This is a genomic window from Ruegeria sp. AE3 (assembly GCF_056542225.1).
Map to the genome: position 1 here is coordinate 1182755 of NZ_JBQFZL010000001.1, position 111767 is coordinate 1294521.

The window sequence follows — 111767 nt, forward strand, 5'->3', positions numbered from 1 at the left end:
TGTTTCCGCAATCACAACACTGGCCTATGATTGTCGCCGGTCCGAGTTCTTTGTTCCGCACGCAATCGGGGCACTTAAACTGGTCGATGCAGGAAGCATTACCGTGGCGACAAAAGGGGCAAAACATGGCGAGTTGGGCCACACTCAGTTCCTGCCGGGCAACGCCCTGACCTATGGCGTCGATGCCACCGGCGACCGTCGGGTGGACTTCTATGACATGACCGACGCGCTTGCCTCGACCGCCAATTATCTTCGCAAGAAAGGGTGGAAGCCGGGGCGTGGCTATCAGCCAGGGGAGCCGAATTTTCAAGTGCTGCAACAGTGGAACGCGGCCTCTGTTTATCAGCAATCCATAGCAATCATGGCCGCCCGAATCGACCAATAGGCGGTCGCACCAAAAACACACTCCGCACCCGCTTTCGCCACATTTCCGCCACAGTGACAAACAAAAGCCTTTAGTTTCTTGGTTTCCAACGCGTAACCAATACCGGAGTAAAATCACCTTTTTTGCATTTTCCGCCAAATTCTCCACACGAATGGTTGTTACAGTGTTTGCTGAACAGTACGCAAAAAGGACAGTGCAGTGGCTCGGAAGCACAGCTACCATGGCGGCCTGCAATTTAATGGCGACGCGAATGGCGCGATCGAGCGTTTTGGCACAATCGTTGCCACGACGCTGGAAGATTACGGCCATCTGGTCGAACGCAAGGCGTTGCTGAGCAATTCTGAAGCCAGCATTGTTTCAAGTCAGTATCTTGTGCGACTGACCTTGGATACAGGCACCCCCGAGCAGGAAGACCGGTACGAGCGTATGGATCGCGCCGCGGGGCTAAAAACGATAACAAAACCCCGCGCCGCAAATCCGCAAAACAGATTGGTTCTTTCAATCACGCCGGTCTCACCCCTGCTGGATGACTCCGAGATTTCGGAACTGATGATGGTCGTCATTCTGTATCGCATGGTCGACATTTGTTCGACCCGGCGCGTTGAATGGCTGTCGCCACACACGGTTCTGACGGTCGAGCAGTTTATGAGCGCCTTTGACACTCTGGCCCCCAGCCGATCACGCGACAGAAAACAAATTTTTCAGTCGCTGACTGGGCAATTCTCGGCAGTGAATGTGCCAGAGAACGGTGACACCTTAAGTGTACTTCATACTTCGACGTCCCGCCCGATCCAGCTGACAGATGAACAATTGCTCAGCATCGCGTTTCGCAGTGAAGATACAAACATGCCAGGTCAGGAAACGTTCGATGACGACGATGGTGTCGTAAAGCCAAGCGACGTTCTGCGTCTCAGCAGTTGGTGCATGACGGGTGTACTGGCAGGCGTTTCGACCCCGATTGCCCTGTCAATGGCTGCAGTGAATCTGATCCGGGGTGAAGATTTTCGCCTCAACACCCAGGTGCTTGTCTTTACCTTCGCGATAGTTGCCCTGAACGCAACAAACGCGTTTGCCGATGTTGCGGCCGCCTTGGGCCAATAAGAGAATTACAGAAGACCCTCCTTGGATGCCCCGCCTTCAGGCGGGGTTTTCCATTATGGGAACCGCGTTCGCCGCCAGAACATAAGTGTGGATTGAAAAGACGACCGCATCCGTTTTCGGCAAGCGCAGCAGGGTTTGCCGCTCACTTCTCAGGTAAGACGTTTTACGTCGATCTGTGACGCCCCGCCTGTCACTGGCGCTTCGGGGTTGAAACAGTTCGGGGTCTTCATACCAAAGCGCGTTAAAGCGCCAGAGCGGACGACCGGGCTGTATCCCGTCGAACAGGCGCTGCACCCGCTTGGCGATATTGTCGTCGTAACTTGCAACAGGCACATGGATGTCGATCAGTGGTCGCATGAATTTCTCGGACAAAAGCCAGCTGGCCGGGAAACACAGGATTGCGCCAGTCAATACATGTTCAGTTCCGCGCTTTTGAAGGATGCAAAAATCCTCCTGAACCAGCCTGCACAATGTATCAAGCGGCTGCGCCCGGTCGACTGCGACCGTTACACCATCGGGTCTGACGACCTCCTTACCCGCATTGGGATAGACCTGCGACACCACAAGGTCGAGCAGTTCCCGAGCAGCGGATTCAGCCTGCGGATCAAGCGCCAGAACGTCATCGCGGCGTTCTGTCAGCAGCTTCTCCCGGCGTTGCATCTGACCGGCAAAAGCCTCGTCCCGATGCAACCAGTTTTCCATCGTTGCAGGCTGTATACCCGGTAAAGCACGCGGGTTGCCGACATCATATGGTATTTTTTCCTGCAGAACTTTATTCATACCAGCGACTTAGCATAGGTCGAAATTTTTGTCGGTCGAAAACGACAGGTTCGCCGTCGCATTTTTCCAAGACGATCCACATGGGCACCTTAGGTTTGACCGAACAAGCAACGAGGTCCGTCATGAACAAGCATTACCGAGACACGCGCAAGATTGACCCCAGCCGAGGCGCTACGCTGGGCGATGGCACGCCAAATGAGAATGACCGGATCGAGATCGGGCCGACACAGCTGGCTTTTGACGAATGGGCTGCGGCAGGTCTGGAATTGCCCAATCTTGCACGGATGCGGGAACACCGCTGGAAGCGACTAACGCAGGCCATCGTTGATCGCGGATATGGTGGTTTGCTGGTTTTTGACCCGCTGAACATCCGCTATGCGACCGACAGCACGAACATGCAGTTGTGGAATACGCATAACCCGTTTCGCGCGGTGCTATTATGTGCCGATGGCTATATGGTGATCTGGGACTACAAGAACTCGCCTTTCCTCAGCACGTTCAATCCGCTGGTGCGCGAGCAGCGTTCAGGCGCGGATCTGTTTTACTTCGACCGTGGCGACAAGGTGAATATAGCGGCAGATGTCTTCTCGAACGAGGTGCGCGTGCTGATCGATGTGCATGGCGGCGGCAATAAACGTTTGGCTGTCGACAAGATCATGTTGCACGGTCTGCGCGCGCTTGAGGCGCAGGGCTTTGAAGTCATGGAAGGCGAAGAGCTGACCGAAAAGACCCGTTCCGTGAAGGGGCCAGATGAGATTCTGGCCATGCGCTGTGCCAATCACGCCTGTGAAACCGCTGTAGCGGAAATGGAGAGCTTTGCGCGCGCCAATGTCGGCAATGGCAGGACAACCGAGGATGATATCTGGGCTGTTCTGCACGCGGAAAACATCCGGCGCGGTGGCGAGTGGATCGAGACCCGCCTGTTGGCGTCAGGCCAACGCACGAACCCCTGGTTCCAGGAATGCGGCCCGCGCATCACGCAGCAAAACGAAATCATCGCCTTCGACACCGACCTGATCGGGTCTTACGGGATTTGCATCGATATCTCGCGTACATGGTGGATTGGTGACCAAAAGCCCCGCCCTGACATGATCTATGCCATGCAGCACGCGCATGAACACATCATGACCAACATGCAAATGCTGAAGCCCGGTGTGATGATCCCGGAACTTACGGCCATGTCGCACAGGCTTGACGACAAGTTTCAGGCGCAGAAATACGGCTGCCTGATGCACGGAGTGGGATTGTGTGATGAATGGCCGCTGGTCGCGTATCCGGACAAAGCCGTCGAAGGCGCCTATGACTATCCGCTGGAGCCAGGCATGGTGTTGTGCGTCGAAGCCTGTGTCGGCGAAGTCGGTGGCGATTTCAGCATCAAGCTTGAGGATCAGGTTCTCATTACCGAAACCGGGTATGAGAACCTGTCCAGATATCCCTTTGACCCCCAATTGATGGGGATCGAATAAGGCCGGGCCTTCACTCCGACCAATGGGACCGGCGGACGTTTCCATGCCAGTCTTCCGTGGCAGGGCTGATCTGAACCTGTGAACCACCTTGGGGTGCGGGCCAGGATTGGCCGACCGCGAACCCGGCAACGCCGGCCAGAATAATGGCCAGGATCATACGTGAACGCAGGTCGGGTATCTGGGGCGCAATATCTGCATGTGACATCTGTGTCTCCTGTTTCAGCTTTCATGAACTACAGATGGGATGTGCAGAGACATAAGTGAAACGAATGTTTGTTCTGATTGCCATCATCGTTCTTGATATTAAAAGAAAGTGAGAGTTCCGCCGCCGTGCAACACGAAAACGGCGGGGATCTTGTGCAGTCTGTGAAACACCCATTCGTTCTCACCTTCCCGTTACGCGTGTGACTTAAGGGTTGTGACCGAAGGGTCAAATACACAGTATTGGGCGTGTTCCCCCGTACCACTTAAGGAGCCGACATGCCCACGGAACGCATCACTTTTGCCGGACATGACGGCAGCCAATTGGCGGCGCGACTGGATTTGCCGGACGGACCAGTGCTGGCAACGGCCCTGTTCGCCCATTGCTTTACCTGTTCCAAGGATATCCCGGCCGCCCGGCGCATTTCTGCCCGTCTGGCTGCCATGGGTATCGCGGTGCTTCGGTTCGATTTCACCGGGCTGGGCCATTCAGAAGGCGAATTCGCCAACACGACCTTCACTTCGAATGTCGAGGACCTGATTTCAGCCGCGCAATATCTGGCCGGTCGAAACATGGCACCTGCACTGCTGATCGGCCACTCGCTTGGTGGCGCGGCGGTGCTGCGGGCGCGGGCTGGTATTCCGACTGTAAAAGCCGTCGTGACATTGGGTGCTCCGGCGGACCCCGCCCATGTATCGCATCACTTTGAGGCGGCGCTGCCTCAGATCGAAGAGGACGGCAGTGCCGAGGTCTCTCTGGGTGGTCGCCCCTTCCGAATTGGTAAGGCTTTTGTGGACGATATTGCCAAATCAGCCCTGTCATCTGCAATCGCCGACCTCAAAGCTGCCCTGTTGATCCTTCATGCTCCACGCGACGAAACGGTCAGCATCGACAATGCGAGCGCGATCTTTATGGCCGCGAAACACCCCAAAAGCTTTGTAACTCTCGACGATGCCGATCATCTGATCACGCGCGCCTCTGACGCCGAATATGCAGCAGATGTCATCGCCGCTTGGGTTTCGCGCTATGTGAAACTGTGCCCGCCCGCTCCGCCACCGGGTGCGCCAGAGGGCGTTGTGCGCATAACAGAAGCAGATCCGGGCGGGTTCATGCAGGATATTCAGGCCGGTCCAAACCACCATCTGGTCGCGGATGAGCCCGCATCCTATGGCGGTACGGACAAGGGCATGTCGCCTTATGGCTTTGTCTCGGCCGGTTTGGGGGCCTGCACATCGATGACAATACGCATGTACGCCAGGCGCAAAGGCTGGCCCCTGACAAATGTCAGCGTCGATGTGTGTCATGACAAAGTTCATGCGCAGGATGCCGGATTGGTGAATGACGGCAAGGTGGACCAGTTTCGCCGGAAAATCCGCCTGAGCGGCCCGCTGGATCAGGAGCAAAGGCAACGTTTGCTTGAGATTGCGGACAAGTGCCCGGTTCACCGGACGCTCGAAGGCTCGGCCCACATAACGACCGAGCTTCTTTCATAAGAAAGGCCGCCTGACAGGCGGCCTTTTGTTCCTTAGCGTCGCGGGCCCGGTCGATGAATGGGCGGGCGGGCAACCGGTGGGCGCGCCACAGGTGGGCGCGGGCGCGCGGGAGGTTTGGCCACAGGCGGTTTCGGACGCTCGGGGCGCACTGGTCGATCAGGCCGGTTGGGACGATCAACGTCAATATCCACATTAACGTCATGGTAATAGTCGTTCCACAGCATCGAGTCGTAAAACGGGTCATACCCGTACCCGACCCCGACCGTCACACCGTCACAGGCCGACAGCGTCAAAGTCGCGATCCCAAACCCCAGCGCAAGGGACATCCGTTTGATCAGTCTAACACTCATCGCTCCCTCCCTCACTGAAGTGCCCGGAACGACGCGAAAACGGCGTTAAGATCATCTGCATAACTCGGGTCCGCCCCGTCCCGCAGAATGGCAACTGCGATGGCAACCCGGCCTTGCGGAAGGTCAATGACGGTGGCGGAAAAGCTTACTCCCTTGCCGTCCCGGTGCCCGGTGCCCCGAAACACGCGGGCTGGCAACCCGCCAATACGGGTATCGCTGGTGCTGGTCGTCGTCGGGTCTTTGACCAGAAACTTGTCGATATCCTGCAAGTACCGGACGCCGCCCTGAATTGTTCCAACCCCCGAAGGTGATACGAAACCCATCCACACTGCGTCGTCTGTCACCGGCCGGAGCCCCATAACCCGCGCGACCGCGCGGGCATCGCCCAGTTCGGTATCCTCAATCTCGCGCGGGCCGCCGGTGCGAAGGATCCAGAAGTCGGGTACGTCAAACCGAAAAAGCGCTCGGCCTTCCTCGGTGTAGGTCACGGGTGTGTCAGCCAGTGCTGGTGCAGCTGCGCCGACGCAAAAAGCACCACAGAGGGCAAGTATCGAACGTGAAAACAAACGCATATCTCAATAACCTGATTATTTCCTTCCTTTCAGATTGAACAGTCAATGTGCTGTTTGTCCAGCATCGCTTGGCAGCAAGGTCAAGACGGGCATCAACCCCAACTGGCGGCATGATCCGGTGAGAACTAATGCGGGTACAAAACCTGCCTTGTAGCGGCACCCTGCCCGTCACTGCCACACCAAGTCCTTTGCAATACAGTTTCCCGAACCCGTCTGCTGCTGAAAAGCCCGAACAGACGGCAAGAATCAGGGCAAACCGTCTCATATGCGCTCTCGCATCTTGTTCCCTACCTCGCACGCGGCTAAACCCCGCGCCAACGCCTCATCCAATCTGCAAAAAGGTGCCGTCGCCTATGATTCCCCGTTATTCCCGCCCCGACATGGTCGCCATCTGGTCGCCTGAGACCAAGTTCCGCATCTGGTACGAGATCGAGGCGCACGCGTGCGACGCCATGGCGGATCTGGGCGTGATCCCGCGCGAAAATGCGGACGCTGTCTGGAAAGCCAAGGATGTGGAATTCGATGTCGCCCGCATCGACGAGATCGAGGCCGTCACCAAGCATGACGTTATCGCCTTCCTGACCCATCTTGCAGAGCATGTCGGCAGTGAAGAGGCGCGTTTTGTGCATCAGGGTATGACCAGCTCGGACGTGCTGGACACCTGTTTCAACGTACAGCTGACCCGCGCCGCCGACATCCTGATTGCCGATCTGGAAGGGCTTCTGGCCGCGCTCAAGCGCCGCGCGATGGAACATAAGAACACGGTTCGTATCGGACGCAGCCACGGCATCCACGCCGAACCGACAACCATGGGTCTGACCTTTGCCCGCTTCTACGCCGAGATGGACCGCAACCTGTCCCGGATGCGCGATGCGCGTGCGGAAATCGCCACCGGAGCGATCAGCGGTGCGGTTGGTACCTTTGCCAATATCGATCCCGCGGTCGAGGAACATGTCTGTGACAAGCTGGGGCTGGTGCCTGAGCCGATCAGCACGCAGGTCATTCCGCGCGACCGCCACGCGGCCTTCTTTGCCACGCTGGGCGTTATCGCCAGCAGCATCGAAAACATTGCCATCGAAATCCGCCACATGCAGCGGACCGAGGTGCTGGAGGGGGCTGAGTTCTTCTCGATGGGCCAGAAAGGCTCCTCGGCGATGCCGCACAAGAAAAATCCGGTGCTAACCGAAAACCTGACCGGTCTGGCGCGCATGGTCCGCGCGGCCGTAATACCGGCGATGGAGAATGTTGCGCTCTGGCACGAACGCGATATCTCGCATTCTTCGGTCGAGCGCATGATCGGTCCGGATGCCACGATCACGCTGGATTTTGCGCTGGCACGGCTAACAGGCGTGGTCGACAAGATGCTGATCTTCCCCGAGAACATGATCGAGAACATGAACAAGTTTCCCGGCCTTGTCATGAGTCAGCGGGTTCTGTTGGCACTGACACAAGCGGGCGTAAGCCGTGAGGACGCCTATGCCATGGTACAGCGCAACGCGTTGAAGGTTTGGGAACACCGCACCGACTTCAAGGAGGAACTGTTGGCGGATGCTGATGTAACTGCCGCACTCAGCCCTGCGGAGATCGAAGAGAAATTCGACCTCGGGTATCACACCAAGCATGTCGATACGATCTTTGCGCGCGTGTTTGGAGAATAACGGACATCTTTTCAGTCTGTTAGCCGGGGGTGCTCTGCCGCGTGCAGAGCACCCCCTTGCTTTTTGCCAGATCAACGGAAATGCGGTATCCTGCATGTGCTTTTTCCATACGAGGGAAACATCATGATCCGAACAATCCTAAGCGCATTGGCACTGGTTCTTGTGGCCTCGGCCGGGCTTGCCTGCGAGCAGCATTCCAAACAGACCCAATCCTGCGCTCCCGGTACGGCGTGGGATACTGAAACAAAAAGCTGCGCGAAATCTGTCAACAGCTGACAATTTTTGTCCAGTTCGTGAATAAAAGCGTCCGTTCCCCTGTTAGCTTTTTTGTAGATCGCACTATGATTTCAATAAGAGCCCCGAGAACGGAGTAAAGAAATGCGCCTTTTGTTAGCTTCTGCCCTTGCCTTGCAAGCCTTTGCCTTCGCGCCTGCTGTCCATGCTGCAGGTGGTGACAGCAGCAGCCCGCCGAAACCGACGAATACAACCAAGAAATGCCTGTTCGGCCGTGTATATGACGAAACCCGTGGAAAATGCGTCAAACCTGACAAGTCAAACCTGACAGATGATCAGCTGTATAATGCGGTCCGCGAACTGGCCTATGACGGGCAATACGGGCACGCTCAGGACATTCTGCGCATCATGGATCAGGACGACGATCGTGTCCTGACCTATTGGGGTTTCACCTATCGCAAGATGGGCGAGCTTGGACTGGCAAATGTCTTTTATCAAAACGCGATCAATGCCAACCCAGACAATCTTATGGCGCGCAGCTACATGGCGCAGGGGTTTGTGTCCGAAGGCCGAACCGATCTGGCGATCGAGCAATGGCGCGAAATAAAGGCCCGTGGCGGAGAAGGCACCTGGGCCGAGGCGTCGCTGCGTGAAGCGATCCGAACGGGTCTGACATACAGTTATTAAGGTTCAGGGTTATTTAACCCGACTCTCTCTAATCTGCCTGTGGTTCGAAAACTTTGGCTCCACAGGCAGATGCAAAACACCAACGCATTAATTCAAACGGTTCAAGGGGCTTCGGCTCCGTTTCCCGCAGGGGGTGGCGACAGCCCGCGCCTTGTTCCCCGGACTTTAACCAGCCGTCAGAAGGCGGCCGTCGTCGTGCGCCTGTTGTTGAACGAAGGCGCCGATCTTCCGTTGGAGGAGCTTCCCGACGACCTGCAAGAAAAACTGACACATCAATTGGGGGAAATGGGTCTTGTGGATCGCGTGACCCTGGGTGCCGTGGCACAGGAGTTCAGCGAAGCCCTGAACAATGTCGGTCTGGCCTTTCCACATGGGCTTGCCGGGGCCTTGGATGCCGTCAGTGGAAAAATCACACCCGCAACAGCGGCACGTTTGCGCAAAATTGCCGGAGTTCGTCAGATCGGTGATCCCTGGCAAAGGTTGCGCGACATTCCAGCCCATGACCTTGCGGCCATGGCACAGGCGGAAAGCACCGAAGTGGCCGCTGTGATGCTATCGAAAATGGATACGGCACAGGCGGCGCAGATGTTGGGCCACATGCCGGGTCCGGTGGCGAGGCGGATCACCTACGCAATCTCGAAAACAGCAAATGTCACACCCGAAGCGGTTGAGCGTATTGGCTGGTCACTGGCTGCTCAGCTGGATCAGCGGCCTGTTCAGGCCTTCAATGACGGTCCGGGCGCGCGGGTGGGTGCAATCCTGAACCAGTCTGCGTCCGCCACGCGCGACGACCTGCTGAACGCGCTGGATGAGGACGACGCTGATTTTGCCGATCTGGTGCGCCAGTCGATCTTTACCTTCGCCCATATCTCCAGCCGGATTTCGCCCCGTGATGTTCCAGCGATATTGCGGGAAGTCGATCAGCCTGTTCTGGTCGCGGCCCTGGCTGGTGCCGCCGCGGATGATGACAAGGCATCTGTCGAGTTTCTGCTGTCGAATATCTCCTCTCGTATGGCAGAAAACCTGCGCGAGGAAATCGCGGAACGCGGGCGGGTCAAGCAATCTGAGGCCGAAGATGCCATGACCCAGATTGTTGGGGCGGTTCGTGCCCTGTCTGACGCCGGAACAATTACGCTGATTGAAAAGGAAGAAGACGAAAGCACGGGTTGAGGCAGGAACAGGCGCTCCCACAAAATCGTTGGGGCGGCCATTTCGCTTGGGTGCTTGAGGTTACGGGTACCGGGTTGTATGTCTTAGGCAACATTTCGCAACACGCGGTGAGACACCTCCATGCCCGTCGAAAAGTCGGAGCTCAGCCGGTTTGAGCTTGGAAAATACTATGTCGCCAATCTGTTCCTGCAGGGAATCATCAGCGCTATGCGCCTGCTTCCTTATGAAAGGCGCATAGAGACCATGGGTGCAATCATGAAAACCCTTGCACCCGTCGTTGGATTTCGCACCCGCGTCCGCCGGAATCTAAAGCTCACCTGCCCTGAATTGTCTGACGTCGAGATCACAAAGATCTATCGTGACGTGTCGGATAATGCCGGTCGGGCAATAATGGAGCATTTCTCACCCGAAGGTTTTATCGAACGTCAGGTGAACGCCAAGATATCCGGGCCCGGTATTGCTGCATTTGACGCCGCGATCGCCGAAGGGCGCCCGGTGATGATGATCACGGCGCATTTCGGTCACTATCTGGCCGCACGCGTCGCCCTGCAGAAACACAGCGGCAAACCGATAGGATGCCTTTACCGGCGGATGGCCAATCCTTATTTCAACGACGCCTATGTCGAAGCTTTTTACAAAACCGGCGCGCCGATGTTCGAACAGGGGCGGCGCGGTATGGTCGAAATGGTCCGGTCACTCAAGAACGGTGGAATTATCGCTATCGTATCCGACCTGCATGCGTTGGGGGGCGAAGAGCTGACATTCTTCGGCAAGCCTGCCGTGACATCCGTGTTGAACGCAGAACTGGCCATCAAGTACAAGGCCGTACTTATACCGTGCTATGCCGTGCGCCAGCCTAATGGCATCGACTTTGAAATCATCCTGCATGATCCCGTTCCGCACACGGACCCAAAGACGATGACTCAGTTCACCAATGACGATCTGGAACAGATCGTGCGGCAGCATATGGGACAGTGGTTCTGGATCCATCGGCGCTGGAAAAGCTGGAACGGGCTTGGCGTCCAACCGGACAACCTGCCCTGATCACTTGGCCCATGTCGCGGCAACAATCGGCCCGTGACCGGCCCTTTGCACAAGCACGACGGCTGGCAAGTCTAGTTCCAGCTGCGCCGAGTAAGTCTGCGGTGTTTGCCCATCCCACTGGCCCGCAATCTGCCAGGTTTCGACAACATTGGCATAATCCAACTCCCGCCCGGCTAACTCTCCACGACGGATCGAGGCATGGCGCAGGGGCGAATACTGAACGATACGCACGTCATAGGTCTCACCTTCGGGCAATTCCACAGGTGTCACACTCACGGTCACTTCGTCTGCGTCTCGGGTCGCGGTCACCGCTGCCTCGGGGGCGGCCGTTAGATGCGCATCAATCAGACGGTCGAGCTCCTGAGCCTGAGCGCCGACGATATCGTGCTGACCATTTATGATCATCTGGGGCGTATAGATCATGGATTTTCCGTTTTCGCGGGCATAAGCCCGTTGCCGGAACGTGTGATCAGGATCGGCATATTCGTCCTTCCAGCCGATGTAATCCCAATAGTCGACATGCAGTGCCAGCCCGATGACATCGTCGCGTTTCGCCAGCTCATGCATGATCCGGTCCGCCGGCGGGCAAGATGAACACCCCTGTGAGGTGAACAGCTCAACCACCACAGGATCCTCACCGGACATGGATTGGGTGGCGAACAGGCAGGATACGAGGGCGGTCAAAGCAGCGGATTTGAACATAAAAACTCTCGGATTGAACGGGTGTTCTCTGGGATAGCCGTTTTGCCGCTCAACCGCCAATCAACGTTTCTTGAGGGCGGCTTCTGCAATTCGCCGCCTAAATGTGTGCAATGGTATACAAAATTGCAAATCCAGTGCTATTGAACCTTGAACCAACGGCTTGGGTGATGCAGATAACACTCAGCGATGCCCGAAATCCAAGCCATTTGAGAAGGGAGGCCACCAGATGCCCATTAAAGTCGGACAGGATACCGCCAAGACACGCCGCAGCCTGAACGTGAATGGCAGATCCATTTCCTACTATTCGATCCCCGCCGCGCAGCAGGCCGGTTTGGGTGATTTCTCCAACCTTCCTGCCGCGTTGAAAGTCGTGCTGGAAAACATGCTCCGATTTGAAGACAGCGGCTTTTCGGTCTCGGTCGATGACATTAAGGCATTTGCCGAATGGGGTGCCAATGGCGGCAAGAACCCGCGCGAGATTGCATACCGCCCTGCCCGCGTGCTGATGCAGGACTTCACCGGTGTTCCCGCGGTGGTCGATCTTGCCGCCATGCGCGACGGGATCAAAGGCCTGGGCGGTGACGCACAGAAGATCAACCCGCTGAACCCGGTCGATCTGGTTATCGACCACTCGGTCATGATCGACGAGTTCGGGAACCCGCGTGCGTTCCAGATGAACGTCGACCGCGAATACGAGCGCAACATGGAGCGCTATCAGTTCCTGAAATGGGGTCAGAACGCGTTCAACAATTTCCGCGTAGTGCCTCCCGGCACCGGTATCTGCCATCAGGTGAACCTGGAATATCTGGCGCAGACAGTCTGGACGGACACCGATCAGAACGGCGAAGAAGTTGCCTATCCCGACACGCTGGTTGGCACCGACAGCCACACCACCATGGTCAACGGCATGGCCGTTTTGGGGTGGGGCGTTGGCGGAATCGAGGCGGAGGCTGCAATGCTGGGTCAGCCGATCTCGATGCTGATCCCTGAGGTGATCGGTTTTGAGTTGACCGGCTCGATGGTCGAAGGCACCACCGGTACGGACCTTGTTCTGAAGGTTGTCGAATTGTTGCGCGCCAAGGGCGTGGTGGGCAAGTTCGTCGAGTTCTATGGCGAGGGGCTGGACCGCCTGCCGCTGGCTGACCGTGCAACCATTGCCAACATGGCGCCGGAATACGGCGCAACATGCGGCTTCTTCCCGATCGACGGCGAAACCCTTCGCTACATGCGCAACACCGGCCGCGACGAAGACCGCATCACGCTGGTCGAAGCCTACGCCAAGGAAAACGGGTTCTGGAGAGGCCCGGATTATGCACCGATCTACACCGACACTCTGTCGCTGGACATGGGCACAATCGTTCCAGCAATTTCAGGCCCGAAACGCCCGCAGGACTACGTCGCGCTGACCAACGCCAAGGCCGCTTTCACCAAGGAAATGAAAGAGACCTTCAAGCGCCCGATGGGCAAGGAAGTCGCGGTCAAGGGCGAAGACTACACCATGGAGTCGGGCAAGGTTGTAATTGCTTCGATCACCTCCTGCACCAACACGTCGAACCCTTACGTGATGATCGGTGCAGGCCTTGTGGCCCGCAAAGCCGCAGCGCTGGGTCTGAACCGCAAGCCTTGGGTCAAAACCTCGCTGGCGCCCGGTTCGCAGGTTGTATCGGCCTATCTTGAGGCCGCTGGACTGCAAGAAGATCTGGACAAGGTCGGTTTCAACCTTGTTGGGTACGGCTGCACCACCTGCATCGGCAACTCGGGCCCGATCCAGAAAGAAATCTCTGAAGCCATTTCCGAGGGCGATCTGGTCGCCACGTCGGTTCTGTCCGGCAACCGTAATTTCGAAGGCCGTATCTCACCGGATGTCCGCGCCAACTATCTGGCTTCGCCGCCGTTGGTTGTTGTCTATGCGCTGGCAGGTACGCTCGACATCGATCTGACGTCCGAACCTATCGGTCAGGACAAGAACGGCAACAACGTCTTCATGAAGGACATTTGGCCGACCCAAAGCGAAATCGCGGAACTGGTTGAAGCGACCGTAACCCGCGAAGCGTTCCAGTCGAAATATGCGGACGTCTTCAAGGGGGATGAGAAATGGCAAAGCGTAGAGGTTCCGCAACAGGAAACCTATGACTGGCCGCCAACGTCGACCTACATCCAGAACCCGCCCTATTTCCAGGGTATGGGGGCGGAACCGGGCACGATCTCGAATATCGAAGGCGCCAAAGTTCTGGCCATTCTGGGCGACATGGTGACCACCGACCATATCTCACCCGCGGGGTCATTCGCGGCAACGACGCCGGCGGGCAAATACCTGACCGACCGTCAGGTTCAACCGCGCGAATTCAACTCTTACGGCTCGCGACGGGGCAACCACGAAGTCATGATGCGTGGCACCTTTGCCAATATCCGCATCAAGAACGAGATGTTGGACGGAGTTGAGGGAGGCTATACCAAAGGTCCGGATGGCGAACAGACATCGATCTACGACGCCTCGATGGCCTATCAGGCCAATGGCACCCCGCTGGTCGTGTTTGGTGGCGAACAATACGGCGCGGGCTCAAGCCGTGACTGGGCGGCCAAGGGCACCGCACTGCTGGGTGTCAAAGCCGTGATTGCGGAAAGCTTTGAGCGGATCCACCGGTCTAATCTGGTTGGCATGGGCGTTATCCCGTTCGAATTCACCGGTGGAGATACCCGCATAACCCTGGGTCTGAAGGGGAACGAAACCGTCTCGATCCACGGTCTGGATACGGTCGAGCCGTTGCAGATCGTGCCCTGCACCATCACCTATGCAGATGGGGCTGAGACGACCATCCAGTTGAAATGCCGGATCGATACCGCGCCTGAGATCGAATACATCGAAAACGGCGGCGTGCTGCATTACGTGCTGAGAAATCTGGCGAAGGCTGGCTGACGAACGCAGCGGATAAGAAAGTTTTGAGGGCGCCTTCGGGCGTCCTTTCTTTTGCAAGGCTCTGCCTCGCGCTCCGAAGTTTTATTCAGCAGAAGAAGTTGGATATACGCGGCACTCTGAAAACAGGAGGTGGTTATGGAAAAGGTGGCGTTGGTAACAGGCGGGGCGCGGGGTATTGGACACGCCATCGTAGAGGAGTTGAGCCGCGACCATAGGGTGGCGTTCACTTGGTTGTCCACCAACCCTCCGGCGAGGCTATTGCGGGGGGAAGCTTTGGCGATCCGTTCGGATCTGACGGCTCCTGATCAACCTGCGGCGGTGATTGCGCAAGTGATGGAGCGGTTTGGACGACTTGATGTGATCGTGAACAATGCTGGGTTGGTTCGATCGACGCCAAAAGAGGAGTTCCAAGCGGAGGAGCATCGCGCCATTCTGGATATGAATCTGCTAGCCCCCGCTGCTTTGCTGGCTGCAGCTTTGCCACATTTGGAACGGGGCGCCGCCATTGTCAGTATCTCGTCGATGAATGCAGTGTTGCCGCCCCGTGATGCTGTCACTTATGGTGCCAGCAAGGCGGCTCTGAACCTGTGGACCCGTGCCATGGCCAAAGAGTTGGGGCCAAACGGGATACGCGTCAATGCTGTGGCCCCCGGTGCGATCAACATTCCTGAAGCGCCTCGTTCGGAAGAACTGACAGAACTTTTCGTGAAGGATACTGCGTTGGGCCGGGCCGGACGGCCCGAGGATATAGCCAAAGTGATCAGGTTTCTGGCGTCGGACGCGGCCTCGTTCATCACAGGTGAAGTTTTGTCCGTAACGGGAGGCTATCGTTTATGAACCGCCCGCAGCTTTCTCAAGCGCAGGCCGGATGGTGCTTGCAATGACACGCTGCGTAATCGGGCCAGCAAAGCGCAGAATGATCGTTCCGTCACCGTCGATCACGTAGGTCTCGGGAACGCCGTACAGACCCCAGTCAATCGCCATTCGGCCCTGTTCGTCGCGGCCCATGGCGGTGTACGGATCACCAAGGTCATCCAGGAAAGCCTCGGCATTGCTCAGCTTGTCTTTGTAGTTGATGCCGTAAACCGGGATGCCTTCAGCCGCCAGAGCCTCGAGGTTGGGGTGCTCGGCGCGGCATGGCGCGCACCAACTGGCCCAATAGTTGACCAGCTTGACCTCTCCGTTGCGCAGCGTTTCATCGTCGAAAAGGGTCTTTCCCGGAAACTCGGTGAGAACCACGGGCGGCGCCGGTTGCCCTTCGCGGGCCGAGGGCAAGGCGTTGGGATCTTCGCGAAACATGCCGATGCCTGCGAGAACCGCGAATGCGCCAAAAATCAGAGGCGGCGCAATCATCAGGGGCGAGATTTTAGCCATTGCGCGACATCCTCTGTTCGACCTTCTCCATTTCCGCACGCACCTTGCGCCCGCGCATCACGCTGAACGCAACCAGTGCCACGATAAGGGCAATGGAAACGGCATAAGACGACAAAACGGCGTCAGCATATTTTCCAAGATCGGGGATCATCCGCCTACCCTTTCCCGTGCCTGTAGCGCCTTGATACGACGGGCGCGAATTTCCGTTCCGGTGCGGTACAACACCAAGGCGATGAACAGCAGAACAAATCCGATGATGCAGGCCAGCAGGGGGTAGAAAAAGACATTGCTGACCTTCTCTTCCGTATCCGCCCCGGTAACGGCCCCCGCCCGCATGACCGATGCGCCCTGATGCAGGCCCTGATTCCAGAAATTCACCGCATACCGGCTGAGGATCGCAAAGACCGACCCCACCAGACACAGAACCGAGGTCAGGTCGGCTGCGGTATCCGGATCTTCGATAGCTTCCCACAAGGCGACATAGCCAAGGTAGAACAGAAACAGGATCAGGAACGATGTCAGGCGCGGATCCCAGGCCCACCATGTGCCCCACATGGGCTGTCCCCAGATGGCCCCCGTCAGCAGCGCTATCAGGGTCATTACGATCCCGATCGGTGCAGCAGCGCGTGCCGCAAGCGCGCTGACATGGTGGCGACGCACCAGCCAAACCAATGAGGTGGCAAGCATCATCAGCCAGCAATTGATCGCCATCAGGGCCGCCGGAACATGCAGATAGATGATCTTGACGGTCGACCCCTGCTTGTAGTCGTCCGGTGTAAAGAAAAAGCCCCATGTCAGACCGACAACGATGCAGATGGTCGAGACAATCCAGAAAAACGGCAGGACCCGTTCGCTGGTTTCAAGAAACTTGCGAGGGTTGGCATATTCCCAGAGGGCGTTGGCTTTGGCTGCGATTGACATGGGCCCTATCTAGTCCGAGTTGGGGTGGTTCTCAATTGACATCCATCAAACTTGTCGCGGTTCACCGCAGATTGATACGTAGCACGGCAGCGCTGGCAAAGGGCAACAATGCAATGGTCGCCGCCGTGATCCCGGCCAGCATCAGCAGTGGTGTCTGCACCTCCATCCCTGTTGCACCGCGTCGGGCAACTTCGGCCCCGAATATCAGGGTGGGGACGTAAAGCGGCAACACAAGAAGCGACAGCAATAGCCCGCCACGTTTCAGACCAACGGTCAGCGCAGCACCAAATGTCCCGATGACGCTCATGGCCGGGGTACCTATCAACAGCGAGATGACCAGCCAGAAGAACCCCGGCACCGGCAGGTTCAGAAGTACGCCCAGAAACGGCGCGGCCAGAACCAGCGGCAAACCAGTGGTCAGCCAATGGGCCAGCGCCTTGACTGTGACAACCGATTCAAGCGGCAGCGGTGCCGTGGCCAGCAGATCGAGCGAGCCGTCTTCCCAGTCCAGTGCCAGCAGGCGGTCAAGCGACAGAAGGCAAGCCAGCAAGGCCCCCAGCCAGAGCACACCGGGCGCAATCGTGGACAGAAGCGAGGATTGCGGCCCCACCGCAAATGGCACCATCACAGTCACGATCAGGAAAAAGGCCAGACCCAGCCCAAACCCGCCGCCCGCGCGGAAAGCCAGTTTCAGGTCGCGCAGCAACAGGGCGATCACAGGAAACCTCCGTCGAAATCGTCGATGGGTTTGGGTTTGGCCTTGTTCGGACCGACGTCCAGAACCTCGCCATCTAGGCCAAGGTCGATATGGGTGGCGATCAGGGCTGACCCACCCTGCCCCAGATGTGCCCGCACAGCGTCGGCAAACATTTGCACAGCGTTTCTGTCCAGCGAGACGGTCGGCTCGTCCAGCATCCAGATCGGCCGCCCTGTGACCAGCATCCGCGCCAGCCCCAGACGCCGTTTCTGACCTGCCGACAGGTTGCCGGCGTGACGGTCGGCGAGTTCGTTCAGGTCAAATGCGTCCAGCGCCGGCTGGATGTCATATGTGCCAAAGACCGAGGCCCAGAATGTCAGGTTTTCCGTCACTGACAGCGTCGGTTTGAGCCCGTCTGAATGGGACGCGTAGGCGATCTGGTCATCGGCCCCTTCGATCTTGCCTTCCAGCGGAGGCTGCAAGCCAGCCAACGTACGCAGTAGGGTCGTTTTGCCAATACCATTCGGGCCGCGCAGGATCAGAGCTTTGCCCGGCGGCAGCTGAAAGCTGAGGCCCTCAAGGACGGGAACACCGCCACGGGTGATCGACAGATCTGTTACAGTCAAAGTCATGAGACCCGCTTAACGGATTGTCAGCAGGGGCAAAAGGCGAGATTTGCCGCAGGATGCCAGCGCACCACCGCTGCCTCATGTCGGAGTGAGGGGCCAGCCCCTCACACTCCCCGGGATATTTTCGGCCAGATGAAGAGGATCCCGTCAGACAGGGATCAGCGCGAGTGCAATACGACGGCCTTCAGCGAGCAGCACGTTGTAGGTGCGACAGGCGGCAGGGGAGTTCATGATTTCGACACCAAGTCCGGCATTCTCCAGCTCAACCCTCAGGGATTGAGGGATGTGGGCCATGTCCGCGCCCGTACCGATGAGCAGGACGTCGATCCTGCCCACCAATTCCAGAAGGGGGTGTCGGTCGTCAAAACCGCCCCACTCTGCAGGGCCTGCCGGGCCTGTCAGGATAGCGCCGTGGAAGACATCACCGCCAATTCGGAAAAAACCGGGGCCATAACCGTCTACGGGTTTGGCATCTGTAAAAGTAATCTGATTCAGACGCATGATGTCCCTTCTTCAATCCAGAAGCGGCAGCCCGGAAATGACGGCGATCAGGATGACCGAATAGGCCGCAAGGCGGTAGATCCGTTCGAGTCTCGGGTCGAACAGTGCTTTGCCGATAAGCGTAGTGATCAGATAAGGCACGCACAGCAGCAGGACAATCCATAGGATCGACAAATCTGCGGCACCGCTGATGAGGATGTTGAAAACGATGACAACGTCCAGCAATGCCAGAAATATGATGGTGTTGGCGCGAATCTTGCGCACGTCGGTGGAACTGGCCAGATAGAACACGATGACAACCGGACCGGTCAGCCCGGTCATGCCGCCGATAATGCCTGCGCTGCCGCCGATGGCGAGACGTCCGGGTAGTCCCAGTTTCCCCTCCCATCGCCAGCCGGTAACCACGGCCAGCAGGGTCAGACCGGTGATGCCACAGACAACCCAGCGCAACGCAACCGAGTCCACCTGCACCATGATCCACAGCCCCAGCGGCACGGTTACGGTTGCAGCAAAGCCCAGAGTGCTGATTTCGACCTTGTCGCAATCCCGCCACGCCTGAGGCGCCAAGGCAAATGTTGATGCGATTCCGGTGGCGGCCATCAGAAAGACCACATCTGCAATAGGCAGGAACTGGGTCGCCACCGGCACAAAGATCATCGCGGTGCCAAAACCTGTGAAGCCGCGGACAAGTCCCGCGGCTCCGATAGTCAGGATCAGCCAAGTGAGGCCCGGCAGGGCCAGGGCCTGTTGCAGGGCCTCAGGCATCAATATTGGCAAACTGGTTGCCCGCCGTGTTCGACGGTTTGGACCAGTCGCGCTTGACCCCCAGCCAAAGCAGGATGGTCGAAGCCACGAAGACCGACGAATAGGTCCCGACGACGACACCCCAGATCATCGCGAAGACGAATCCGCGGATGACGTCCCCGCCCAGCAGATAAAGCGAGATCAGCGCCAGCAAAGTTGTGACCGAGGTCATCACCGTCCGGCTCAGGGTTTCGTTGATCGATAAGTTCAGAACCTCTTTCAGATCTTTCTGTTTATATTTCCGCAGGTTCTCGCGCACCCGGTCGAAGACGACCACGGTGTCGTTCAGCGAATAGCCGACGATGGTCAACAACGCCGCGATGATCGCCAGATCAAAGCGGATTTGCAGTTCCGAGAAGATGCCAATGGTCAGGATCACGTCGTGCACCAATGCGGCAACCGCCCCAAGTGCAAACTGCCATTCAAAACGCAGCCAGATGTAGACAAGAACGGCACCGATGGCCAAGACAACCGCGATAACGGCCGTCTGAATCAGCTCACCCGACACTTTTGGACCAACGGATTCGACACTTTCAAACGGCAGTTTGAGTCCGGGGTCTGCGGCAGCCAGCGCTTCGCCGACCTGGGTGATCACGTCTGCTGTGACCGCTTCGGCGTCTTCCTGAGCCTGAATACGGATCATTGCGACATTTTCATCGGGACCGAAGCTTGGATCAAAAATCTCGGTGATGGTGACGTCACCCAGTTGCAGCGGAGACAAAGCATCGCGGTAAACACCCACGTCGATTTCTTGTGCGCTTTGGGTCCGAATCGTGGTTCCACCGCGGAAATCGATGCCGAAGTTCAGCCCCTGCAGCAGAAATGAGGAGAACGCAATCACCATCATCAGGCCGGAGATTCCAAGCCAGATTTTCCAGCGATTGAAAAAGTCGAACGAGGTGCTTTGGGGTACGAGTTTCAGTCTCATGTCAAACCTCGATCGTTTTTGGTCGGCGGCGTTCGAACCACATGACAACCATCAGGCGCGTCACGAAGATCGCGGTGAAGACCGATGTCAGGATACCCAGGCCCAGAGTGATCGCGAACCCGCGCACAGGGCCGCTGCCCATGGCAAACAGGATAACGGCGGTAATGAAGGTGGTTATGTTGGCATCCAGAATAGCCGACAGCGCCTTTTCATAACCCAGATCGATGGCGCGGGCTGGACCTCTGGCGGATTTCAGTTCTTCGCGGATGCGTTCAAAGATCAGTACGTTGGCATCCACCGCCATACCGACCGTCAGAACGATCCCTGCAATCCCCGGCAGAGTCAGGGTTGCGCCGATCAGGGACAGCAAACCGAACAACAGGCCCACGTTTATGATCAGCGCGATGTTGGCGAAGACACCGAACAGGCCATAGCTGAGCGCCATGAATACCAGCACGGCGACAAAGGCCACGATTGTGGCAACTTTGCCTGCGTCGATACTATCTTGCCCCAGTTCGGGCCCGATGGTGCGTTCTTCCAGGAATTCCAGCCCTGCAGGCAAAGCACCTGCACGCAACAGGACGGCCAGATTGGTGCTTTCCTCAACGGTGAAATTACCGGTGATGATACCCGATCCGCCTGGGATATGGCTTTGGATCACGGGGGCCGAGATCACTTCGTCATCCAGAACGATTGCAAAGGGTGCGCCGATATTGTCACGGGTATAATCCCCGAACTTGCGTGCCCCGGATGTGTTGAATCGGAAGCTGACCGCAGGGCGGCCGTTCTGATCGAAGGATGGCTGCGCGTCGACCAGTTCCTCTCCTGTCACGACCGGAGCGGATTCGATGGTGTAATAAACGCCGTTTTCGTCAATCGACGGCACGATTTTTTCGCCGACGCCTGCAACGGCATCCGGATCGGTTCCGCGCCCGACAACCGGGTTGAAGGTCAACTGTGCTGTTGTTCCGATAATTTCCTTCAGTTCACCCGCACTGCCGATACCCGGCACCTGAATTAAGATACGATCCGTCCCCTGACGCTGAATTGTGGGCTCACGTGTACCGACTTCGTCGATCCGGCGGCGGATGATTTCCAACGCCTGACGCACCGTGCGGTCATCCGAGGCCAGTTTTTCTGCTTCGGACAGTTGAACAACAATTGTGTCACCATCCGCGCGGGCTTCGATATCTGTGGCTCCTACACCTGTCAGGGTCTGCACTTGCCGGGCCAGACCGCGGACAACCTCCAATGCCTGTGGCATTCCTTCGGGCTGGCTAATGCGCACGCGAATCTCATCCGCAGCCGAGTCCTGACGGCGGATGGTTCCCACCGTGGCACGTTCATCGCGCAGGGCGTCGCGGATTTCCGGCCACATCGCCTCCATCCGGGAGCCGTAGACGTCTTGTACTTGTACTTCGGCCAGCAAATGCGCGCCGCCGCGCAGGTCGAGGCCAAGATTGACCAGGGATGACGGCAACCAACTCGGCCATTGCGCGGCTTCAGCCTGCATCTGGGGTGTGTCGTTGCCCAACTCGATCGCGGCCTTGGCGTCGTTGGATTGTTCGACCCGCGTGTAAAATGCGTTTGGCAGGGCCATGAGCAGGCCGGTCACGCAGACCAGCCAGATCAGAACCCGCTTCCAGGTATCAAATTGCAGCATTAACCTGCCTTTTCAAGGAATTGTCGCGCGAAGTTACTTCGCCGGCTCAGTCTTGTTCAGAACCTGGGCGATGGTCGATTTGACCACGCGAATCTTGACGCCCTCGGCGATTTCGACCTCGATCTCGTTATCGCCTTCCTTGACCTTCGATACCTTGCCGATCACGCCCCCCTGAGTGATCACCTGATCACCGCGACGCACGGCATCAACCATGGCCTGATGTTCCTTCATCTTCTTTTGCTGCGGACGGATCAGCAGGAAATACATGATCGCAAAGATTAGGATCAGCGGGAGAAACTGGGCGATTGCGCCACCATCCATGGGACATTCCTTTGTTCTAGTCTTGCGGCACAGTTCCGCAAATTTGGGCGGAACCTATGCTTTGAAATGTCGGTTTGCAAGCAAAGGCGGTCATGTAACCCACCTGAAAACGGGCATGTCCCGGCAACGACGGGCAAACCGTTGCAGATATGCCCTAGGAACATAACCAATACCGGGTATAGTTTATCCGAAGGGGGACACATGACACGGCCACTCAAACCTTTCCTTTCGTTGCTTTATTTACTGACTGCCCTGTCGGTGAGCGTGTGGCTGTCCAGTGCGGCCTTGTCGCAGGAAGCACCCGCGGAATCCCCCCTGTCCGAGACTGCGGGATCGGACACGTTCATGGCCCCGGTCATAGTAGACGGGGACATTCTGTTTCAGGTGCGCGGATCAAGCGCCCTGCCTGCTCCGGAGCGCGCCGAGGGCGTACAGGACAAGATCATTGCGGTTGCGGAAGCGTCGGAAGCACCTTTGGTCGAGATCACCTATGAAGAGACCGAGTTTGGCACCTGGATTCTGGCCGATGGTCAAAGAATCTCGATCGTTACCAAAGCTGACGCTGAACTGGATCAGATGGAACTAAGTGTTCTGAGCGTTTTGCATGGCAATGCGATCAAACAATCCATTGAGGCGTACCGAGCCAACCGAACCGATCAGGCGCGCGTTTCCGGTGCTATCGAAGCGGCTGCCTGGACGTTGGGATTTGCCCTGTTTGTTGTCACTATCCTGTGGCTGCACCGTCGGATCAGGCGTCGCACATTGAAGCTGGTAAAGCGCTATTTAAAGGATGTCGAAACGGCGACAGCCAAAAGTGTTCAGGCCGAAGCAATCGCGGCCCTTATCCGCTATGGTCTGAACTTCGTGCTGCTGATCATCTTCTTTCTCGGTTTCTACTATTACCTGTCCTTTGTTCTTTTGGCTTTTGCGGAAACCAGATATTTCGCACAGCTTCTGCTGACCTATCTGACAGAGCCCGTGCTGCTTATCTTCCGGGGCATCCTCAGCTATATCCCCAATCTGATCATGCTGGGCCTGATCACATGGGTGACGTTGTACATCATCAAAGGGCTGCGCGTGTTCTTTGATGCGGTCGAAGCCGGTTCGTTCGAAATGGGTGATTTCGAGAAACACTGGGTCAACCCGACGTTCAACATCGCCCGTGTCGTCGTTATTTTGATCGCGCTGGTGTTTGCGGTTCCCTATATTCCGGGCTCAGATTCTGCCGCGTTCCAGGGGTTGACCATTCTGGTTGGCGCCATGCTGTCTTTAGGCGCGAATTCAGTCGTGTCCAACATGCTGGCCGGGCTGTTTGTGATTTACCGCAGGTCTACCTCGATCGGTGACCGTATCCAGATCGGGGACCACATCGGCGATGTGGTTCAGATTAAACTGATGGAGACCCACCTGAAGTCGATCAAGAACGAGCTGATCTCGATCCCCAATGCACAATTGATGAACTCAGATGTCGTTAACTTTTCAAAGAAAACCAATGGTGACGGACTATTACTGCACACGACAGTCGGCATCGGCTACGAAGAACCCCCTGAGAAGGTAGAGGCGATGCTGATCGAGGCCGCCAACCGCACCAAAGGTATCAAGGTCAATCCCGAACCTTTTGTGTTGTGGACCGCGTTGGCCGATTACGCGATCAATTATCAGATCAACGGCTACACCACCCGTGGCAGCATCATCCCCAAAATCCGCTCGGACCTGCATCGAAACATTGTCGCTGTATTTAACGAGAACAATGTGCAGATCATGACGCCTTCTTATGTGGCTGACCCGCCCGAGCCAAAAATACCGGCCGGGGCATGGGATGGCCACCTGACGCATGAAACCCACGAAGACGCTGATAAGTCGTAACCGGTGCTACACCCTGCCCTGCAGATGGTGCATAAGCGGGTTCAGTGATTCACGCATTCAAGGATCTGAGACATGCACGACATCCGCGCCATTCGCGAAAACCCTGCCGCCTTTGACGCCGCCCTAGCGCGCCGTGGGGACGCGCCGGTGTCGTCAGATCTGCTGAGGCTGGACGAAAGCCGGCGTGCCAAGATTCTGGCCGCCGAAACCGCGCAGGCCGAACAAAACAAGGCCAGCAAGGAAGTCGGCGCTGCTAAGGGACGCGGCGACGAGGCTGAATTCGAACGCCTGCGCGCGCTTGTCGCCGAGAAAAAGGCCGAAGTCGCCCGGATGCAGACCGAGGCCAAGGATCTGGATGCCTTGCTGACCGATCAACTGGCCCGCATCGCCAACCTGCCCGCCGATGACGTGCCGCAAGGCGCGGACGAAAACGACAATGTCGAAGTCAACCGCTGGGGCACCCCGCGCGATTTCAGCTATGCACCGAAAGAGCATTACGACATTCCCGCCGTCGCAGCCGCAATGGATTTCGAAACCGCCGCCAAAACCAGCGGCAGCCGATTTGTGAACCTGTCCAAGGGGGTTGCCCGCATCCACCGCGCGCTGGCCCAGTTCATGTTGGACACACATATCGACAAGAACGGTCTGACAGAAATGCAGACACCGGTTCTGGTCCGGGATGAGGCGATGTATGGCACTGATAAATTGCCTAAATTCGGCGACGACAGTTATCAGACGACCAATGGCTGGTGGCTGATCCCGACCTCCGAGGTTACGCTGACCTATTCAGTGGCTGGTGACATTCTTGAAGAGGCTGCCCTGCCCATCCGTATGACCGCCCATACCGTCTGTTTCAGGTCCGAGGCCGGAAGTGCGGGCAAGGACACCGCAGGGATGCTGCGCCAGCACCAGTTCGAAAAGGTCGAGATGGTCTCGATCACCCATCCCGACGCGTCAGATGACGAGCAAAAGCGCATGTTGCGCTGCGCCGAGGATTTGCTGGAACAGTTGGGTATTCCCTATCGAACCGTAGTTCTGTGCACCGGTGATATGGGCTTTGGCGCGCGCCGCACCTATGACATCGAAGCGTGGCTGCCCGGACAGGACACCTATCGCGAGATCAGTTCGGTCTCGACCACAGGCGCGTTTCAGGCACGCCGGATGAACGCCCGTTTTCGTCCTGAAAGTGGTGGCAAACCTGAATTTGTTCATACTCTGAACGGTTCCGGTCTGGCTGTTGGGCGTTGCCTGATCGCTGTTCTGGAGAATGGGCAGAATGAAGACGGAACTGTTTCGCTGCCCGAGGTACTTGGCCCCTATCTGGGCGGCAAGCTGACCCTGCAATCGGACGGTTCTTTGGCCTGACAAACATAACCGGCGCCGTCGGGCACCGGTAAGGACATCAGCAGAAGGCGAAGAAGTTTACTTCTTCGCTTTTTTCTTGTCCTTCTTCTTTCCGCCTTTCTTGCCGTCCTTCTTTTTCCCGTCCTTCTTGGACTTTTTGTCCTTGCTGGATTTGGCTTTCACTTTGTCCTTCGCCTTTGAAAAGGCGGCTTCCATCTCTTTACGCTTCTTCGCGGCTTTTTCAGCCTTGGCCTTGGCTTTGGCCTTTTTCTTTTCCGCAGCTTCGGCTTTTTCGGCCGCTGCTTTTTCTTCTGCCGCCTTGCGTGCGGCTTCCTCGACCCGTTTCTCGGCTGCGGCTGCGGCGATTGTTTTGCGGGACGCGGCTTTGCGTGCGGAAGGCCTGCGTACCGCCGGAGTCCGGGCCGCAGTTCGGCGTGTTGTTGGCTTCGCAGCAACCGGATTTGCAGCAACGGCTTCTTTGGCAGATGCAATCAAAACCAACGCGCGCGCCTCACCGATCCGAGGGACCTTGACCAAATCAGCAGGAGCGGCCTTGGCTATTGCCTCGGCGGTCTTGAAGCCATTGGCAACAAGGGCCTGGCCAAGCGCCTCCCCTACACCTTTTATTTCGGTCACTGCGGTCATTATGGGTCCTTTCTGTGTCGTTCTATAACTTCGTATATGCACCGGATATACGAAGCAGCAAGCAGCGTAGTGATAACCCCTGTTCTGCCAGCTTAGTTATGGGCAAGACTAGCGGCTCGGTTGTCTCTCGGAAAGGGTACAAGGCGCTTGGCATCTTCGTCCCATAGCTTCAGGTTCAATGCGGCCACGGCCTCGGGAAACTTAATCCGGCGCGGGGTGTATTCCGGCGGCAGGTTATAATGGCAGGCACGCAGGCGATATGATGGGATACGCGCGTTGAAATGGTGGATGTCGTGCAACGTGATGCAGGCCACAGCCATATCGAACCACCATCCGAAATCCAGTGCGGATGATCCCTCAAGCGCTGCTGTCTGAGGGTTCAGATCGGGGCGGCGATCCCAATAGGTATCTTCGAAGTTGTGCTGAAGATAAACAAGGAAGACGCCCAGCATTCCACCCAAAAAGGAAAACACCAACCAGACCCAAATGCCGGTCATACCCGCAATCAGATACAACAATCCTAGAAACACGATGATCGACAGGTTGTGCAACACCACACCTTTAGCGCCAAAACGCACCGTGTTCTTGGGCCAACGGTATCGGATGAAGTAGGTGAACAACGCGCCGACCGGAACCAGGATGAACGGATTGCGATACAGCCTGTAAAACAAACGCGTTTTCCAATCAGCCGCATTCCACTCTCGCAGAGTCATCGTATGAATTTCACCTGTCTCGCGATGTTCAAGATTTCCGATGCCCGCATGGTGCAGATTGTGGTTCTGCTTCATCACCTCGAACGGGGCGAAAGTGAAGGGAGACAGGCCATGCCCTGCCCATTCGTTTTGAATCCGTGTTTCAAACAGAGAGTGATGCCCGCAATCATGTTGCAGCACATAAAGCCGTACTGCGGCAAAGGCGAACACGATCCCGGCGGGTATCATGATGTACCAGCGATCAACAAAGGTGATCGCAAGGGTCAGCGACGCAAAATACACCGCAAATGTGCCAAAATAACTTGCCGCGGCCAATCTGTTGTCCTGCACCGCGTAATGTCTTGTATATTCCCTCAAATCCATCCAGCCGTCTCCTTACGATGGCCGTTCAGTTTTCTGTTCAAATCTAGGTGCGGCTAGTCCGCATGCAAGCAGTGCGTGCCCAAACAAATGCACACGCATGAATGCTAGCGCGGAGAACAGAAACTGTCACGCCCCCGTGAGGTAAGATGCTGAAAATTGGCGCAGTTACGCGCGGCCCTTGAGATGCTTGGCCAGCGCGCCCGCATTTTTCTTGCGCCGACCCTTATATGGGTTCTTGTCGCCCTGCCCGCGCAGCGTCAGGCGGATTGGGGTGCCAGGCATGTCAAAGTCCTGACGCAACCCGTTGACCAGATAGCGGGTATAGCTTTCGGGCATCTTATCGGGATGAGAACACATCACAACAAAACCCGGCGGCCGCGTTTTCGCCTGGGTCATATAGCGCAGCTTGATGCGGCGGCCCTGTGGGGCTGGCGGCGGGTGTTGTTCCAGCATGGCAGTCAGCCACCGATTCAACGCCGCGGTTGGCACACGGCGGTTCCAGACGTCATGGGCGCGCAGGATGGCGGCGCGCAATCTCTCAAGCCCGCGACCCGTTTTCGCCGAGACGGTAACCAGAGGGGCCCCGCGCAGCTGCGGCAGCAAGCGATCAAAGGCATCTTTCAGTTCCCGCAGCTTTTCCTGCTTGTTTTCCTCGACGTCCCACTTGTTTACGGCAACAACAACAGCCCGGCCTTCGCGTTCGGCCAAATCGGCAATTCTCAGGTCCTGTTGTTCAAACGGAATGGCCGCGTCCAGAAGTACGACGACAACCTCGGCAAACTTCACCGCGCGCAGACCGTCTGACACCGAAAGCTTTTCCAGCTTTTCCTGTACTTTTGCTTTCTTGCGCATTCCTGCTGTGTCAAAGATCCGCATCGGAATGCTTTCTCCGTCCGGGTCGGCCCAATCGATCCGCAAGCTGATAGCGTCACGGGTGATCCCGGCCTCAGGCCCGGTCAACAGGCGGTCTTCGCCGATGATCTTGTTGATCAGCGTGGATTTGCCCGCATTCGGACGGCCAACCACGGCCACCTGCAACGGCTTGGCAGAGGTGATCAGGGGCATTTCGCCCTCACCGTCTTCATCCAGCTCAATATCAGTTTTTGGGGCTTCTTCGACCTGCTTTTCCTCGGCTGCATCGGCCAAAGGCATAAGCCGAGCATAAAGATCTGTCATCCCTTCGCCATGTTCACCAGAAAGACGCACAGGTTCACCCAGACCCAGATTGTATGCCTCGAGCACCCCGGCATCCGCTGCGCTGCCTTCGGCCTTGTTGGCCGCAAGGATTACATGCTTGGACCGTTTGCGCAGGATTTCTGCAAACATCTCATCCGTGGGCGTCAGCCCGACCCGCGCATCGATCATGAACAGGCAGACATCGGCCATGTCTACCGCGCGTTCGGTCAGACGGCGCATCCGGCCCTGCAAACTGTCATCTGTCGCGTCTTCAAGTCCGGCCGTATCGATCACAGTAAAGCGCAGATCGCCCAGACGCCCTTCGCCCTCGCGCAAGTCACGCGTCACACCAGGCTGGTCGTCGACCAGCGCCAGACGTTTGCCTACGAGGCGGTTGAACAATGTGGATTTGCCCACGTTCGGGCGCCCCACGATGGCGAGGGTCAGCGACATGATACTCTACTTTCAAGACTCAAGTTGCGCCCTTTAACGCATCTTGCCGTCAACGGAAAGCGTGTAGATCACCTTTGGTCGAAACAACATACAGCGTCTGCCCGGCCACGACAGGGGATGCTGTCGCGCCTCCGGGAACCTCAGCCTGATGAACCAGTGTTCCGTCAACTGGATTGAAGAACCGCAGAAACCCGTCGTTGGACGCAACCACAATACGACCCCCGGCCAGAATTGGGCCGTAATGCGCAAAGATCGGTCCCCGGCGGCCACGCTTGTCCTTGACGAAGCCCGGCAGATCCTGCGCCCAGATGACAGACCCGTCCGCCGCGTTCAGACGCACCAGCTGGCTGCGATCACTGATCAGGAAGATGCTGTTGCCCGCAGGCCAGACCGTATCGACCGCACCTTCGTCTGCTGTCCACCGGCGCTCACCGGAAGCGGCATCAAATGCGACGGTCCGGCCCGAGTGATTGCCGATGTAGATACTGTTGCCGACAACCATCGGACCGCCAGTCACATCGACGATTTGCGCCGCGGCGCGCCCGCGACGCCCCCCTGCAACAGACGCGTTCCAGCGGCGGATACCACCGCGGCGGAAAGTGGCCGCCACGTCACCCGAGCCAAAGGCAAATACCGCCAGATCAGATGCGATTGCAGGCGCAGGCGCACCCAGAACGTTCCCGACGCTGGGTGTGCCTTCGAATTGCCAGGCTATGCGTCCGTCCTTGGTGTTTACAGCCCAGCCGGTTTCGTCTCCGGCCACCACGTATAACAGGCCATCATTCACCAGCGGGGCGCCGCTGCCGGTCGCTTCCAGGCGTTTTTGCCAGCGCACGGCACCCGATTTGGCGTCCAGCGCGGTCAGCCGACCGAACCCTGACGACACATAAAGGACGCCGTCGGCATAAGCCAAACCACCCCCTGTTGCATCCGAGTCGCCATCACTTGGCGGGATCAGATCGGTTTCCCATGCCAACTGCCCCTGCTGGGTGACCGCTGAAACCGTCGCCCCTGAATCCAGTGTAAAGATCAATCCGCCCGCAACCACCGGCTCGGCAGTTATGCGTTGCTTGCGCGAGTCGCCCTGCCCGATCGAAACAGACCAGATCCGTTGTGGTGTTGCGCGCAAAGCAGCATGCGTGGTTCGGTATGCGGACGTTCCCGGACTTTGTGACCAGTTGGCGTTGACCTGTTGCGCCGGCAGGCTGATCGGTTGCGAGCCGCGCTTTTCGACCGTTTCCAGATCTGAAACAGGGCGAATATCCTCGCGTTCACCGGGCAGAATGGCTTCGGGCGGCTCACAGGCCGCCAGTGCTGTCAAGGCCAGAGCCGCAAAAGGCAATCCCGTACGGGAAAAAAATCTTGTTACCATGATATTCCGAACTCGCCTGTCGTTAAGTCTTTTGTCCCGCCTGGTCAGCCTTGCTGCGCCACCAATGGTTCAGGTTCCCCACCCAAAGCAATGATCATTTGCGCCGCGCGCTGTTGCAGATCGATCCCAACCTCTGCATCCTGCCGCAGCGCCTGAAATCGATCCAGCGCAGCATCGACATTCCCCTCGGCCACGTCAATCAGGGCCAACTGCTCTTCCGCCAGCAGCCGCAGCGGCGCTCCGGGGGCCGCCAACGCCTCGAACTGTTGCCGCCGGTCGGCGGCAGGCAAGGTATCGCCTTGCAACAGCAGCGACTTGAAGCTTGCAATCGCGCGGTAAATCTCGGGCAGGTCGCCCTGAACGGCAACCGCGTTCAGGCTGGTGACCGCGTCTTCTCGGGATCCGGATTCGACCTGTGACGCAGACAACAACATGTCCAGCACGGCTTTCCCGCCCGGTGACATCGCCTCTGTCTGTGCAAGACCAGCAGCCCTTGCCGCCGGGTCATTTTCGGACAATGCAGCAAGAATCGTGTCACCCAATAGCTGAGCTTGCGCCGTGTCCCGCGCCTTGCGGTATTCATTGAAAGCGGCACCGCCGACGATCAACACGACGGCGACGACACCCACCCAGCCCCAGCGACGCAGCAACAGATAGATCCGGTCACGGCGCACCTCTTCGGTGACCTCATCAATGAAACTGTCTATATCGCTCATCCAAGCCCCCGGGCTGTCTATCTTGTATTAGTGCGCCATGTCATACCCCGGCACCAACGCCAAGCCAAGGGTCCGAATATGCGCATTTTCACCGCTTTGCTTCCCTCTTGCGAAAAAATGCAAACCGAACTATTCAGTTCAGTATGGAAAAGATGCCGAACAGACCCCATTTCATGGCGTGACAGCCCAAGTATTAATGGCGCAGATTCTTAGGAGAAACACTTTATGCGTTTGATTTCATTCATCAACGCCCTTCTCGTGATTGTTGCACTGTATTTTCTGGTGTTTGAACGTGACACCTTGTTCGCCTTTGCCGGACGCGGTGATGCCGTGGAAGCAACACAAGTCGAAGCCACGGAAACCGAAAACTCCGATATCTCTGCAGTGGGCGTTGTCGCCGTGCGCTCGCAAGCGCGCGAAATTGACAGCGCCGTGCTGCTGCGCGGGCAGACGAAGGCGAACCGGCAGGTCGAAGTGCTTTCGGAAACCACGTCCACCGTTGTCTCTGAGCCCAAACGCAAAGGTGCGTTTGTTGAGGCGGGCGATATATTATGCGAACTTGACCCCGGCACGCGCCCGGCACAACTGGCCGAGGCCATGGCGGGCAAGCTGGAAGCCCAAAGCCGCATTCCCGAAGCCGAAGCACGCCTGATAGAGGCACATGCGCTTGTGGCCGAGGCCGAGATCAATCTGACAGCCTCACGCAAGCTGGCTGAAACCGGATATGCGTCGGAAACCCGCCGGATTTCCAGCGAAGCTGTGATGAGCTCTGCAAAAGCAGGTGTGAAATCCGCCGAAGCCGGGCTGGAGGCCACGCGCGCGGGCATCGAAGCCGCCGCAGCAGCAGTCGAGGCCGCACAGCGAGAGATTGGCCGCCTGACCATCAAAGCCCCCTTCAAAGGTTTGCTGGAAAGCGACACCGCGGAACTGGGCAGCCTAATGCAACCCGGATCGCTTTGCGCGACTGTCATTCAACTGGACCCGATCAAGCTGGTCGGCTTCGTTCCCGAGACCGAGGTCAACCGGGTGCTTGTCGGGTCCGAGGCTTCGGCAACGCTTGTGACCGGTCGGCAATTGGGCGGTCGGGTCACGTTCCTCAGCCGGTCAGCGGACGAGACAACACGTACATTCGAGGTGGAAATCACCGTTCCGAACCCCGACTTGACCATTCGCGACGGTCAGACAGCCACCATCCTCATCGCGGCTGAAGGTACGAAAGCCCACCTGCTGCCGCAATCGGCGCTGACACTCAGCAACGAAGGTCAATTGGGTGTGCGCACAGTTGGTGCAGGCAATGTGGTTGATTTCATGCCGGTCCGCATTTTGCGCGACACAGCCGAAGGTGTCTGGATCGATGGCTTGCCGGAAACGGTTGATATCATTGTGGTCGGGCAGGAATTCGTGATCCGCGGTGTTACCGTTGCACCAACTTATCGGGAAGCCTCGCAATGACGGGTATCGTCGCATGGGCCGCAGGCAGGGCCCGAATGGTAATGGCGTTCATCGCCATTTCGCTGGTCGTAGGCGGCTTTGCCTATGTCTCGCTTCCGAAAGAGGGTGAGCCGGATATCGAAATCCCTGCCCTTTTCGTTTCGGTGCAGTTTCCCGGGATTTCAGCGGAAGACTCAGAAAACCTTTTGGTCAAGCCGATGGAGACCGAACTGGCGGATCTCGACGGGCTCAAGGAAATGACGTCGACTGCGGCCGAAGGTTATGCCGGGGTCGCGCTGGAGTTTGAATTTGGCTGGGACAAGACCTCGATCATGGCGGACGTGCGCGATGCCATGAACACGGCCCAGGCTGATTTTCCCGAAGGTGCGGAACAATACTCGCTGACGGAAATCAACTTTTCCGAGTTCCCGATCGTCATCGTCAATCTGACCGGTGCCGTTCCGGAACGCACAATGGCCCGTGTCGCCAAGGATTTGCAGGACGAGCTTGAGGCGCTGGATTCCGTTCTCGAAGCGGGTATCGCGGGCAATCGTGACGAGTTGCTTGAGGTCGTTATCGACCCATTGCGGCTTGAAGCATACAACGTGACCGCAGACGAGCTGATCAATGTCGTGCGAAACAATAACCAGCTGATCGCGGCAGGCGAGGTCGAAACTGCGCAGGGTACATTCTCGGTCAAGATTCCATCGTCGTTCAAAACGGCGCAGGATGTTTATGGCTTGCCGATCAAGGTCAATGGCGACCGGGTTGTAACGCTGGGTGAGCTTGCGCAGATCAACTACACATTTGAAGATCGCGAAGGTACCGCCCGCTTCAACGGCGAGGCGACCGTCGCGCTGCAAGTTGTCAAACGCAAGGGCTATAACCTGATCGACACCGTTACGCAGGTGAAAGAAACCATAGCCCAGGCCAAGACCAAATGGCCGCCCGAGCTTCAGGCCGCGGTCGAGCTTGGAACGTCGAACGACCAGAGCCGCATTGTCGGTTCGATGGTCAGCCAGCTTGAAGGCTCGGTTCTGACCGCAATCGCTCTGGTGATGATCGTGGTTCTGGCCTCTTTGGGTACGCGGGCCGCGCTTTTGGTGGGCTTTGCAATTCCGACCTCATTCCTGCTGTGTTTCGCATTTCTGGCGGTCATGGGCATCAGTATCTCGAACATTGTGATGTTCGGCCTCATTCTGGCCGTAGGGATGTTGGTCGACGGTGCCATCGTGGTCGTGGAATATGCTGACAAGAGAATAAAGGAAGGCGTCGGCCCGATGCATGCCTATGTTGAGGCGGCCCAACGCATGTTCTGGCCCATCGTATCCTCGACCGCGACGACGCTATGTGCCTTCCTGCCCATGCTCTTCTGGCCCGGTGTTCCGGGCGAATTCATGGGGATGTTGCCCGTCACGCTGATCTTTGTTCTGTCGGCGTCGCTGATTGTGGCGCTGATCTACCTGCCGGTCATGGGCGGTGTTTCGGGGCGTCTGAGCCGCGTTTTCGACCGGTCTTCGAACTGGCTCCGTGCGCGTACCCGGTGGTGGGTTCGGGCAGTGATGGTGCCCCCGTCGCTTTATATGATCTTCTTGGGTGCGATGCAGGTTCTGAACCCTGACTATCTACTGCCCGGAGGAGTGGTCGCTGGTGCCCTGCTGTTCCTGTTCGGGGCCTTTGCTGGGTCTGTAACACTGAGCGCGGCCAAGTTCGAACGGGCGGAAGAAAACCACGTCCACACCGCTGACGAACACACACCTTTCGGGCATGTGATCCGGTTCCTTGTCGGCAACCCGATCATGCCGATCGTGTCGCTGGCGGCAGTTTTCTCTGCCGTGTATTTTGTGACCTTCGTCTGGTTCCCACAGGAATCAAGAGGTGTCGAATTTTTCGTTGAAAGCGAACCGGAACAGGCAACAGCTTACGTCCGTGCCCGTGGCAACCTGTCACTGGCTGAAAAAGACAAGATGGTCCTGCAGGCCGAACAGATCATTGGATCTCATCCGGCGGTAATCAACGTCTTTTCCTTTGCCGGCGAAGGCGGTCTTGACCAGAATACCGGCGGCGCGCAGGCACCGGCGGACACGGTGGGGCGGGTCCAGTTTGAAATTATCCCATGGGAAGATCGTCCGAACGTTTCGGAATCCGCTTTGTGGGGATTGTTTGAGCGCCACTTTGTAGCACCCGAATATGATGGCGATTATGTAATCGGCGATCTTAACGCCAAACTGGCGACAATACCCGGTATCGTTGTTGAAATCCTGGCATTGGAACAGGGCCCGGCCTCGGCCAAACCGGTTCACCTGCGTATCAAGGGGGACGGTTGGGACGAATTGAGATCGGCCACCGTCGCCGCGCGCCAGGTCTTTGACGAAACGCCGGGGCTGATCAAAACCGAAGATACCCTGCCCCTGCCTGGTATCGATTGGCAGATCGATGTCGACGTGGCCAAAGCTGGTCGGTTCGGCGCTGATGTAGCCACTGTTGGTGCCATGGTGCAGCTTGTGACACGCGGCATCCTGTTGGGTGAGATGCGCCCAGACAATACGGATGAAGAGATCGAGATCCGTGTCCGATTGCCGGAAGAGGATCGCGTGCTGTCGACTTTGGATACGCTCAAGGTCCGCACTCCGGACGGGTTGGTTCCGCTGTCGAACTTCGTAACCCGGGAACCCGTGGCCAAACTGGCCCAGATCAACCGTGTCGACCAGCAACGTTACTATGACGTCAAAGCGGATGTTGAACCGGGGCTGAGCAAGGTTGTGACCAAAGGGCCGGACGGGAAAGAAGAACGTCTGGCTATAATGCGCGAAGTGACCGACGGCTACACTCCAACCGGCACCGTGTTGGACGGCGACGTAGGAAAGTCCTACGAACTGGTTCAACTGACCGGTGCAGAGAATATAGACAAGCTACGTAGCGTGATTGACGCGGGAGACGCGCAGTTCGCCCTGATCAACCCGAATGAGCGGATCGCAGTACTGACCGAATGGCTGGAAACCAGCCCCTTCGCCAACTCGATCAGCTGGCAATGGACCGGTGATCAGGAAGAACAGGAAGAATCCGGCGCATTTCTGGTGAATGCCTTCATGGGTGCTTTGGGGCTGATGTTCGTGATCCTGCTCGCCCAGTTCAACTCGTTCTACAATTCGGTGTTGGTGCTGTTGGCGGTTGTTCTTTCGACCACCGGGGTTCTGATCGGCATGATCGTGATGGAGCAACCCTTCTCGATCATCATGACCGGCACCGGTATCGTTGCTCTGGCAGGAATTGTGGTGAACAACAACATTGTTCTGATCGATACCTATCAGGAATACAGCGCCTATATGCCAAGGATCGAGGCAATCGTCCGTACCGCGGAATCGCGTATCCGCCCGGTTCTGCTGACTACGTTGACCACGATGGCAGGTCTGACCCCAATGATGTTTGGGCTTTCGCTGGACTTTATCAATGGCGGCTATTCCATCGACAGTCCCACCGCTCTGTGGTGGAAACAGCTGGCCACAGCGGTTGTCTTTGGTCTTGGCATCGCCACTGTTCTCACCCTGATCGTGACGCCGTCGCTTCTGGCGCTGCGTGTATGGGTAACGACTTACGCTGTCTGGCTCAGCCGCGGGCTTGCCCGTATGACCGCGGGGCGGTCCAGTAAGATCGCGCAGGACATGGCTATTGGTCGCTCGGCCCGCAAACTACAGGCGACCGAGATTGTGTGGGATGAGCCGCACCAATCCGAGACCGGTTTGCAAGACGAGCCCACGGATCAAATTCCTGGATCGCCGCTAAAAGCCGCAGAATAAGAATGAAAGGACCGGGATTTCCGGTCCTTTTCGTTTTCTGTCGTCACAGTCGGGACCAGGTCTGGTGCGCGCAAATCGAATGTTCACAGCCTTTGACCATGAGCTTGTCACCCTGCAACGTCATCTGCGGAACAGCATCAACGTCGATCAGGGGAACCCAGAACTCACCCCCGCCGTATTTTCCGCCGCCTTCGCTCGACACGTCCCAGAACAGCTTTTTCCCGATATTCGGCGTTTGAACTTCTTTGCCGGAAGAATCAAAAGCCGAAAGTATCGTGCCGCAGAACTTGTCCGCGCAGGCGGATATCTGGATATGCGAGATCAGGTTCTTTCGATCAGGTTCGGTCTTCCACACGCCCTCAATCGGGTCAGCTGCGACCATAGCCGGGAGAAGAACCACAACGGCTACAGATACTAAACGTCTTGCTAATCCATTGATCATGGCATCCACCCTCATGCATGGCGCATCCTAGCACATTCCGCAGGGCAAGATGAGCCCCTCACGCGGCCTCACTGTCGGATTGCTGGCGGTTCCACAGTTGAGCATATCGCCCGGACCGCGCCAACAGCTCGTCATGGGTGCCCTGTTCGATGATCTCGCCAGCTTCCAGAACCACGATCCGATCAGCCTCGGCAATGGTGCTGAGGCGATGGGCAATCGTGATCACGGTCCGCCCTTCCCCAGCGCGCGCCAGCGCATCCTTGATATCCTGTTCCGTGTCGGTATCCAGGGCCGAGGTCGCCTCGTCCAGCAACAGGATCGGGGGGTTCTTCAGCAATGTCCGCGCGATGCCAACCCGTTGCTTTTCGCCGCCGGACAGTTTCAAGCCGCGCTCACCCACCATGGTGTCGTATCCGTCAGGCAGCGAAGTGATGAAGTCATGAATCTGGGCGGCACGGGCTGCGGCCTCGACATCCTCCGGGGTGGCATCGTCGCGCCCATACGCAATGTTGTAGCGAATGGTGTCGTTAAACAGCACCGTATCCTGTGGCACAACGCCGATCGCGGCATGCAGGCTGGTTTGGGTCACATCCCGAACATCCTGCCCGTCGATCTTCAGCGCGCCTTTGGTCACGTCATAAAACCGGAACAACAGCCGCCCGATGGTCGATTTTCCAGACCCCGTCGCCCCTACGATCGCGACCGTCTGTCCGGCTGGAACCGTCAAGGAAACACCCTTGAGGATTTCCCTTTCAGGGTCATAACCAAAATGCACATCTTCAAGTGTGACCTCGCCACCATTGACCGCAAGGTCGGGTGCATCGGGGTGATCTATGACTTCGGCGGGTTGTTCGAGCAGATCAAACATCTGCCCCATATCAACCAGCGATTGCCTGATCTCGCGATAGACCGTCCCCAGGAAGTTCAATGGAACGGTAATCTGGATCATATACGCGTTGACCATGACAAAATCGCCCACGGTCAGGTTTCCATTCTGAACGCCAATTGCGGCCAGAACCATGACTCCGATCAGGCCGCAGGTGATCAGGAAGGATTGGCCAAAATTCAAGAACGCCAGCGAATAGGCGGTTTTCAGCGCCGCCCCGGCATAGGCTTTCATCGACACGTCGTAACGTGCAGTTTCGCGGGATTCCGCGTTGAAATACTTGACGGTTTCGAAGTTCAGCAAACTGTCAATGGCGCGCTGATTGGCTTCGGTGTCCTGATCGTTCATCTCACGCCGCAGCTTTACCCGCCATTCGGTCACGGCAAAAGTGAACCAGATATATAGGCCTATGGTGACGGCGACGACCACCAGATACCAGACGTCGAACAACCACATCAGTATGATCGCAACCAGCAACAGCTCAAGGATCAGCGGCCCGATTGAGAACAGCAGGAAGCGCAGCAGGAATTCCACGCCTTTGACGCCCCTCTCGATGATACGGCTCAGCCCGCCGGTGCGGCGCGAGACGTGATAGCGCATGGACAGGTTATGGATATGTCGGAACGTCTCCAGCGCCAGCGCCCGCAAGGCCCGCTGTCCAACAGGGGCAAAGGCGGCGTCCCGCAATTGCTGGAACCCAACCGTCATCATGCGCGCCACGCCGTAGGCAACCGTCACACCCACTGCGCCCAGCGCTAGCGGCGGCACGCCTTCACCTGCCAATGAGTCAACGGCGCCTTTGTAAAGGATCGGTGTATAAACCGCGATCAGTTTGGCCAGAACCAGCATCGCCATGGCAATAACCACGCGGCGCTTTACCCAAACCTCGTCCTGCGGCCAGAGGTAGGGCGCAACCTTGCGGATTGTGCGCCAGCCTGAACTGCGCCCGCCGCTCTGCACCCCGTCATTCGAGGCCATCGGAGATGTTCGTCTCATCACGTACCTTGTCTGCGGTCAGAGAAAGGCTCTGGCCCGCGACGGGCCAGCGCGTTGATTATTCCGGTATCGTAAAGATTTGCCCCGGATAGATCAGATCCGGGTCGCGGATCAAGTCGCGGTTGGCTTCGAACAGGCGCACATACAGGATGCCATCGCCAAAGCGGTCACGCGAGATCGCCCACAGCGTGTCGCCCCGCTGCACAGTGACCGACCGGATTGCCGGGGTGTCCTGCGCCGCCGTTCCGTCACCGCCACCTGATGCTGCTTCCAAAACTTCAACAGGCTCGCGCTTGAAGGGGGTTTCGACCCGGCTGAGGACCTTCCCGTCCGTGTTCACCGCGTCAACACGCAACGTGTAAACACCGGGGTCGATGCCGTCCAGATCACTCCGCCAGGATCCATCCTGTTCCGGAGCGAGGTCGGCAACCAGACGATTGTCCAGATACACCCTGATGGCCGCGCCGTCCTGTACTCGCCCGGTCAACTGGACATCACCGGTTTCAGAATACCCGATGGTATCCAGCGCGACCTGTTCCGGCGGGGTATCCCGAACCACGGGCGGCTGCACGAGCTCAACGCCTTCTTCGCCCGACCGCAGTACCGCGATCTGCTGACCAGTTTCAGTTGTCTCTACTGCTTCGTCGGCAACCTGCGTTTCGCCGGTATCCGGCGCGGTCGCTACAGGGTCTGATGTTTCGGTCTCAGCAGGAGTTTCGGTCTCTGGGTCGACCACTGCAGCGGCTATTTGTTCATCACTCTCGGCTGTTTCGCCCTGATCGGCATCATCAGTTTGCTGCGCAACCGGCTCTTCTTCCACCGGCTTGGGCAGGGCGGCGATCAGATAGTCATCAGACCGGGTTGTTTGCCCGCTGCTTTTGCTGTGCAGGACTAGTCCCTGCGCGGAATCGCTGAAGGGGATCGAGACAAACTCGGCGAATTGCCCGCTGCTGTCCACCGTGAATGTGTGCACGGTTTCACCGTTCAGCAGAACCTCAATCTGGCTGCCCGGCTCGGCGTCACCTGACAAAAGCGCCGTTCCGTCTGCTTCAACAAAAATCTGATCCAAAACCGAGGGGGCCACGGGTGCCGGTGCATTCTCTTCCGTCGGGGCCGCTGCAGGTTCTGTGTCTGGAACCAAATCTGTCGCTGCAGCCGTATCTTCAGCGGGTTCAACGGTTGGTGCCGCATCCGGTGTTACGGCGGCCTGCTCAGCTGGTTCTGTTGTGGTGGTTTCCGCGGGCGCTTCGGCCGCTTGTTCCTGCGGCTGTGTGGCCGTAACAGATGCGGGTTCCTGCGGTGCGCCCGCCTCAGGCTCTGGCGCTTTGGTGAAAGCGCCGGACAGATACACACCCCCAACGCCCAGCACGGCGACCAGACCCGCAATCACACCCCAGACAAAATTGCCCGAGCTTCCGTTTCCCGATTTGGCGTCCATTGTTTTCCTTTCACCCCACCGTACAAAAGCTTTGTCTTCAAAAGCCTTCCAGCGGACAGTTGAGCCAATCTATCAATCCCGCTATCACGGGTCAAAACCTCTGACACAACCCCGGAGCCTCTCTTTCATGTCTCAGAAATCCGTCTGTGTGTATTGCGGGTCACGCAATGGGGCCGAGAAGGCTTATTCTGAAACCGCACGACAGTTTGGAAGCCTGCTTGCACAGGAAGGCTGGCGACTTGTTTATGGCGCTGGGGATGTCGGGCTGATGGGCGAAGTTGCCCGTGCCGCGCAACAGGCCGGTGGCGAGACCTTTGGCGTCATTCCGGTACACCTGGTCAAACGAGAGGTCGGCAAGACCGACCTGACCCATTTCGTGATCACCGAAACCATGCACGAGCGGAAAAAGGTCATGATCATGAATTCTGACGCCGTCGTGGTCCTGCCCGGTGGGCCAGGATCACTGGACGAGCTGTTTGAAGCGCTGACCTGGCGGCAGCTGGGCTTGCACGCCAAACCCATCGTGATCGTCAATGTGAACGGCTATTGGGACGCGTTGAAAACCCTGTTGCACCAGGTGATCGGCCAAGGATTTGCAGATCGGTCACTGGGCGACTTTGTTATCTGGGCTGAGGATGCGGAGACAGCGATGACAGCCCTGCGCGACAAGCTGAGGTAAACCCGGCAGGTCGCGTAGGTGTTTGACCGAACGCTGCGGTGCATCGTTGCCGCACATATGCGGGTAAGAAATGGGGCTGGTCGATTTGGCGAAGCCTCAAGCCTTTAGGCAGACAGTTCGATGACCGTGATCTCGGGGGTCACACCAAAGCGAACCGGAAGGATGGAACATCCGATACCGCCGGAAACAACCAGGTCCCGCCCACCTTCGCGCACATGCCCATAGGCATATCTGTTGCCGTATTTAGAGGGCACGATCGGCGACCAGCCAAACAGGCGGATCTGACCGCCATGCGTATGACCGGACAGCGTCAAGGCCACCCTGTCGGGCACTTGAGGGAAGATGTCGGGTTCATGCGCCATCATCACAACCGGGGCGTCGTCGGTGATTTGCGCCAGTGTCCCCGACAGATCATCCAGCCCCTGCGGTTTACCGTTGCGCCAGATCGCAAGCTGATCTTCCAGACCCGCCAACCAGATACCAAGAGCTTCTAGCTTGATGGCGGCATTCGACAAAACCGTAATTCCGCTCTGTTCCAGCGCAACGACATATCGGTTGGGGCCAGCACCACGGCGCTGCGCCTGCCGGTCATCCCACCAGTCGTGATTGCCAAGTACCGCAAAGACACCGTTCTTGGCCTCAAGCTTAGCAAGAACCGGTGCCAGATCGTTCATTTCGACAGGACGTAAAACGCCTTTGTGGCTTGCGAAGAAATCACCCAGAAGCAGGATCATATCCGGCGCAAGCGCATTCGTACGCCGTATCACCTGTTTTATTCGGTCCAGCCCGACCAAAGGTTCGCCCAGATGCAAATCTGCCAGTACGGCAATCCTGAGCGGTGGCGCAGTCCAATCCTCTCGGCGGACGCGCCATTTTCGCACGCGCAGCCGTAGGGCGGGTTCGATAAAAAACCCGTAGACTGATGTGATTAGGCCTGCCAGCGTCACCGCCAGCAGGCCCTTTATGAACCGGCGTCGGTTCAATTCATTACATCCGCGACGCGACGTTTTCCCAGTTCACCAGATTGTCGAGGAAGTTTGACAGGTAAGCCGGACGCTTGTTGCGGAAGTCGATGTAGTATGAGTGTTCCCAAACGTCACAACCCAGCAGAGCGGTTTGGCCAAAGCACAGCGGATTCACACCATTCTCGGTCTTGGTCACAGCCAACGAGCCGTCGGCGTTCTTGACCAGCCACGCCCAGCCCGAGCCGAACTGACCGGCACCTGCCGCACTGAACTGCGATTTGAATTCGTCAACCGAACCAAAGCTTTCGGTCAGAGCTTTCTCAAGCTCACCGGGCATGGCGTTGTCGCCGGGGCCCATCATTTCCCAGAACTGGTTGTGGTTCCACAGCTGGCTGATGTTGTTAAAGATACCGTTCTGCGCGACGGCATTTGCGTCGTAGGTGCCAACGATGATCTCTTCCAGCGACTTGCCGTCCCATTCGGTGCCGGCGATCAGCTTGTTGCCATTGTCGACATAGGCTTTGTGGTGCAGATCGTGGTGATATTCCAGTGTTTCCGCGGACATACCCTTGGCTGCCAGCGCGTCATGTGCATAAGGAAGATCAGGAAGTTCAAAAGCCATGTCGGCCCCCTGTTTAAATTTGAGTTGCGGTTCCCAAGGTTAAATGCTTTGGCAGCCGCCGCAGGTCAAGGGCCGAGACAAGAAAACCCGGAGGCAGGCGATGCTGACACAGGCGCGCAAGATGTTCTACCGCGCCCGCGGTTACTATGCGGGCAACCTGAACGGCGAGCCATTTCGTCTGGACCCTTATCATTCAAAGTTCTGGCGTAAAGCCTCCACTGGCCAGTGGGAGCCTGAAACCTTTGCCGTGATGGACCAGTATCTCTCGCCTGAAAACGATTACTTGGATATCGGCGCATGGATCGGGCCCACAGTTCTTTATGGTGCGCGTAAGGCACGCCATGTCTGGTGCTTTGAGCCCGACCCCACAGCGTTCCGTCACCTGGCTTGGAACCTCGACCTGAATGACATTCATAACGTTTCCGCTTTGGGTGTCGCACTGTCGGATAAGTTCGGTGTCGCCCGCATGGCCTCGGTTCGTGGAGAGCCCGGAGATTCTACCAGCTCCCTTCTGCACGACGGCGCGCACGGAACCGATACCCTGACGATTGCCTGGGATCAGTTCGCCGCAGTGAACGATCTGTCCGCCGTGTCTTTGGTGAAGATGGATATCGAAGGTGCCGAATTTTCCGTGCTGCCGACGCTGGTGCCATGGCTGAAGGAACAGCGCCCAGCCCTTTATCTTTCAACACATGCGGGACTGTTGGATTCGAAGACGCGGTTGGATCGTATGGAGGAATTGGCAGAGCTTCTTACATTTTACCCAACCTGCCGAACCAGTGAAGCGACCGGAACCGGATCACAGTGCTTTACCGACGCCTCCGCACTCTCCGGGTTCAAAACTTTTTTGCTAACCGGTTGAAACCCTCGAACAGAGATTCAACCGATCTGCCTCTCAGTACAAACTCGGCGACGAGACGGGCTTACACGCCCCGCTGCCGCTTGGTCGGTTTGACGCGTTCGCTTGCGGGAAACTGGCGCGGAGCTTTAAGTTGCTGGTATTGGGATCGAATGTTGCCGTGTAAGCAACCCTGTAGCTACCCGACACTTTAGCCTGTAGGGTCAAGTGCCAAGACAAATGATATTCACCATTTCGCGTTACTTTGAATTTCGTGTTAGCCGGGGTTTCTGGGGAAATGCCTGCTAGTTCATTCGAAGCGCGTATTGCACCATCGAAAGCTCGGGCGCGTTTGTTTTCGCTATCCACACTCAGATAAACCTTGGGAGGAATCCATCCCCTTCCTTCAATGCTATGGAGATCACATGCGTAGTTCTTGACATCAGCCTGCGCAGTCGCCGCAAACATCCCCGCGATCAGAACAAAAACAGAAAGCTTCATCATACCAATCCCACGTTTCAAGAGGCCGGTACCACGATTACTTTGCATTTGCCTTTCGCAAAGCCGTCACGTGGCAGGTAGCTGGAAGTGGAGGTAGACTTAACAATGGCTTTCATTGTGTTCCGATTCAGATTCAGCGTAAATGTTAAATTTAGCAGGTCAATCGCATCGTATCGCGATTCATTCGTCGCGTATGTTCGCCCACTGGCTGTATAAACATAATTCTGTGCGCCCCATCCAATCAAAAGCACTTTTGGGGAGTCGCGTTTCACTTCACCAGTGCTGAACTTGGTGTCAATCTTGGGGATGTCTACTTCCTGCAACAACGCTGAACGGCCAAGCCTATCTATTGAGAAGACCACGCGCTCAGGGGTCGGGCGATTAGCAATACCTTTGCCAAAATTACATTCAAAGCTTTCTTTGTACGTTTCGGAAATAGCAACTGCGGGGAATGCAATAACGATCGAGGCGCAAAATGCGACTGCCTTGATAAAATTCATTAAACGTCAAACTCCTGTATACTTTTTTGATTAGCTTAAAAACACTTAGAGTTCAGGCTGTCCACATGCAATACGCGAGTTTTAGTTAACTTTCTCTGATTATGAGTGTGACGCTCACAAATTCAACACTGAACCAACGGAAAGCACTAACTTACAGATTTTGTATGGTAGGCTGTAAGCGTGAAAAAACCGCCCGCATATCGCGAACGGTTCAATTCTAACGCGCAATAGTTTTGGTCAGTAAACGCCAACCTCACTGCCCGGTTGCGCCGCAACCTTCAGCAGTTTGAAAACGTAATCCGCAGCCGAACGGAAGCAGACCACGCGGAAGGTTTCGGCATCGTCCATCCAGAACGCACCTGCCACTTGCGCCAGGCGCGAGCGGCGGATTTGGCCGGGTTGGAAGGCCTCGGTCGACAGATCAACCGGAGCGACTTTGCCCAACACTTCTCGTGCGCTGGCGCCTGATATCGTGAAGACCGCGCGGGCATCCGAGACGTTGACGGCCAGTGCGTGAGTTTTTCCCAAAGCTTTGATCATTGCGGCCAGTTTGGCCTCGACCTCGGCATAAGGGACCAGCACCAGCAGCTCGTCTGGTGACATCCAGCATACGCCGGTATCGCCGCTGACCAGCGCCGCGCGCTGACCGGGCACATTCTGCCCAGTCGCGTCCTTGACGGCCTTGGCGAGGCTTTTGTCGGACAAGTCGCCGCGCAGGGTGATCATGCCTTGCAGGCCACATTCCCTGACATTAGCGATGCCATCATAGCTGGCGTGGTTCAATGCGCTGATGGGTTCAGACATTCTGCTTCTCCCCGTCCTTGTCGAAGAAGATCGGGTCCACGATCTTGGCTTTGTACGTTTTGCCGTCGGTGCCCGGGAACTCGACGATTTCACCCATCCGGTCCGGGCCGTGCTTGATCAGGCCCATAGCGATCCCTTTGCCAAGGTTCGCTGAGAAATAGGTCGAAGTGACACGCCCGATCATGTTGCGCTGACCATTGGCATTTACACCCTCGCCCACTGCATATGCGCCATCAGGCAGAACAGAACCATCCACAGTCTCAAGCCCGACCAGTTTCCAACGCTCTGGGTCGGCCATATGGCTGCGCGAATGGGCGCGTTTGCCAAGGTAGTCTTCTTTCTTTTTCGACAGTGCCCAGTGGAGCCCCAGATCCTGCGGGATCACGGTGCCGTCGGTTTCGTCGCCGATCATGATAAAGCCCTTCTCGGCCCGAAGAATGTGCAGACATTCGGTGCCGTAAGGCATCACACCGAATTCCTTGCCTGCTTCCATCAGGGCATCCCAGAACGCCTGACCCTGCGAGGCGGGAACGGCGATCTCGTAGGACAACTCGCCCGAGAACGAGATGCGATAGGCGCGGCAGTCGAACACGCCGATCTTGCCATCTCGCCATTCCATAAAGGGCAGCGTCTCGCGGCTTACGTCCATGCCGCCCAACTTTTCTAGAACCTTGCGGGCGTTCGGGCCGACTACAGCGACCTGAGCATATTGCTCGGTCACGTTGGCGACATAGACTTTCCAGTCCCACCATTCGGTTTGTAGCCATTCTTCCATGTGACCATGGATACGCTCGGCACCGCCGGTGGTGGTGTGGCACAGCCATGTGTCCTCATCGATGCGTGCGACCACGCCGTCGTCGATCAGAAAGCCGTTTTCCGAGCACATCAGGCCATAGCGGCATTTTCCGACCTTCAGCGTGGACATCATGTTGGTGTACAACATGTCCAGAAACTTGCCTGCGTCAGGGCCTTTGACGATCAGCTTGCCCAACGTCGAGGCGTCCAGCAGGCCAAGGTTTTCGCGGGTGTTCTTCACCTCACGGTTCACGGCGTCATGCACGGATTCACCGGGACGGACATAGGCGTAGGTCCGGCGCCAGTGGCCGACCGGCTCCCAATCGGCGCCGTTCTTGTCGTGCCAGTTGTGCATTGGTGTCTGTCGGATCGGCTGGAACACTTCACCCCGCGCTTCACCGCCGATTGCGCCCATCGAGATGGGTGTATAAGGCGGGCGGAAGGTCGTGGTGCCGACCTTCGGGATTTCGGACTCCAACGCATCAGCAAGAATTGCCAAGCCATTGATGTTGCTCAACTTACCCTGATCCGTCGCCATACCAAGTGTGGTGTAACGCTTGGTGTGCTCAACGCTCTCATAGCCCTCGCGCGCAGCCAGTTGGACGTCCGAGACTTTGACGTCATTCTGGAAGTCGAGCCAGGATTTCATGCGCAGCTGGATTTCTGCGTTTGCTGGCATCAGCCAGACAGCCTCCATAGGAGCTTCTGCAGTGGTTTCGCCAACAGGAGCCTTGATGTTTTTCGGCTTGAAACCTGCGGCCTTGGCTGCGGCTTTTCCCGCCGTGTGGGCGTCGGTCAGAACATCGCCCAGCGCCAACGCACCATTCGATGCCCCGGCGGCCAGAACAAAGCCCTCACCGTTTGCGCCCAGCGGCGGGCGCGAGGGATCGGGGCGGAAAAAGGCATTCGCGTCATCCCAGGTCAGCTTGCCACCGCAATGAGACCACATATGAACGACCGGCGACCAGCCGCCCGACATGGCCACTGCATCTGCTTCAACCTCTTCACGTGCGCCGCCAACACCTTCCTGGTTGCAGATGGCGACTTTTTTGACGCGCTTGCCGCCCTTGACCTTGGCAATGGCCTTGCCCGGATCAACGCGGATCCCCAACTGGCGGGCTTCCTCTGCCAAAGGTCCAGCCGTTGCCCGTGCGTCAACAATACGCAAAACATCCACACCCGCTTGCTTCAGCGTAATCGCGGTGCGATAGGCGTCGTCATTGTTGGTGGCGACGATGACACGCTCGCCCGGGGTGACACCCCAGTTCACGGCATAATCGCGCATAGCAGAAGCCAGCATCACACCCGGAACATCGTTACCAGCAAAGGACAACGGGCGTTCAATTGCGCCGGTTGCAGTCACAATTTGCTTGGCACGGATACGCCAGAGGCGGTGGCGCGGGCCTTGCACGCCCGGCGTGTGGTCTGTCAGGCGTTCATAGCCCAGCACGTAACCATGGTCATATACGCCCGCACCCATGCAGCGGGAGCGCATGGTGACGTTGTCCATTGTTTCGAGTTCGGAAACCAATTGCTCCACGAACTTATCCACAGGCTCATCATTGACCGTGCCGCCGTCAACCGGAGCGCGACCGCCCCAATGTGCGCTCTGCTCAATCAGCAGAACCTTGGCACCCGAAGCTGCTGCCGCCTTTGCCGCCTGTAGGCCAGCCACGCCGCCACCGATGACCAGAACATCGGTGAAGGCATAGAAGTGCTCATAGGTATCGGCATCGCGGCTGTCCTTGTCGGGCGCTTTGCCCAGACCGGCAGACTGACGGATGAACGGCTCGTAGACATGCTTCCAGAACGGTTTGGGGTGGATGAACATCTTGTAGTAGAAGCCAGCCGGCAGGAACCGGGCAAAGGCTGTATTCACTGCCCCAATATCAAAGTCCAAGTTAGGCCAATGGTTTTGCGAAATCGCAGTCAGACCGTTGAACAACTCGGTCGTGGTGGCGCGCTGGTTCGGTTCAAACCGGTTGCCCTGCCCCAGCCCGACCAGGGCGTTCGGCTCTTCGGCGCCGCTTGCAACGACACCGCGGGGGCGGTGGTACTTGAACGACCGGCCCATCATCATCTGATCGTTGGCCAGCAGTGCCGAGGCAAGCGTGTCGCCCTCATAGCCCTGCATCGAAGTTCCATTGAAGGTAAACGTGACCTTTTTCGACCGATCAATCAGCCGGCCTTGTTTTGCGAGACGGGTGCTCATTGTGCGGACCTTTCGCGGGTGGAGGCGTCGGAGCCTCCGGCGGGAGTATTTTTGAAAAGATGAAGCATCAGGAGAACTCTCTCCAGGTCCATCCAGGGCGCTTTGCGGCGATGGCCTCTTTGATGTCCTGCGGCGGCTCAGAGGTCTGAGCCGTGTAAGTGCCGAACACTTCCAGCGTGCTTGTGCAGCGTGCCGCATGAAACCACTTGCCGCAGCCATTGGCATGGCGCCAGCGTTCAAAGTGCACGCCCTTGGGGTTTTCGCGCATGAACAGGTAGTCGTGGAACTCGTCATCCGACGAGCCGGGACCAAAACGCTTCAGATGCGCCTCGCCACCGGCGGCCAGTTCGGTTTCTTCGGCATCAACGCCGCAGTAAGGGCAATTCAGGATCAGCATGTTGTCATCCTTTTGGCGGTTGGTTGGCGCAGCGGCCAACCGGAATTCTGTTATTTGGCAACCTCGGAACCACCTTCAGTGTGCCACCCCGGCGGCCACGCTTTCGTCGATGAAGCGGCCTTCCTTGAAGCGGTCCAGCGAGAAGGCCTCGGTCAACGGCGAATGACCTGTGGCCATCAGCTGTGCCATGCCCCAGCCGGACCCGGGAATCGCCTTGAAACCGCCGGTGCCCCAGCCGCAGTTGATAAAGCACCCGCCCAGCGGAGTTTTCGACAGGATAGGTGAGCGGTCACCGGTCATGTCGACGATACCGCCCCACTGGCGCAGCATCTTGAGGCGTGAAATCATCGGGAAGGTTTCGACCAAGGCGCGGACGGTTTCCTCGATATGATGGAAACTGCCGCGCTGGGTGAAGTTGTTGAACCCGTCGGTCCCCCCCCCGATCACCATCTCGCCCTTGTCGGACTGCGACATGTAGCCGTGCACGGTATTGGCCATGACAACCACATCCATGCAGGGTTTGATCGGCTCGGATACCAGCGCCTGCAATGCAATGGCTTCCAGCGGGAGGCGGAAGCCCGCCATCTCGGCCAGTTGACCGGAGTGGCCCGCAACGACGATACCCAGCTTGTCACAATCGATGGCACCCTTGGTGGTGTCTACGCCGACGACACGGCCATCCTGAGATCGGACACCCGTGACTTCGCATTGCTGGATGATGTCCATACCCATGGCTGAACAGGCGCGCGCATAGCCCCACGCGACGGCATCGTGACGGGCAGTACCGCCGCGTTCCTGCCACAGCGCCCCTAGAACCGGATAGCGGGGGCCGTCCAGGTTGATGATTGGCACCAGTTCCTTGACACGTTCGGGGGTGATCCATTCGGTCTTTACACCCTGCAGGGCGTTAGCGTGTGCGGTTCGCTGGTAACCGCGAATCTCGTGCTGGGTCTGCGCCAGCATCATCACGCCACGCGGGCTGAACATGATGTTGTAGTTCAGATCCTGGCTCAGATCCTCGTATAGGCCACGCGCCTTTTCATAGATCGCCGCCGAAGGGTCCTGCAGGTAATTCGATCGGATGATCGTTGTGTTTCGACCTGTGTTGCCACCACCCAGCCAGCCTTTTTCGATCACCGCGACATTCTGAATGCCGTAGTTCTTGCCAAGGTAATACGCGGTCGCAAGACCATGCCCGCCAGCACCGATGATGATGACGTCATAACGTTTCTTGGGCTCGGGCGAACGCCAAGCGCGTTCCCATCCGGTGTGATAGCGCAGGGCCTCCCGCGCGACAGCAAAGGCTGAGTAGTGTTTCATAAGCGAATCCATCCGGTTCGGTGATTGCGCGCAGATATGCCGCGCGGCGACAGTTTAACCGCGCCGCGCAACGCCGCAATATCGCACTATTGCGACATGTCGTTCATTCGCGGCCATTTGTCCCTTTTGTTGGACGTCGCACAGGTCTAAGTCAGGACAGCATCTTCGGAGGGACCATGACGTTCTGGGTTCTGATTTTTCTTGTCGCGCTGTTGATCGCGGTGTTTTTGAGTTTCACACTGCTGCGCAAACGCCGTGGGGATGAACCTGCGGCGGCTTACGATCTGCGTGTGTATCGCGAACAGCTCTCCGGTGTGGACCGGGATCTGGCGCGCGGGGTGATTGGTGAGGCCGATGCGGAACGGGTCCGCACCGAAATCTCTCGACGAATTCTTGCCGCTGATGAACAGATGAAAAAGGGTGGCTCGGGTGCTGGGCCATCGCGGACCGTCTCGATTGTGACGATCCCGGTTGTCATGCTGATCATCATTGGGGGCGCGATGGCGATGTATCATCGTATTGGTGCCGTCGGGTTGCCCGACATGCCCCTGACCACGCGGCTGGAACTGGCCGAGGAGGTGCGCGCCAATCGTCCGTCCCAGAGCGCCGCAGAAGAGCTGGCGACCCCACCTCAAACGGCGCAGCTTGACGAAAATTACGCGTCTCTTCTCAAGCAGTTGCGAGAGACCGTTGCGGCCCGCCCGGATGATTTGCAAGGGCAGATGCTTTTGGCGCAGCATGAGACCAATTCGGGGAACTTCAAGGATGGATATACCGCGCAACAAAGGGTGATCGAACTGTCAGGCGACGCAGCCACAGCCGAGCACTACGCGGATTTTGCCGAGATGATGATCCTGGCTGCGGGCGGATATGTGTCGCCCGAAGCTGAAAAGGCCCTTGCCGAAGCTTTGAATCGCGATCCCCATCACGGCCCGGCCCGATATTATTGGGGGCAAATGCTGGTTCAGACAGGTCGACCGGACCTTGCCTACCGCATTTGGGTCGAAACGCTGAGGGAAGCCCCGGCAGGCGCGCCGTGGGCGGGGGCGATCCGGGATCAGATTGATGAGTTGGCCTTTCGGGCAGGGGTTTTCAATCCACCGGACTTGAGCGCGCCGTCTGGTCCAAGTCGCGAAGACATGGCTGCAGCAGCGGAAATGAGCCCCGAGGAACGGCAACAGATGATTCAGGGAATGGTGAATCAGTTGTCCGACCGCCTGGCGACGGAAGGCGGCGCGCCCGAAGAATGGGCTCGTCTGATCTCCGCTCTGGGTGTTCTGAGCCAGGGCCAACGGGCCATGGATATCCACAATGAGGCGCTGGAGGTGTTTGCCGGAAACACCGAGGCGTTGCAGATCATTGATGCCGCAGCCCTCCAGGCCGGGATTGCGCAATGATCCACGACGTTTTCGAAGACTTCGCCAATGCGCTTCCCCCGATGCAAGCGCTGATAGGGCTGGATCTGGGTGAAAAGACCATCGGCGTCGCGGTTTCCGACCGAATGCGGGGCGTGGCCAGCCCGTTGGAGACCGTAAGGCGCAAGAAATTCACACTCGATTCCGCCCGGTTGATCGAAATTGCTACGGATCGCGATATTGGCGGCATTCTGTTGGGTCTTCCCAAAAACATGGACGGCACAGAGGGTCCGCGCTGCCAGTCTACGCGGGCATTTGCGCGAAACCTGTCCCGTCTGACGGATTTACCAATCGGATTCTGGGATGAACGGCTGAGTACGGTTGCGGCAGAAAAAGCACTGCTTGAGGCGGATACGTCACGAAAACGTCGCGGACAGGTTATTGATCACGTTGCAGCAGGTTATATCTTGCAGGGAGCACTGGACAGACTGCGCTTTTTGTAACAGGTCGGAGACCGATCGATGACGAATATGGTTTGGAAGCGCAGTGAGGTCGAAAGCCCTTGTGTCCAGATTTGTGTTGTCCATCCGGCCGAGCGCATCTGCACCGGATGTTACCGCACGATTGACGAGATTTCTCGCTGGTCCAGGATGGACAGCAGCGAACGCGCTGAAATCATGAACGACCTGCCGTCTCGTAAACCGCGACTCAGCAAGCGGCGCGGCGGGCGTGCCGCTCGTATGAATGGCTCCTGATCGATCAGTGAATACGTTTTGATGACATTTCTGGCGGCTGTGTGACCCGTCTCGGGATAGGTGTGTTCGGCGCGGTGCCACGCAGTTCTTTCTGAAACAGAAGCGCAATCTCGGATTGGCTGGTTTTGGGCCACCGATCATCATTGCGCGCGCATTCCGATTGCAGCACGTCAGCTGCACGTTTGGTCTTTCTTGTATTAGTGAGTCTTCCGATCAAAGTCTTAAGTGGCATTGCGGACGTCCCGTTTCCAGTAACCGTGCCACTGCGGGTCGAGTTCGAGCTCCGAGGGGGTCTAGCTCTTGAACATAGAGGTTCAACGTGAGTGGTAACCCGCAGCGACAGGGTGTGGCTAAAGGTATTTCCCGTCACAAGTAGGGGAAAACACGCGGCCTTTGATCGTTTTTGACGCCTCAATCAAGAAAAACTCTCAAAAGCACATAATTTCCTAACGTCACTATTCGACCCGACTTTGCCGGGACTGGGAAAGCTGGGGCCGAAGCTGCGGGAAACCCGCCGTCAGCAGTCGAATCATGCCTGACATCGCACGACCGGATTTGAGGCTGCATCACGACCTTGACCGATTGGGTGTTGCCTGCTCAGGCGTTCCACAGTCGAAGGTTTTATCCGGCGGCAAGCCAAGCCCTGGCGTTCTCGTACTCTTCGGACGGGAAAAACTGTGTCCGGGTCCCTAACACATGGCTGGCGACCTTCTGCGCCATGCGCTGCCAGCTTTTGTCCCCAACGATGGCAGCTCGGTCCAGTTGTCCGATATGTCGGCTGGCCAACCGAAAATGCGCCGCAAGCGCTGACAGCCCTTGCCAGCCGTCAAACTCCCTGAGGTCTATCAGCAGGCGAAACCTTAGCCGGTCCTGTAACACTGCATCCAGATCACGTTCTGCCTGTTTGTACCATTCAGGGTCCAGCTTGCCCAATAGGCTGATCTGAACACATGGACCGCTCAGGTCAGTCACGTGGATCGACCCAAGGGACTCGCGCATCCAGCGTCGGGCCGCCTCAAGCTCGGCCAGATCAAACACCTGAACCGGACAGGGCAGGATGGGGGCCGCCAGACGAACGCTTGTCTGCACCCAACCCTGATCAGCAACAACTGCGATCCGGTCGAAACCGCGCCAATGGCTTAACCCCAGCTTGGTGTCGGACCAGGCTGCGCCCAGATCATACCCCTGGAATTCAGGTTGTATTATCGCCAGTAGCCGAACCGTGTCGTGTTCCGTTAGCGCAGACTCGATGGCGGGAACCAGAGTATTGGTGTAATCGGCGCTGGTCACTTGCCCCGACAATTCGACTTCTATGAGTGCACCGTCAGAATTCGTATGAACCGTCATCATCGGTCAAAACCTCCAAAGCCAAATAATGACAGGACGTTAGGCGGATTCGATCCATTCGGCTACTCCACCGGCGCATTCGGGGCGGAAATAGGCGATCATTCGACCATCCTGCCCCGCCGTCGCCCCTTCGGCCCAAGGAGCAACGCCGTGCAGGCAATGGCGGTGAAGCAAATAGGCCTCTCCCGGCTTTGCAGGCAACTCGATCCTTGGGCAGGTCGCAAACACCTCGCGACGGGCGGATTGGTAGATGTCGGTTATGTCTACTTCGTGCAGGACCTCAGGTGGCATCCCTTCAAGCGCCTGCCTGAACGCGGTCCGCAGAATGTCATGACTGCCGTCCCACACCACCATCGGAGACGCGTCTGAGCTGGCCTCAGTCAGTGGAATGCCCAGAATCCAGGCATGAGGTTCATCAACCCGGCGGCGGCGATCCTGCCCTGTCGGGCGCAAACCGTCCACATGGGCCGCATCCCTGTTTCGACGGTACCGGGTGGCCGCTTCATTCTCGCCCCGGCGCGGGCGCGGATAACCCGGATAAACAACCGAAACCTGCCCCTTGTGCAGCGGTAAATCTCCAAAGTGCTTGTCGATGAACGCCATGGCCTTTCCGGTCAGAGGCCCGGACTGCCCGACCCTGCCCTTCGTGTCATTGGATAGTGCGTCGACACCGATGAACCACGTACCTTCGCAATCCAACCATTCCGCGTGGGCCGGGTCCGTTGTCGACGCCCGTGCGGCAGGCAAAGCGTGGTTCACCCATTCGGCCAAAACCGGATCATACGGGAATTTCACCCAGCCCCGGGCAGAAAAATCGCTCATAAGCCCACGGCCTTGCGCAGCATGTTCAGCGCAACCAGTGTCAGGAACACGGCGAAGACACGTTTCAACGGTTTTGGGTCCATCGAATGGGCCAGCTTTACCCCCCAGGGCGCGGTGATCATTGTCATTGCAACAACGATCCCGAAGGCCACAAGATTAACCGCGCCAATGGTCAACGGGGGGCGATGCTCGGGCGCGATATCTACAAACAAGAACCCAATGACCGAGGGTACGGCGATGATCACGCCAAACCCGGCCGCGGTCGCGACCGCGCGGTGGATAGGGGTGTTATAGAGGCTCATCAGCGGCACACCGAAACTGCCTCCACCGATGCCCATCAGAACGGAAAGAAACCCGACCAGAGGGGACAGGACGGCTCGCTTGATTCCGCCGGGCATTGCGTCGCCCAACCGCCATTCTGCGCGACCCAACCCAAGATAGGCACCGATCACCATGCCCAGAATTCCGAACAGTGCCTGCAAGGCCTCGGTCCGCAGCGCCGATGCGACCAGCACTCCGACAATTGCGCCGACGACAATACCCGGACCCCAACCGCGCAGGATATCCCAATCCACGGCACCCTTCTTGTTGTGGGCTAGAACAGACCGCATCGACGTTACAATGATCGTGGCCAGCGACGTCGCCAGACAAAGCTGCATCAGTTGCGGGCCGCCATAGCCAAGCGTCTGAAACGCATAGAAGAACGCGGGGACCAAAACGATACCGCCGCCCACTCCCAACAGCCCGGCAAGCACACCGGCCAGCGCGCCGATCACAAGCAAAAGGCCCATCATCTGGGCCAGCAACACTGTCTCGGGCATCGTCCCCCCCTTGCCGTTTAAACCTCGACCATCGGCGCAATATGGTCCAGGGCCTGTAGCATGACTTCTGGCCCGGCCCCTTCATGCACGGCCCCTTCGGACAAGGCGCGCCGCCATGCCCGCGCACCGGGGCGCCCCGCGAAGAGACCCAGCATATGCCGCGTGATCTGGTGCAAACGCCCGCCATTGGCAAGGTGCCTTTCAATATAGGGCACCATTTCTTGAACAACCGTCAGCGGATCGCGAACGGTTCCAACGCCAAAGATGCGCCGGTCGGCATCTGCCAGGATATCACCGGGCTGATGATAGGCCGCCCGACCAATCATGACACCGTCAAGACCCGCGTCCAGATGTGCTGCTGCTTCATCCAAGCTGGCGATACCACCATTGATCGATATATGCAGATCCGCAAACGCGGCTTTCATCCGATGCACAAGGTCATAATCAAGCGGTGGAACATCGCGGTTTTCCTTAGGGCTCAGCCCCTGCAACCACGCCTTGCGCGCATGGATCGTTACTCTTTGACAGCCCGCCGCACTGATCTGCTCAAGAAACGCAGGCAGAACTTCTTCGGGCTCTTGGTCATCCACACCGATGCGGCATTTGACCGTGACATCTACATTCGCCGCTTCGCGCATTGCTGCGACGCATTCTGCAACCCGTGCCGGATCTTTCATCAGAACCGCCCCGAAAGTACCAGACTGCACCCTGTCCGACGGGCATCCACAGTTCAGATTGATCTCATCATATCCTGCATCAGCACCCAAACGCGCCGCTTGCGCCAGCTCCTCCGGATCGGACCCACCCAGCTGCAAAGCCACGGGATGTTCCTGCGGTGAATGATCCAACAGATGCAGCGCCCCTCCTCGGACAAGCGCCGGTGCCGTTACCATCTCGGTATACAGCAAGGTTTCCGTGCTAAGCAGCCGATGAAAATACCGACAGTGGCGGTCGGTCCAGTCCATCATGGGGGCAATGCTCAGAGTAGCATGGTGTTGAATGTTATCTCTTCCACGTGCAGTCAACTCAACCATCCTCAAGAATACGAAACCCGCAGCTATCATAGAAAAATCGCCAAAATAAGCCAATTCTTGAGGACTTGGCAAACGAAGCTGATTTGCGGGTTCGGACGTCGTATCAAATCCGATCGCCGCGCTTTCAACACTGGGAAAATCCAGCCGCTCTCTGACTTGCCGCAGACAACGCCATTGGAGAATATGATCAATGGCTTAACAGATGTTTCCGTGATGTTTTCACTGAAGGAAACGCAAGGCGCGAGCTTTGACAGCAAGACCAATTTCGTACTCGCCCAAAAACTATGCCGAGCAGTCACATCTGTCCCAAATATCAAAATTTGATCAAATTTGGTGACAAATCTGATCCATTGAAGTACATCACGGGGAAACAGAATTGACGGAGCCCCCAATGGACCTGAGCGCCTTGCACAGTTTTCGCGTGACTGCATGTGACCTGAACGGTCAGATGCGGGGCAAACGCGTGCCCCCTGAGTATGCGGGCAAGCTGGAGAAAGGCGCCGTGCGCATGCCGTTCTCGGCACTCAATGTCGATCTCTGGGGCGCGGACATTCACGGCAGCCCGCTGGTGTTTGAAACCGGCGATGCGGATGGCGTGCTGCGCCCAACCGACCGGGGCCCGGTGCCTGTGCCCTGGCTTCCGAAAGAAACGGCGCTGGTTCCGATGAGCTTGTATGACGATGCAGGTACCCCGTTTGCGGGTGATCCGCGCCACGCTCTGTCTGCCATTCTTGACCGTTATGCCAAACGCGGCTGGTCGGTCGTTGCGGCGACTGAGTTGGAATTCACACTAATCGATGCTTCGGGTGCGCAACCGCAACCTCCGTTGAACCCGATCACCGGGCGCCGCCTGCTGCATGAATCCGTTCTGTCGGTCGCTGAAATGGATGCGTTTGAGGATTTCTTCACAGATCTCTACGATGGCTGCGCCGCCATGGATATCCCCGCGCAAACCGCCATCTCGGAAAGTGGCGTTGGCCAATTCGAGATCAACCTGAATCATCAGGATGCCATGCGCTGTGCCGACGATACGTGGCTTTTCAAGGCGTTGACACGTGGCCTGGCGCGCAAACACGGGTTTGCCGCAACATTCATGTCGAAACCCTATGCAGATGATGCAGGCAATGGGATGCATGTGCATTTCTCGGTGCTGGACCATCGGGGGCGCAATGTGTTTGACAATGGCGGGCCTGAAGGGACCGGCATTCTGCATTCCGCCGTCGCGGGTTGTGTGGCGGCCATGCCAGGCAGCACGTTGATTTTTGCGCCCCACGGCAACTCTTACACCCGGCTTGTACCGGGTGCGCATGCCCCGACCGGGGCCTGCTGGGCCTATGAGAACAGAACTGCCGCAATTCGCATCCCGGGCGGGGCAACAGCAGCGCGGCGCATCGAACACCGCGTCGCAGGTGGCGACATCAACCCCTACCTGATGCTGACCGCGGTTTTGGGTGCAGCCCTTGCCGGGATCGAAGACGGTCTGCGGCCCCCTGCCCCGATCACAGGCAATGCCTACGATATCGAAGACCTGCCTCAACTGATGCCAGACTGGGCGGCCGCAATTGACAGATTTGAGACCGACCCCCTGGTCGCCCGGCTTTTCCCGGCGGATCTGATCCAGTACCTGATCATGACCAAGCGACAGGAAATTGAACGATTTGAGCGTATCGCTCCTGAAGATCACTGGCTGAGCTATCTCGAAGCGGTTTGACCCCCCTTGCCGCCTCATTCGGACTCAGCTAGAGTTAATTTGATCAAATTTGGTGACACATGAAAATCGGCATATTACAAACCGGCCACACACCAGATGCGTTGCATGGCGAATTCGGCGACTATGATGAGCTGTTTCCTGCACTTCTCGGTGGCAACGGATTTGAGTTCCAGACCTTCGCCGTGGTCGACGGCATATTCCCAAGCGGCGCGGATGACGCAGATGGCTGGGTCATAACCGGTTCGCGCCACGGCGCGTACGAAGACCTGCCGTGGATCGCCCCGCTGGAAGACTTGGTCAGAGAGATACAGCAAAGCGGAAAGCCACTGATCGGCGTATGCTTTGGGCATCAGATCATCGCGCAGGCACTGGGCGGCAAGGTCGAGAAGTTCAAGGGCGGATGGGCCGTCGGACGCACTGAATACGAGTTTGACGGCAACACAGTCTGGCTGAATGCCTGGCATCAGGATCAGGTTGTCGAGTTGCCCGAAGGCGCGCGCGTTCTTGGTCAGAACGCATTTTGCGAAAACGCGATGCTGGCTTATGGAGACACGATCTGGACGGTTCAGGCCCACCCTGAATTCACCAATGGTTTTGTCGCGGGCCTGATGCGCACACGGGGAAAAGGCGTCGTCCCCGAAGACCTGATGCGCGAGGCCGCAAATCGCGAAACCGCCCCGGATGACAACGCCACAATCGCGCGCCATATGGCCGAGTTTTTAAAGAAAGAGAGAGCCTGATGGCTGATTGGACTGATAAACTGCCGGAAGCCGCCAAAGCCTATTTCCACGGACAGCGGCTGGACGAGGTTGAATGTATCATCTCGGACCTTCCCGGAATTGCACGTGGCAAGGCCGTGCCTGCCACGAAATTCGCCAAGCAATCCTATTTTCACCTGCCTGACAGCATATTCTTCCAGACCATCACGGGGGACTGGGGTGAAGCCGCAGGTGACGACGGGTTCATCGAAAAGGACATGATCCTGAAGCCCGACTATTCGACGGCTTCAGCCGCACCCTGGACAGGGGACTGGACGCTGCAAGTGATCCACGACGCCTATGACCGGGATGGTGATCCGATCCCTTACAGCCCACGCAACGTGTTGAAACGCGTGGTCCAGCTGTATCACAACCGAGGCTGGAAACCGGTTGTTGCGCCAGAAATGGAGTTCTTTCTGGTCGCCCCCAACGTCGATCCCGCACAGGAAATCAAGCCGATGATGGGGCGTTCTGGCCGCCCGGCTGCGGCGCGGCAGGCGTATTCGATGACCGCGGTGGACGAGTTTGGCCCGGTCATCGACGATATCTATGACTTCGCCGAACATCAGGGGTTCGAAATCGATGGCATCACCCAGGAAGGCGGTGCGGGCCAGTTGGAGATCAACCTTCGCCACGGCAACCCAGTCAAACTTGCTGATGAGGTTTTCTACTTCAAGCGCCTGATCCGCGAGGCGGCGTTACGGCACAATTGTTTTGCAACCTTCATGGCCAAACCGATCGAGGAAGAGCCGGGCTCGGCCATGCATATCCATCATTCGATTATCGACATGGAGACCGGCCAGAATATCTTTTCGGGCCCGCAGGGCGGCGAAACGGACGCGTTCTATCACTTCATTGCCGGGTTGCAGAACCATCTGCCCTCCGGTCTGGCCGTGATGGCACCTTATGTAAACTCGTATCGTCGCTACGTGAAAGACCACGCCGCACCGATCAATCTGGAATGGGCCCGCGACAACCGCACTACAGGCATTCGCGTTCCTCTGTCCGGACCTGAATCGCGCCGTGTCGAAAACCGCATCGCCGGTATGGATTGCAACCCGTATCTGGGCATCGCCCTGTCGCTGGCGTGCGGCTATCTGGGTCTGGTTGAACAAGAACGCCCGCGTCGTCAATTCTATGGTGACGCCTATGAAGGCGAAGGGGATATCCCCCAGGTCATGGGCGATGCGTTGGATATGTTTGACGAAGCCACAGCCCTGCACGAAATCCTTGGCCCCGAGTTTGCCCGTGTCTATGGCATCGTGAAGCGGGCCGAATATGAAGAATTTCTGCAGGTCATCTCTCCGTGGGAACGGGAACATCTGCTGATCAACGTCTGAGACTTTTCGTGAATCTGCTCTATTCCAATGACCGCAAGGGCGAATACCCTGCTAGCTGGTATGCCGCGACGGCGAACCCAACGGAACGCTTTCCTGTTTTGGCCGAAGATATTACGGCGGATGTCTGCGTTGTGGGCGGTGGCTACACAGGCCTGTCCGCAGCATTGCATCTGGCCGAGGCGGGGTTCGATGTCGTTCTGCTTGAAGCCCACCGTGTCGGATTTGGTGCCTCGGGGCGCAATGGTGGCCAGCTGGGCAGCGCGCAGCGGATGGATCAGGAAGACCTCGAGCGTCTTGTTGGTGACGCGGATGCTGCAAAGCTGTGGGACCTGGCCGAAGACGCCAAGGATCTGGTCAAATCACTGATCTCCAAGCATCAGATCGCGTGCGACCTGCAACCCGGCGTCGCGGTTCTGGGTCTGTCAGCTTCGGAACGAAAAGAGCTGCACACCCATGCAGGCCATCTGTCCGACCGTTATCACTATGACCAGATCAAGCTGCTGGATGAAGACGAAGGCCACAAACTGTGCCCCTCACCCGCTTATAAGGGTGGGTATCTGGACATGGGGGCTGCTCATTTGCACCCATTGAACTTTGCGCTGGGGTTGGCACAGGCGGCGGCCAAAGCGGGTGTTCGCATTTTTGAGGGCACCGAAGTCATCGATATTGACGAAACCCGGCCTGCACTGATCCGGACCGCCAGGGGGAACGTTAGGGCCGACCATGTTGTGCTGGCCTGCAATGGCTACCTTGGCAATCTCAACCGGACCGTCGCGGCCCGTGTCATGCCCATCAACAACTTCATCGCAGCGACTGAACCCCTTGGCAGCGAGGCCGCGCGGGTCCTGACTCAGGATGTCGCGGTCGCGGATACCAAGTTCGTGGTGAACTATTTCCGCCTCAGCGCCGATGGCCGGCTTCTGTTCGGTGGCGGCGAAAGTTATGGCTATCGTTTTCCTGCGGATGTCGCGGCGAAGGTCCGCAAGCCGATGACCGAAATCTTCCCACATCTGCGCGATGTCAAAATCGACTACGCATGGGGTGGGACGCTGGCCATTACCATGCGGCGGATGCCTTATCTGGTGCGTATCGCACCCAATATTCTGTCTGCTTCCGGCTATTCCGGTCATGGTGTAGGCACCGCGACCCATGCAGGGCAATTGATGGCACTGGCCATTCAGGGCCAATCGGAAGGGTTCGATACAATGGCCCGCGTGCCAACCCTGCCCTTCCCCGGCGGGTCTGCCCTGCGCAACCCGCTGCTTGTGCTGGCAATGACATGGTTCGCCATGCGGGACCGGCTTGGGATCTGAGCCACGTTACTTGTGACATATTGGTGAATTTCCGCTGGCGCGGCGATTGAGGGCTTGGATTGCCGCCTGAATAGCTTTATCTTTACCAAAGATAGAATTCGGGAATTCCAAATATGACGCTTCCACCAAACGTTCATGACGCCGAACCCATCCCAGAAGCAGCAAAAGAAGCCATCGACGCCCTGATGCAGTCGGGCGACTTGTTTCGCTATACCGCCCCGCAAGATGCCCCGGTGTCTTTGCTGGAGGCCGAGTTTGCCGAGCTTCTGGGCACAAAATACGCTCTCGCTGTTTCATCCTGTTCTGCTGCGCTGTTTCTGTCGCTCAAGGCACTGAGTCTGCCGCGCGATGCACGCGTCCTGATCCCCGGCTTCACATTTGCCGCGGTTCCCTCGTCAGTCATTCACGCGGACTGCATCCCGGTTCTGTGCGAAGTGGGTGAGAATTATCGCATCGACATGGCCGATTTCGAGGCCAAGTTGGACAGCGTTCAGGCGGTGATCATTAGCCACATGCGCGGCCACACATCTGATATGGACGCGATCATGGCGCTGTGCGACGCGCGTGACATCCCGGTGATCGAAGACGCTGCGCATTCGCTGGGCACGACCTGGCATGGCAAAAATATAGGCACCATCGGCAAGGTCGGCTGTTTCTCGTTTCAGTCCTACAAGATGATCAATGCGGGCGAAGGCGGTATTCTGATCTCAAACGATGCTGATCTGGTGGCCCGTGCCGTCATCATGTCGGGCGCGTACGAACATAACTGGAAGAAACATAAAGGACCGTACGGCGACAACTCGCCCGAATTGGAAGAGGCCTTCGCCCGCTGGCAGAACAAGTTGCCACTGTATAACCTGCGCTTGAACAACCTGAGCGCCGCTGTGATCCGCCCGCAGATCCCGGAACTGGCCCGTCGTGTCCGCGATGGTCTTGCGAATCACGACTACGTTGCCGGGCGCTTGAATACCTCACCCCATATCAATGTGCCCGCGCCCTTGCCCCCCGAGCAGCGCGCGCCGGATTCTATTCAATTCAATCTGGTTGGGTTGCAGGAACACGAGATTCGCGCATTTGCCGCCGCATCCGAGGCACGCGGTGTCAAAGTTCAGGTCTTTGGCCTGAGCCAGGACAATGCACGCGCCTTCTGGAACTGGCAATTTCTGCCGGAAACGTTCGAGCTGCCGCAAACACGTGACATGCTGATGAAAGCGTGTGACGTCCGACTGCCCGTACGCCTGACACGCGCAGAGCTGGACGTGATCGCCGATATTCTGCTGGCCGCGGTCGGCGAAGTGACCGGCCCAATGCCGGTCTACGGCACCTGAGACTAGAACTGACCCACTTAAATGGTGGGCCTTTTCCTCAGGCTCACCTTAATTCAGTTTTGAAAGCTTCTGTTGAAGTTCGGCCAACTGTTTCTTGATATCGTCAAGATCCTCTTTCGGCTCTGACTTTTCGCTTTCCTTCTCTGGCGAGGACCATCTGCCAGACAACCCACCAGTCATAGCCTTCAGAAAGGCCTGCTGCTGTGCTTTCAACGCTTCAAAACCCGGCATCTGGGACATCGGGTTCATGGCGTTCATGTTTTCCATCATCTTGCTTTGGCTTTCGCGCAGCATATCGAACGAGCTTTGCAGGAATTGCGGCATCATGCCCCCGCCAGGCAGCATGTAACTGCGCACAAGATCGTTCAGAACATTGACAGGCAGCACATTCTCGCCGCGGCTTTCATGTTCAGCAATGATCTGCAGCAGATACTGCCGCGTCAGGTCGTCGCCGGATTTCAGGTCGATGATTTGTACTTCGCGCCCGTCACGGATGAATCCCGCGATATCTTCGAGCGTCACGTAATCGCTGGTCTCGGTGTTATACAGCCGACGGCTGGCATAGCGCTTGATCAGCAGCGGTTTTTCTTGGTCCGACACCGGGTACCCTCCCCAAGGATGATGCGTTGCAGCACAGGTTATGCGAGTGCAGCACAAAAAGAAAGGGCAGGTCAATGGACCTGCCCAACGCGATTGCACCTATAGGGAGGGTCGGGTGCGTTTCGCTGACTTTTCTTACTTCGCAGCAGCAGCTTTTTTAGCGGCTGTGGTCACGTCGTTGGTTGCTTTTTTAACAGCGGCGGATGCTTCTTCCGCAGCTTCTTTACCAGCAGCCATCAGCAGTTCGACGGTTTCGGTCTGAACTTTTTTCGCGATTTCTGCGAAAGCGGCCATGTTCTCGGCTGCAACTTCAGCAGACGCGCTTGCGAAATCGGTTGCTGCTTTTGCGTAGTCGGCAGGCTCTGCCTTGGCTTTCGACATCTCGGTCAGTTTGGCCAGCGTGTCTTTGGTCCATTTGCTCGAGATTTCTGCCGATTTCTCTGCTGCTTCCAGAGCAACGCCCGACAGCTTTTCATTCAGCGAAGCGGTCGATTTGAATGCGCCTTCCATTGCGGTTGTGTCCACGGGGAATGCACCCATCATGTCTTTCATGATCGCGGTAAAGTCTTGGGTCTTAGCCATTGTCATAATCCTTTTAGCCAGTCCGGGCCCACCCCGGGTTTCATCAGCTTGAGGACAATATGATTGCTGCAGCGCAGCATTGCAAGTTTTTTCTTGCTGCGCTGCAGAAAAAATCAAGTTTCAGAATGAAATCAGGCGTTTGGTTTTGCCACTACATACGTTCCGGGTGCAGCACCCAGGCTCGGGTGCTTCGAATCGCCAGATTCACGGGCCGGTACCTGCTTGCCCGACCGTTTCTTAAGCCAGGCATCCCACATGGGCCACCAAGACCCTTCATGAAAATCGGCTTCCTTTAACCAGGTGGCGGCGTCTGTTTTCAAATCCGGGTTGGTGTAATGCCCATACTTTTTCTTGCTGGGCGGGTTCACAATGCCCGCAATATGACCCGACTCGGAAACCACGAAAGTTTTTGATCTCGAGCCCATCTTTTGCACACCGCGATAGCAGTCTTTCCACGCCGCGATATGATCGGTTTCGCATGTGATGGCTATCAGGGGCACATCAACGTCACCGAGCTTCAGCTTATGCCCCAGTACCTCAAAGCCATCGGTCGCGAATTCATTGCGCTGGCATAGCCCACGCAAGTACTCCACCGCCATTTTCGCAGGCAGGTTGGCTCCGTCACCGTTCCAGTACAGCAAATCAAAGGCCGGGGGCACTTCCCCCATCATGTAACTGCGAATGGCCGGGCCATAGATAAGGTCACGTGATCTCAAGAATGACATTGTGCGCGCCATGATCCACGACCGCAGAACACCTTCCTTTTTCACTTCTTCTTCGATTCCGTCGATAAAATCGTTTTGAAGGAAAGGCGTGAACTCTCCCTGATCGGAAAAATCCGTCAATGCGGTGAACAGGGTCGCCGATTTGACCGACTTGTCTCCTCGCTGTTTCAGCAGAGACAGCGTCAGGCTCAGGGTGGTACCTGCAATGCAATACCCCACCGCGTTGACCTGTTTGACCTTGCAAATCTTCTTGGCCGTCTCGATCGCGGTCAGGAAACCGTCCTGAATGTAGTCTTCCATGCCGGTTTCGGCATAGCTTTCGTCCGGATTGACCCAGCTCACTACAAACAGGGTATATCCCTGCTCGGTGATCCATTTGATCATGCTGTTCTGGGCTTTCAGGTCCAGAATATAGAACTTGTTGATCCAGGGCGGGAACAGGATAATCGGTGTCTCATATACAGTTTCGGTCGCCGGCTTGTACTGGATCAGTTCCATCATCCGGTTGCGATAAACCACCTCCCCCGGCGTCGTCGCCAGGTTACCACCGACCTCAAAGGCACTCTCATCTGCCAGTTTGACGACCAGCTCGCCATTGTTGGCCTCAAGATCTGACACAAGGTTTTCCAACCCCTTGATCAGTGACTGGCCCTCGGTTTCGACCGCTTTTTGTAATGCGTCCGGATTGGTCGCCAGGAAGTTTGTCGGCGCCATCATATCGACGATTTGCTGCGAGAAATATTGCAGCCGCCTTTTGTCCTTGGCATCCAGATCGTCCACGGACGCAACAGCCTGCGCGATCGCTTGCGCATTGGTCTGGTATTGCTGGCGGATCAGTCGGAAATAGGGATTGGTCTCCCAAAGGGGGTTCGAAAATCGCTTGTCTTCTGTTTTGGGGGCTTCGCCTTCCGCGTCAGACGCAGTCAGCGCTTTCTGCGCCTCGGCAAAGTTCAGCACTGACTTGCCCCAGAATTCTATCTGCTGTTCCAGTAGTTTGGCGGGATTTTGCCAAGCCTCCGCCCAGTAGGCACTTGCTGCTCGTGCGAAAAGCTCTTGATTCGGGCCGTCCAGCGCGGGTGTGTGCGGCCGTTTTACAGCCATGACCTCAATCAGGCGCTTGGACAGCTTCTCGACCTTTTCCATATTTTCTTTAAGGCGTTCAATATGTTCTTCGGATACGTCTGGCATGTGGTCTTCACTAGTTGTCATTTTAACAATTCCCCCCTAACCTCGCTGCTATGCAGAATAACGTCGTGGGTGCTGGGGGGCAAAGCGACGAATGGTCCGAACTCTCAGGCTGACACTCAGGAGGCCCCATTTATGCGCTACATGATGACCTACGACCTGATGGAAACTGCGCGAAACACCAACCAGTGGCTTGGTGCAACCGCCAGCGCGATGGCGTCTTATCCGATGTTTTCCATGGTGCCGAACCCCGCATTCAACTGGATGGCCGCCTGGGGTGAAGTGACCGAGCGTACGTTCCAGCGGATGGTTGCAAAGCCCGATTGGGGTATTCGCACGTTCACCTGCGAAGATGGCAAGGATCATCTGGTTGAAATCACGACCGTTCTGGAACGCCCTTTTGGTGATCTGGTACATTTCCGCATCAATGGCCGAAAAGAACAACCGCGCAAAGTGCTGTTGGTTGCCCCGATGTCCGGTCACTATGCAACGTTGCTGCGGTCGACAGTCAAAAGCCTTCTGGTCAATTGCGAAGTCTACATCACCGATTGGCATAATGCGCGCGATATCCCTGTGTCTGCAGGTAAATTCGATGTCGAAGACTACACGCTCTACCTTGTAGATTTTATGAAAGAGCTTGGGCCGGAGACCCATGTTGTTGCCGTTTGCCAGCCTGCGCCTCTGACCCTGGCCGCAACGGCATACCTGGCCGAGATTGAACCCAAAGCTCAACCAAGCACCCTGACGCTAATAGGTGGCCCCGTCGACCCGGACGCAACGCCGACCGATGTGACAGACTTCGGTCGTCGCGTCACCATGGGCCAGTTGGAAGAAACAATGATCCAGCGTGTTGGCTTCAAGTACAAGGGCGTTGGACGTATGGTCTATCCGGGTCTGCTGCAATTGGCCTCGTTCATGTCCATGAACGCAGATCGTCACTCCAAAGCGTTTTCCGACCAGATCCAGCGCGTCATGCGGGACGAGGCCTCGGACCAGGATGCCCATAACCGTTTCTATGACGAATACCTGGCCGTGATGGACATGACAGCCGAGTTCTATCTTTCGACGGTCGAGCGGGTCTTTAAAAATCGAGAGATTGCGAGAAACGAGTTCGTGGTCGCGGGTCACAAGGTGGACATCAGTAAGATTACCGATGTTGCGGTGAAGACTGTCGAAGGTGCAAATGATGACATCTCCGCACCCGGCCAGTGTATTGCCGCGCTGGATTTGTGCACCGGCCTGCCGGACAGCAAAAAGGCAAGCCACGTCGAACCCGGTGCCGGTCATTATGGTATCTTCGCAGGCCGCAGCTGGCGCGACAACATTCGCCCTCTTGTGATTGATTTCATGAACGAAAACGCGCGAAAACCAAACCGTCGCGCGGCCAACTCCAACAAGGTAGCCTAACCGACATGAGCGGGTCAGCGCAAAATGGCCTCGCCTATTCCTGTCTATGCGGCAACTTGCAGGGACGTATTTCAACCCGCGGTGTTCAGCAAGGTACACATGTTGAGTGTTTCTGCAATGATTGCCGAGCCGCTCAACTGTATTTCAAGCAACCGGACCCCGCACCCGGACCTGTCGGGATTTTTCAGATCGCACCGGATGAGATCGAAATCAGCACAGGAAGTCAGTATCTTGCGGCGATGCAACTCAGCCCCAAGGGCATGCTGCGTTGGTACGCCAGTTGCTGTAACGCACCTTTGGCGGCAACGCCCAAAACCGCGAAACTCCCGTTTGCTGGCGTTATCGTCGGCCGGGTTGCGGGTGGTGCTTCGGCGCTAGGACCCGTCACGACACGCGGGTTTGTTCCCCAACCAAACGGAAAGCAAAAGCACGAAAATCCCGGCGCCGCCATTTTTGGCCTGTTGCGCAGGGCCGCCGGATCGCGCCTGTCCGGGCGGTGGAAGTACACACCGTTTTTCGACCGGAATACCGGTGAGCCCGTGGTTATGCCAACTGTCATTTCAAAGACTGAACGCGCGACGCTTTACCAATAATCAAACCGTTGCTGGGCGTCCAACCAGGTTTGCAGCGCCTCATTGACGATGTCGGGCGTCTCCAGTGTCGGCAAGTGACCGGCCTTTTCAATAACCAGCAGTTCCGCTCCGGGAATGAGTTCTGCCATGAAAGAATGCCGTTTGACAGGTGTCAGAGTGTCGTGCGCACCGCACAGAACCAACGTGGGCACCTTGATGCGACGCAATGCGACCTGTTGATCAGGGCGGCGTTGCAGGGAACGCATCTGACGCACGAAAGTTTCAGCACCCAAATCCTGTGCCATTGCCAGCAAGCCGTTCAGGATGGGAATACGCTGCGGGCCCGGTGCCAGCGCGTCGGACCCTACAAGTTTCCGCATGACCTCCTCCAACCGGCCACCTTGCGCGCCAATGATCAGGTCTTCGCGACTGGCCGCCATTTGAGGCGTGTCCGCCTGCGCATCAGTTGCCATCAGGCACAGGCGCGACACACGTTCCGGTGCTCGGCGGATCAGCTCTAACGCCACCACACCACCCATGCTTAATCCAGCCAGTGCAAACCGATGTGGAAGCTGGTCCAGCAGACCCGAGGCGATCTCTTCGATACGCTCACCTGCTGAGAGCGGCGCAACGGTTACGGGTCGCGTCTGCGAAAACACCTCGATCTGAGGGCGATACAGTCGGGCATCGCACATCAGTCCAGGTAGCAGTACCAGCGGCTCGATCACGCAGGGGCTCCATATGCTCGGTATTCCGAGCCCTTGGGTTTGTAGTCAGGTTGAGAATTTATCACATTCAAACAAGCGGAACGTCACGGATAGGCGATTGCCCGAAAAGCCGGAAAGTCAGCATAGCGGGACCGTCGTGAAGCCGCACTTTCCTCGGGCTCAGCGCCCGGTTTCAGAAGGCATCCGCGTGGCGCAATGTAGCTGTCAATCCGCCGCTGCGGTTTAGGGCGCCACACCAGATTGAAAGCGCAGAGTTTCGGAAAAAACCAGATTTCGGAATAATCCAGGTGATCATGCATCCACCATGCCAGATCCCGCCAATCCCGGCCCTGCGCAAACTGATCCGCAAACCAGGGGATTACAATAGACGCCCCGGCAATCCGCGCATCCCCGTCCCCACGATCCCAGATGTGGCATTCCAACGGGTGATCATTTCGGGCACAGTTCAGTCTGTTTTCATTGCCAAACCTGTTTAGCGACGGTGAGCGATAGCCCGAGCGCACAGCGATCCTGCCAAAGGTCTCTTCCAGCGGGTCCAGCAGAGTTTCACAGAACGCACGTCCTGTCTCGATAGCCAGATCCGGATTGTCTGGAATGTTCTGTTTTTGGTGAAAGTTCCCGATCTCGGAATAGAGGAAATCGCGCATGAAGAAATACCGGGACAGACGAACGCGCCCTAAGGTCTCAAGGCTCCACATACTGCCCGGCTTACGCATCTTACCGCGACCCGAGGCCGCCATCATTCCACCCCCAGCCCTTTTAACCAATCCAGGATACCGGCCACAGCCGCGTCGGTCTGCCCTGGCGACATCAGGCGACCGGCAATAACATGAGATGACGGATCATCCTCGGGACCCATTGTCACCAGTTTGACGGATGCTGGCGCACCCCACGCTTCGGCGACCTCGTGTGTGCGGTCAGGGCGCACCACCTGATCGTTGTCCGAGAACCAGAACAGCACGGGCACCAGGGCGTTCGAGAAATCCAGCGCATAGACTTTTTCGACCAGAACGGACATCGGCACGACCGATTCCCACGGATAGACCGTAGACCAATATTTGTTCTTTTCCTGGTCTGGCCCCGACACATCGCGTTCGTCCCCCATCAGGACCGGTAACCAATCCCTCGCCCATGGCAAAGTGGGAATCCATGCCGCGGCCGTGTTGACCCCGAAATTCGGAGAGACAAAGACCATGCCGACAACATCTTCGCTGAGGCTGGCATCCAAAGCGGCGGCGGCTGCAAGCGTCGCACCGGTCGACGTTGAAATCACGATCAACTTGTCCCCAACAGCACGAGCGGCCGCCAATCCCTCGGCGGTGTCCTGCATCCAGCCCGAGGCAGTGCCTTCCGCCATGGCTGATCCGGTTCGCCCATGACCTTGCAGGCGTGTGTAAACCAGATTGGCCCCCAGCGCGTCTGCCACAAGGTCCGGCACTGGCCGGATTTCCTCGGAACTTGCTGAAAAGCCATGGATGTAAAGAACGGAATACGGGGTGCGCCGTTCGTTAAAGCCATCCTGCCAGATCACTCGTTTTTCGACACCCGGAACGATATCGTCAAACGCGGCTTCGGTGCTTTCGAAATAAACCTGTACGCCCTCACCGAACTTGCGCGGATCAAAGCTTGGGCTCAGGTTCACCTCTTCGCGCGGGCCAAACCAGTAGATAAGGCCGCCGACGGCAATCAACGCAAGGAACAAGCGCCCCAGAAGCCATCCCAAACGCCGCATCACGCGTCTCCCAACACATCCAGAACCGCCGCCTCGATCAAGCCAAGACATGCATCATCCGAGAACCTGTGATCTGCATCCTTGACCAAAAGAAGCTGCATGTCCGGCCCTGTTGCGTGGTCCAGCAACCGAACGGCCGTTTCAGTCGAAACGGCCGTATCCGCTGTTCCCTGTAGGAAACGAACCTTGAACGGCAGGTTCAACGTGTCGCGCAGTACAAGGCGCTGCCGCCCATCTTCGATCATCCTTTTGGTGACGATGTAAGGTTCCATGTAATCGGACGGCAACTCGACATGCCCGACCGTTTCCAGGTCGGCTTTCTGGTCATCGGTGAATGAAGCCCAATAGCCATCTTCCGTGAAATCCGGCGCGGCGGCGATCGTGACCATACCTGCGATCCGGTCCGGCAGGGCCTTGGCCAGCAAAAGCGCCTGCCACCCCCCCATGGACGAGCCGACAACGATCAGCGGCCCTTTGGTCAAGGCATCGACCGCAGCGACAGTGTCCTCATGCCAATCCCCAATGCAGCCATCCGTGAACGCGCCAGAGCTTTCGCCGTGACCGGAATAATCAAACCGCAAAAAGGCCCGCCCCCGCGCCTGCGCCCAAACTTCCAGATGGACTGCCTTGGTGCCTTCCATATCCGACATGAGCCCACCCAGAAAAACCAGGGTCGGCCCTGCCCCTTCGGTCTTGTGATAGGCCAGTTTTCGCCCTTGTGCTGTTTCCAGAAAATCCGTCGCCGCCATAAAACCCTCTTACGCTTTGGGGAACATCATGCACGGCAGCCCGTTGGTCGCAATTCCCGAATTCGGGGTGTCGTGGCGTCAGTGACCGTACCCTGCGACCCTTGACAGGAATTGCTGCACCTGCCACATCAGCCAGACGCAAATAACCCGCAACCGGGCGTTCAGTGGGCGCCAAACCGACGAGGAGAGCCAACATGGCCCTGGATTCAAAATCCGTCTCTCTCACTTTCCCAGATGGCAATGCACGTTCCTATGACGCAGGGGTTACGCCCGCGCAGGTGGCTGCCGATATTTCAAGTTCGCTGGCCAAAAAGGCCATCTCGGCCACCGTTGATGGCAAACACTGGGACCTGCAATGGCCGATCGAAGCCGATGCACAGATTGCCATCCACACCATGAAGGATGACGCGCAGGCCAACGAACTGATCCGCCACGATCTGGCCCACATCATGGCCCGCGCCGTGCAGGAAATTTGGCCTGCGACCAAGGTCACCATCGGCCCCGTTATCGAAAACGGCTGGTATTATGACTTCGACCGGGAAGAACCGTTCACGCCCGAAGATCTTGGCCTCATCGAGAAAAAGATGAAAGAGATCATCAACAAGCGCGATCCTGTCACCACCGAGGTTTGGGACCGCGAGCGGGCCATCGAGTTCTACAAGGCCAATAACGAGCCCTACAAGGTTGAGCTGATCGAAGCCATTCCTGGGGATGAGCCGTTGCGCATGTACTGGCACGGCCACTGGCAGGATTTGTGCCGCGGTCCGCATCTGCAACATACCGGTCAGGTTCCCGGTGATGCGTTCAAGCTGATGTCCATCGCCGGTGCCTATTGGCGCGGCGACAGCAACCGCGCGATGCTGCAACGCATCTACGGCGTGGCCTTCACCGGCAAGGAAAAACTGAAAGACCACCTTCATATGCTGGAAGAGGCCGCAAAGCGCGACCACCGCAAACTAGGCCGCGAGATGGACCTGTTTCACATGCAGGAAGAAGCCCCCGGTCAGATTTTCTGGCACCCCAATGGCTGGACCATCTACACCCAGTTGCAGGACTACATGCGCCGTCAGCAGCGCAAGGGTGGGTATGTCGAGGTGAACACGCCGCAGGTCGTTGACCGCAAACTGTGGGAACGATCAGGCCACTGGGACAAATATCAGGAAAACATGTTCATCGTCGAAGTCGACGAGGAACATGCCCGCGAAAAGGCCGTCAACGCGCTCAAACCGATGAACTGCCCCTGCCATGTCGAGATTTTCAAGCAAGGCCTGAAATCCTATCGCGACCTGCCGCTGCGCATGGCCGAGTTCGGATCGTGTAACCGTTACGAACCCTCTGGTGCATTGCATGGCATCATGCGGGTGCGCGGGTTCACGCAGGACGACGCCCATATCTTTTCAACCGAAGAACAGATCGAGGCGGAGACCGCCGAATTCATCCGTTTCCTCAGCGTGATCTACAAGGATCTGGGATTCGAGGATTTTTCGGTGAAATTCTCTGACCGCCCCGAAACCCGCGCCGGATCGGACGAGGTATGGGACAAGGCAGAAGCGGCACTTTTGTCCGCCACCCGTGCCGCCGGGATCGAACCGGAACTGAACCCGGGCGAAGGTGCATTCTATGGTCCGAAACTGGAATTCGTTCTGACGGACGCCATCGGGCGTGACTGGCAATGCGGCACCTTCCAGGTCGATTTCGTTCTGCCCGAACGGCTGGACGCCACCTATATCGGCGCCGACGGGGCCAAACACCGCCCCGTCATGTTGCATCGCGCCACGCTGGGATCCTTCGAACGCTTTATCGGTATCCTGATCGAGGAACACGCAGGCAAATTGCCGTTCTGGCTGGCCCCGCGTCAGGTCGTCGTCGCGTCCATCACGTCCGACGCGGACGACTATGTCGCCAAAGTGGTCGAAACCCTGCGCGCGGCAGGTGTGCGGGCCGAGGCTGACATCCGCAATGAAAAGATCAACTACAAGGTCCGTGAGCATTCGGTCGGCAAAGTACCTGTAATTCTGGCCGTCGGTCACCGCGAAGTTGACGAGCGCACCGTAAGCGTGCGGCGACTGGGTGAAAAACAGACTCAGGTACAACCGCTTGATGTTGTAACAAAAGAGCTGGCACGCGCCGCCACCCCGCCAGATCTGCTGTAACAAACAGCACCATATCCAAAAAAATCCGACCCCTCCTATGGGGTCGGATTGTAACATTTCACCCTTTCTTCATCAAAAACAGTGTATTACGCTGCAAGGGGGCAGGCCGCCCCATGACGCGCTTGTGAGACACGGGCTCGTGAATTCAACTCTGCCCATCAAGCCACTACCTTTGTCATTGTCACAAGCAGACATACCCAGTCATCAAGAGGATTACCGAGATGTCGAAAACAGCTAAATCCCTGGTTATCGCAACCGCAGTCGCAGCCGCCGTGTCTGGTGCCGCAACCACAGCAAGCGCACAGGCAAAAGAAAAGTGCTACGGTGTATCGCTGGCCGGCCAGAACGACTGCGCCGCAGGCCCCGGAACCACATGCGCGGGCACCTCGACCGTTGATTATCAGGGCAACGCATGGACCCTGGTTGACGCAGGCACTTGCGCCGACATCGAACTGCCAGCAGAAGCAAACGGCACACCGCGCAAAGGTTCGCTGGAAGCGCTGGAACGCGACCTGCCGGCATAAGATTGGCCTGACGATTTCAAGGGGCGGGCTCCATCGCCCGCCCTTTCCCTTTCGTGATCGAGGAACTGGCCCATGTTGGATGACACCCACCGGTCAAACCGCCTGCCTGCAGCGTCGGGCGTAGGTTACAAACCGCAACATTTTGCTCAGATACTTGAACACGCACAGCCCGTTGCATGGCTGGAAATCCATGCCGAGAACTATATGGGCGACGGCGGGCGGCCCTTAGCGCAGCTGCGCCACCTTTCCGAAAAGTTCCCAATCTCGGTCCATGGCGTTGGCCTTTCCATAGGCGGTGAAGGCGCGCTGGACCCTGATCATCTGGCCCGGCTAAAACACCTGGTAGGCTGGCTGAACCCTGCAAGCTTTTCCGAACATTTGGCCTGGTCCACCCATGACAGCCATTTTTACAACGACCTGCTGCCCCTTCCCTATACCGACGAAACTCTTGCGCGGGTTTGTGAACATATCGACCAGGTCCAGCACACGGTCGGGCGCCAGATGCTGCTGGAAAACCCGTCCAGCTATCTGGCCTTCGAGGAAAGCACCTGGTCCGAACCTGATTTCCTGAGGGAGATTGCCAGGCGCACCGGTTGCGGCTTGTTGCTGGACGTAAACAATGTCTTTGTCTCGGCCACCAATCTGGAATTCTCGCCGCAAAGTTATATTGACGCCTATCCGCTTGAAAAAGTGTCGGAAATCCACCTTGGCGGCCATGATGAGGATGAAGACGATCACGGTCATCCGCTGCTGATCGACAGTCACGGACGAGAAGTGGTCGACCCGGTGTGGACCCTGCTGGATTATGTGCTGGAGCGTTCGGGGCCAAAACCCATTCTGATCGAATGGGACACTGATGTGCCGGATTGGCCCGTTCTGCGAGATGAGGCCGTTCGCGCGCAATCCGCACTGGACCGGATACCGGTATGAGTGTTTCGCAATCTGAATTCCGCGCGGCCATGATGGATGCGTCAGCGCCCGTTCCCGGCGGATTGCTGGACGGTGGCGCGCGCCCCGCCGGTCGCCGGTTCAGCGTGTACCGCAACAATGTTGCGGTGTCGCTGACCGAGGCGATGCATCAGGCGTTTCCCGTGATTGCCAAATTGCTAGGGGCGCAGAACATGGATGGGCTGGCCGGGATTTTCCTGCGTCAACACCCGCCCTCCTCTCCTCTGATGATGTTTTATGGCGAGGCGTTTCCTGATTTTCTGGCCGGAATGCCCCAACTTGCCCATCTCGGATACCTGCCCGACGTGGCCCGGTTAGAGATTGCCTTGCGCAAGTCCTACCACGCCGCCGACAGCGAACCTGCGCCGGCAGACGTTTTAGCGGTCGAGCCCGAGCAGGTCATGCAGGCCCGGTTGCAGTTTGCACCGGCCATGCAGGTGATCCGCTCGGACTGGCCCATTCACGCTATCTGGCGCTTCAACATGGAAGCCGATGCCCCGAAACCAGATGCACGGGCCGAGGATGTGTTGATCACGCGCGCCGAGTTCGACCCGACACCCAATCCGCTTCCAGCGGGTGGTGCAGACTGGATCGCCTATATGCAGAACGGCGACACAATCGGCGGGGCATTTGAAAAAACGACTGCTGAACTGCCTGAATTTGATCTTGGAACCACTCTGGCACTGCTTCTGAAGGGTGGTGCAATAACCTCTGTGACTATCGAAAGGCCCAAGACATGACTGCTCTGATCTCAACCTACAATAACACCATGGGAAAACTGGACTTTGCGTCTGGCTGGTTGACCCCTACGCTGGCACGGCTGGTCTTTGTTGCGGTTCTTCTGGTCTATTACTGGAACTCGGCCATGCTGAAGATCGACGGATCGATCTTTTCGCCTTCGGCAGGTGCCTTTGGTCAGATTTTCCCCAAAGCGGCAGAAGCTGTTCTGTATGACGTGTCCCAAATGACGTTCTTCCAACGCATCGTCATCTTCATGGGAACGGTTGCCGAATTTGTGCTTCCGACGCTACTTCTGGTTGGACTATTCTCGCGTCTGGCGGCTTTGGGCATGATCGGTTTTATCTGGGTGCAGACCCTTGTCGACGTCACCGGACATGGCGTGAAACTGGGCAGCCTGTTCGACGCGGCCCCGTCCCTGATGGATCAGCGCACGATGTGGACCTTCCTGATGCTGGTGATCGTCGTCAACGGCGCAGGTCCGATCTCACTCGACCGGATCCTGCGCCTTAAGTAACTTAGAAATGCGCCTTGGGCTGGTCCGGTTTTCCTGCGGCCAGCCCAAGTACCCCGGCGACAGCAGCAAATGTGATCGGGAACATGGTGAAAACACCAAAGCCGAACGCGTAGTACATCGCGGCCGCCGACACCAGCAACAAGACCCCGGCAATCAACGCGCGCGCTGGCGCCATGGCCCCGCCCGCGATTGCCAAGAGGGGCGCGATAATCGAAATGGCTTGCACCAGATCAGGATTGTCGACCTGGCTTAGCATGCCTTCAATTTCACCGACATGGTCAACCACGACCACCTTCGCATAGCCGAAGAACCCGACGATCATGCCGATCAACCCGGCGATTACACCCAATAACATTGCGGCATTACGCATTGAAAATCCTCATTGTTGCTTTCAGGCAGATAGGCACTCGTTCAAGAAATGCCAAGCTGAGCACGGGTTTCAGCCGTCCAGCCCAACAACAGCCTGCCATCCGCTTCGATCAGTGGGCGTTTCATCAGGGCCGGATGCTCTCTCAAAAGCTCCAAAGGGGCCTTAGCACGCTGGGTTTCGTCCAATCCGCGCCATGTCGTCGATCTGGTATTAAGCAAGTCATTGCCGAACTCAGCAAAGGCCCGTGACAGCACCGAATCCGGCACACCGTCGCTGCGTACGTCAAAAAACTTGGCGTCTGGAAGTGATTTCAATGCCTTGCGACAGGTGTCACAGTTTTTCAATCCATAAAGCTGCATGTCTTTGACGCTCCTGCCCTTGCTTCCTTTTTAGGCAATCTTGCCCGTTTCTTGCGGTTATTCTTGATTTTTTACTTCACCGTGCAATGTTGAAAAAGGCGAAACGCACGAATTGGACTGTTCAGCATGCGCTACGCAGTTTTTTTGTGTGGTGACGCTGACCACAGCCCCCACCAATTTGTGGGACAATGCGTAAGTAGAAGGAGACACGGGACATGCCAACCGGCACCGTGAAATGGTTCAATACCACCAAAGGCTATGGATTTATTGCCCCTGACGAAGGGGGCAAAGATGTGTTTGTACATATCTCGGCCGTAGAACGGTCCGGCCTCACCGGACTCGCAGACAACCAAAAAGTTTCGTACGAGTTGCAGGACGGACGCGACGGCCGCCAAATGGCAGCTGATTTGAAACCACTGTAACGACTTCCCGCTAAACACGCGGTAGATCATTAAGGATGACGGCCAATTTCCGGCCGTTATCCATCCCCCACCGGTTTCGTTCCATTACCCTCGCGCGGGCTTGGCGTCGGCGTGGTTATTCCAGTTTTCGCCCGTAGCCACGATGCAAGATGTGCCTGTCGCGTAGGTGACAACCATTGTCCAGTCCCCGCGCTGACTTGCCCAGACTTCCATAACCTGTTCCGGCCCGCGAACACCCGATGCCACGCGCCGAACTGACTTTCCAGTTTCTGGTTCAGCCGGGGCGTCAGTTCGCACAGAACCTCAGCTATGGGGATTTGGCTCGCACAGGTAGGGCAAAACCAAAAACCAGACATAACAGAGCAAGGTTCAAAAAGCGGGCCATGGAACCAATGTAACAATTCCATGACGACACATATAGACAAAAGCTATGCAGCTTGTCGGTTCTATCTGCGAATGATCGCCTCGAACTCACGCCATTCGCGCGCCGTCATCCCCGAGTTTTCCTGCGTGACCGCCTCTCCTGCCAGCATTCGTTGCAGGCTTTCGACCATCTGGGCAGACAGGTTTACCGCACCCAGCCGATAATCCTCGAACGCCTTATACGCAAACGGCACCCAATCAGCGACGATCTTGCACATCGCCTCGGCATAAACGCGGATTTCATACTGAGCATGTGGGTCGGCACGCAGGCGCAGGAAGTGGAACAGATTATGCAGGTCCACCTTCCAATACCACTGCGTATAAACGTTTGCGGGTAGGTTCATGCGGGCCAGTTCACGGGCAAGCCCCTGTTGCCCGTCCTGGCTGATCATGGACTCGTAGTTGTCATAGCACCGCGTGCTGTCCGCCTTGAGGGTTTCCAATACGCGCGCGGCCTCTTCACCTTCCAACGTTGCCCCGCGGCCCTGATTGTTTACTTCGGACTGTGCCGCCACATGTTCAGGGGCAGGGATATAGAACTCGCGATCCAGAATTGAATACCGTGCCGAGTATTCATTCACGTTGGCGGTCCGGTGCCGGATCCACTGCCGCGCCACAAACACCGGCAATTTCACATGCAATTTGACTTCGCACATTTCGAAAGGCGTCGAATGCCAGTGCCGCATCAGATACCGGATCAACCCTTCATCATTCTGAACAGATTTGGTGCCTTTGCCGTATGAAACGCGCGCAGCCTGACAGATGGCGGCATCGTCCCCCATATAGTCGATCACGCGGACAAAGCCATGATCCAGAACCTGATGCGCTGTGTACAGGTGATCTTCCATTCCCGCCGAGACAACTCGACGCGTGGGATGCGATTGCGCGCGTTGCGCGTCGATCTCGGCCTGTTGATCAGGGGACAGCGGCATCGAATCTTCCTTTCTGGCAATGAGTCGCCTGCCACTATATATCGCCGATCCCGGCACAGGAACCGCGATATATGCCGCAGCGGACGCAAAAAACAAATTGCTGCCGAGGGCTCTATCGACACGTCGAGGAGGAGCGCTAAGCTCTTGGCAATGTGAGTCGAAAAAGGATGGCCGAAATGGCGTTGAAATATCTTCACACCATGGTCCGCGTGAAGGATCTTGAAAAATCCATGGCATTTTACGAGCTTCTGGGTCTGAAAGAAACACGTCGGTATGACAGTGAAGCCGGGCGATTTTCTCTGATCTTCATGGCCCCTCCGGGACAGGAAGACGCCCCGATCGAGCTGACGTACAATTGGGACGGTGATGACGAGTTGCCCGCCGACAGCCGTCACTTCGGCCATCTGGCCTACGGTGTCGACAATATCTACGAGGTTTGCCAACATCTTCAGAACAACGGTGTTACGATCAATCGCCCGCCAAGGGATGGTCGCATGGCTTTTGTTCGATCGCCCGACAATATCTCGGTTGAGCTTTTGCAGAATGGCGAAGCACTGGAACCAGCCGAACCCTGGGCCAGCATGGAGAGCAGTGGTCACTGGTGATCCGTTGGCTGATAGCGTTTGGGCTGGTCGTTCAGGCCAGCCCTGTCAAGGCCGAGCAATGCCGCTTGGCGCTGGCCTTGGCGATGGATATTTCCGTTTCAGTCGATGAGGCCGAAGATGTGTTACAGCGGCAGGGGTTAGCCGCCGCATTGATTGCGCCCGAAGTGCAAGAGGCCTTCTTTTCTTCACCTATGCCGGTTGCCCTGGCGGTATATGAGTGGAGTGGCCGCTCAACCCAAAATGTCGTCCTGAACTGGACAATGATCGATGATGTTGGTGATCTGCTGTTCGCATCCAGCCAGGTCAGCCAATCCGCCCGATCTGACAGCGGATCAGCAACAGCTATGGGCTATGCGTTGGCATACGGTGCAACCCTTATGGAGCAAGCGCCGCAATGCTTGTTTCAAACCATTGACCTGTCCGGCGATGGCACGAACAACGATGGCTATGGGCCGCAGATCGCCTATCGGCACTTTCCCTTTCAAAACACTGTCGTGAATGGGCTTGTGATCAACGCAGCCGATTTCGAGGGAGAGCTGTTCCTGATCCCTTTCTTCGAAAATAACGTCCTGCACGGGCCCGGCGCCTTTTTGGAAATTGCCACCGGGTTTGAAGATTTCGAGCGCGCCATGCGAAAGAAACTGAAACGGGAACTGAGCGGCTTGCAGATCGGTGCATTGCGGATTGAAGGCCCATGATACGTCGCGTGATCGTCTTACTGGCTTGCCTGATATCAGGACCTGCCTTTGGCGAATGCCGTCAGGCCCTTGCGCTGGGGCTGGATGTGTCGGGTTCGGTCGACAGCCGGGAATACAGGCTGCAACTGGACGGGCTGGCGGCGGCCCTGAGCCGCCCCGAAGTTGGCCAACTTATGTTGTCGGACGGCGCAACCGCCTTGCGTCTGGCGATCTTCGAATGGAGCGAGCGGGGACATGAACGGATGCTGCTGGAGTGGACAGAAGTACGGTCCCCCGCCGACCTGATCGCAATCAGTGATCGTTTGATCCGCACCTCGCGCAGCGCAGCGCCGCAGGGAACGGCGTTAGGGTCGGCCATGTTATTTGGCTCTTCCCTGCTTGATCAGCAAAGTGGGTGCTGGCGCCGTACGCTGGATTTGTCCGGTGATGGCAAACATAACCTCGGACCGCATCCACGTGATGTGAAAGCTAGTTTACGACATGACGGGATCACAATTAACGGGCTGGTGATCGGTGCCGACGATCCGAAAGAAGGTGATCGGAGATATGTTCAGGTCGGTGAACTATCAGCCTATTATTCAGCCTGGGTCATTTTGGGGCCAAACGCGTTCGTAGAAGTGGCGCTGGGCTTTGAGGCATATGAAGAGGCCATGACCCGCAAACTTCTTCGTGAGCTGGACAGCCTTGTTCTGTCTGACGCCCGCCACTGATCAATAGATATACCGTATCTGATCCGTCCAGTACCGTTCAACGCGACGCAGCGAACTGGTGATATCCTCAATACCGTCAAGCCCAAGCACCCCCCTGCCTTGCAGGCCTTCGGCGTGACGTGCAAACAGCTTGGACACGATATTGCGGATTTCTCTGCCCTGCGGCGTCAGGCGTACGCGAACTGAACGGCGATCAATCTCGCATCTTTGGTGGTGCATATAGCCCATCTCAACCAGTTTCTTGAGGTTATAGCTGACATTGCTGCCCTGGTAGTACCCACGGCTTTTCAGTTCGCCTGCCGTAACTTCGTGATCACCGATATTGAACAGCAATAACGCCTGAACCGCATTGATTTCCAATACGCCGACGCGCTCAAACTCGTCCTTGATGACATCCAGCAACAACCGGTGCAGACGCTCCACCAGGGCCAGCGCCTCAAGATAGCTGGTTATGAAGCCCTTAGTCTCTGGTGTGGAGACCTGCATTTCCATACTCATCCGACCCTCCAATTCAGTCGCGCTGTTTGACACACGATGAACCGAAAATCCGAAAAATCGGTTAAGCGGAACTTTGCCTTATTTCTGAAAGGTTTGCGCTATGTCTGCAATCAGGCTGGCAAATCGCGTCGGAGGCTGCACCTGCCCTGTAACCCATTGATAAAGGTCCTGATCGTTTTCGTGCAACAGCGCATCATAGATATCCAGACCGTCGGCATCCATGTCGGCCAGATTGCGCCCAGCATAGGCTGACAAAATAATGTCCATCTCTTTGATGCCGCGTCGCATCGACCGCATTTGCATGCGCTTGATGCGCACATCCCGGGGCTCGCTCAATTCTTCTGCTCCAGCATCTGACGCATTTTCTTTTCCAGACGTGCTGCGCGTTCGGAACATGCGCGCATCTCAGCGCGGATGGCGCGCAGTTCGGCCACGGCCGAGGACAATTCCGTTCCACCTTCGCCCTCACCCACAGGTGCATCCATGCCGTCGCCCTCGCCGGTCAACAACCACATGATCGAGACATTGACCATGCCCGCCATCATCGACAGCCTGTTGGCCCGGGGTTCGGACAGATCGTTTTCCCAATCTGAAATTGTCGCCTTCTTGACCCCAAGACGCCGTGCCAGTTGCGCCTGTGTCATTCCCGCGGCTTCGCGTGCACCGGCCAGACGGTCTCCGAATGTCGCAGAATCCGGACCATACCAGTCGTTTTCATCATTCATTCGGGTCTCCAATTCACTTTATCTATACGGCTTGATCGTCACTCTGACGCACCCTATGACAGTCGGGCTGAACATACAAACCGAGGCCGAGCATGAGTTTTCTGTCTGCGACACTGTCACGCGTCAAACCTTCACCCACCATCGCTATGACAGCCAAGGCAGCCGAGCTGAAGGCCGCCGGGCGTGATGTCATCGGCCTGAGCGCCGGTGAGCCGGATTTTGACACGCCCCAGAACATCAAAGACGCCGCTGTTGCGGCCATCGCAGCAGGCAAAACCAAATACACCGCGCCGGACGGCATCCCCGAACTGAAACAAGCGGCATGTGCCAAGATGAAACGCGATCATGGGCTGGACTATTCGCCGGCCCAGATCTCGGTCGGGACCGGTGGCAAGCAAACGCTGTACAATGCCCTGATGGCGACGATGAATGACGGTGACGAGGTAATCATCCCTGCGCCGTACTGGGTCAGCTACCCCGATATGGTGCTTTTGGCGGGGGGCACCCCTGTTATGGTCGAAACGACGCTGGAAAACAGCTTCAAACTGACCGCAGAACAACTGGAAGCCGCCATCACGCCCAAAACAAAGTGGTTCATCTTTAACTCGCCCTCGAACCCAACGGGTGCAGGGTATAGTCGGGATGAACTGAAGGCGCTGACCGATGTACTGATGCGTCATCCGCATGTCTGGATCATGTCGGACGACATGTACGAACATCTGGCCTATGACGGGTTCGAGTTCTGCACCCCGGCCGAAGTTGAACCCGGTCTATTTGACCGGACCCTCACCTGCAACGGGGTTTCAAAAGCCTATGCCATGACAGGTTGGCGCATCGGTTATGCCGCCGGCCCGGTCGAGATCATCGCGGCCATGCGCAAGATCCAGTCGCAATCAACGTCGAACCCCTGTTCGGTCAGCCAATGGGCTGCTGTTGAGGCCCTGAACGGAACCCAGGATTTTCTGGCCCCGAATAACGAGACATTCAGGCGCCGACGCGATCTGGTGGTTCGGATGCTGAACGAGATCGACGGCGTCACCTGCCCAACGCCTGAAGGGGCCTTCTATGTCTATCCGTCTATCGCCGGATTGATCGGGAAAACGACGCCGGCAGGGACGGTCCTTGTAGACGATGAAGCCTTTGCAACCGCCCTGCTGGAAGAAGCCGACGTGGCCGTTGTGTTTGGTGCCGCCTTTGGCCTGTCTCCGAATTTCCGCGTCAGCTATGCTACGTCCGACGCGGCACTGACCGAAGCTTGCAGTCGCATCCAGCGTTTTTGTGCTTCTCTGAGGTGACCATGTCCGCCGAACTGCCTGAGTATTACTTTCGCATACGTGAAAACGGTGCTGCGGTGTTTCGGATCGATACTGAAAACCGTCAGCGTCGGATCGAAATGGATCAGATTGCCGTCATCAATATCCGCAATGGCGAGGTCAAGCCGCACGGGCAGCGGACGCTGTCAGACCGGGATCAGGCCGAGATTGCCCAATGGATGGAAGAGCGCCGGGCCCTGCTGGCCCAGCGCGACATCGACGACATTCATCGCGCGGTCGACTATCTGAATCTGACCACGCAATGGGCTCAGTCCAAGGCCAGCGACACGCAGCTGGAGGATGTGACCGACAGGTTATTGATGGCCATGCACGACCTGCGTACGGTATTGGTCCGGAAAAAGGCAGATCGTCTGGACAAAGACTAAGCGGGCTCGGCTGATATCTGTATCTGCTGTACCGAATACATCCAAAACCGGGTCATGAGAAGCACGGCCGCGAAGGCGAGACCAAGCACCAGGCCCAGCCAGACGCCGATGCCGTCCATATGACGAACAAAGCCGAAATAATACGACGCCGGAATTCCCACGACCCAATAGCTGAGCGCCGCCATGACCATTGGGATCTTGGCATCCTGCAACCCGCGCAGCAGGCCCAGCGCAATCACCTGCGCGCCGTCGACCAGCTGGAACAAAGCCGCCATGGCAAGCAAACCGGTACCGATGGTCAGGATTTGTCCCCGCTGCGGATCATCTGCTTCCATGAACAGGGAAATCAAAGGCTCGGCACAAGTCAGGAACAGGATGATGGTTGCCACCGACATGACCAGCGACATACCAGTCACGGAGATTGCGCCCTTTTCCAAATGCGCCCTATCCCGACGACCCAGCGCATTGCCAGCCCGGATGGTCGCTGCATTTGATAAGCCCAGGTGAACCATGAAGGTGGCCGAAGCCAGGTTCAAGGCGATCCCATGCGCAGCCAGCGGGACCTGACCCAGCCAGCCCATCATCACCGCAGAAGTCGCGAACAGTGAAACTTCGGCCAATGTGGTCAAGCCGATGGGCACACCCAGCTTCCATACGCTGGCAAACATTTCCCAATCCGGTCGCCAGAACCGTTGGAAGAGGCTGTGCTCCGGCAACGTCCGGACCACGTAGATAACGACCGCAATCAGCGAAACAACTTGTGTCGTAATCGAGGCGATTGCCGCCCCTGTCACGCCCAGTTCGGGGGCGCCCCAGTTGCCAAAGATCAACGCATAATTGGTCAGCCCGTTCACAGCCGCCGCCGCAATTGTGATCCATAAAACGATCTGCGTTCGCTCCAATGCCGCAAGATAGCTTTTCAACACCATCACAATGAGGGCCGGAAACAATCCCCAACCGGCGACTCTCAGGTATTCGGCTGCGGTTGCAGCGACTTGCGGTTCCTGCTTCATGGCGATCAGGATCGGATAGGACCACCACAGCAAGGGCATGACAACCACGGCATACAGCAACGACAACCACAGACCCATCCGGGTCGAGCGGCGAATGCTGGTTTCGTCCCCTTCCGCCGCTGCTGTGGCCACCATGGGCATGACTGCCCAGCCAAATCCCGCGCCAAACAAAAACAACACGAAGTAATAACTGTTGGCCAAGGTAACGGCCGCCAGCGCCTCGACCCCGTACCAACCCAGCATGATGGTGTCGGTCAAACCGATCGCGTATTGCGCCAGATGACCGCCAACCAGTGGCAGGCCAAGAACGGCAATAGCCCGAAAATGGGCCGGGTATGTCATCACCTTTGTCATCGCTCCAGCCATATGCGCGGCTTTGGCGCGGGACAAGAGCGGATCGGCAAAATTTCAGATTGAGACTTTGGTGCCCGTCCTTTCCCTGTGGCCGGGCATTTTGATGCTCAGCGGGCGTCGGGATGCAACGCGGTGCCCAGAATATGCTCGGATCGGTGAATAACGTGATGCGCCTGCCCTACGATCAGCGGATCAGGCTCGCACACGATATCGTGATCCTTGCCAGGGTAATCCAGCGAGGACAGGAAGTGACGCATACAGTTCAGGCGCGCGCGTTTCTTGTCATTCGACTTGATAATCGTCCAGGGTGCATCAGCCGTATCCGTGTAAAAGAACATGGCCTCTTTCGCCTCGGTATAGTCATCCCACTTGCTGAGGCTCGCCTTGTCGATCGGTGACAGTTTCCATTGCTTCAGGGGGTCGGTTTCGCGGCTTTTGAAACGGCGCTGCTGCTCTTGCTGTGTAACCGAGAACCAGTATTTGTATAGCTGAATGCCCGAGCGCACCAGCATCCGTTCCAACTCGGGCGTTTGCCGCATGAACTCAAGATATTCGTTGGGCGTGCAGAACCCCATGACCCGCTCCACACCCGCGCGGTTGTACCAGGACCGGTCATAGAACACCATTTCGCCTACGGTCGGCATCTCCTGAATGTAGCGCTGGTAGTACCACTGGCCTTTCTCTTCCCAGGTGGGTTTGTTCAATGCAACGACACGGGCCTGACGCGGGTTCAGGTGCTCCATGAACCGCTTGATCGTACCCCCTTTGCCTGCGGCATCGCGCCCTTCGAACAACAACACAAACCGCTGCCCCGTTTCCTGCGCCCACAGTTGAACCTTCAAAAGCTCGGCCTGCAGATTGGCTTTTTGCGTCTCATACACCGACCGGGCCATTTTGCGGCCATAGGGGTATTTCCCACTTTCAAATGCCTGCCGGATTTTCTCGGGGCTGGGCGCTGAGGGGTCGGTGTCTTTGGCGAGCGTGGTCTTGATCTGGGTGGGTTCTGCGTTGGTCGTGGCAATGGCGTCCATACATCCTGTCCTTTTCTACTGTCCCGAACGGTGGCTAGCAGAAAGCTCGGAAATGCGCTTTGATTGGTATCAAATAGATGCCTCAAAAACCCATAGTTTCCAGCGCGGATCACTTGTTCCAATGCAAATTCCAATGCAAACGTCTTTTTTCAAGCTGAACGGCCATTCTTTCCACGTCAGGACATTGGGCGACAAAGCCGCGCCACCGTTAGTGATGCTGCATGGTTTCCCCGAATACAGCGGCGCCTGGGCCGATCTTGCGCCTCATCTGGCCGAACGCTTTTATTGTATTGCTCCGGACCAGCGCGGTTATGGCCAAAGCTGGTGTCCCGAAGGGGTGCAGAACTATACCCTGTCGCAACTGGTCACGGACATAGCGGCGCTGATAGAATCCTGCGGTGCGCCTGTTGCGCTGCTGGGTCACGACTGGGGCGCATCGGTAGCTTACGGCGTCGCCATGTTCCGACCGGAACTCGTAGATCGGCTAATCATTGCAAACGGCGTGCACCCGGTGCCGTTTCAACGCGCCATGGCCTCGGGTGGCGCACAATCCACAGCCTCTCAATATATCAATCTGCTGCGAGCACCTGATGCCGCGCAAAAACTGTCCGAAAACAACTTTGCGATGCTGGAACAGTTCTTTCGCCATGGTATGGGGCTGGACTGGTTGACCGAAGCTCGCATGGCCGACTACCGCACTGAATGGGCCCGTCCCGGTCGGCTGCAGGCGATGCTGAATTGGTACAGAGCCTCTCCGTTGATTGTCGCCAAACCCGGTGTCCCCGCGACAGGTCTGCCCGACCTGCCGCTCGACCGGTTGCATGTCAGGTGTCCGCACTTGTTGATTTGGGGGCCGGATGACAAAGCCCTTTTACCAGAAGCCACTGAGGGGCTGGAGGCGTTTGCCACCCACCTCACCCGTGTCACGATCCCCGGGACCGATCATTGGTTGCATCATCAAAACCCGAGGGCCGTGGCGCAGGCCATTCTGGAATGGACTGGCCTGACGTAATCAGGCCCCGCCCGCGCGCAACGGCAAGCCAAGCAGCCTTTGTCGCAGCGCCAACGACATCTTTAGCACCTTACCGGTGCCCCCAGTCGTCAGGGTTGTCAGAGTTGTTCGGCGACAAGCCCAACTCATCACCATCGGTTGAGCACCCAAGCCCCAGAACCGTCCGGTTTGCATATGAAAAATAGGAGCAGACCTGATTGATCTCGAGGATTTCTCCATCATCCCAACCTGCGTCGCGCAGGGCGCTGACATCCGCCTCGACCAGATCGCCCGGCGCTTCGGTCAGCTTGCGGGCATAATCCATCGCAGCCATTTGCGCCGCATCCAGCGGTGCAGCCAAGGGATCGCGCGCCTCAATCGCTGCCCTGATCGCGTTGCCGCGCGCCGCGTCACCCAGCAAGCGCTGAAGACCCGCAAAGTGATGCTCGACGCAATAGCTGCACCGGTTCAGCGAGCTGACCCAAACCCCCAGCACTTCCAGAAACCATTTCGGTATCTTGTTGCCCGAATGATGCAGCACCGCCTTGTACATGGCCATATGGCCTTCCATTGAATGCGGGCGAAGGCTGTGTGCCATCATGATGTTGTCTACGTTATTGTTCGGCCCGGTCACGCGCTCGTAGAGTTTCTTCAACTTTCCAGTCGCTTCTTCGAACGGAACGGTTCTGATCCAGCTCATTTATTCACCTCCGCTTTACCGGGATCAAAGGACGGGTTATCTGCACGGATTGCAAGCGGCTTGACAGAAAATCCACAACACCTCGCGTCCCTCTTCCCCCGGACCACATCACCTGCCATAATGACGGAAACCCAAAAACAAGAGCAGCACCCATGCCCGAAGATCTGTTGACGCCCAGCGCCACTTCTACCTATGACGCCTCCTCGATCGAGGTGCTCGAAGGGCTGGAACCGGTTCGCAAACGCCCCGGCATGTATATTGGCGGCACGGATGAGCGTGCGCTGCACCATATGTTGGCCGAGATCCTCGACAACTCGATGGACGAGGCTGTGGCAGGCTTTGCCAACCGGATCGAGGTAGAGCTGCATTCCGACTACGCCCTGACCGTCCGTGACAACGGGCGCGGTATCCCGATCGACCCGCATCCGAAATTTCCGGGCAAGTCCGCGTTGGAGGTGATCCTGTGTACCTTGCACGCGGGTGGCAAGTTCTCGGGCAAGGCCTATCAGACCTCGGGCGGCTTGCACGGGGTCGGTGCGTCGGTGGTGAACGCGCTGTCTGATTCGATGGTCGTGCAGGTGGCGCGGGACAAAACTCTCTATGAACAACGTTTCTCGCGCGGTATCCCGCTTAGCCCGGTCGAAAAGGTTGGCGCGGCCCCGAACCGGCGCGGCACAACGGTGACCTTCCACGCCGACCCCGACATCTTTGGCCATCACAAGTTCAAACCCGCGCGACTGTTCAAATCCATCCGCTCCAAGGCCTATCTGTTCTCGGGCGTCGAAATCCGCTGGAAAACCGCCATCGATGACGGTGAAACCCCGCTTGAGGCCTCGTTTCACTTTCCCGGCGGCCTGTCGGATTACCTGAAAGAGACAATGAACGGCTCGTCCACCTATGCCGAGCAACCCTTTGCGGGCACCGTCGATTTCAACGAGAAATTCGGTACCCCCGGCAAGGTCGAATGGGCCATCAACTGGACACCGTCGCGTGACGGGTTCATCCAGTCCTATTGTAACACCGTTCCCACCCCCGAAGGTGGAACCCATGTGGCCGGTTTCTGGGCTGCGATCCTTAAGGGGATCAAGGCCTATGGCGAGTTGATCAACAACAAGAAAGCCGCGCAGATCACCCGCGACGACCTGTTGACCGGTGGCTGCGCGCTGGTGTCGTGCTTTATCTCTGAGCCGGAATTCGTGGGCCAGACCAAAGACCGTCTGGCTACGGTCGAGGCGCAGCGGCTGGTCGAAAACGCGGTCCGCGACCATTTCGACAATTGGCTGGCGGCTGGAACGAAATCCGCCGGTGCGATCCTCGATTTCCTCATCCTGCGGTCTGAGGAACGCCTGCGCCGTCGGGCCGAGAAGGAAACACAACGCAAGTCCGCCACTAAGAAACTTCGTCTTCCCGGCAAGTTGGTGGACTGTTCCAGTTCAACACGCGACGGCACGGAATTATTCATCGTCGAGGGCGATTCTGCGGGCGGCTCGGCCAAGATGGGCCGCGACCGCAAAACGCAAGCCCTGTTGCCCCTGCGCGGCAAGATCCTGAACGTGCTGGGCGCGGCCAGTTCCAAACTGGGCACCAATGCCGAGATCAGCGATCTGACACAGGCGCTGGGTGTCGGACTTGGCACCAAGTTCAACGTCGACGACCTGCGCTATGACAAGGTCATCATCATGACCGACGCGGATGTGGACGGGGCGCATATCGCCGCGCTGCTGATGACGTTCTTCTTTACCCAGATGCGCCCTATGATTGACGCGGGCCACCTGTATCTGGCCTGCCCGCCTTTGTACCGCCTGACGCAGGGCGCCAAACGCGTCTATTGTCTGGACGAGGCCGAGCGCGACGAATGGCTGAAGAAAGGTCTAGGCGGCAAGGGCAAGATCGACGTGTCCCGCTTTAAGGGTCTGGGCGAGATGGACGCCAAGGACCTGAAAGAGACCACGATGGACCCCAAATCCCGAAAATTGATCCGGGTCACCATCGACGAGGATGAACCCGGCGAGACCGGCGACCTTGTCGAGCGTCTGATGGGCAAAAAACCCGAACTGCGGTTCCAGTACATTCAGGAGAACGCGCGGTTTGTGGAGGAGTTGGATGTTTAAATAGATGAGAACAAAGTGGATTTCTATACGAAGGCTCAAAGAGCATGAGTTCCAAACCACTCTGAAGTACATAAGAGAAACTGGAGAAAGCTGGCACAACGTCTATGTCCGATTGGGGCAGCTACAGAGTGACGTTACTAAAAAGGTGGTGAAATTACTGACGACTGTTTTGGTATTCTACCTAATTCTAATTTCTTTTGCAGATACTGATAAAGTAGTTGTGACGTTTTACGGTGTTACCGCATCCGTACCCACAGGATATGTAACTGTAACCGCAAGTCTCTTTCTTTTCTTGATCGCGCAGCATTTTCAATCTTTTTGGATGGTAATGCAGATCAGAGTTAGGGAGGGACTACGAGTAAAGCTACCCGGTTTCAGTATGAATTCGTACGGTTTTTACCACGATCAAGATGAGATGGCTCTTGTTACACCAGTTGTTCTAAATAATTTTTTTAAACCGCGCTTCGGGGTGCCAACAGTTTTATCATTCCTTTCTTTATCTGTTTTTTCTCAGTGGCATTTCCGTTCTTTGGAATGTGGTATTACTTAGCTGATCTACAGTTCCACATTCTAGTTTCGGAACCAGTCGGCACACTAAGCCGGGCTGCGTCGGCTTTTGGATTATTTACTCTGTTTGTCACCATTGCGTTTTTGTTTCTTTTCAACGTTCCGCTTCCAATGGCTCGCAACTCATTTGCTATCCGTTGGGGTTTCCTTTCGAGGCTTTATCCCGTTGGACAACACCCCCAGATAAAAACCTGGCTTGAATCGGAAAAAACCCACAAAAAATAACTAGTGCAAGATGAGGGTTTACACCCATCTTACCCCGACACAACTCCTGCGCCGCCCATTGGGCGGCGGGTCGGGCGCGTGCTTGATGCCTAACATCAAGCATTCGGTGAATACGAGACACACCCACACCACACGCGCCCTCAAAAAACCAAAATCTACTGCAATTCAAATTCCTTCGGTTTACTAATCAAACAAAGATCCGGCTTCCCTGTGACAAGCTGGCTTGGATTTAACGATTAAGGATTTGCAATGGCCCGCCTTTATGACAGTCGAAAACGTGTTCTCGTAACCGGTGGGGCCGGGTTTCTGGGCTCGCATCTGTGCGACCGGCTTCTGGATCAGGGGCATGAGGTTTTGTGCGTCGACAACCTGTTCACCGGCACCAAGCGCAACATTGACCATCTGCACAACAACCCGCGGTTCGAGTTCATGCGCCATGATGTGACCTTCCCGCTTTTTGTGGAGGTTGACGAGATCTATAACCTCGCCTGCCCCGCCTCACCCGTGCATTATCAACACGACCCGGTGCAGACGACCAAGACCAGCGTGCATGGCGCGATCAACATGCTGGGTCTGGCGAAACGTCTGAAATGCAAGATTTTTCAGGCCTCGACGTCTGAGGTTTACGGCGACCCGACGATCCATCCGCAGACCGAAGACTATTGGGGCAACGTCAACCCGGTTGGCCCGCGCTCCTGTTACGACGAGGGCAAGCGGTGTGCCGAGACGTTGTTCTTTGATTACCACCGTCAGATGGGGCTTGAGATCAAGGTCGCCCGCATCTTCAACACTTACGGGCCCCGAATGCACCCCGCCGACGGGCGCGTCGTGTCGAATTTCATCATGCAGGCCCTGACCGGCGAAGCGATCACGATCTTTGGCGACGGCACGCAGACCCGGTCATTCTGTTACGTGGATGATCTGATCGAAGGCTTCATCCGCCTGATGGATACCGGCAAGGAGGTCACCGGCCCGGTCAATCTGGGCAATCCCAACGAATTCTCGATGAACGAGCTGGCCCGCGAAGTGCAGGCGCTTGTTGGCGCGGAAACCCCTATAAGTTTCAGAGAGTTACCTGAGGACGACCCGAAACAACGTCAGCCCGATATCACGCTGGCGCGGACCCTGCTGAACTGGGAGCCTACGGTGCAGCTGAAGGAAGGGTTGGACGCAACGATCCGGTATTTCCGGACGCTTCAGTCCGAAGGCGCAGCCGGATAACGCGTCTCGCTATGGCTCGGGGACCGGATCAAACCGCCGTGCCGATCAGCGCGACGCCAATGGCCATGAGGACAGCGGCACCCAGGCGTCGCATCCAGTTGCCTTCCTTCAGGAAAATGAACCCGATAAGCGCCGCAAAGATGACCGAGGTTTCCCGCAGAGCCGAAACCGCCCCCAGCGGCGCAAAGTTCTTGGCGTAAAGCACCAGACCATACGCCGTCATCGAAACCAGCCCGCCCAAAAGGCCCGTCATCCATATTCTGACGGGCAGGTCTTTCAGGGTGGCGCGTTTCCTGACCCCGATAAACCCTGCAATGAACAGGTGCAGAAAGGCCCCCCACGCCCAATAGCTGAGCGTATTGCCGGACAGCCGCACCCCGACCCCGTCAACAACCGAATAGATCGAAATGCAGAACCCGGTGCCCAGCGCAAATCCCAGCGCGCTGCGCCCGACGCCCGAACGCAGCGCGGCCCAGCTGCTCAGCTGAATGCCAACCGCGATCAGGGCGATCCCGCCCCAGGCCTGCCAGGGCAGAACTTCGCCCACCAGCACCATCGCCCAAAGCGAGACCAGTGCCGGAACAATCCCGCGTGCAATCGGGTAAACCACACTCAGGTCGCCATGCTGGTAGGCCTTGCTCAGCATGAAGTAATAGCCGAAATGCACGACGGTCGAGAGCAGGATATAGACAAAGCTCTGCGTGTTCGGCAGGGGCAGGACCATCACCATTACCGCCGCTGGCAAGACCTGACCCAACGCGACCAGACCCAGCATCGTGGTGCGGTCCGTCGCCGTTTTCACGATGGCGTTCCATACGGCATGCAGCAACGCCGCCGACAGAATAATCAGAGTGACGAACAGGGTCATGCCCGACCTTTCCCGCAGAATACGCGCAACAAGGGTCTTGGGCCCTATTCACTTGGGCGTGGTGTCTGCCAAAACCGGGATTTTTGTCAAGCAGGATTCCAGTGGTCAAAATACCGCCACCGTTGGGAATGTGTCCGCAAGCCGTTTCCGGTCTCGTCCTGCGCCTTTGTGCCCGGCAAGAAGTTACAACTGCACGTGATCCCGGTTGCAGGACGCGCATCAGGTTCTAAGATCGGGCACATGAGTTTTGTGACAGACAACCAATTGCCCCTGCTTATCCTGTTTTTTCTGTCAGGATCGATCGGCACCGCCTTTTTGTTCCGCAAACCAGCGGGGCACCGGGCGTGGAAACTGGCCGATCTGGTCTGGGTCGTGCTGGGTGGTATCGGCGCATTGGTGGCTGTTCTGGCAGGGCTTTATACGTCGGACAGTTCGCGACTGGATCGTCAGATTGATGTGGCCTACGCGGCAACATTGGCATTCGACAGGGATGCCGCACGGTTTCGTCTGCGTTTCTGCGACCCTGCTTACGATCCTGACACGGCAGTGCTGTGCGACAAGGTTGAATTTCTGTCGGCTTCAACTGCCAGCAACTCGGAATTGCCCCTGTTCATCGCCGTTACCAACGAAGTAGCCCCCCTGCAGGGCCTGCACTTCCTGTTCGGAAGTCAGGCCAAGGATGAAATGGACGAGCTACGGGATATGACGGCCAAAGCCGATGCTTTCGATATCGACCAGTTTCTCGTATTCACGTCCCTGGACGACAAAACTCAGGTAGCCATCGACAACATGCGCCGTAAGGTGCCCGCGATTGCCGGAGATTATCAGATCCTAGCACAAAGCTATGACGACCTGATCGAGCAAGTCGGCAAGTTGAAGAACGAATGGGAATACCTGCAGGCCAACGCCCATATTCTGGTGCTGCAAATCGTGGCGCTTTGTCTTGTTAGCTTTGCGGCCCCCTTTCGATTGGGAAAATCTTTGGTCGAATTGCGCACGAAGCTTAACGCCGATAGCCCCGCGCCAACACCTGAGGATCAACCCCCAGAAAATAGCGCAGAAGTGTCCACAAGTTCCGCGTGCCCCGCCGAAACCAACCTGCCTGTTCATAGCGCTCCGCGCTCGTAAAGGCATGCGACCCGAGTATCTTGATCCGTGGCAATGCGCGCACCAGCGCCACATCTTCCATCAAGGGTTGGTCCGGATACCCGCCAGCCGCCAGATAGACATTACGCTGAACCAGCAACCCCTGATCTCCGTACGGTAAACCGAACAGCCTGCTGCGCAAATTGGCCCATCCGGCCACCCAGGCTGGCGCAAGCCCACGCGCGCGAAAAGCCAACCGAAACGCCGCTGGTGCGTTGGATGGCAGATGGGCGCTTACGCTCTTGGCCCATCCCTCTTGCAACACGGTATCTGCATGAAGGATCAGAAGCCAGTCTCCATCAGCATGCGCGCACCCCCGGCGCAATTGACCGCCGCGCGATGGCTCACCTCTAATGACATGCGCGCCAACATCTTCTGCTATTCTCAACGTCTGGTCAGTTGAGCCTGCATCGCTGACGATCAGGTCCCGGATCAGCCCGGAATGCACCCCTTCCATCAGGGCTTCAAGGCACGCAGGCAAGGAATCGGCGGCATTCAAGGTTGGAATCACTACAGTGACGGGTGCGGGCACGTCCGATAACCTCTGGTCTTGGCTGCGAGACTTCCTATATCACGAGGCCAAAGGCAATGACGAGGACCAAGCCATGCCCACCCGCCGCATCCTGCGCCTGACTGGCTCGGACACCGAAAACTTTTTGCAGGATCTTGTAACCAATGACGTTCAGGGATTGGGCAATGGGTTGGTCTATGCCGCACTGCTTACACCACAGGGCAAGTATCTGGCAGATTTCTTTCTGAAACGCGATGACGTTGGGGTGCTGCTGGACGTGGCCGAGCCACTTGCAGATGACCTGATCAAGCGCCTGAACATGTACAAACTCCGTGCGGATGTGGTGATCGAAGGCACGGATCTGCATCTGCAGCGCGGCACAGGTCCAGCACCGGACACCGCCCTGCCCGACCCCCGTCACGCGGATATGGGTTGGCGTGACTATTCGACAGCCCCAGATGGCGATGACGGAACCGACTGGGACGCGCTGCGCGTTCGACACTGCATCCCCGAGGCTGGGGTCGAACTTACGCCAGACAGCTATATCCTCGAATCCGGGTTCGAGGCGCTGAATGGTGTGGATTTCAAAAAGGGTTGCTATGTCGGTCAGGAAGTGACTGCGCGCATGAAACACAAGACCGAGTTGCGCAAAGGCTTGCGGCGGGTCTTTGTCGAAGGATCGGTTCCGGCGGGGACTGAGATTACCGCAAACGGCAAACCCGTCGGCACCCTGTTCACGCAATCAGGCGGCCAAGGAATCGCGTATCTGCGCTTTGACCGTGCGAATGCAGACATGATGGCCGGAGACGTCGTGGTTCGCCTGACGGACCAAGCGTAACTTGTTGCCAAATCGGCACGGCCTTATCCGCCGTATGTTTCATAAAGTTTGAACCCGTTACCCAGCCCTGCCAATGTGTCGTCACAGGGGCAACACGGATACCCGCATGTTTCAGCTTTATTCCGCGATTTGGCGCGCCAGCGCCGGGCGGCAGATTATCCTCATCCTGTTATCCATTGCCATTGCGGCGCTTGCCGCTGTTCCGCTTGAATTTCAGCGCGATATCGTCAACCACCTTACGTCCAATGATCTTCACGTCGAAAAGCTGGTTCTGCTGGGCATCGGCATGATGATTGTCATCCTGCTGAGCCTCGCCCTGAAATGGGTTCTGGGTTTTCGCGCAGGGATATTGGGCGAAGACATGATCCGGCTGATCCGGCAACGCTTGCTCTGGCGCGCTACTGACCTGAAAGAAACGGGTGAAAACCTGCGCAAGGGCACCATGACGACCGCCATCTCGGCCGAAGCCGAGGAGTTGGGCAAGTTTGCCGGGGGCGCATTCTCGGACCCGGTGGTTCAGGTCGGAACGCTGATCAGCGTGATCGGGTACATATCCTCAACGCAGCCAGGCCTTGGCCTTATCGCGTTTTCCATGATTGTTCCGCAGATCATTATCGTTCTGGTGTCGCAACGCAAAGTGAACACGTTCGTCGCCGAACGCGTCCGCCTTTTGCGCAGCGCCACTGATAGGCTGACCACCGAGGATATCGATGCCGTCGAGCGGGATATCAATGCCCTGTTCGACGACATCTATGACACACGACGGCGCATGTTTCTTTGGAAGCTTTCGGCCAAGTTCCTGTTGAGCGTGATCAATGGCGCCGGAACCGTCGGTATTCTGATGTTGGGCGGTTATCTGGTGCTGCACGGCAAAACCGATGTCGGCACAGTGGTGGCCGCGACCAGCGGGCTTGGTCGGATACAGGGCCCGACCGCGTTCCTGATCGCCTTTTACAGACAAGTCAGTGCCAACCGCATCAAATACGAACTTATGTTGGAACTATTCGGCCCGGACCCCGCGCATTACCGGTACCGCAACAGTGCATAAAAAAGACCGCGCAGCGGCTGTCTGCGCGGTCTGATATTAAAAGCGACGAAACGTCACGCGCGTTCGGAATATTCCATGGTTTCGGTGTTCACGATGATCATTTCATCCTGACCGATGAACGGCGGCACCATGACTTTCACGCCATTGTCCAGAATTGCAGGCTTGAACGAGTTCGCGGCGGTCTGACCTTTTACGACCGGCTCAGTTTCGACGATCTTGCAGGTCACTTTCTGCGGCAGTGTCGCGTTCAGCGCTTCACTTTCGTAGAATTCGACAACAATCGTCATGCCATCTTGAAGGAACGGACGACGCTCGCCCAGCAAATCCGCTGGCAATTCAATCTGTTCGTATGTTTCGGCATCCATGAAGACCAGCATGCCATCGGTTTCATACAGGAACTGCTGATCCTTCTGCTCAAGGCGCACACGCTCAACCTTGTCAGCTGAGCGGAACCGTTCGTTCAGTTTTGAACCATTGCGCAGGTTGCGCAGTTCGACCTGCGCGAAAGCGCCGCCCTTGCCGGGCTTCACATGGTCAACCTTGACCGCGGCCCAAAGGCCGTCGTTATGCTCAAGCACATTGCCGGGGCGAATTTCGTTCCCATTTATCTTGGGCATTACATAAATCCTTCACAAACGGTTGATGCGTCAGTTGCGCCTCCTATATCTGGCGGGAACATACCTGACAAGACAACCAAACCTAGTGCTGCAGGTGCAGCGAGATATGCAAGTGACGCAACGCAACTATGCATATTAGCTGTATCCGAATCGCACTTTATCGGTCATAAGGACCGTCACGCCGAAAATTGCAAGAGCAAGAAAAACAAGGAAGACGAGATGAGAGATTTCGTTGACGGCACTGCCTTTAACAACGAACAAGGCAATCGTGCTCGCAAACTTTTCGCGGCCGTTGTGTTGGCCGCACTCGATGACGCCATTGCCGATGACAAGAAATATGGCAATGGTCCGGAACAAATCGCCCGTTGGGCGCGCTCGCGCGATGGACGCGAAGTGCTGTCTTGCGCGGGAATCGACCCGAACGAACGGGTTGTCAGCGGACTGATGGAGTTCGTTGGCCGTGGCGTGCGGACCTCGGTCGCGCTGTCGCGTGAAGAAAGCGAGCGTCGCAACGCCGCTCAGCAGGCTGAAGCTGCCTGATCCAAGGCTGTTTCAACTCAGAAAAAACGCGCTCTGCCATCAGAGCGCGTTTTTCTATGCGTATACCGCCACAATCCCGATCCCGGGCGTCAAGGTGAGTTCGGGGCTTCCCCTGCCCGCCCAAATCAGGTCATCTGCGCTTTGACAGGTAGGAGACAATCCATGGTTCGCGCCATCATGATTCAAGGCACCGGCAGCAATGTCGGAAAATCCGTTCTGGTGGCGGGGCTTGCGCGAGCTTTTACACGGAGAGGTCTTCGGGTTGCGCCCTTCAAGCCGCAGAACATGTCGAACAATGCTGCTGTTACGGAAAACGGTGGGGAAATCGGTCGCGCACAGGCCCTTCAGGCACGGGCGGCAAGGCGGGCGACGCATACGGATATGAACCCTGTATTGCTGAAACCTGAAACAGATACCGGCGCGCAGATCATCGTTCAGGGGCAGCGCGCGGGCACCATGAAGGCCGGTGATTATCGCAAGGATAAATCCAGGCTGTTAAGCGCCGCACTGGAAAGCTTTGACCGACTGTGCAGCGATGCGGATCTGGTTCTGATCGAAGGTGCGGGCAGCCCGGCCGAAACCAACCTGCGCAAGGGTGACATCGCCAATATGGGCTTTGCCTGCGCTGCGAATATACCTGTTATACTTGTCGGCGACATTCACCGCGGCGGTGTGATCGCACAGATCGTTGGCACTCAGGCGGTTCTGGATGAGGGTGATCTTGCGCGAATTCGGGGCTTCGCCGTCAATCGGTTCAAGGGTGATGTGTCCCTTTTTGACGAAGGGCGCGATGACATCGCCTCTCTTACCGGGTGGCCCTGTTTGGGGGTTGTGCCATGGTTTCACGACGCCTGGAAGCTTCCGGCCGAAGATATGATGGACATCCGCTCTCACACAGGCGGCACATGCAAGGTTGTTGTGCCACAGCTTGAACGGATGGCGAATTTCGACGACCTTGACCCCTTGTCTGCCGAACCCGGAGTGAGCGTCGAGATCATTCCGGCCGGACGCCCATTGCCGGGCGATGCCGATCTGGTTTTGCTACCGGGCAGCAAGTCCACCATCGGAGATCTGGCCTATTTCCGCGCACAAGGCTGGGACATCGACCTGTTTGGCCATGTCCGGCGCGGCGGGCATGTTCTGGGTCTCTGTGGCGGCTTTCAAATGCTGGGCAAGACCATCTCCGACCCCGATGGCGTGGACGGTCGACCGGGTAAGGTCGAAGGGTTGGGGTTTCTGGATGTAGACACGGTCATGGGAGGACAAAAGCAAGTTGTCCTGCGTAAGGCCCATGCCTTGCCGGACCGCGAGCCGGTCACCGGATACGAAATCCACATGGGCCATACAGACGGGCCGGATTGCGCCAATGCATGGCTTGAGGTCGAAGGCCGCCCCGAGGGCGCGGCCAGCGCAAACGGACGGATCAAGGGAAGCTATCTGCACGGTATCTTTTCGTCCGACGCATTCCGGGCGCGGTATTTGTCAGCGTTAGGCGTGACCTCGGACCTGTCCTATGAAGATGGCGTCGAGCAGGCGCTGGACGATCTGGCCGATCATCTGGAGCGCCACATGGACCTTGATCTGCTGCTCAGCCTCGCGCAGCCCCCGCACCGCAGCTGATCGTTACTCCAGATCCTGAGCCGCAAGGGCGCGGGCGATCTCTCGTCTGACCATCTTGCGCACATTTCTTGTAATTCGCTCGCCCATCGTTCCTTGCAGTTCGGTGCGGACAACCTCTGCGATCAGGGTACGCAGAGCGTCCTCGTCCATGTCGATCGTCCTGACGTTTTCGTCGGAATCAGGTTCTTCGGCATTGACATCAGACACAACAGCCTGAGACGACCGGATGAATTCCGCCTGATAAGGTGCACCTTCGTCCTGCTGAGCCGCCTCTGGTTCGTCGCCTCCAGAAGCATCAATCGACATCGCAGCGGCAAATTCTTCTTCGACATCCCATGGCAGCGCATGAGACGGTGTGCCCGAATATGCATCCTGGCTGTCACCGTCCGGTTCCCACTGGTCTTCTGTTTGTGCAATGGCCGCTTCCAACGCTTCGATCTTTGCACTCAGGCTGATTGCAGCATCATCCGACGGGGCGTGTTTCGTCTCGGCTGCTTCTGGCTTGTCCTCGTCGGCGTTCGCGGGTTGACCCGTCTGAACGATGTCACAGGTTCGCAGCAACATCGGCTTGGCGGCATCTGTAACTTCGGCTTTGGATACAGCTTTAGCGGGAATCACTCCTAACTGATCTGGTGTGCTGATCCGCAAAGCATCGGTAAGCACCAGCCGCCCCGGCTTGCGTGCCTTAGTCGTTTGATCCGAGACGGATTTATCACGACTGTCTTCACTGACCAGACGTTTGACCGAAGACAGAACGTCTTCGATCCCTGCTTTCACGACATTATCAGACATTGTTCTCTACCGCTCTATCCTTGGATCAAGTGTAGCCAAACAATCCGTGCCTCACAACAAATAGTATTGGCGATCAGTCCCGGCGCAACGCTTTGAGAACACGATCCAGATCCTTGCTTTGCTTGCTGACCTGTGCAGGTGCATTCTTGACCAGGTTGTAATACAAAGTCGGATCATAGATTTGCACCGCCAGCCCAAGACGCTCGGCTGTCAGAAGGCCCTGCGCCTGCAATAACTGATAGGCAGCCCGCGACCGTTCGGTGCGCGAAGCAACTTCCGCCAGCTGTGCATCCAGCAAATCCTGCTGTGCATTCAATACATCCAGAGTTGTTCGCGCGCCCAGAGTCGCCTCTTCCCGGATGCCATCAAATGCCACCTGCGAGGCGTTAACGCGCTCGGTTGACGCCCTCAAACTGGCGCTGGCCGCCTGAAACGCCGCATACCGGTCGGTCACACCCTGCGTGATGTTCTTTTGAACGTTCAGAAGATTCGCACGCGAGGCATCGCGGCTGGCCATCGCGCGGCGCACATTTGCCGCCAACCGGCCACCTGCGTAGATGGGTTGACTGAAGTTCAGCGACACGGTCGCGTCGTTCACATAGTCATTATTGTCATAGCGCTCGGACACGCCAGCATCGGCATTCAGGCTGACATTCGGCCCAAGGTTGGCCCGCTGTTGCTGCACGACCAGATCGAACGCCCTGACCTGATGCTGTGCCGACAGAATGGCCGGGTGGTTGCGTTGCGCCAGGTTCACAGCTTCAGCTTCGGAACGCGGCAGATTGGGGAGGCTCGGCTGGCCAGCCGTTCGCCCCGGTGCCTTTCCGACCGCGTTCACGTATTCGGCCTGGGCAATGCTCAATTCACCGCGTGCCACAGCCAGATCCGCCTGAGAGCTTGCCAGCTGCGCTTCGGACAATGCGACGTCCGTCCGGGTTACTTCGCCCACTTCGAAGCGGTCATTCGACGCCCTAAGTTCCTCTGCCGACACATCCACGTTGTTCTGGCGGATCGCCACGGTCTCTTCCTGCAACAGGACGCCCAGATAGGCATTTGCTGCGCGGATAAGAACCTGTTGTTCGATATCGATCAGGGTTTGCCGGGTCGATAGCACCGTTTCCTGCGCCGACTGCTTGCCCAGCACCGACGCGCCGCCATCATACAAAAGCTGGCTCAACGTCAGGCCCGAAAAGAACCGCGACGGCTCGTTTGTCGTCACGACGTTATTGACCCGCGAACGGGTGTAATCCTGGCTGACCTGCACGGTCCAGTTGATGATTGGCCGCAACGCAGAAAGCGCAATGGCCACATCTTCATCCGCCGCGCGCAGCAACGCCCGGTTCTGCTCAAGCAAACCACTGGTGTTATACGCGCCGATGAACGCATCCGTTATGTTGTCTGCCCACGCTGCACGCCCTGGCATCACGCTCATGGCAAGTCCTGCGGTCACAGCAAACGCCCTGACCAGCTTACCTGTCGCCGAACCACGCATACCAAAATCCTCTCAAACGAAATTACACTGCCCTACAGGCAGTTTGCGGCCTTCTTTTCAACTAATCAAGGCGATAGAAAAATCTATCGGCGGACTATAGCGAAAATGCACACTCTGCCGAAAAACCTTCCAGAACCGGCGCATGGGCATTGAACACATCACGCCAACTGACGCGACCACCGGTTTTTCGACCGATCCGCACGGTACCCAGGTTGCCGTTGACAAACAGACACACGATCCGACCGTGGTCCTTGAGCTGATCCAACAGGGCATCGGGCACCTGCTCGACACCGCCCTGCACCATGATCGCATCATAGGGGCCGTGTTCCGCCACACCCTGTTCCAACGCGCCGACGTGGATGATGGCGTTGTGCACGTCAGCCTCGGCCAAGAGGTTTTGCGCCTCGGCTGCAAGGGTTTCGTCGCATTCAACACCCACAACCAACTCAGCCATCCGTGCGGTGACAGCCGTGGAATATCCCATTGCCGGAGCGATATCGAGGACCATCTCATCCTTGGATATGTTCAGCACGTCCAGCATTTTAGCCAGGGTCCGCGGCTCCAGCATGCTGCGCCCTCCACCCAGATCAATCAGGCCGTCCACATAGGCCGCCTCGCGTTGAGAATCGGGTACGAAGCTTTCCCGCGGAACACTCAGCATAGCCTCAATGATCGGGAACTTGGTGACGTCAGAGGGGCGGATCTGTGTATCAACCATTGTGCGGCGCCGGGCTGCGAAGTCAGTCATTGGATATCTCGTCTCATTCCCAAAGATGTCGGGCTTGTGCCATATCCTGAACCTTCCAGCAACGCCCCTGTTGCCGCAACCTGAATCGTGATCACCTTCTTGGGCATGGACTTCGGCAAATTTCAGTCTTGCCGGCAAATTCGCACGCAATCCACTGGACGCCCCCGAGGAAAGCTGTTAAAAACCCAGTTACACCACAGCAAGTATTTGATTTTACTTGAAAAGGCGAGTTGGCGGAGTGGTGACGCAGCGGATTGCAAATCCGTGTACACCGGTTCGATTCCGGTACTCGCCTCCAATCACATCCAAATCGCTGACTTAACCCCGCAGTGCACGCGTGCGACGCTTGGTATTTCAAGACGTTCAAGGCCCGCGATTCTGTCGAATTGCGGGCCAGATATGGCGTGTTTTTCGGAACACCTGCCTACCCCTGCTCGTTCACGGGGCGCGATTTTGTCTGGTATGTGCTTTACGTTCAGGCGCGCCCTTGTGGCACAACCTCGTATCCCGGCTCCTCCGGCTCATCATCCGTCATTTCGGCAGGGAAGCCCGGGGCGGTGATATCCAGGCCGGTTGCCTCTTCCAGCCGCTTGATAATATTTGGTGAAAGCTCGCGTTCGCCATAGCGTGCGATACCATCGTTAAAGATGTTGATCATCACCGGGTTTATTTCCAGTGGCACCCCGGCGCGGTCGGCGACCTCCTGAAACAGACCGATATCCTTCTTCACCAGATCCATGGTGAAGGAAATATCGCGCGACCCGTTCAAGATGACCTGACTTTCGGTTTCGTGCACGAAGGACGTGCCGGACGAGATTTTGATCGCCTCATAGGTCGTGTTCAGATCCATCCCCGCAGCCTTTGCCGTAACCAGTGCTTCGGCGCAGGTGATCAGGTTGGCGGTGGCAAGATAATTGGTCATCACTTTCAGCACCGAGGCCGAGCCCAGTTCGCCGGTGTGCAAAACCCGACGACCCATTGTCGTCAGGAACGGCAGAATTCGTTCAAACGTTTCCCGGTCACAGCCCGCAAAGATCGAGATATTGCCCGTCGCGGCACGGTGGCACCCGCCAGAAACCGGGCAATCGACGGCCGCACCGCCGCGCGATATGACTTCGGCTCCCAGGCGTTTGACTTCGGCCTCGTCCGTGGTCGACATCTCCATCCAGATCTTGCCGGGGCCCACTTCGGGCAACATCTCCTGCATGACTGCATCCGATGCTGCCGGAGACGGCAGACAGGTGATCACCGCATCGCAATCGCGCATCAACTGGGCGGGCCCCTCAGCCGCCTTTGCACCTTTGGCGACAAACTCGGCCACCAGATCCGCGTTCAGGTCATGCACAGTCAGATCAATGCCGTTGCGCAAAAGGGATCCCGAAAGCTTGCCGCCTACGTTACCCAGACCGATAAATCCCACTTTCATATGACGCATCTCCAAGTTCGTCGTTTTCCCGTCATGCGACCACATACCGAACACATTCTTCATGCCGCCGAACGACGCCTACAGGTCGCTTTTTTCTCCTTGGCTTATTTGTTGCGCGCGAACCGCTTGACAAGCGGGTCAGCGGTGCCGCATGTCCCTGTCGTTGGTGTCGGCGACAGCCGATGAAAAGGGAATGCGTCAACGGTTCATCCGCCAAACGCAGCCGCCCCCGCGACCGTGACCGGAGAGGATGCCCAATGCCACTGGCCTGTGCCGGGAAGGCGGGACATCCGACAGAGCGACCGCTCTGGCATCCGCAAGCCGGGAGACCTGCCAACACCCGAAGTTGAAACCGGGCGGGGTGTTCCGGTGTCGGGTCCATGTGCAGACGTGGTGCCCGCATGAAACCCCGTCCCCCGCGAAGAGGATTTGGGGGGATGAGAGACATGAGCGAGAACGCACCGGTAGAGCTACTGGTCTGCACGACTTGCCGCCGGGGTCTGCCCGTCGAGGATGACGCTGAGCGACCCGGCACATTGTTGCACAAGGCCCTGGAACAGGCTGTCCTGCCGGATGGCATCATTCTGAAACCGGTCGAATGCCTTTCGAACTGCGATCAGGGCTGTTCCATCGTGCTTCGGGGCGGGCCGGATCGCTGGACCTTTGTTTACGAGAATCTGAACGAAATCGATCACGTCGATGTCATCATCGATGGCGCGACTAAGTATCTGGCCACAGGCGATGGTCTGGTGAAATGGCGCGACCGTCCTGAACATTTCCGCAAAAACTGCGCCTCGCGCATTCCCCCGATTGGAGCCTGAGATCATGTCGAACCTTGAAAAACTCCCCGTCACTGTGATCACCGGCTTTCTGGGCTCGGGCAAAACCACGCTGGTGCGCCATCTGATGCAGAACCCGCAGGGCAAGCGCCTTGCGATTGTTGTTAACGAGTTTGGCGATGTGGGTGTTGATGGCGACATCCTGAAGTCCTGCGCGATTCCGGAATGCCCTGCGGAAAACATCATGGAACTGGCAAACGGCTGCATCTGCTGCACCGTGGCCGACGATTTCATCCCGACCATCGAGGCGCTGATGGCGCTGGAACCGCGCCCGGATCACATTTTGATCGAAACATCCGGCCTTGCACTGCCCAAACCGCTGCTGAAAGCGTTTGATTGGCCTGATATCCGTTCGAAAATTACCGTTGATGGCGTTATTGCGCTGGCCGATGCCGAGGCCGTGGCCGCCGGTCGCTTTGCTCCGAACGTTGAAGCGGTGGATGCCCAACGGCTGGCTGATGACTCGATCGACCACGAAACACCCTTGTCCGAGGTGTTCGAGGATCAGATCTCGTGCGCGGATATCATCCTGCTGACCAAGCCCGATCTGGCAGGTCCCGAAGGTGTCGCGAAAGCTAAACAGATCATCGCCGCTGAGGCGCCGCGCCCGCTTCCCGTCGTCGAGGTTGCCGAGGGTGTCGTCGACGTACGCGTCGTGCTTGGCCTTGAGGCTGCCGCCGAAGATGACATGGACGCGCGCCCGTCACATCACGATGGCCATCACGATCATGAGCATGACGATTTCGAAAGCATCATCGTCGAGTTGCCGGAACAGACCGACCCGGCGGAACTGGTTGCCAGGATTGAACGTCTGGCAACTGAGCTGAATATCCTGCGCGTCAAAGGCTATGCCGCCGTCACAGGCAAACCGATGCGCCTGCTGGTTCAGGCTGTCGGCGCACGGGTTCGTCACCAATACGACCGCCCGTGGGAACCCGGTGAGGTGCGCCGCTCGCGCCTGGTCGTCATTGCCGAACATGACGACATCAAAGAGGCTGAGATCCGTGATATCCTAGTGGGTGTGACCGAGGTTGCCGAGTAAGTCATGCACGTCGTCTTTCGCGAAAGCCACGGGCTCGAGGAAACCGAGACCCCAACCGATCTGGGCCAAAGCCCGGCCGATCTGGTTGTACTGTCCTTTTCCGACAGTGACCTGGGCGCTTTCGCGGAGGGCTGGCATCGCGGCGGCGGACCTGAGGGGCGGATGCCCACGATGCGGCTGGCCAATCTTGCTGCATTGAAACACCCCCTGTCCGTCGACACCTATGTTGAACAGACACTTGAAGGCGCAAAGGGCATCCTGATCCGTCTGATCGGTGGCGTGCCCTATTGGTCTTACGGGTTGCAACAGGTTCTGGCACTGGCACAGGCCAAAGGCGTCGCGCTGGCCGTTTTACCGGCGGATGGGCGCGAAGACACTCGGTTGGATGAGTATTCGACCCTGCCCCTCTCGACCCTGCGGCGGCTGGCACATCTTTGTGATACCGGCGGAGAAGTCGCCGCGCAGGCCGCATTGGCCCAGATGGCGTTAGCAGCAGGGCTTTATGCCGGCCCGGTGATGGGCGCGAAAACCGTGCCCGAATGCGGTGCGTGGTGCCCGGAACAAGGTGTCATCCCGGTGGATTCCGCGTTCGAGAACGATGCTAAACGCATTCTCGTAACCTTCTACCGCGCTTATCTGACATCAGCAGACACAGCCCCGGTCGCGGCCCTGATCCGCAGCTTGCGCGCCCGCGGGCTCCAGGCGGTGGGTTTGTTCGCCCCGTCGCTCAAGGCCCCGGCCGCTGCCAACTGGCTCAGGGAACAGGTCGTTGCCCTGAGACCATCGGCCATCATCAACGCCACTTCATTCTCGGGAAAGGGCGCGTCTGGCACGTCGCCTTTGGACGCGGCGGATGTGCCGGTGTTTCAGGTCGCCCTCGCCACCTCGCGACGCAAGGCTTGGGCCGAGGCCGAACGCGGCCTGTCGCCTGCCGACCTCGCCATGCATGTGGTATTACCCGAAGTGGACGGGCGAATATCAGCAGGCATTGCCTCCTTCAAAGAGCCGGGCAAGCGCGATCCGCATCTGGAATACTCGCGTTTTGCGCATCGGGCCGAGCCGGACCGGATCGAGGCGATCATCGACCGGGTATCGGGCTGGCTCGCCCTGAATGACAAACCCAAGGCAGACCAGATCCCCGCGTTGGTACTATCCACATATCCAGGCAAAGACTGGCAGATGGCCCATGCGGTCGGTCTCGACGCGTTGGCCTCAGCCGAAGCGATGCTGTCTGATCTTCACGGTGAAGGCTACGACATCACGGCTGCCGAACCGATTGCCGACACACTCTTGGACGCCCGGGTATCGTGGCCGCTTGAGGATTATCTGAGTGCACTCGCTGAATTGCCCGAGACCCTGCGCACCGATCTGCACACCGTATGGGGCGATCCCGAGCAAGACCCAATTTTCGCTCATGACGCGTTTCACTTCACGGCTTTGCGACGCGGCAAGGCACTGGTCGCACTGCAACCAGAACGCGGAACACCCGAGCTGCGCGATGACGACTATCACGACCTTTCGCGCACCCCGCGCCATAGCTATGTCGCCTTCTATTTGTGGCTGCGCAAAGGTCTTGGAGCGGATGCGCTGATCCATATCGGTGCGCATGGCACGCTGGAATGGCTGCCCGGCAAATCAGTCGCCCTATCGGCAAACTGTTGGCCCGAGGCACTGATCCGTGACCTGCCGGTGATCTACCCGTTCATCGTCAACGACCCGGGCGAGGCCGCGCAGGCCAAACGCCGGATCGGCGCGGTGACCCTGGGCCACATCCCGCCTCCCATGAAAGAAAGCGGAACGCCTGACCGGATGGTGCGGCTGGAAGCCCTGCTGGACGAATTTTCAAACGCGGACGGTCTTGACCCCAGACGCCGCGACCGGCTGCAGGAAGATATCCGGGAAGAAGCACAGGCCATTGGACTGGAGAACGATCTGGGTCTGGATCAGGCCACCAGCACCGCCGAAGCAATCACGCGCATTGACCGCTTTGTCTGCGATATCAAAGAAAGTCAGTTCGGCGACGGGCTGCACGTCTATGGGCGTGTACCGGACGTGACCGGCAGTTTCGACCCAGCCCCATCCGCCCATGCCGAACGCAAGGCCCTGATCAATGCGCTGGCCGGCAAGAGGATCGAGGCTGGCCCGTCCGGCTCGCCCTATCGGGGCCGCTTTGACGTGCTGCCGACCGGGCGAAACCTTTACACCACCGATCCGCGATCTGTGCCCACCCGCGCAGCTTACACGCAAGGCGTGAAACTGGCCGAGGAACTGGTACGGCGGCACTTGCAGGAGGAAGGTGATTACCCGAAAGGGCTGATTGTCGATCTGTGGGGATCGGCCACCATGCGCACTGCGGGCGAAGAATTCGCCATGGCCCTGCACCTGCTGGGTGTAAAGCCGGTTTGGGACAAGGGATCCGAGCGGGTTTCGGGTATCGAAGTGCTGCCCATCACCGACCTGAGCCGCCCGCGCCTGGACGTCACCCTGAGGGTTTCGGGCTTGTTTCGCGATGTGTTCCCCACGTTGTCAGCCCTTTATGGTCAGGCGGTTCGGGCTTTGTCAGAGCGTGATGAAGCGACCGACTGGAACCCCTATGCCGGTCAGGCCCCGGCTGCGCGGGTGTTTGGCCCGGCACCCGGCAGTTACGGCCTGAACATGACCCATCTGTCCGAGACCTATACGGACGAGGCGCGCGCCCAAGCCGGGGAGGCATGGCTTGAGGCCAGCTCGTACGCGCTGGAAGGTGAACACATCGCGCAGGACAAAGCGGGGATCACGAATCGTGTCGCCAATGCCGACAGTTTTGTTCACCTCCAGGATCTGACGGAAACTGACCTGCTGCTGGCCAACGACTATGCCACGCATGAAGCCGGTTTTGCCGCCGCCAAAAAGGTCGCTGGGGGCACCGCTCAGCTTTACCATTTGGACAACACCAACCCAGATAATCCGCGCGCCCGGACTCTGCCGGAAGAAATCAGCCGCGTCGTTCATGCCCGCGCTGCCAACCCCGGCTGGATTGCGGGGATGCAGCGCCATGGTTTTCGCGGCGCCGCCGAGATTGCTGCGACGCTGGATCACATGGCCTCTTTCGCGCATCTGTCCGGCACTGTCGCTCCGCATCTGTTTGATCTCTATCACGAAGCCACATTGGGTAATGAGGCCGTTGATACCTTTCTGCAAGAGACCAACCCGAAGGCCCATCAGGCCATGCAAGACAGGTTCCGTGCATTGCTGGAAGCGGGGCTTTGGAACACGCGCCGGAATTCGATCCGGGCCGATTTGGAGGGTTTGAGATGAGTGCACCTATCGTTCAAGGCTGGTGTCCCGGCGCGCATCGCCCGATGATGTCAGGCGACGGGCTGGTCGTGCGGGTCCGTCCGCGTCTGGCGCGACTGAATGCCAGGCAGGCTATTGGCTTGTGCGAGCTGGCTGAACAGTTCGGCAACGGCACCATTGACCTGACCAATCGTGCCAACCTGCAGCTGCGCGGTGTGGATGAGCGCGACCACCAGCCGTTGCTTGTGGAGCTTGCGGCGCTGGACTTGCTTGATGCGGAACCCGGCATCGAAGTACGCCGCAATATTCTGGTCACTCCGCTCTATCAGGCGGGCGATTTGACCGCGCGGCTGACGCAGGAATTGATCGATCGACTGGCGGAACTGCCTGCTCTGCCCGCTAAGTTCGGTTTTGCCATAGATACAGGCCCGACGCGCCTGTTGGCCTCGGATTCCGCAGATATTCGTCTGGAACTGGGTGCTGACGGTCTGATCCTGCGCGCCGACGGCTGCAAAACCGGGCGGTGTGTGGCCGAAGGCGACGCCATCGACCACGTGATCGCGCTGGCCCGTTGGTTTGCCCAGACCTATACGGCCGAGACACGCCGCATGGCGCGGGTCGCCCACGCGCTGCCACAGGATTGGCAGGGATTTGCCCCCGGTCCTATCGGTGAAAAACTGCAACCCGGCCCCTGTGAACTGGGTTCTCTCTACGGCGCGGCATTCGGCTCGCTGCCTGCGCGCAAGCTTTGTGAACTGGTTGAAGCCAGCGGCGCTTCTGCCCTGCGTGTCACCCCGTGGCGGCTGATCCTGCTGGAAGGCGGGGCGGCGATACCCTCCCCGGATTTCGTCATGGACGGAGCCGATCCGATGATGACAACCGACGCCTGCCCCGGCGCGCCGTTCTGCCCGCAAGCGCAGGTGGAAACCCGCGACATCGCCCGTGCATTGGCTCGGCGCATTCACGGTCGTCTGCATGTCTCGGGCTGCGCCAAGGGGTGCGCCCATATGGGCCCGGCCGAGATCACAGTGGTCGGCAACAACGGGCGATTTGATCTTGTCAAACAGGGCCGCGCAGGGGATGAGCCCTGCCAACGCGGCCTCGACTCCGAAACACTCATGACCATGGACTTCACCTGATGCCCTACACTTACGAAACTGATGGCGCGGCGATCTACAAGGAAAGCTTTGCCACCATCCGGTCCGAGGCTGATCTGACCCGCTTTGATGCCGATGAAGAGCAGGTCGCCGTTCGGATGATCCACGCCGCCGGCATGGTCGGGCTGGAGGAGTTTGTACATTTCTCACCCGGATTTGTGCAGGCCGCACGCACGGCGCTGGAAAACGGCGCGGCGATCCTGTGTGACGCGCGCATGGTCAGCGAAGGTGTGACCCGCTTCCGTCTGCCTGCCGACAACCAGGTGATCTGCACCCTCCATGACGAACGCGTGCGCCCTCTGGCCACCAAGATGAGCAACACCCGTTCTGCCGCTGCGCTGGAATTCTGGCGTCCGCATCTGGAAGGTGCTCTGGTCGCCATTGGAAACGCGCCCACCGCGCTGTTTCACTTGCTGAACATGCTGGAAGACCCGGATTGCCCGCGCCCTGCTGCGATCATCGGCTGCCCGGTCGGATTTGTCGGAGCGGTGGAATCCAAAGACGCGTTGTGGCAGGCGCAACCCGTCCCCTCCTGCATTGTCAAAGGCCGTCTGGGTGGCAGCGCCATCACCGTTGCAGCCATCAACGCCATCGCAAGCCGGGCGGAATGAAAATGGGTACCATATACGGCGTGGGCCTTGGCCCCGGTGACCCTGATCTGATGAGTGTCCGGGCCGATCGCCTTCTACGCAACGCCAAACACGTGGCATTCTTTCGCAAACCGGGTCGCAGCGGTCAGGCCCGCAAAATCGTCAACGGGATGATCCCCGAAGGCGCGATTGAATTCCCGATGGAATACCCGGTGACCACCGAAATCCCGGTCACTGATCCGCGTTATAACGAGTTGCTGGCCGCGTTCTATGAAGAGTGCACAGCACACCTGAAGACGCTGTCGGAACAGGGTGAGGATGTGGTGGTACTGTGTGAGGGCGATCCGTTTTTCTACGGCTCGTTCATGCATCTTTACAATCGGTTGCGTGACGAAGCTCCGGTCGAGGTTGTACCAGCCATCACCGGTATGTCCGGTGCATGGACGGCCACCGGCGATCCGATCACCTGGGGGGATGATGTGCTGACCGTTCTGGTCGGCACCCTGCCCGAGGAGGTTCTGGCTGAACGCATGGCGAAGACAGATGCTTTGGTCGTGATGAAGATCGGGCGGAACATCGACAAGGTGAAACGCGCACTGAAAACCTCCGGGCTGTACGACCGCGCATGGATTGTCGAATACGCGCAAATGCCGAACCAGACGGTGACAAAACTGTCTGAGGCCTGCGAGAAGATCACCCCGTATTTCTCGATCATCGTTGTTCATGGTCAGGGGCGCCGACCATGAGCGGCTGGGTCAAGATCGCAGGCCTTGGTCCGGGAGACGAAGCGCTGGTCACCCCCGAAGTTACAGCGGCTTTGGCCGACGCCACTGATGTGGTGGGCTATATCCCTTATGTGGCCCGCGTGGCCGACCGCCCCGGCCTGAACCTGCACGCCAGTGACAACCGGGTTGAAATCGACCGCTCGCAACACGCGCTGCAAATGGCCGCCGACGGCAGGCGGGTGGTTGTTGTGTCCTCGGGCGATCCCGGTGTGTTTGCTATGGCTGCAGCTGTGTTCGAAGCGTTGGAGAATGGCCCAACAGAATGGCGTGACATTCAGATAGATGTGCTGCCGGGGATCACCGCGATGCTGGCCGCATCTGCCCGCGCAGGCGCTCCGATGGGGCATGATTTCTGCGCCATCAACCTTAGCGACAACCTAAAGCCTTGGTCGCTGATCGAAAAACGCCTGCGCTTGGCTGTGCAGGCCGATTTCTCGATGGCATTCTACAACCCGCGCTCGAAGTCTCGCCCGGAAGGTTTTGTAAAGACATTGGAAATCCTGCGCGAAGAATGCGAGCCCAAGCGGGTGATCCTGTTTGCGCGCGCCGTGTCACGAGCGGATGAGGCGATCCGGATTTCCACACTGGCCGAGGCCACGCCCGAGATGGCGGATATGCAGACCGTGGTAATTGTCGGCTCGTCGCGCACTCGTGTCATCGAACGCAATGGCACGCCGATCGTCTATACGCCACGCTTCACCCCGGTCGAGGATCAGGGATGAGACAGCCAGTCCAGAACCTGTGCGACAGTCGAAAGCTCGGTCCGCTTGGGAAGCACCGGGCGGTCGATCATAAGCACTGGCAGGCCCAGCGCCCGCGCTGCGTCCAGCTTGGCGCGCGCGCCCGAGCCGCCCGCATTCTTGGACACCACAAGTTGCGTCCTATGTTGCTGCATCAGTGCGCGGTCATCGGCTTCTGCAAAAGGACCCCGGGCCACGACAATCTGCGCCAGAGGCAAGGGCACGCTGTCGGGTTCGTCCACCAGACGCAGCAGGTAGTGGTGCTGGGGCTGGGCAGCAAAGTCTTCAAGATGCATACGTCCGACAGCCAGGAACACACGCTGAGGATCACCTGCAAGCGCATCGACGGCGGCAGGGATATCGGGCACGCGGTGCCAGACATCGCCGGGTTGCGGCTTCCACGCCGCGCGGGTCAAGGCGGCCA

114 protein-coding genes, 1 tRNA gene and 1 riboswitch (2 of these 116 running past the window's edge) are annotated in these 111767 nt (G+C 57.6%); of the genes, 55 read left to right on the forward strand and 60 right to left on the reverse strand.

The annotated features are described in order from the left end of the window. Together ACR0NZ_RS05895 and ACR0NZ_RS05900 are read left to right on the forward strand one after the other, a co-directional pair. Positions 1–385, forward strand: the 3' portion of a protein-coding gene (locus ACR0NZ_RS05895) for a lytic murein transglycosylase (RefSeq protein ID WP_480473396.1). 404 nt of this gene lie to the left of the window's left edge; only the last 385 of its 789 coding nucleotides appear in the window; its start codon lies off the left edge, out of view; it ends in the stop codon at positions 383–385. A 198-nt stretch (positions 386–583) separates the two neighbouring features. Then, on the forward strand, positions 584–1486 hold the full coding sequence (locus tag ACR0NZ_RS05900; protein ID WP_480473397.1) for a hypothetical protein: 903 nt from the start codon (positions 584–586) through the stop codon (positions 1484–1486). Positions 1487–1522: 36 nt separating this feature from the next. Here ACR0NZ_RS05900 and ACR0NZ_RS05905 read toward each other — a convergent pair whose 3' ends face one another. Next, entirely contained in the window at positions 1523–2266 is a 744-nt protein-coding gene (locus ACR0NZ_RS05905) for a heme-dependent oxidative N-demethylase family protein (protein ID WP_480517488.1), read from the reverse strand. Positions 2267–2388: 122 nt separating this feature from the next. Here ACR0NZ_RS05905 and dddP point away from each other — a divergent pair, with 122 nt between their 5' ends. Continuing rightward, positions 2389–3732: a dimethylsulfonioproprionate lyase DddP gene (dddP, locus tag ACR0NZ_RS05910; RefSeq protein WP_480517491.1), complete on the forward strand. Its 1344-nt coding sequence runs from the start codon at positions 2389–2391 to the stop codon at positions 3730–3732. A 10-nt stretch (positions 3733–3742) separates the two neighbouring features. Here dddP and ACR0NZ_RS05915 read toward each other — a convergent pair whose 3' ends face one another. Next, positions 3743–3937, reverse strand: coding sequence for a hypothetical protein (locus ACR0NZ_RS05915; protein WP_480473400.1), 195 nt, complete (start codon positions 3935–3937; stop codon positions 3743–3745). Positions 3938–4212: 275 nt separating this feature from the next. On the opposite strand from ACR0NZ_RS05915, the gene ACR0NZ_RS05920 reads away from it, so the two are divergent. Continuing rightward, positions 4213–5427, forward strand: a complete 1215-nt coding sequence (locus tag ACR0NZ_RS05920) for a bifunctional alpha/beta hydrolase/OsmC family protein (RefSeq protein ID WP_480473401.1) — start codon at positions 4213–4215, stop codon at positions 5425–5427. A gap of 32 nt (positions 5428–5459) precedes the next feature. On the opposite strand, the gene ACR0NZ_RS05925 is transcribed toward ACR0NZ_RS05920, so the two are convergent. Continuing rightward, on the reverse strand, positions 5460–5777 hold the full coding sequence (locus ACR0NZ_RS05925) for a hypothetical protein (protein ID WP_480473402.1): 318 nt from the start codon (positions 5775–5777) through the stop codon (positions 5460–5462). Positions 5778–5788: 11 nt separating this feature from the next. Next, a complete protein-coding gene (locus ACR0NZ_RS05930) occupies positions 5789–6349 on the reverse strand; it encodes a hypothetical protein (protein WP_480517493.1) in 561 nt (186 codons plus the stop codon). A gap of 353 nt (positions 6350–6702) precedes the next feature. Between ACR0NZ_RS05930 and purB the strand changes: the two genes are divergently transcribed. The 5 genes from purB (at position 6703) to ACR0NZ_RS05955 (ending at position 11142) form a co-directional block, all read left to right on the forward strand. Continuing rightward, on the forward strand, positions 6703–8007 hold the full coding sequence (purB, locus tag ACR0NZ_RS05935; protein WP_480517495.1) for an adenylosuccinate lyase: 1305 nt from the start codon (positions 6703–6705) through the stop codon (positions 8005–8007). Between the two features lie 123 nt (positions 8008–8130). Then, positions 8131–8283: a hypothetical protein gene (locus ACR0NZ_RS05940; RefSeq protein WP_480517497.1), complete on the forward strand. Its 153-nt coding sequence runs from the start codon at positions 8131–8133 to the stop codon at positions 8281–8283. Positions 8284–8385: 102 nt separating this feature from the next. Continuing rightward, the gene (locus ACR0NZ_RS05945; RefSeq protein ID WP_480517499.1) at positions 8386–8928 is read left to right on the forward strand and encodes a tetratricopeptide repeat protein; all 543 of its coding nucleotides are present in this window, start codon (positions 8386–8388) and stop codon (positions 8926–8928) included. Positions 8929–8997: 69 nt separating this feature from the next. Next, positions 8998–10098, forward strand: coding sequence for a flagellar motor switch protein FliG (locus ACR0NZ_RS05950; protein ID WP_480517501.1), 1101 nt, complete (start codon positions 8998–9000; stop codon positions 10096–10098). 120 nt (positions 10099–10218) lie between these two features. After that, complete coding sequence (locus ACR0NZ_RS05955; RefSeq protein WP_480517503.1) at positions 10219–11142, forward strand: lysophospholipid acyltransferase family protein; 924 nt, start codon at positions 10219–10221, stop codon at positions 11140–11142. Here the strand turns inward: ACR0NZ_RS05955 and ACR0NZ_RS05960 are convergent, their stop codons facing one another. Next, positions 11143–11844 carry a DUF1223 domain-containing protein gene (locus ACR0NZ_RS05960; RefSeq protein WP_480517505.1) on the reverse strand — a complete coding sequence of 234 codons (702 nt, stop codon included), beginning with the start codon at positions 11842–11844 and terminating at the stop codon, positions 11143–11145. It abuts the gene before it with no gap. A gap of 226 nt (positions 11845–12070) precedes the next feature. Between ACR0NZ_RS05960 and acnA the strand changes: the two genes are divergently transcribed. Together acnA and ACR0NZ_RS05970 are read left to right on the forward strand one after the other, a co-directional pair. Continuing rightward, positions 12071–14761: an aconitate hydratase AcnA gene (gene acnA / locus ACR0NZ_RS05965; RefSeq protein ID WP_480517507.1), complete on the forward strand. Its 2691-nt coding sequence runs from the start codon at positions 12071–12073 to the stop codon at positions 14759–14761. Positions 14762–14896: 135 nt separating this feature from the next. Then, positions 14897–15598, forward strand: a complete 702-nt coding sequence (locus ACR0NZ_RS05970) for an SDR family NAD(P)-dependent oxidoreductase (protein ID WP_480517509.1) — start codon at positions 14897–14899, stop codon at positions 15596–15598. Here ACR0NZ_RS05970 and ACR0NZ_RS05975 read toward each other — a convergent pair. The 10 genes from ACR0NZ_RS05975 to yajC all read right to left on the reverse strand — a co-directional run bounded on the left by ACR0NZ_RS05975 (position 15593) and on the right by yajC (position 22599). After that, entirely contained in the window at positions 15593–16135 is a 543-nt protein-coding gene (locus tag ACR0NZ_RS05975; RefSeq protein ID WP_480492951.1) for a DsbE family thiol:disulfide interchange protein, read from the reverse strand. The two genes, ACR0NZ_RS05970 and ACR0NZ_RS05975, sit on opposite strands and share 6 nt — an antisense overlap. Next, positions 16128–16286, reverse strand: coding sequence for a heme exporter protein CcmD (gene ccmD, locus ACR0NZ_RS05980; RefSeq protein ID WP_209503508.1), 159 nt, complete (start codon positions 16284–16286; stop codon positions 16128–16130). Before ccmD ends, ACR0NZ_RS05975 begins: the two co-directional genes overlap by 8 nt. After that, a complete protein-coding gene (locus ACR0NZ_RS05985; RefSeq protein WP_480473412.1) occupies positions 16283–17056 on the reverse strand; it encodes a heme ABC transporter permease in 774 nt (257 codons plus the stop codon). Before ACR0NZ_RS05985 ends, ccmD begins: the two co-directional genes overlap by 4 nt. A gap of 61 nt (positions 17057–17117) precedes the next feature. Further along, positions 17118–17774 carry a heme exporter protein CcmB gene (gene ccmB / locus ACR0NZ_RS05990; RefSeq protein WP_480473413.1) on the reverse strand — a complete coding sequence of 219 codons (657 nt, stop codon included), beginning with the start codon at positions 17772–17774 and terminating at the stop codon, positions 17118–17120. Then, positions 17771–18385, reverse strand: coding sequence for a heme ABC exporter ATP-binding protein CcmA (gene ccmA, locus ACR0NZ_RS05995; protein WP_480517511.1), 615 nt, complete (start codon positions 18383–18385; stop codon positions 17771–17773). Before ccmA ends, ccmB begins: the two co-directional genes overlap by 4 nt. Positions 18386–18529: 144 nt before the next feature. After that, a complete protein-coding gene (locus tag ACR0NZ_RS06000; RefSeq protein ID WP_480517513.1) occupies positions 18530–18883 on the reverse strand; it encodes an Mth938-like domain-containing protein in 354 nt (117 codons plus the stop codon). A gap of 12 nt (positions 18884–18895) precedes the next feature. Next, positions 18896–19660, reverse strand: a complete 765-nt coding sequence (locus ACR0NZ_RS06005; protein ID WP_480517515.1) for a sulfite exporter TauE/SafE family protein — start codon at positions 19658–19660, stop codon at positions 18896–18898. Continuing rightward, on the reverse strand, positions 19641–20615 hold the full coding sequence (gene secF / locus ACR0NZ_RS06010) for a protein translocase subunit SecF (protein WP_480473417.1): 975 nt from the start codon (positions 20613–20615) through the stop codon (positions 19641–19643). Before secF ends, ACR0NZ_RS06005 begins: the two co-directional genes overlap by 20 nt. Position 20616: 1 nt before the next feature. Then, positions 20617–22278 carry a protein translocase subunit SecD gene (secD, locus tag ACR0NZ_RS06015; protein ID WP_480517517.1) on the reverse strand — a complete coding sequence of 554 codons (1662 nt, stop codon included), beginning with the start codon at positions 22276–22278 and terminating at the stop codon, positions 20617–20619. Between the two features lie 33 nt (positions 22279–22311). Beyond that, positions 22312–22599: a preprotein translocase subunit YajC gene (yajC, locus tag ACR0NZ_RS06020; protein ID WP_209503494.1), complete on the reverse strand. Its 288-nt coding sequence runs from the start codon at positions 22597–22599 to the stop codon at positions 22312–22314. 201 nt (positions 22600–22800) lie between these two features. On the opposite strand from yajC, the gene ACR0NZ_RS06025 reads away from it, so the two are divergent. Then, on the forward strand, positions 22801–24465 hold the full coding sequence (locus tag ACR0NZ_RS06025) for a mechanosensitive ion channel family protein (RefSeq protein ID WP_480517519.1): 1665 nt from the start codon (positions 22801–22803) through the stop codon (positions 24463–24465). 72 nt (positions 24466–24537) lie between these two features. After that, complete coding sequence (serS, locus tag ACR0NZ_RS06030; protein WP_480517521.1) at positions 24538–25830, forward strand: serine--tRNA ligase; 1293 nt, start codon at positions 24538–24540, stop codon at positions 25828–25830. A 57-nt stretch (positions 25831–25887) separates the two neighbouring features. Here serS and ACR0NZ_RS06035 read toward each other — a convergent pair whose 3' ends face one another. The 5 genes from ACR0NZ_RS06035 to ACR0NZ_RS06055 form a co-directional block, all read right to left on the reverse strand. Continuing rightward, positions 25888–26454 (reverse strand): helix-hairpin-helix domain-containing protein, encoded by a 567-nt coding sequence (locus ACR0NZ_RS06035; RefSeq protein WP_480473421.1) that lies wholly within the window; start codon positions 26452–26454, stop codon positions 25888–25890. A gap of 92 nt (positions 26455–26546) precedes the next feature. Then, entirely contained in the window at positions 26547–27530 is a 984-nt protein-coding gene (locus tag ACR0NZ_RS06040; protein ID WP_480473422.1) for a fatty acid desaturase, read from the reverse strand. Between the two features lie 165 nt (positions 27531–27695). Further along, positions 27696–29159: a ribosome biogenesis GTPase Der gene (gene der / locus ACR0NZ_RS06045; RefSeq protein WP_480517523.1), complete on the reverse strand. Its 1464-nt coding sequence runs from the start codon at positions 29157–29159 to the stop codon at positions 27696–27698. Positions 29160–29208: 49 nt separating this feature from the next. After that, entirely contained in the window at positions 29209–30531 is a 1323-nt protein-coding gene (locus ACR0NZ_RS06050) for a PQQ-like beta-propeller repeat protein (protein WP_480473424.1), read from the reverse strand. A gap of 44 nt (positions 30532–30575) precedes the next feature. Then, positions 30576–31247: a hypothetical protein gene (locus tag ACR0NZ_RS06055; protein WP_480517525.1), complete on the reverse strand. Its 672-nt coding sequence runs from the start codon at positions 31245–31247 to the stop codon at positions 30576–30578. Between the two features lie 225 nt (positions 31248–31472). On the opposite strand from ACR0NZ_RS06055, the gene ACR0NZ_RS06060 reads away from it, so the two are divergent. Then, the gene (locus ACR0NZ_RS06060) at positions 31473–32699 is read left to right on the forward strand and encodes an efflux RND transporter periplasmic adaptor subunit (RefSeq protein WP_480517527.1); all 1227 of its coding nucleotides are present in this window, start codon (positions 31473–31475) and stop codon (positions 32697–32699) included. Continuing rightward, positions 32696–36475, forward strand: coding sequence for an efflux RND transporter permease subunit (locus ACR0NZ_RS06065; RefSeq protein WP_480517529.1), 3780 nt, complete (start codon positions 32696–32698; stop codon positions 36473–36475). The genes ACR0NZ_RS06060 and ACR0NZ_RS06065 overlap by 4 nt, the downstream gene beginning before the upstream one ends. 43 nt (positions 36476–36518) lie before the next feature. Here the strand turns inward: ACR0NZ_RS06065 and ACR0NZ_RS06070 are convergent, their stop codons facing one another. Genes ACR0NZ_RS06070 through ACR0NZ_RS06080 form a run of 3 tightly spaced genes read right to left on the reverse strand, consistent with a single transcriptional unit; the run spans position 36519 to position 40237 of the window. Continuing rightward, entirely contained in the window at positions 36519–36917 is a 399-nt protein-coding gene (locus ACR0NZ_RS06070) for a DUF2147 domain-containing protein (protein WP_480473428.1), read from the reverse strand. Positions 36918–36975: 58 nt separating this feature from the next. Next, positions 36976–38799 carry an ABCB family ABC transporter ATP-binding protein/permease gene (locus tag ACR0NZ_RS06075; protein ID WP_480492940.1) on the reverse strand — a complete coding sequence of 608 codons (1824 nt, stop codon included), beginning with the start codon at positions 38797–38799 and terminating at the stop codon, positions 36976–36978. 58 nt (positions 38800–38857) lie between these two features. Continuing rightward, positions 38858–40237, reverse strand: coding sequence for a LysM peptidoglycan-binding domain-containing protein (locus ACR0NZ_RS06080; RefSeq protein WP_480517531.1), 1380 nt, complete (start codon positions 40235–40237; stop codon positions 38858–38860). A gap of 127 nt (positions 40238–40364) precedes the next feature. On the opposite strand from ACR0NZ_RS06080, the gene ACR0NZ_RS06085 reads away from it, so the two are divergent. Beyond that, complete coding sequence (locus tag ACR0NZ_RS06085; RefSeq protein ID WP_480517533.1) at positions 40365–40916, forward strand: LOG family protein; 552 nt, start codon at positions 40365–40367, stop codon at positions 40914–40916. Positions 40917–41020: 104 nt separating this feature from the next. Here the strand turns inward: ACR0NZ_RS06085 and ACR0NZ_RS06090 are convergent, their stop codons facing one another. Both ACR0NZ_RS06090 and ACR0NZ_RS06095 read right to left on the reverse strand, forming a co-directional pair. Further along, positions 41021–41899, reverse strand: a complete 879-nt coding sequence (locus ACR0NZ_RS06090; RefSeq protein ID WP_480517535.1) for a metallophosphoesterase — start codon at positions 41897–41899, stop codon at positions 41021–41023. 4 nt (positions 41900–41903) lie between these two features. Next, positions 41904–42503: a superoxide dismutase gene (locus tag ACR0NZ_RS06095; RefSeq protein WP_170704218.1), complete on the reverse strand. Its 600-nt coding sequence runs from the start codon at positions 42501–42503 to the stop codon at positions 41904–41906. Positions 42504–42603: 100 nt separating this feature from the next. On the opposite strand from ACR0NZ_RS06095, the gene ACR0NZ_RS06100 reads away from it, so the two are divergent. Further along, complete coding sequence (locus ACR0NZ_RS06100) at positions 42604–43365, forward strand: FkbM family methyltransferase (protein ID WP_480517537.1); 762 nt, start codon at positions 42604–42606, stop codon at positions 43363–43365. Positions 43366–43398: 33 nt separating this feature from the next. Here the strand turns inward: ACR0NZ_RS06100 and ACR0NZ_RS06105 are convergent, their stop codons facing one another. The 6 genes from ACR0NZ_RS06105 to ACR0NZ_RS06130 form a co-directional block, all read right to left on the reverse strand. Continuing rightward, positions 43399–43845: a hypothetical protein gene (locus tag ACR0NZ_RS06105; protein ID WP_480517539.1), complete on the reverse strand. Its 447-nt coding sequence runs from the start codon at positions 43843–43845 to the stop codon at positions 43399–43401. Between the two features lie 14 nt (positions 43846–43859). Continuing rightward, a complete protein-coding gene (locus ACR0NZ_RS06110) occupies positions 43860–44342 on the reverse strand; it encodes a hypothetical protein (protein ID WP_480517541.1) in 483 nt (160 codons plus the stop codon). A 237-nt stretch (positions 44343–44579) separates the two neighbouring features. Then, the gene (locus ACR0NZ_RS06115) at positions 44580–45146 is read right to left on the reverse strand and encodes a sarcosine oxidase subunit gamma (RefSeq protein ID WP_480517543.1); all 567 of its coding nucleotides are present in this window, start codon (positions 45144–45146) and stop codon (positions 44580–44582) included. Then, on the reverse strand, positions 45139–48153 hold the full coding sequence (locus ACR0NZ_RS06120) for a sarcosine oxidase subunit alpha family protein (protein ID WP_480517545.1): 3015 nt from the start codon (positions 48151–48153) through the stop codon (positions 45139–45141). Before ACR0NZ_RS06120 ends, ACR0NZ_RS06115 begins: the two co-directional genes overlap by 8 nt. 67 nt (positions 48154–48220) lie before the next feature. After that, positions 48221–48550: a sarcosine oxidase subunit delta gene (locus ACR0NZ_RS06125; protein WP_480473438.1), complete on the reverse strand. Its 330-nt coding sequence runs from the start codon at positions 48548–48550 to the stop codon at positions 48221–48223. 75 nt (positions 48551–48625) lie between these two features. Continuing rightward, positions 48626–49870 carry a sarcosine oxidase subunit beta family protein gene (locus tag ACR0NZ_RS06130; protein ID WP_480517547.1) on the reverse strand — a complete coding sequence of 415 codons (1245 nt, stop codon included), beginning with the start codon at positions 49868–49870 and terminating at the stop codon, positions 48626–48628. A gap of 176 nt (positions 49871–50046) precedes the next feature. Between ACR0NZ_RS06130 and ccmI the strand changes: the two genes are divergently transcribed. The 3 genes from ccmI to ACR0NZ_RS06145 are packed head-to-tail and all read left to right on the forward strand — an operon-like array spanning position 50047 to position 51980. After that, positions 50047–51267 carry a c-type cytochrome biogenesis protein CcmI gene (gene ccmI / locus ACR0NZ_RS06135; protein ID WP_480517549.1) on the forward strand — a complete coding sequence of 407 codons (1221 nt, stop codon included), beginning with the start codon at positions 50047–50049 and terminating at the stop codon, positions 51265–51267. Continuing rightward, positions 51264–51728 (forward strand): Holliday junction resolvase RuvX, encoded by a 465-nt coding sequence (gene ruvX / locus ACR0NZ_RS06140; RefSeq protein WP_480517551.1) that lies wholly within the window; start codon positions 51264–51266, stop codon positions 51726–51728. The genes ccmI and ruvX overlap by 4 nt, the downstream gene beginning before the upstream one ends. 18 nt (positions 51729–51746) lie before the next feature. Further along, on the forward strand, positions 51747–51980 hold the full coding sequence (locus ACR0NZ_RS06145) for a DUF1289 domain-containing protein (protein ID WP_480517553.1): 234 nt from the start codon (positions 51747–51749) through the stop codon (positions 51978–51980). Between the two features lie 621 nt (positions 51981–52601). Here ACR0NZ_RS06145 and ACR0NZ_RS06150 read toward each other — a convergent pair. The 4 genes from ACR0NZ_RS06150 to dusA are packed head-to-tail and all read right to left on the reverse strand — an operon-like array spanning position 52602 to position 55938. Further along, positions 52602–53330, reverse strand: coding sequence for a SpoIIAA family protein (locus ACR0NZ_RS06150; RefSeq protein WP_480517555.1), 729 nt, complete (start codon positions 53328–53330; stop codon positions 52602–52604). A gap of 36 nt (positions 53331–53366) precedes the next feature. Further along, positions 53367–54149: a hypothetical protein gene (locus ACR0NZ_RS06155; protein WP_480517557.1), complete on the reverse strand. Its 783-nt coding sequence runs from the start codon at positions 54147–54149 to the stop codon at positions 53367–53369. After that, entirely contained in the window at positions 54146–54970 is an 825-nt protein-coding gene (locus ACR0NZ_RS06160; protein WP_480517559.1) for a sulfite exporter TauE/SafE family protein, read from the reverse strand. Before ACR0NZ_RS06160 ends, ACR0NZ_RS06155 begins: the two co-directional genes overlap by 4 nt. A gap of 17 nt (positions 54971–54987) precedes the next feature. After that, the gene (gene dusA / locus ACR0NZ_RS06165) at positions 54988–55938 is read right to left on the reverse strand and encodes a tRNA dihydrouridine(20/20a) synthase DusA (protein ID WP_480517561.1); all 951 of its coding nucleotides are present in this window, start codon (positions 55936–55938) and stop codon (positions 54988–54990) included. Between the two features lie 24 nt (positions 55939–55962). On the opposite strand from dusA, the gene ACR0NZ_RS06170 reads away from it, so the two are divergent. The 6 genes from ACR0NZ_RS06170 to ACR0NZ_RS06195 all read left to right on the forward strand — a co-directional run bounded on the left by ACR0NZ_RS06170 (position 55963) and on the right by ACR0NZ_RS06195 (position 62454). Continuing rightward, entirely contained in the window at positions 55963–56328 is a 366-nt protein-coding gene (locus ACR0NZ_RS06170) for a hypothetical protein (RefSeq protein ID WP_480517563.1), read from the forward strand. A 67-nt stretch (positions 56329–56395) separates the two neighbouring features. Next, positions 56396–57715: a glutamine synthetase family protein gene (locus ACR0NZ_RS06175; RefSeq protein WP_480517565.1), complete on the forward strand. Its 1320-nt coding sequence runs from the start codon at positions 56396–56398 to the stop codon at positions 57713–57715. A gap of 59 nt (positions 57716–57774) precedes the next feature. Continuing rightward, entirely contained in the window at positions 57775–58455 is a 681-nt protein-coding gene (locus tag ACR0NZ_RS06180; RefSeq protein WP_480473448.1) for a type 1 glutamine amidotransferase, read from the forward strand. Next, positions 58455–59813, forward strand: coding sequence for a glutamine synthetase family protein (locus tag ACR0NZ_RS06185; RefSeq protein ID WP_480473449.1), 1359 nt, complete (start codon positions 58455–58457; stop codon positions 59811–59813). Before ACR0NZ_RS06180 ends, ACR0NZ_RS06185 begins: the two co-directional genes overlap by 1 nt. 8 nt (positions 59814–59821) lie before the next feature. Then, positions 59822–61126 (forward strand): NAD(P)/FAD-dependent oxidoreductase, encoded by a 1305-nt coding sequence (locus ACR0NZ_RS06190; protein WP_480517567.1) that lies wholly within the window; start codon positions 59822–59824, stop codon positions 61124–61126. Positions 61127–61239: 113 nt separating this feature from the next. Beyond that, complete coding sequence (locus ACR0NZ_RS06195; protein ID WP_480517569.1) at positions 61240–62454, forward strand: DegT/DnrJ/EryC1/StrS family aminotransferase; 1215 nt, start codon at positions 61240–61242, stop codon at positions 62452–62454. A gap of 48 nt (positions 62455–62502) precedes the next feature. On the opposite strand, the gene phaR is transcribed toward ACR0NZ_RS06195, so the two are convergent. From phaR to ACR0NZ_RS06210, 3 genes are all read right to left on the reverse strand, one after another. After that, the gene (gene phaR, locus ACR0NZ_RS06200) at positions 62503–63054 is read right to left on the reverse strand and encodes a polyhydroxyalkanoate synthesis repressor PhaR (protein ID WP_480473452.1); all 552 of its coding nucleotides are present in this window, start codon (positions 63052–63054) and stop codon (positions 62503–62505) included. A 135-nt stretch (positions 63055–63189) separates the two neighbouring features. Continuing rightward, complete coding sequence (locus ACR0NZ_RS06205) at positions 63190–63636, reverse strand: phasin family protein (protein ID WP_209503426.1); 447 nt, start codon at positions 63634–63636, stop codon at positions 63190–63192. A 131-nt stretch (positions 63637–63767) separates the two neighbouring features. After that, positions 63768–65570, reverse strand: coding sequence for a PHA/PHB synthase family protein (locus tag ACR0NZ_RS06210; protein WP_480517571.1), 1803 nt, complete (start codon positions 65568–65570; stop codon positions 63768–63770). Positions 65571–65681: 111 nt separating this feature from the next. On the opposite strand from ACR0NZ_RS06210, the gene phaZ reads away from it, so the two are divergent. Then, positions 65682–66953 (forward strand): polyhydroxyalkanoate depolymerase, encoded by a 1272-nt coding sequence (phaZ, locus tag ACR0NZ_RS06215; protein ID WP_480517573.1) that lies wholly within the window; start codon positions 65682–65684, stop codon positions 66951–66953. Between the two features lie 5 nt (positions 66954–66958). Continuing rightward, on the forward strand, positions 66959–67546 hold the full coding sequence (locus ACR0NZ_RS06220) for a DUF6151 family protein (RefSeq protein WP_480517575.1): 588 nt from the start codon (positions 66959–66961) through the stop codon (positions 67544–67546). Here ACR0NZ_RS06220 and ACR0NZ_RS06225 read toward each other — a convergent pair. The 4 genes from ACR0NZ_RS06225 to ACR0NZ_RS06240 all read right to left on the reverse strand — a co-directional run bounded on the left by ACR0NZ_RS06225 (position 67537) and on the right by ACR0NZ_RS06240 (position 70734). Further along, positions 67537–68253, reverse strand: coding sequence for an alpha/beta fold hydrolase (locus tag ACR0NZ_RS06225; protein ID WP_480517577.1), 717 nt, complete (start codon positions 68251–68253; stop codon positions 67537–67539). The genes ACR0NZ_RS06220 and ACR0NZ_RS06225 overlap by 10 nt on opposite strands. Before the next feature lie 83 nt (positions 68254–68336). Beyond that, a complete protein-coding gene (locus tag ACR0NZ_RS06230; protein ID WP_480517772.1) occupies positions 68337–68951 on the reverse strand; it encodes a hypothetical protein in 615 nt (204 codons plus the stop codon). 41 nt (positions 68952–68992) lie between these two features. Further along, complete coding sequence (locus ACR0NZ_RS06235) at positions 68993–69985, reverse strand: alpha/beta hydrolase (RefSeq protein ID WP_480517579.1); 993 nt, start codon at positions 69983–69985, stop codon at positions 68993–68995. After that, positions 69985–70734: an alpha/beta fold hydrolase gene (locus ACR0NZ_RS06240; protein WP_480473458.1), complete on the reverse strand. Its 750-nt coding sequence runs from the start codon at positions 70732–70734 to the stop codon at positions 69985–69987. Before ACR0NZ_RS06240 ends, ACR0NZ_RS06235 begins: the two co-directional genes overlap by 1 nt. A 194-nt stretch (positions 70735–70928) precedes the next feature. On the opposite strand from ACR0NZ_RS06240, the gene thrS reads away from it, so the two are divergent. From thrS to ACR0NZ_RS06265, 5 genes are all read left to right on the forward strand, one after another. Beyond that, entirely contained in the window at positions 70929–72887 is a 1959-nt protein-coding gene (thrS, locus tag ACR0NZ_RS06245) for a threonine--tRNA ligase (protein ID WP_480473459.1), read from the forward strand. A 221-nt stretch (positions 72888–73108) separates the two neighbouring features. Next, the gene (locus ACR0NZ_RS06250) at positions 73109–73411 is read left to right on the forward strand and encodes a BufA1 family periplasmic bufferin-type metallophore (protein WP_267365389.1); all 303 of its coding nucleotides are present in this window, start codon (positions 73109–73111) and stop codon (positions 73409–73411) included. 72 nt (positions 73412–73483) lie between these two features. Next, complete coding sequence (gene bufB / locus ACR0NZ_RS06255; protein ID WP_480517581.1) at positions 73484–74341, forward strand: MNIO family bufferin maturase; 858 nt, start codon at positions 73484–73486, stop codon at positions 74339–74341. Continuing rightward, on the forward strand, positions 74338–75099 hold the full coding sequence (locus ACR0NZ_RS06260; RefSeq protein WP_480473461.1) for an HvfC/BufC family peptide modification chaperone: 762 nt from the start codon (positions 74338–74340) through the stop codon (positions 75097–75099). Before bufB ends, ACR0NZ_RS06260 begins: the two co-directional genes overlap by 4 nt. Next, the gene (locus ACR0NZ_RS06265) at positions 75096–75614 is read left to right on the forward strand and encodes a DoxX family protein (protein WP_480473462.1); all 519 of its coding nucleotides are present in this window, start codon (positions 75096–75098) and stop codon (positions 75612–75614) included. Before ACR0NZ_RS06260 ends, ACR0NZ_RS06265 begins: the two co-directional genes overlap by 4 nt. 1 nt (position 75615) lies before the next feature. Here the strand turns inward: ACR0NZ_RS06265 and ACR0NZ_RS06270 are convergent, their stop codons facing one another. Together ACR0NZ_RS06270 and ACR0NZ_RS06275 are read right to left on the reverse strand one after the other, a co-directional pair. Continuing rightward, positions 75616–75984, reverse strand: a complete 369-nt coding sequence (locus ACR0NZ_RS06270; RefSeq protein WP_480473463.1) for a hypothetical protein — start codon at positions 75982–75984, stop codon at positions 75616–75618. A gap of 41 nt (positions 75985–76025) precedes the next feature. Further along, positions 76026–76343 carry an ArsC/Spx/MgsR family protein gene (locus ACR0NZ_RS06275; RefSeq protein WP_480473464.1) on the reverse strand — a complete coding sequence of 106 codons (318 nt, stop codon included), beginning with the start codon at positions 76341–76343 and terminating at the stop codon, positions 76026–76028. A 215-nt stretch (positions 76344–76558) separates the two neighbouring features. Here ACR0NZ_RS06275 and ACR0NZ_RS06280 point away from each other — a divergent pair, with 215 nt between their 5' ends. After that, positions 76559–76765, forward strand: a complete 207-nt coding sequence (locus tag ACR0NZ_RS06280; RefSeq protein WP_008758035.1) for a cold-shock protein — start codon at positions 76559–76561, stop codon at positions 76763–76765. A gap of 84 nt (positions 76766–76849) precedes the next feature. On the opposite strand, the gene ACR0NZ_RS06285 is transcribed toward ACR0NZ_RS06280, so the two are convergent. After that, on the reverse strand, positions 76850–77062 hold the full coding sequence (locus ACR0NZ_RS06285; RefSeq protein ID WP_480517583.1) for a hypothetical protein: 213 nt from the start codon (positions 77060–77062) through the stop codon (positions 76850–76852). Between the two features lie 149 nt (positions 77063–77211). After that, positions 77212–78120, reverse strand: a complete 909-nt coding sequence (gene thyX, locus ACR0NZ_RS06290) for an FAD-dependent thymidylate synthase (protein WP_480517585.1) — start codon at positions 78118–78120, stop codon at positions 77212–77214. A 176-nt stretch (positions 78121–78296) separates the two neighbouring features. Here thyX and ACR0NZ_RS06295 point away from each other — a divergent pair, with 176 nt between their 5' ends. From ACR0NZ_RS06295 to ACR0NZ_RS06305, 3 genes are read left to right on the forward strand one after another with little or no spacing between them, the layout of a single operon-like run. Next, the gene (locus tag ACR0NZ_RS06295) at positions 78297–78725 is read left to right on the forward strand and encodes a VOC family protein (RefSeq protein ID WP_209503395.1); all 429 of its coding nucleotides are present in this window, start codon (positions 78297–78299) and stop codon (positions 78723–78725) included. After that, positions 78722–79423 carry a DUF1194 domain-containing protein gene (locus ACR0NZ_RS06300; RefSeq protein ID WP_480517587.1) on the forward strand — a complete coding sequence of 234 codons (702 nt, stop codon included), beginning with the start codon at positions 78722–78724 and terminating at the stop codon, positions 79421–79423. The genes ACR0NZ_RS06295 and ACR0NZ_RS06300 overlap by 4 nt, the downstream gene beginning before the upstream one ends. After that, a complete protein-coding gene (locus ACR0NZ_RS06305; protein WP_480517590.1) occupies positions 79420–80133 on the forward strand; it encodes a DUF1194 domain-containing protein in 714 nt (237 codons plus the stop codon). The genes ACR0NZ_RS06300 and ACR0NZ_RS06305 overlap by 4 nt, the downstream gene beginning before the upstream one ends. Here the strand turns inward: ACR0NZ_RS06305 and ACR0NZ_RS06310 are convergent, their stop codons facing one another. From ACR0NZ_RS06310 to ACR0NZ_RS06320, 3 genes are all read right to left on the reverse strand, one after another. Then, on the reverse strand, positions 80134–80631 hold the full coding sequence (locus ACR0NZ_RS06310) for a MarR family winged helix-turn-helix transcriptional regulator (protein WP_480517592.1): 498 nt from the start codon (positions 80629–80631) through the stop codon (positions 80134–80136). Between the two features lie 78 nt (positions 80632–80709). Beyond that, positions 80710–80934: a succinate dehydrogenase assembly factor 2 gene (locus ACR0NZ_RS06315; protein ID WP_480517774.1), complete on the reverse strand. Its 225-nt coding sequence runs from the start codon at positions 80932–80934 to the stop codon at positions 80710–80712. Between the two features lie 29 nt (positions 80935–80963). Further along, entirely contained in the window at positions 80964–81356 is a 393-nt protein-coding gene (locus ACR0NZ_RS06320; RefSeq protein ID WP_480473470.1) for a helix-turn-helix domain-containing protein, read from the reverse strand. 92 nt (positions 81357–81448) lie between these two features. Between ACR0NZ_RS06320 and ACR0NZ_RS06325 the strand changes: the two genes are divergently transcribed. Together ACR0NZ_RS06325 and ACR0NZ_RS06330 are read left to right on the forward strand one after the other, a co-directional pair. Then, positions 81449–82651: a pyridoxal phosphate-dependent aminotransferase gene (locus ACR0NZ_RS06325; protein WP_480517594.1), complete on the forward strand. Its 1203-nt coding sequence runs from the start codon at positions 81449–81451 to the stop codon at positions 82649–82651. A gap of 2 nt (positions 82652–82653) precedes the next feature. Further along, positions 82654–83055 carry a hypothetical protein gene (locus ACR0NZ_RS06330; protein ID WP_480473472.1) on the forward strand — a complete coding sequence of 134 codons (402 nt, stop codon included), beginning with the start codon at positions 82654–82656 and terminating at the stop codon, positions 83053–83055. On the opposite strand, the gene ACR0NZ_RS06335 is transcribed toward ACR0NZ_RS06330, so the two are convergent. Beyond that, positions 83052–84422, reverse strand: coding sequence for an MATE family efflux transporter (locus tag ACR0NZ_RS06335; RefSeq protein WP_480476787.1), 1371 nt, complete (start codon positions 84420–84422; stop codon positions 83052–83054). The genes ACR0NZ_RS06330 and ACR0NZ_RS06335 overlap by 4 nt on opposite strands. A 107-nt stretch (positions 84423–84529) precedes the next feature. Then, positions 84530–85453, reverse strand: coding sequence for a polyphosphate kinase 2 (ppk2, locus tag ACR0NZ_RS06340; RefSeq protein ID WP_480473473.1), 924 nt, complete (start codon positions 85451–85453; stop codon positions 84530–84532). A 133-nt stretch (positions 85454–85586) separates the two neighbouring features. On the opposite strand from ppk2, the gene ACR0NZ_RS06345 reads away from it, so the two are divergent. After that, positions 85587–86465 (forward strand): alpha/beta fold hydrolase, encoded by an 879-nt coding sequence (locus ACR0NZ_RS06345; RefSeq protein WP_480517596.1) that lies wholly within the window; start codon positions 85587–85589, stop codon positions 86463–86465. 70 nt (positions 86466–86535) lie between these two features. Here ACR0NZ_RS06345 and ACR0NZ_RS06350 read toward each other — a convergent pair whose 3' ends face one another. Next, positions 86536–87144, reverse strand: coding sequence for a carboxymuconolactone decarboxylase family protein (locus ACR0NZ_RS06350; protein WP_480517598.1), 609 nt, complete (start codon positions 87142–87144; stop codon positions 86536–86538). Positions 87145–87296: 152 nt separating this feature from the next. Here ACR0NZ_RS06350 and parE point away from each other — a divergent pair, with 152 nt between their 5' ends. The 3 genes from parE to ACR0NZ_RS06365 all read left to right on the forward strand — a co-directional run bounded on the left by parE (position 87297) and on the right by ACR0NZ_RS06365 (position 91268). Continuing rightward, the gene (gene parE / locus ACR0NZ_RS06355) at positions 87297–89255 is read left to right on the forward strand and encodes a DNA topoisomerase IV subunit B (RefSeq protein WP_480517600.1); all 1959 of its coding nucleotides are present in this window, start codon (positions 87297–87299) and stop codon (positions 89253–89255) included. 4 nt (positions 89256–89259) lie between these two features. Next, positions 89260–89805, forward strand: coding sequence for a hypothetical protein (locus ACR0NZ_RS06360; protein WP_480517602.1), 546 nt, complete (start codon positions 89260–89262; stop codon positions 89803–89805). A 491-nt stretch (positions 89806–90296) separates the two neighbouring features. Further along, positions 90297–91268, forward strand: a complete 972-nt coding sequence (locus ACR0NZ_RS06365) for a UDP-glucuronic acid decarboxylase family protein (RefSeq protein ID WP_480517604.1) — start codon at positions 90297–90299, stop codon at positions 91266–91268. 28 nt (positions 91269–91296) lie between these two features. Here the strand turns inward: ACR0NZ_RS06365 and ACR0NZ_RS06370 are convergent, their stop codons facing one another. Next, positions 91297–92136, reverse strand: a complete 840-nt coding sequence (locus ACR0NZ_RS06370; RefSeq protein ID WP_480517606.1) for an EamA family transporter — start codon at positions 92134–92136, stop codon at positions 91297–91299. Positions 92137–93139: 1003 nt separating this feature from the next. Further along, positions 93140–93814 (reverse strand): TIGR04283 family arsenosugar biosynthesis glycosyltransferase, encoded by a 675-nt coding sequence (locus tag ACR0NZ_RS06375; protein WP_480517608.1) that lies wholly within the window; start codon positions 93812–93814, stop codon positions 93140–93142. A gap of 73 nt (positions 93815–93887) precedes the next feature. Here ACR0NZ_RS06375 and ygfZ point away from each other — a divergent pair, with 73 nt between their 5' ends. Then, positions 93888–94631 (forward strand): CAF17-like 4Fe-4S cluster assembly/insertion protein YgfZ, encoded by a 744-nt coding sequence (gene ygfZ, locus ACR0NZ_RS06380; RefSeq protein WP_480484217.1) that lies wholly within the window; start codon positions 93888–93890, stop codon positions 94629–94631. Positions 94632–94737: 106 nt separating this feature from the next. Next, positions 94738–95679 (forward strand): ABC transporter transmembrane domain-containing protein, encoded by a 942-nt coding sequence (locus tag ACR0NZ_RS06385; protein ID WP_480517610.1) that lies wholly within the window; start codon positions 94738–94740, stop codon positions 95677–95679. 53 nt (positions 95680–95732) lie between these two features. On the opposite strand, the gene efp is transcribed toward ACR0NZ_RS06385, so the two are convergent. Beyond that, positions 95733–96296, reverse strand: coding sequence for an elongation factor P (gene efp, locus ACR0NZ_RS06390; RefSeq protein ID WP_209503361.1), 564 nt, complete (start codon positions 96294–96296; stop codon positions 95733–95735). A 219-nt stretch (positions 96297–96515) separates the two neighbouring features. On the opposite strand from efp, the gene ACR0NZ_RS06395 reads away from it, so the two are divergent. Beyond that, positions 96516–96836: a DUF6280 family protein gene (locus ACR0NZ_RS06395; protein ID WP_037310273.1), complete on the forward strand. Its 321-nt coding sequence runs from the start codon at positions 96516–96518 to the stop codon at positions 96834–96836. 162 nt (positions 96837–96998) lie between these two features. Further along, positions 96999–98456: a cobyric acid synthase gene (locus tag ACR0NZ_RS06400; protein ID WP_480517612.1), complete on the forward strand. Its 1458-nt coding sequence runs from the start codon at positions 96999–97001 to the stop codon at positions 98454–98456. A 3-nt stretch (positions 98457–98459) separates the two neighbouring features. Here ACR0NZ_RS06400 and ACR0NZ_RS06405 read toward each other — a convergent pair whose 3' ends face one another. From ACR0NZ_RS06405 to ACR0NZ_RS06415, 3 genes are all read right to left on the reverse strand, one after another. Beyond that, positions 98460–99248, reverse strand: coding sequence for a hypothetical protein (locus ACR0NZ_RS06405; RefSeq protein WP_480517614.1), 789 nt, complete (start codon positions 99246–99248; stop codon positions 98460–98462). A gap of 73 nt (positions 99249–99321) precedes the next feature. After that, the gene (locus ACR0NZ_RS06410) at positions 99322–100740 is read right to left on the reverse strand and encodes a TolC family outer membrane protein (RefSeq protein ID WP_480517616.1); all 1419 of its coding nucleotides are present in this window, start codon (positions 100738–100740) and stop codon (positions 99322–99324) included. 94 nt (positions 100741–100834) lie between these two features. Next, on the reverse strand, positions 100835–101488 hold the full coding sequence (locus ACR0NZ_RS06415; protein WP_480517618.1) for a protein-L-isoaspartate O-methyltransferase family protein: 654 nt from the start codon (positions 101486–101488) through the stop codon (positions 100835–100837). 224 nt (positions 101489–101712) lie between these two features. Here ACR0NZ_RS06415 and ACR0NZ_RS06420 point away from each other — a divergent pair. Then, positions 101713–101786: transfer RNA gene (locus ACR0NZ_RS06420), tRNA-Cys, on the forward strand. A 177-nt stretch (positions 101787–101963) separates the two neighbouring features. Here ACR0NZ_RS06420 and ACR0NZ_RS06425 read toward each other — a convergent pair. Next, positions 101964–102959, reverse strand: a complete 996-nt coding sequence (locus ACR0NZ_RS06425) for an NAD(P)-dependent oxidoreductase (RefSeq protein ID WP_480517776.1) — start codon at positions 102957–102959, stop codon at positions 101964–101966. 102 nt (positions 102960–103061) lie between these two features. Further along, positions 103062–103266: riboswitch (cobalamin riboswitch) on the forward strand. A 94-nt stretch (positions 103267–103360) separates the two neighbouring features. Between ACR0NZ_RS06425 and ACR0NZ_RS06430 the strand changes: the two genes are divergently transcribed. The 7 genes from ACR0NZ_RS06430 to cobJ are packed head-to-tail and all read left to right on the forward strand — an operon-like array spanning position 103361 to position 111325. After that, the gene (locus ACR0NZ_RS06430; RefSeq protein ID WP_480504576.1) at positions 103361–103735 is read left to right on the forward strand and encodes a DUF1636 family protein; all 375 of its coding nucleotides are present in this window, start codon (positions 103361–103363) and stop codon (positions 103733–103735) included. 4 nt (positions 103736–103739) lie between these two features. Beyond that, positions 103740–104795, forward strand: a complete 1056-nt coding sequence (cobW, locus tag ACR0NZ_RS06435) for a cobalamin biosynthesis protein CobW (RefSeq protein ID WP_480517620.1) — start codon at positions 103740–103742, stop codon at positions 104793–104795. A gap of 3 nt (positions 104796–104798) precedes the next feature. Continuing rightward, a complete protein-coding gene (gene cobN, locus ACR0NZ_RS06440) occupies positions 104799–108092 on the forward strand; it encodes a cobaltochelatase subunit CobN (protein ID WP_480517622.1) in 3294 nt (1097 codons plus the stop codon). Next, positions 108089–109210 carry a cobalamin biosynthesis protein CobG gene (locus ACR0NZ_RS06445; RefSeq protein ID WP_480517624.1) on the forward strand — a complete coding sequence of 374 codons (1122 nt, stop codon included), beginning with the start codon at positions 108089–108091 and terminating at the stop codon, positions 109208–109210. Before cobN ends, ACR0NZ_RS06445 begins: the two co-directional genes overlap by 4 nt. Then, positions 109210–109839, forward strand: coding sequence for a precorrin-8X methylmutase (locus ACR0NZ_RS06450; RefSeq protein ID WP_480492895.1), 630 nt, complete (start codon positions 109210–109212; stop codon positions 109837–109839). Before ACR0NZ_RS06445 ends, ACR0NZ_RS06450 begins: the two co-directional genes overlap by 1 nt. After that, complete coding sequence (locus ACR0NZ_RS06455) at positions 109836–110564, forward strand: precorrin-2 C(20)-methyltransferase (protein WP_480473500.1); 729 nt, start codon at positions 109836–109838, stop codon at positions 110562–110564. The genes ACR0NZ_RS06450 and ACR0NZ_RS06455 overlap by 4 nt, the downstream gene beginning before the upstream one ends. Continuing rightward, positions 110561–111325, forward strand: coding sequence for a precorrin-3B C(17)-methyltransferase (gene cobJ / locus ACR0NZ_RS06460; RefSeq protein ID WP_480517626.1), 765 nt, complete (start codon positions 110561–110563; stop codon positions 111323–111325). The genes ACR0NZ_RS06455 and cobJ overlap by 4 nt, the downstream gene beginning before the upstream one ends. Here the strand turns inward: cobJ and ACR0NZ_RS06465 are convergent. Next, positions 111316–111767: the 3' portion of a cobalt-precorrin-6A reductase gene (locus ACR0NZ_RS06465; RefSeq protein WP_480517628.1), read on the reverse strand. Its footprint extends 280 nt past the window's final position; the window shows 452 of its 732 coding nt (coding positions 281–732); its start codon lies beyond the right edge, outside the window; the stop codon is at positions 111316–111318. The genes cobJ and ACR0NZ_RS06465 overlap by 10 nt on opposite strands.

Bases quoted from the DNA above. Each gene is read 5' to 3' on its own strand.
- ACR0NZ_RS05905 (WP_480517488.1), bottom strand. From the start codon at position 2,266: ATGAATAAAGTTCTGCAGGAAAAAATACCATATGATGTCGGCAACCCG.
- dddP (WP_480517491.1), top strand. From the start codon at position 2,389: ATGAACAAGCATTACCGAGACACGCGCAAGATTGACCCCAGCCGAGGC.
- ACR0NZ_RS05915 (WP_480473400.1), bottom strand. From the start codon at position 3,937: ATGTCACATGCAGATATTGCGCCCCAGATACCCGACCTGCGTTCACGT.
- ACR0NZ_RS05920 (WP_480473401.1), top strand. From the start codon at position 4,213: ATGCCCACGGAACGCATCACTTTTGCCGGACATGACGGCAGCCAATTG.
- ACR0NZ_RS05925 (WP_480473402.1), bottom strand. From the start codon at position 5,777: ATGAGTGTTAGACTGATCAAACGGATGTCCCTTGCGCTGGGGTTTGGG.
- ACR0NZ_RS05930 (WP_480517493.1), bottom strand. From the start codon at position 6,349: ATGCGTTTGTTTTCACGTTCGATACTTGCCCTCTGTGGTGCTTTTTGC.
- purB (WP_480517495.1), top strand. From the start codon at position 6,703: ATGATTCCCCGTTATTCCCGCCCCGACATGGTCGCCATCTGGTCGCCT.
- ACR0NZ_RS05940 (WP_480517497.1), top strand. From the start codon at position 8,131: ATGATCCGAACAATCCTAAGCGCATTGGCACTGGTTCTTGTGGCCTCG.
- ACR0NZ_RS05945 (WP_480517499.1), top strand. From the start codon at position 8,386: ATGCGCCTTTTGTTAGCTTCTGCCCTTGCCTTGCAAGCCTTTGCCTTC.
- ACR0NZ_RS05950 (WP_480517501.1), top strand. From the start codon at position 8,998: ATGCAAAACACCAACGCATTAATTCAAACGGTTCAAGGGGCTTCGGCT.
- ACR0NZ_RS05955 (WP_480517503.1), top strand. From the start codon at position 10,219: ATGCCCGTCGAAAAGTCGGAGCTCAGCCGGTTTGAGCTTGGAAAATAC.
- ACR0NZ_RS05960 (WP_480517505.1), bottom strand. From the start codon at position 11,844: ATGTTCAAATCCGCTGCTTTGACCGCCCTCGTATCCTGCCTGTTCGCC.
- acnA (WP_480517507.1), top strand. From the start codon at position 12,071: ATGCCCATTAAAGTCGGACAGGATACCGCCAAGACACGCCGCAGCCTG.
- ACR0NZ_RS05970 (WP_480517509.1), top strand. From the start codon at position 14,897: ATGGAAAAGGTGGCGTTGGTAACAGGCGGGGCGCGGGGTATTGGACAC.
- ACR0NZ_RS05975 (WP_480492951.1), bottom strand. From the start codon at position 16,135: ATGGCTAAAATCTCGCCCCTGATGATTGCGCCGCCTCTGATTTTTGGC.
- ccmD (WP_209503508.1), bottom strand. From the start codon at position 16,286: ATGATCCCCGATCTTGGAAAATATGCTGACGCCGTTTTGTCGTCTTAT.
- ACR0NZ_RS05985 (WP_480473412.1), bottom strand. From the start codon at position 17,056: ATGTCAATCGCAGCCAAAGCCAACGCCCTCTGGGAATATGCCAACCCT.
- ccmA (WP_480517511.1), bottom strand. From the start codon at position 18,385: ATGACTTTGACTGTAACAGATCTGTCGATCACCCGTGGCGGTGTTCCC.
- ACR0NZ_RS06000 (WP_480517513.1), bottom strand. From the start codon at position 18,883: ATGCGTCTGAATCAGATTACTTTTACAGATGCCAAACCCGTAGACGGT.
- secF (WP_480473417.1), bottom strand. From the start codon at position 20,615: ATGAGACTGAAACTCGTACCCCAAAGCACCTCGTTCGACTTTTTCAAT.
- secD (WP_480517517.1), bottom strand. From the start codon at position 22,278: ATGCTGCAATTTGATACCTGGAAGCGGGTTCTGATCTGGCTGGTCTGC.
- yajC (WP_209503494.1), bottom strand. From the start codon at position 22,599: ATGGATGGTGGCGCAATCGCCCAGTTTCTCCCGCTGATCCTAATCTTT.
- ACR0NZ_RS06025 (WP_480517519.1), top strand. From the start codon at position 22,801: ATGACACGGCCACTCAAACCTTTCCTTTCGTTGCTTTATTTACTGACT.
- serS (WP_480517521.1), top strand. From the start codon at position 24,538: ATGCACGACATCCGCGCCATTCGCGAAAACCCTGCCGCCTTTGACGCC.
- ACR0NZ_RS06035 (WP_480473421.1), bottom strand. From the start codon at position 26,454: ATGACCGCAGTGACCGAAATAAAAGGTGTAGGGGAGGCGCTTGGCCAG.
- ACR0NZ_RS06040 (WP_480473422.1), bottom strand. From the start codon at position 27,530: ATGGATTTGAGGGAATATACAAGACATTACGCGGTGCAGGACAACAGA.
- der (WP_480517523.1), bottom strand. From the start codon at position 29,159: ATGTCGCTGACCCTCGCCATCGTGGGGCGCCCGAACGTGGGCAAATCC.
- ACR0NZ_RS06050 (WP_480473424.1), bottom strand. From the start codon at position 30,531: ATGGTAACAAGATTTTTTTCCCGTACGGGATTGCCTTTTGCGGCTCTG.
- ACR0NZ_RS06055 (WP_480517525.1), bottom strand. From the start codon at position 31,247: ATGAGCGATATAGACAGTTTCATTGATGAGGTCACCGAAGAGGTGCGC.
- ACR0NZ_RS06060 (WP_480517527.1), top strand. From the start codon at position 31,473: ATGCGTTTGATTTCATTCATCAACGCCCTTCTCGTGATTGTTGCACTG.
- ACR0NZ_RS06065 (WP_480517529.1), top strand. From the start codon at position 32,696: ATGACGGGTATCGTCGCATGGGCCGCAGGCAGGGCCCGAATGGTAATG.
- ACR0NZ_RS06070 (WP_480473428.1), bottom strand. From the start codon at position 36,917: ATGATCAATGGATTAGCAAGACGTTTAGTATCTGTAGCCGTTGTGGTT.
- ACR0NZ_RS06075 (WP_480492940.1), bottom strand. From the start codon at position 38,799: ATGAGACGAACATCTCCGATGGCCTCGAATGACGGGGTGCAGAGCGGC.
- ACR0NZ_RS06080 (WP_480517531.1), bottom strand. From the start codon at position 40,237: ATGGACGCCAAATCGGGAAACGGAAGCTCGGGCAATTTTGTCTGGGGT.
- ACR0NZ_RS06085 (WP_480517533.1), top strand. From the start codon at position 40,365: ATGTCTCAGAAATCCGTCTGTGTGTATTGCGGGTCACGCAATGGGGCC.
- ACR0NZ_RS06095 (WP_170704218.1), bottom strand. From the start codon at position 42,503: ATGGCTTTTGAACTTCCTGATCTTCCTTATGCACATGACGCGCTGGCA.
- ACR0NZ_RS06100 (WP_480517537.1), top strand. From the start codon at position 42,604: ATGCTGACACAGGCGCGCAAGATGTTCTACCGCGCCCGCGGTTACTAT.
- ACR0NZ_RS06105 (WP_480517539.1), bottom strand. From the start codon at position 43,845: ATGATGAAGCTTTCTGTTTTTGTTCTGATCGCGGGGATGTTTGCGGCG.
- ACR0NZ_RS06110 (WP_480517541.1), bottom strand. From the start codon at position 44,342: ATGAATTTTATCAAGGCAGTCGCATTTTGCGCCTCGATCGTTATTGCA.
- ACR0NZ_RS06115 (WP_480517543.1), bottom strand. From the start codon at position 45,146: ATGTCTGAACCCATCAGCGCATTGAACCACGCCAGCTATGATGGCATC.
- ACR0NZ_RS06120 (WP_480517545.1), bottom strand. From the start codon at position 48,153: ATGAGCACCCGTCTCGCAAAACAAGGCCGGCTGATTGATCGGTCGAAA.
- ACR0NZ_RS06125 (WP_480473438.1), bottom strand. From the start codon at position 48,550: ATGCTGATCCTGAATTGCCCTTACTGCGGCGTTGATGCCGAAGAAACC.
- ACR0NZ_RS06130 (WP_480517547.1), bottom strand. From the start codon at position 49,870: ATGAAACACTACTCAGCCTTTGCTGTCGCGCGGGAGGCCCTGCGCTAT.
- ccmI (WP_480517549.1), top strand. From the start codon at position 50,047: ATGACGTTCTGGGTTCTGATTTTTCTTGTCGCGCTGTTGATCGCGGTG.
- ruvX (WP_480517551.1), top strand. From the start codon at position 51,264: ATGATCCACGACGTTTTCGAAGACTTCGCCAATGCGCTTCCCCCGATG.
- ACR0NZ_RS06145 (WP_480517553.1), top strand. From the start codon at position 51,747: ATGACGAATATGGTTTGGAAGCGCAGTGAGGTCGAAAGCCCTTGTGTC.
- ACR0NZ_RS06150 (WP_480517555.1), bottom strand. From the start codon at position 53,330: ATGATGACGGTTCATACGAATTCTGACGGTGCACTCATAGAAGTCGAA.
- ACR0NZ_RS06155 (WP_480517557.1), bottom strand. From the start codon at position 54,149: ATGAGCGATTTTTCTGCCCGGGGCTGGGTGAAATTCCCGTATGATCCG.
- ACR0NZ_RS06160 (WP_480517559.1), bottom strand. From the start codon at position 54,970: ATGCCCGAGACAGTGTTGCTGGCCCAGATGATGGGCCTTTTGCTTGTG.
- dusA (WP_480517561.1), bottom strand. From the start codon at position 55,938: ATGATGGACTGGACCGACCGCCACTGTCGGTATTTTCATCGGCTGCTT.
- ACR0NZ_RS06175 (WP_480517565.1), top strand. From the start codon at position 56,396: ATGGACCTGAGCGCCTTGCACAGTTTTCGCGTGACTGCATGTGACCTG.
- ACR0NZ_RS06180 (WP_480473448.1), top strand. From the start codon at position 57,775: ATGAAAATCGGCATATTACAAACCGGCCACACACCAGATGCGTTGCAT.
- ACR0NZ_RS06185 (WP_480473449.1), top strand. From the start codon at position 58,455: ATGGCTGATTGGACTGATAAACTGCCGGAAGCCGCCAAAGCCTATTTC.
- ACR0NZ_RS06195 (WP_480517569.1), top strand. From the start codon at position 61,240: ATGACGCTTCCACCAAACGTTCATGACGCCGAACCCATCCCAGAAGCA.
- ACR0NZ_RS06205 (WP_209503426.1), bottom strand. From the start codon at position 63,636: ATGGCTAAGACCCAAGACTTTACCGCGATCATGAAAGACATGATGGGT.
- ACR0NZ_RS06210 (WP_480517571.1), bottom strand. From the start codon at position 65,570: ATGACAACTAGTGAAGACCACATGCCAGACGTATCCGAAGAACATATT.
- phaZ (WP_480517573.1), top strand. From the start codon at position 65,682: ATGCGCTACATGATGACCTACGACCTGATGGAAACTGCGCGAAACACC.
- ACR0NZ_RS06220 (WP_480517575.1), top strand. From the start codon at position 66,959: ATGAGCGGGTCAGCGCAAAATGGCCTCGCCTATTCCTGTCTATGCGGC.
- ACR0NZ_RS06230 (WP_480517772.1), bottom strand. From the start codon at position 68,951: ATGTGGAGCCTTGAGACCTTAGGGCGCGTTCGTCTGTCCCGGTATTTC.
- ACR0NZ_RS06235 (WP_480517579.1), bottom strand. From the start codon at position 69,985: ATGCGGCGTTTGGGATGGCTTCTGGGGCGCTTGTTCCTTGCGTTGATT.
- ACR0NZ_RS06240 (WP_480473458.1), bottom strand. From the start codon at position 70,734: ATGGCGGCGACGGATTTTCTGGAAACAGCACAAGGGCGAAAACTGGCC.
- thrS (WP_480473459.1), top strand. From the start codon at position 70,929: ATGGCCCTGGATTCAAAATCCGTCTCTCTCACTTTCCCAGATGGCAAT.
- ACR0NZ_RS06250 (WP_267365389.1), top strand. From the start codon at position 73,109: ATGTCGAAAACAGCTAAATCCCTGGTTATCGCAACCGCAGTCGCAGCC.
- bufB (WP_480517581.1), top strand. From the start codon at position 73,484: ATGTTGGATGACACCCACCGGTCAAACCGCCTGCCTGCAGCGTCGGGC.
- ACR0NZ_RS06260 (WP_480473461.1), top strand. From the start codon at position 74,338: ATGAGTGTTTCGCAATCTGAATTCCGCGCGGCCATGATGGATGCGTCA.
- ACR0NZ_RS06265 (WP_480473462.1), top strand. From the start codon at position 75,096: ATGACTGCTCTGATCTCAACCTACAATAACACCATGGGAAAACTGGAC.
- ACR0NZ_RS06270 (WP_480473463.1), bottom strand. From the start codon at position 75,984: ATGCGTAATGCCGCAATGTTATTGGGTGTAATCGCCGGGTTGATCGGC.
- ACR0NZ_RS06275 (WP_480473464.1), bottom strand. From the start codon at position 76,343: ATGCAGCTTTATGGATTGAAAAACTGTGACACCTGTCGCAAGGCATTG.
- ACR0NZ_RS06280 (WP_008758035.1), top strand. From the start codon at position 76,559: ATGCCAACCGGCACCGTGAAATGGTTCAATACCACCAAAGGCTATGGA.
- thyX (WP_480517585.1), bottom strand. From the start codon at position 78,120: ATGCCGCTGTCCCCTGATCAACAGGCCGAGATCGACGCGCAACGCGCG.
- ACR0NZ_RS06295 (WP_209503395.1), top strand. From the start codon at position 78,297: ATGGCGTTGAAATATCTTCACACCATGGTCCGCGTGAAGGATCTTGAA.
- ACR0NZ_RS06305 (WP_480517590.1), top strand. From the start codon at position 79,420: ATGATACGTCGCGTGATCGTCTTACTGGCTTGCCTGATATCAGGACCT.
- ACR0NZ_RS06310 (WP_480517592.1), bottom strand. From the start codon at position 80,631: ATGAGTATGGAAATGCAGGTCTCCACACCAGAGACTAAGGGCTTCATA.
- ACR0NZ_RS06315 (WP_480517774.1), bottom strand. From the start codon at position 80,934: ATGCAAATGCGGTCGATGCGACGCGGCATCAAAGAGATGGACATTATT.
- ACR0NZ_RS06320 (WP_480473470.1), bottom strand. From the start codon at position 81,356: ATGAATGATGAAAACGACTGGTATGGTCCGGATTCTGCGACATTCGGA.
- ACR0NZ_RS06325 (WP_480517594.1), top strand. From the start codon at position 81,449: ATGAGTTTTCTGTCTGCGACACTGTCACGCGTCAAACCTTCACCCACC.
- ACR0NZ_RS06330 (WP_480473472.1), top strand. From the start codon at position 82,654: ATGTCCGCCGAACTGCCTGAGTATTACTTTCGCATACGTGAAAACGGT.
- ACR0NZ_RS06335 (WP_480476787.1), bottom strand. From the start codon at position 84,422: ATGACAAAGGTGATGACATACCCGGCCCATTTTCGGGCTATTGCCGTT.
- ppk2 (WP_480473473.1), bottom strand. From the start codon at position 85,453: ATGGACGCCATTGCCACGACCAACGCAGAACCCACCCAGATCAAGACC.
- ACR0NZ_RS06345 (WP_480517596.1), top strand. From the start codon at position 85,587: ATGCAAACGTCTTTTTTCAAGCTGAACGGCCATTCTTTCCACGTCAGG.
- ACR0NZ_RS06350 (WP_480517598.1), bottom strand. From the start codon at position 87,144: ATGAGCTGGATCAGAACCGTTCCGTTCGAAGAAGCGACTGGAAAGTTG.
- parE (WP_480517600.1), top strand. From the start codon at position 87,297: ATGCCCGAAGATCTGTTGACGCCCAGCGCCACTTCTACCTATGACGCC.
- ACR0NZ_RS06360 (WP_480517602.1), top strand. From the start codon at position 89,260: ATGAGAACAAAGTGGATTTCTATACGAAGGCTCAAAGAGCATGAGTTC.
- ACR0NZ_RS06365 (WP_480517604.1), top strand. From the start codon at position 90,297: ATGGCCCGCCTTTATGACAGTCGAAAACGTGTTCTCGTAACCGGTGGG.
- ACR0NZ_RS06370 (WP_480517606.1), bottom strand. From the start codon at position 92,136: ATGACCCTGTTCGTCACTCTGATTATTCTGTCGGCGGCGTTGCTGCAT.
- ygfZ (WP_480484217.1), top strand. From the start codon at position 93,888: ATGCCCACCCGCCGCATCCTGCGCCTGACTGGCTCGGACACCGAAAAC.
- ACR0NZ_RS06385 (WP_480517610.1), top strand. From the start codon at position 94,738: ATGTTTCAGCTTTATTCCGCGATTTGGCGCGCCAGCGCCGGGCGGCAG.
- efp (WP_209503361.1), bottom strand. From the start codon at position 96,296: ATGCCCAAGATAAATGGGAACGAAATTCGCCCCGGCAATGTGCTTGAG.
- ACR0NZ_RS06395 (WP_037310273.1), top strand. From the start codon at position 96,516: ATGAGAGATTTCGTTGACGGCACTGCCTTTAACAACGAACAAGGCAAT.
- ACR0NZ_RS06400 (WP_480517612.1), top strand. From the start codon at position 96,999: ATGGTTCGCGCCATCATGATTCAAGGCACCGGCAGCAATGTCGGAAAA.
- ACR0NZ_RS06405 (WP_480517614.1), bottom strand. From the start codon at position 99,248: ATGTCTGATAATGTCGTGAAAGCAGGGATCGAAGACGTTCTGTCTTCG.
- ACR0NZ_RS06410 (WP_480517616.1), bottom strand. From the start codon at position 100,740: ATGCGTGGTTCGGCGACAGGTAAGCTGGTCAGGGCGTTTGCTGTGACC.
- ACR0NZ_RS06415 (WP_480517618.1), bottom strand. From the start codon at position 101,488: ATGACTGACTTCGCAGCCCGGCGCCGCACAATGGTTGATACACAGATC.
- ACR0NZ_RS06425 (WP_480517776.1), bottom strand. From the start codon at position 102,959: ATGTGGTCGCATGACGGGAAAACGACGAACTTGGAGATGCGTCATATG.
- ACR0NZ_RS06430 (WP_480504576.1), top strand. From the start codon at position 103,361: ATGAGCGAGAACGCACCGGTAGAGCTACTGGTCTGCACGACTTGCCGC.
- cobW (WP_480517620.1), top strand. From the start codon at position 103,740: ATGTCGAACCTTGAAAAACTCCCCGTCACTGTGATCACCGGCTTTCTG.
- cobN (WP_480517622.1), top strand. From the start codon at position 104,799: ATGCACGTCGTCTTTCGCGAAAGCCACGGGCTCGAGGAAACCGAGACC.
- ACR0NZ_RS06445 (WP_480517624.1), top strand. From the start codon at position 108,089: ATGAGTGCACCTATCGTTCAAGGCTGGTGTCCCGGCGCGCATCGCCCG.
- ACR0NZ_RS06450 (WP_480492895.1), top strand. From the start codon at position 109,210: ATGCCCTACACTTACGAAACTGATGGCGCGGCGATCTACAAGGAAAGC.
- ACR0NZ_RS06455 (WP_480473500.1), top strand. From the start codon at position 109,836: ATGAAAATGGGTACCATATACGGCGTGGGCCTTGGCCCCGGTGACCCT.
- cobJ (WP_480517626.1), top strand. From the start codon at position 110,561: ATGAGCGGCTGGGTCAAGATCGCAGGCCTTGGTCCGGGAGACGAAGCG.